Annotated in this window: 101 protein-coding genes, 1 tRNA gene and 3 pseudogenes (1 of these 105 running past the window's edge); 56 read left to right on the forward strand and 49 right to left on the reverse strand. The window is 68.7% G+C overall.

Translation table 11 applies throughout. From position 1 onward, the window contains the following. Positions 1 to 310 precede the first annotated feature (310 nt). The 3 genes from ACG04R_RS06155 to ACG04R_RS06165 all read left to right on the forward strand — a co-directional run bounded on the left by ACG04R_RS06155 (position 311) and on the right by ACG04R_RS06165 (position 2580). On the forward strand, positions 311 to 1057 hold the full coding sequence (locus ACG04R_RS06155; RefSeq protein WP_394407265.1) for a type IV toxin-antitoxin system AbiEi family antitoxin domain-containing protein: 747 nt from the start codon (positions 311 to 313) through the stop codon (positions 1055 to 1057). Then, positions 1054 to 1974 carry a nucleotidyl transferase AbiEii/AbiGii toxin family protein gene (locus ACG04R_RS06160; RefSeq protein ID WP_394407266.1) on the forward strand — a complete coding sequence of 307 codons (921 nt, stop codon included), beginning with the start codon at positions 1054 to 1056 and terminating at the stop codon, positions 1972 to 1974. Before ACG04R_RS06155 ends, ACG04R_RS06160 begins: the two co-directional genes overlap by 4 nt. A gap of 345 nt (positions 1975 to 2319) precedes the next feature. Continuing rightward, positions 2320 to 2580 (forward strand): helix-turn-helix transcriptional regulator, encoded by a 261-nt coding sequence (locus ACG04R_RS06165; protein WP_394407267.1) that lies wholly within the window; start codon positions 2320 to 2322, stop codon positions 2578 to 2580. Positions 2581 to 2791: 211 nt separating this feature from the next. On the opposite strand, the gene ACG04R_RS06170 is transcribed toward ACG04R_RS06165, so the two are convergent. The 7 genes from ACG04R_RS06170 to rsmB all read right to left on the reverse strand — a co-directional run bounded on the left by ACG04R_RS06170 (position 2792) and on the right by rsmB (position 10567). After that, the gene (locus ACG04R_RS06170) at positions 2792 to 3250 is read right to left on the reverse strand and encodes a hypothetical protein (protein WP_394407268.1); all 459 of its coding nucleotides are present in this window, start codon (positions 3248 to 3250) and stop codon (positions 2792 to 2794) included. Positions 3251 to 3461: 211 nt separating this feature from the next. Continuing rightward, positions 3462 to 4820 carry a tyrosine-type recombinase/integrase gene (locus tag ACG04R_RS06175; RefSeq protein WP_394407269.1) on the reverse strand — a complete coding sequence of 453 codons (1359 nt, stop codon included), beginning with the start codon at positions 4818 to 4820 and terminating at the stop codon, positions 3462 to 3464. 439 nt (positions 4821 to 5259) lie between these two features. Continuing rightward, positions 5260 to 5335: transfer RNA gene (locus tag ACG04R_RS06180), tRNA-Phe, on the reverse strand. 70 nt (positions 5336 to 5405) lie between these two features. Next, on the reverse strand, positions 5406 to 6143 hold the full coding sequence (locus ACG04R_RS06185; RefSeq protein WP_394407270.1) for a response regulator: 738 nt from the start codon (positions 6141 to 6143) through the stop codon (positions 5406 to 5408). Between the two features lie 6 nt (positions 6144 to 6149). Beyond that, complete coding sequence (locus tag ACG04R_RS06190) at positions 6150 to 8435, reverse strand: sensor histidine kinase (RefSeq protein WP_394407271.1); 2286 nt, start codon at positions 8433 to 8435, stop codon at positions 6150 to 6152. A gap of 217 nt (positions 8436 to 8652) precedes the next feature. Continuing rightward, positions 8653 to 9213 (reverse strand): DUF4390 domain-containing protein, encoded by a 561-nt coding sequence (locus ACG04R_RS06195; RefSeq protein ID WP_394407272.1) that lies wholly within the window; start codon positions 9211 to 9213, stop codon positions 8653 to 8655. Position 9214: 1 nt separating this feature from the next. Next, positions 9215 to 10567: a 16S rRNA (cytosine(967)-C(5))-methyltransferase RsmB gene (rsmB, locus tag ACG04R_RS06200; RefSeq protein ID WP_394407273.1), complete on the reverse strand. Its 1353-nt coding sequence runs from the start codon at positions 10565 to 10567 to the stop codon at positions 9215 to 9217. A gap of 41 nt (positions 10568 to 10608) precedes the next feature. Here rsmB and folE point away from each other — a divergent pair, with 41 nt between their 5' ends. Further along, positions 10609 to 11301, forward strand: coding sequence for a GTP cyclohydrolase I (folE, locus tag ACG04R_RS06205; protein ID WP_394407274.1), 693 nt, complete (start codon positions 10609 to 10611; stop codon positions 11299 to 11301). Positions 11302 to 11306: 5 nt separating this feature from the next. Then, the gene (locus tag ACG04R_RS06210) at positions 11307 to 11729 is read left to right on the forward strand and encodes a BLUF domain-containing protein (protein WP_394407275.1); all 423 of its coding nucleotides are present in this window, start codon (positions 11307 to 11309) and stop codon (positions 11727 to 11729) included. 6 nt (positions 11730 to 11735) lie between these two features. Here ACG04R_RS06210 and ACG04R_RS06215 read toward each other — a convergent pair whose 3' ends face one another. The 8 genes from ACG04R_RS06215 to ACG04R_RS06250 all read right to left on the reverse strand — a co-directional run bounded on the left by ACG04R_RS06215 (position 11736) and on the right by ACG04R_RS06250 (position 17817). Continuing rightward, positions 11736 to 12209, reverse strand: coding sequence for a TlpA family protein disulfide reductase (locus tag ACG04R_RS06215; RefSeq protein WP_394407276.1), 474 nt, complete (start codon positions 12207 to 12209; stop codon positions 11736 to 11738). A 30-nt stretch (positions 12210 to 12239) separates the two neighbouring features. Then, positions 12240 to 12785: a LemA family protein gene (locus ACG04R_RS06220; RefSeq protein ID WP_394407277.1), complete on the reverse strand. Its 546-nt coding sequence runs from the start codon at positions 12783 to 12785 to the stop codon at positions 12240 to 12242. Continuing rightward, complete coding sequence (queC, locus tag ACG04R_RS06225) at positions 12782 to 13486, reverse strand: 7-cyano-7-deazaguanine synthase QueC (RefSeq protein ID WP_394407278.1); 705 nt, start codon at positions 13484 to 13486, stop codon at positions 12782 to 12784. The genes ACG04R_RS06220 and queC overlap by 4 nt, the downstream gene beginning before the upstream one ends. A 118-nt stretch (positions 13487 to 13604) precedes the next feature. Beyond that, positions 13605 to 14057, reverse strand: a complete 453-nt coding sequence (locus ACG04R_RS06230; protein WP_394407279.1) for a hypothetical protein — start codon at positions 14055 to 14057, stop codon at positions 13605 to 13607. 113 nt (positions 14058 to 14170) lie between these two features. Then, positions 14171 to 15421, reverse strand: a complete 1251-nt coding sequence (locus ACG04R_RS06235; protein ID WP_394407280.1) for a glutamate-5-semialdehyde dehydrogenase — start codon at positions 15419 to 15421, stop codon at positions 14171 to 14173. Positions 15422 to 15509: 88 nt separating this feature from the next. Further along, complete coding sequence (locus ACG04R_RS06240) at positions 15510 to 15839, reverse strand: NINE protein (protein ID WP_394407281.1); 330 nt, start codon at positions 15837 to 15839, stop codon at positions 15510 to 15512. Between the two features lie 135 nt (positions 15840 to 15974). Then, on the reverse strand, positions 15975 to 16613 hold the full coding sequence (locus ACG04R_RS06245; RefSeq protein ID WP_394407282.1) for a hypothetical protein: 639 nt from the start codon (positions 16611 to 16613) through the stop codon (positions 15975 to 15977). A gap of 22 nt (positions 16614 to 16635) precedes the next feature. Then, the gene (locus ACG04R_RS06250; RefSeq protein ID WP_394407283.1) at positions 16636 to 17817 is read right to left on the reverse strand and encodes an FAD-dependent monooxygenase; all 1182 of its coding nucleotides are present in this window, start codon (positions 17815 to 17817) and stop codon (positions 16636 to 16638) included. A gap of 87 nt (positions 17818 to 17904) precedes the next feature. Between ACG04R_RS06250 and ACG04R_RS06255 the strand changes: the two genes are divergently transcribed. Continuing rightward, the gene (locus ACG04R_RS06255) at positions 17905 to 18885 is read left to right on the forward strand and encodes a potassium channel beta subunit family protein (protein WP_394407284.1); all 981 of its coding nucleotides are present in this window, start codon (positions 17905 to 17907) and stop codon (positions 18883 to 18885) included. 6 nt (positions 18886 to 18891) lie between these two features. On the opposite strand, the gene ACG04R_RS06260 is transcribed toward ACG04R_RS06255, so the two are convergent. From ACG04R_RS06260 to nosR, 3 genes are read right to left on the reverse strand one after another with little or no spacing between them, the layout of a single operon-like run. Continuing rightward, positions 18892 to 21006 (reverse strand): ATP-binding protein, encoded by a 2115-nt coding sequence (locus ACG04R_RS06260; RefSeq protein WP_394407285.1) that lies wholly within the window; start codon positions 21004 to 21006, stop codon positions 18892 to 18894. After that, positions 21003 to 21593 (reverse strand): response regulator, encoded by a 591-nt coding sequence (locus ACG04R_RS06265; protein WP_394407286.1) that lies wholly within the window; start codon positions 21591 to 21593, stop codon positions 21003 to 21005. Before ACG04R_RS06265 ends, ACG04R_RS06260 begins: the two co-directional genes overlap by 4 nt. Positions 21594 to 21612: 19 nt before the next feature. Beyond that, the gene (gene nosR / locus ACG04R_RS06270; protein WP_394407287.1) at positions 21613 to 22941 is read right to left on the reverse strand and encodes a response regulator c-di-GMP phosphodiesterase, NosR family; all 1329 of its coding nucleotides are present in this window, start codon (positions 22939 to 22941) and stop codon (positions 21613 to 21615) included. Positions 22942 to 23157: 216 nt separating this feature from the next. On the opposite strand from nosR, the gene ACG04R_RS06275 reads away from it, so the two are divergent. After that, on the forward strand, positions 23158 to 26298 hold the full coding sequence (locus ACG04R_RS06275; RefSeq protein WP_394407288.1) for a diguanylate cyclase: 3141 nt from the start codon (positions 23158 to 23160) through the stop codon (positions 26296 to 26298). A 92-nt stretch (positions 26299 to 26390) separates the two neighbouring features. After that, the gene (locus tag ACG04R_RS06280; protein ID WP_394407289.1) at positions 26391 to 29468 is read left to right on the forward strand and encodes a diguanylate cyclase; all 3078 of its coding nucleotides are present in this window, start codon (positions 26391 to 26393) and stop codon (positions 29466 to 29468) included. On the opposite strand, the gene ACG04R_RS06285 is transcribed toward ACG04R_RS06280, so the two are convergent. After that, positions 29465 to 30067 carry a hemerythrin domain-containing protein gene (locus ACG04R_RS06285; RefSeq protein ID WP_394407290.1) on the reverse strand — a complete coding sequence of 201 codons (603 nt, stop codon included), beginning with the start codon at positions 30065 to 30067 and terminating at the stop codon, positions 29465 to 29467. The two genes, ACG04R_RS06280 and ACG04R_RS06285, sit on opposite strands and share 4 nt — an antisense overlap. A 145-nt stretch (positions 30068 to 30212) precedes the next feature. Here ACG04R_RS06285 and tkt point away from each other — a divergent pair, with 145 nt between their 5' ends. From tkt to ACG04R_RS06305, 4 genes are all read left to right on the forward strand, one after another. Beyond that, entirely contained in the window at positions 30213 to 32198 is a 1986-nt protein-coding gene (tkt, locus tag ACG04R_RS06290) for a transketolase (protein WP_394407291.1), read from the forward strand. Between the two features lie 274 nt (positions 32199 to 32472). Beyond that, positions 32473 to 33498, forward strand: coding sequence for a hypothetical protein (locus ACG04R_RS06295; protein WP_394407292.1), 1026 nt, complete (start codon positions 32473 to 32475; stop codon positions 33496 to 33498). A gap of 76 nt (positions 33499 to 33574) precedes the next feature. Continuing rightward, positions 33575 to 34573 carry a type I glyceraldehyde-3-phosphate dehydrogenase gene (gene gap, locus ACG04R_RS06300; RefSeq protein WP_394407293.1) on the forward strand — a complete coding sequence of 333 codons (999 nt, stop codon included), beginning with the start codon at positions 33575 to 33577 and terminating at the stop codon, positions 34571 to 34573. Between the two features lie 297 nt (positions 34574 to 34870). Further along, complete coding sequence (locus tag ACG04R_RS06305; protein ID WP_394407294.1) at positions 34871 to 35269, forward strand: VOC family protein; 399 nt, start codon at positions 34871 to 34873, stop codon at positions 35267 to 35269. A 12-nt stretch (positions 35270 to 35281) separates the two neighbouring features. On the opposite strand, the gene ACG04R_RS06310 is transcribed toward ACG04R_RS06305, so the two are convergent. After that, positions 35282 to 36169 carry a LysR family transcriptional regulator gene (locus tag ACG04R_RS06310; RefSeq protein WP_394407295.1) on the reverse strand — a complete coding sequence of 296 codons (888 nt, stop codon included), beginning with the start codon at positions 36167 to 36169 and terminating at the stop codon, positions 35282 to 35284. A gap of 117 nt (positions 36170 to 36286) precedes the next feature. Between ACG04R_RS06310 and ACG04R_RS06315 the strand changes: the two genes are divergently transcribed. Further along, positions 36287 to 36472, forward strand: coding sequence for a 4-oxalocrotonate tautomerase (locus ACG04R_RS06315; protein WP_394407296.1), 186 nt, complete (start codon positions 36287 to 36289; stop codon positions 36470 to 36472). Between the two features lie 264 nt (positions 36473 to 36736). On the opposite strand, the gene ACG04R_RS06320 is transcribed toward ACG04R_RS06315, so the two are convergent. Then, positions 36737 to 37132, reverse strand: coding sequence for a hypothetical protein (locus ACG04R_RS06320; protein ID WP_394407297.1), 396 nt, complete (start codon positions 37130 to 37132; stop codon positions 36737 to 36739). Positions 37133 to 37175: 43 nt separating this feature from the next. Further along, positions 37176 to 38174 carry an aldo/keto reductase gene (locus ACG04R_RS06325; RefSeq protein ID WP_394407298.1) on the reverse strand — a complete coding sequence of 333 codons (999 nt, stop codon included), beginning with the start codon at positions 38172 to 38174 and terminating at the stop codon, positions 37176 to 37178. A gap of 181 nt (positions 38175 to 38355) precedes the next feature. Here ACG04R_RS06325 and ACG04R_RS06330 point away from each other — a divergent pair, with 181 nt between their 5' ends. After that, positions 38356 to 39588: a sensor domain-containing phosphodiesterase gene (locus tag ACG04R_RS06330; RefSeq protein WP_394407299.1), complete on the forward strand. Its 1233-nt coding sequence runs from the start codon at positions 38356 to 38358 to the stop codon at positions 39586 to 39588. Between the two features lie 65 nt (positions 39589 to 39653). Here the strand turns inward: ACG04R_RS06330 and ACG04R_RS06335 are convergent, their stop codons facing one another. From ACG04R_RS06335 to ACG04R_RS06350, 4 genes are all read right to left on the reverse strand, one after another. Next, complete coding sequence (locus ACG04R_RS06335) at positions 39654 to 39851, reverse strand: hypothetical protein (RefSeq protein ID WP_394407300.1); 198 nt, start codon at positions 39849 to 39851, stop codon at positions 39654 to 39656. 430 nt (positions 39852 to 40281) lie between these two features. After that, positions 40282 to 40764, reverse strand: coding sequence for a GreA/GreB family elongation factor (locus ACG04R_RS06340; protein ID WP_394407301.1), 483 nt, complete (start codon positions 40762 to 40764; stop codon positions 40282 to 40284). 449 nt (positions 40765 to 41213) lie between these two features. Next, a complete protein-coding gene (locus tag ACG04R_RS06345) occupies positions 41214 to 41558 on the reverse strand; it encodes a hypothetical protein (RefSeq protein ID WP_394407302.1) in 345 nt (114 codons plus the stop codon). Beyond that, positions 41546 to 41764, reverse strand: coding sequence for a hypothetical protein (locus tag ACG04R_RS06350; RefSeq protein ID WP_394407303.1), 219 nt, complete (start codon positions 41762 to 41764; stop codon positions 41546 to 41548). The genes ACG04R_RS06345 and ACG04R_RS06350 overlap by 13 nt, the downstream gene beginning before the upstream one ends. A gap of 301 nt (positions 41765 to 42065) precedes the next feature. Between ACG04R_RS06350 and ACG04R_RS06355 the strand changes: the two genes are divergently transcribed. The 3 genes and pseudogenes from ACG04R_RS06355 to ACG04R_RS06365 all read left to right on the forward strand — a co-directional run. Next, a complete protein-coding gene (locus tag ACG04R_RS06355; RefSeq protein WP_474103419.1) occupies positions 42066 to 42428 on the forward strand; it encodes a GFA family protein in 363 nt (120 codons plus the stop codon). 140 nt (positions 42429 to 42568) lie between these two features. Further along, positions 42569 to 43273 carry a DUF6348 family protein gene (locus ACG04R_RS06360; protein WP_394407305.1) on the forward strand — a complete coding sequence of 235 codons (705 nt, stop codon included), beginning with the start codon at positions 42569 to 42571 and terminating at the stop codon, positions 43271 to 43273. A 68-nt stretch (positions 43274 to 43341) separates the two neighbouring features. Then, positions 43342 to 43665 (forward strand): annotated as a pseudogene (locus ACG04R_RS06365) (transposase); the annotation flags it as partial. Positions 43666 to 43705: 40 nt separating this feature from the next. On the opposite strand, the pseudogene ACG04R_RS06370 reads toward ACG04R_RS06365, so the two are convergent. Both ACG04R_RS06370 and ACG04R_RS06375 read right to left on the reverse strand, forming a co-directional pair. Further along, positions 43706 to 45019, reverse strand: a pseudogene (locus ACG04R_RS06370) (O-acetylhomoserine aminocarboxypropyltransferase/cysteine synthase family protein). A 147-nt stretch (positions 45020 to 45166) separates the two neighbouring features. After that, entirely contained in the window at positions 45167 to 45562 is a 396-nt protein-coding gene (locus ACG04R_RS06375; protein WP_394407306.1) for a hypothetical protein, read from the reverse strand. A 336-nt stretch (positions 45563 to 45898) separates the two neighbouring features. Here ACG04R_RS06375 and chrA point away from each other — a divergent pair, with 336 nt between their 5' ends. The 3 genes from chrA (at position 45899) to ACG04R_RS06390 (ending at position 49478) form a co-directional block, all read left to right on the forward strand. After that, on the forward strand, positions 45899 to 47236 hold the full coding sequence (gene chrA, locus ACG04R_RS06380) for a chromate efflux transporter (protein WP_394408284.1): 1338 nt from the start codon (positions 45899 to 45901) through the stop codon (positions 47234 to 47236). Positions 47237 to 47378: 142 nt separating this feature from the next. Continuing rightward, positions 47379 to 48977 (forward strand): FG-GAP repeat protein, encoded by a 1599-nt coding sequence (locus ACG04R_RS06385; protein ID WP_394407307.1) that lies wholly within the window; start codon positions 47379 to 47381, stop codon positions 48975 to 48977. Between the two features lie 3 nt (positions 48978 to 48980). After that, positions 48981 to 49478 (forward strand): TonB family protein, encoded by a 498-nt coding sequence (locus ACG04R_RS06390; RefSeq protein WP_394407308.1) that lies wholly within the window; start codon positions 48981 to 48983, stop codon positions 49476 to 49478. A gap of 200 nt (positions 49479 to 49678) precedes the next feature. Here ACG04R_RS06390 and ACG04R_RS06395 read toward each other — a convergent pair whose 3' ends face one another. Further along, complete coding sequence (locus tag ACG04R_RS06395) at positions 49679 to 51046, reverse strand: cation:proton antiporter (RefSeq protein WP_394407309.1); 1368 nt, start codon at positions 51044 to 51046, stop codon at positions 49679 to 49681. Between the two features lie 220 nt (positions 51047 to 51266). Here ACG04R_RS06395 and ACG04R_RS06400 point away from each other — a divergent pair, with 220 nt between their 5' ends. The 5 genes from ACG04R_RS06400 to ACG04R_RS06420 all read left to right on the forward strand — a co-directional run bounded on the left by ACG04R_RS06400 (position 51267) and on the right by ACG04R_RS06420 (position 58417). Beyond that, positions 51267 to 51515: a type II toxin-antitoxin system Phd/YefM family antitoxin gene (locus tag ACG04R_RS06400; protein WP_394407310.1), complete on the forward strand. Its 249-nt coding sequence runs from the start codon at positions 51267 to 51269 to the stop codon at positions 51513 to 51515. After that, entirely contained in the window at positions 51515 to 52012 is a 498-nt protein-coding gene (locus ACG04R_RS06405) for a PIN domain-containing protein (RefSeq protein WP_394407311.1), read from the forward strand. The genes ACG04R_RS06400 and ACG04R_RS06405 overlap by 1 nt, the downstream gene beginning before the upstream one ends. After that, complete coding sequence (locus ACG04R_RS06410; RefSeq protein WP_394407312.1) at positions 52009 to 53568, forward strand: tryptophan halogenase family protein; 1560 nt, start codon at positions 52009 to 52011, stop codon at positions 53566 to 53568. The genes ACG04R_RS06405 and ACG04R_RS06410 overlap by 4 nt, the downstream gene beginning before the upstream one ends. 273 nt (positions 53569 to 53841) lie before the next feature. Then, a complete protein-coding gene (locus tag ACG04R_RS06415; RefSeq protein ID WP_394407313.1) occupies positions 53842 to 56442 on the forward strand; it encodes a TonB-dependent receptor in 2601 nt (866 codons plus the stop codon). A 235-nt stretch (positions 56443 to 56677) separates the two neighbouring features. After that, on the forward strand, positions 56678 to 58417 hold the full coding sequence (locus tag ACG04R_RS06420) for a glycoside hydrolase family 43 protein (protein WP_394407314.1): 1740 nt from the start codon (positions 56678 to 56680) through the stop codon (positions 58415 to 58417). A 100-nt stretch (positions 58418 to 58517) separates the two neighbouring features. On the opposite strand, the gene epsC is transcribed toward ACG04R_RS06420, so the two are convergent. The 5 genes from epsC to ACG04R_RS06445 form a co-directional block, all read right to left on the reverse strand. Continuing rightward, positions 58518 to 59429: a serine O-acetyltransferase EpsC gene (gene epsC, locus ACG04R_RS06425; protein ID WP_394407315.1), complete on the reverse strand. Its 912-nt coding sequence runs from the start codon at positions 59427 to 59429 to the stop codon at positions 58518 to 58520. Positions 59430 to 59472: 43 nt separating this feature from the next. Then, positions 59473 to 60156, reverse strand: a complete 684-nt coding sequence (locus tag ACG04R_RS06430; protein ID WP_394407316.1) for a hypothetical protein — start codon at positions 60154 to 60156, stop codon at positions 59473 to 59475. Between the two features lie 14 nt (positions 60157 to 60170). Beyond that, a complete protein-coding gene (locus tag ACG04R_RS06435) occupies positions 60171 to 60386 on the reverse strand; it encodes a hypothetical protein (protein WP_394407317.1) in 216 nt (71 codons plus the stop codon). A gap of 145 nt (positions 60387 to 60531) precedes the next feature. Next, a complete protein-coding gene (locus tag ACG04R_RS06440; protein WP_394407318.1) occupies positions 60532 to 61578 on the reverse strand; it encodes a HAMP domain-containing sensor histidine kinase in 1047 nt (348 codons plus the stop codon). Positions 61579 to 61580: 2 nt separating this feature from the next. Beyond that, on the reverse strand, positions 61581 to 62294 hold the full coding sequence (locus ACG04R_RS06445) for a response regulator (RefSeq protein ID WP_394407319.1): 714 nt from the start codon (positions 62292 to 62294) through the stop codon (positions 61581 to 61583). A gap of 115 nt (positions 62295 to 62409) precedes the next feature. On the opposite strand from ACG04R_RS06445, the gene ACG04R_RS06450 reads away from it, so the two are divergent. Genes ACG04R_RS06450 through ACG04R_RS06460 form a run of 3 tightly spaced genes read left to right on the forward strand, consistent with a single transcriptional unit; the run spans position 62410 to position 68037 of the window. After that, entirely contained in the window at positions 62410 to 63822 is a 1413-nt protein-coding gene (locus ACG04R_RS06450; RefSeq protein WP_394407320.1) for an efflux transporter outer membrane subunit, read from the forward strand. Next, on the forward strand, positions 63819 to 64943 hold the full coding sequence (locus tag ACG04R_RS06455) for an efflux RND transporter periplasmic adaptor subunit (RefSeq protein ID WP_394407321.1): 1125 nt from the start codon (positions 63819 to 63821) through the stop codon (positions 64941 to 64943). Before ACG04R_RS06450 ends, ACG04R_RS06455 begins: the two co-directional genes overlap by 4 nt. A 13-nt stretch (positions 64944 to 64956) precedes the next feature. Next, positions 64957 to 68037, forward strand: coding sequence for an efflux RND transporter permease subunit (locus tag ACG04R_RS06460; protein WP_394407322.1), 3081 nt, complete (start codon positions 64957 to 64959; stop codon positions 68035 to 68037). 4 nt (positions 68038 to 68041) lie between these two features. Here the strand turns inward: ACG04R_RS06460 and ACG04R_RS06465 are convergent, their stop codons facing one another. The 6 genes and pseudogenes from ACG04R_RS06465 to ACG04R_RS06490 all read right to left on the reverse strand — a co-directional run bounded on the left by ACG04R_RS06465 (position 68042) and on the right by ACG04R_RS06490 (position 72593). Continuing rightward, positions 68042 to 68665 (reverse strand): LysE family translocator, encoded by a 624-nt coding sequence (locus ACG04R_RS06465; RefSeq protein ID WP_394407323.1) that lies wholly within the window; start codon positions 68663 to 68665, stop codon positions 68042 to 68044. An 84-nt stretch (positions 68666 to 68749) separates the two neighbouring features. Next, on the reverse strand, positions 68750 to 69385 hold the full coding sequence (locus tag ACG04R_RS06470) for an FMN-binding negative transcriptional regulator (protein ID WP_394407324.1): 636 nt from the start codon (positions 69383 to 69385) through the stop codon (positions 68750 to 68752). A gap of 195 nt (positions 69386 to 69580) precedes the next feature. After that, positions 69581 to 69814 (reverse strand): annotated as a pseudogene (locus ACG04R_RS06475) (integrase core domain-containing protein); the annotation flags it as partial. Positions 69815 to 69866: 52 nt separating this feature from the next. Further along, positions 69867 to 71636 carry a methyl-accepting chemotaxis protein gene (locus tag ACG04R_RS06480; protein ID WP_394407325.1) on the reverse strand — a complete coding sequence of 590 codons (1770 nt, stop codon included), beginning with the start codon at positions 71634 to 71636 and terminating at the stop codon, positions 69867 to 69869. A 94-nt stretch (positions 71637 to 71730) separates the two neighbouring features. Further along, positions 71731 to 71931, reverse strand: a complete 201-nt coding sequence (locus ACG04R_RS06485; protein ID WP_394407326.1) for a hypothetical protein — start codon at positions 71929 to 71931, stop codon at positions 71731 to 71733. A 20-nt stretch (positions 71932 to 71951) separates the two neighbouring features. Continuing rightward, entirely contained in the window at positions 71952 to 72593 is a 642-nt protein-coding gene (locus ACG04R_RS06490) for a TetR/AcrR family transcriptional regulator (RefSeq protein WP_394407327.1), read from the reverse strand. A gap of 78 nt (positions 72594 to 72671) precedes the next feature. On the opposite strand from ACG04R_RS06490, the gene ACG04R_RS06495 reads away from it, so the two are divergent. The 11 genes from ACG04R_RS06495 to ACG04R_RS06545 all read left to right on the forward strand — a co-directional run bounded on the left by ACG04R_RS06495 (position 72672) and on the right by ACG04R_RS06545 (position 85692). Next, positions 72672 to 74153: an efflux transporter outer membrane subunit gene (locus tag ACG04R_RS06495; RefSeq protein WP_394407328.1), complete on the forward strand. Its 1482-nt coding sequence runs from the start codon at positions 72672 to 72674 to the stop codon at positions 74151 to 74153. Continuing rightward, positions 74150 to 75283 (forward strand): efflux RND transporter periplasmic adaptor subunit, encoded by a 1134-nt coding sequence (locus tag ACG04R_RS06500; RefSeq protein WP_394407329.1) that lies wholly within the window; start codon positions 74150 to 74152, stop codon positions 75281 to 75283. The genes ACG04R_RS06495 and ACG04R_RS06500 overlap by 4 nt, the downstream gene beginning before the upstream one ends. Next, entirely contained in the window at positions 75280 to 78414 is a 3135-nt protein-coding gene (locus ACG04R_RS06505) for an efflux RND transporter permease subunit (protein ID WP_394407330.1), read from the forward strand. The genes ACG04R_RS06500 and ACG04R_RS06505 overlap by 4 nt, the downstream gene beginning before the upstream one ends. A gap of 71 nt (positions 78415 to 78485) precedes the next feature. Next, entirely contained in the window at positions 78486 to 79379 is an 894-nt protein-coding gene (locus ACG04R_RS06510; RefSeq protein WP_394407331.1) for an NAD(P)/FAD-dependent oxidoreductase, read from the forward strand. 133 nt (positions 79380 to 79512) lie between these two features. Continuing rightward, positions 79513 to 80319 (forward strand): oxidoreductase, encoded by an 807-nt coding sequence (locus ACG04R_RS06515; RefSeq protein WP_394408287.1) that lies wholly within the window; start codon positions 79513 to 79515, stop codon positions 80317 to 80319. A 106-nt stretch (positions 80320 to 80425) separates the two neighbouring features. Beyond that, entirely contained in the window at positions 80426 to 80749 is a 324-nt protein-coding gene (locus ACG04R_RS06520) for a hypothetical protein (protein ID WP_394407332.1), read from the forward strand. 205 nt (positions 80750 to 80954) lie between these two features. Beyond that, positions 80955 to 81128 (forward strand): hypothetical protein, encoded by a 174-nt coding sequence (locus tag ACG04R_RS06525; RefSeq protein WP_394407333.1) that lies wholly within the window; start codon positions 80955 to 80957, stop codon positions 81126 to 81128. A 376-nt stretch (positions 81129 to 81504) separates the two neighbouring features. Next, positions 81505 to 82917 (forward strand): serine hydrolase domain-containing protein, encoded by a 1413-nt coding sequence (locus ACG04R_RS06530; protein ID WP_394407334.1) that lies wholly within the window; start codon positions 81505 to 81507, stop codon positions 82915 to 82917. Positions 82918 to 83568: 651 nt separating this feature from the next. Then, positions 83569 to 83922 (forward strand): GntR family transcriptional regulator, encoded by a 354-nt coding sequence (locus tag ACG04R_RS06535; RefSeq protein ID WP_394407335.1) that lies wholly within the window; start codon positions 83569 to 83571, stop codon positions 83920 to 83922. Further along, positions 83919 to 84797 carry an ABC transporter ATP-binding protein gene (locus ACG04R_RS06540; protein WP_394407336.1) on the forward strand — a complete coding sequence of 293 codons (879 nt, stop codon included), beginning with the start codon at positions 83919 to 83921 and terminating at the stop codon, positions 84795 to 84797. The genes ACG04R_RS06535 and ACG04R_RS06540 overlap by 4 nt, the downstream gene beginning before the upstream one ends. Positions 84798 to 84813: 16 nt before the next feature. Next, positions 84814 to 85692, forward strand: coding sequence for a hypothetical protein (locus ACG04R_RS06545; RefSeq protein WP_394407337.1), 879 nt, complete (start codon positions 84814 to 84816; stop codon positions 85690 to 85692). 64 nt (positions 85693 to 85756) lie between these two features. On the opposite strand, the gene ACG04R_RS06550 is transcribed toward ACG04R_RS06545, so the two are convergent. Together ACG04R_RS06550 and corA are read right to left on the reverse strand one after the other, a co-directional pair. After that, positions 85757 to 86620, reverse strand: coding sequence for a ferritin family protein (locus ACG04R_RS06550; protein WP_394407338.1), 864 nt, complete (start codon positions 86618 to 86620; stop codon positions 85757 to 85759). A gap of 437 nt (positions 86621 to 87057) precedes the next feature. Further along, positions 87058 to 88047 carry a magnesium/cobalt transporter CorA gene (gene corA / locus ACG04R_RS06555; RefSeq protein WP_394407339.1) on the reverse strand — a complete coding sequence of 330 codons (990 nt, stop codon included), beginning with the start codon at positions 88045 to 88047 and terminating at the stop codon, positions 87058 to 87060. Between the two features lie 404 nt (positions 88048 to 88451). Between corA and hpf the strand changes: the two genes are divergently transcribed. From hpf to ACG04R_RS06575, 4 genes are all read left to right on the forward strand, one after another. After that, the gene (hpf, locus tag ACG04R_RS06560) at positions 88452 to 88793 is read left to right on the forward strand and encodes a ribosome hibernation-promoting factor, HPF/YfiA family (RefSeq protein ID WP_056200061.1); all 342 of its coding nucleotides are present in this window, start codon (positions 88452 to 88454) and stop codon (positions 88791 to 88793) included. Positions 88794 to 89052: 259 nt separating this feature from the next. Next, a complete protein-coding gene (ptsN, locus tag ACG04R_RS06565; protein ID WP_233393524.1) occupies positions 89053 to 89523 on the forward strand; it encodes a PTS IIA-like nitrogen regulatory protein PtsN in 471 nt (156 codons plus the stop codon). 130 nt (positions 89524 to 89653) lie between these two features. Next, positions 89654 to 90616 (forward strand): HPr(Ser) kinase/phosphatase, encoded by a 963-nt coding sequence (gene hprK, locus ACG04R_RS06570; protein ID WP_394407340.1) that lies wholly within the window; start codon positions 89654 to 89656, stop codon positions 90614 to 90616. Then, positions 90616 to 92046: a nicotinate phosphoribosyltransferase gene (locus ACG04R_RS06575; protein WP_394407341.1), complete on the forward strand. Its 1431-nt coding sequence runs from the start codon at positions 90616 to 90618 to the stop codon at positions 92044 to 92046. Before hprK ends, ACG04R_RS06575 begins: the two co-directional genes overlap by 1 nt. Positions 92047 to 92197: 151 nt before the next feature. Here the strand turns inward: ACG04R_RS06575 and fur are convergent, their stop codons facing one another. Continuing rightward, on the reverse strand, positions 92198 to 92638 hold the full coding sequence (gene fur / locus ACG04R_RS06580; RefSeq protein ID WP_394407342.1) for a ferric iron uptake transcriptional regulator: 441 nt from the start codon (positions 92636 to 92638) through the stop codon (positions 92198 to 92200). A gap of 102 nt (positions 92639 to 92740) precedes the next feature. On the opposite strand from fur, the gene ACG04R_RS06585 reads away from it, so the two are divergent. Genes ACG04R_RS06585 through ACG04R_RS06630 form a run of 10 tightly spaced genes read left to right on the forward strand, consistent with a single transcriptional unit; the run spans position 92741 to position 102965 of the window. Further along, positions 92741 to 93313, forward strand: a complete 573-nt coding sequence (locus tag ACG04R_RS06585) for an outer membrane protein assembly factor BamE (RefSeq protein WP_394407343.1) — start codon at positions 92741 to 92743, stop codon at positions 93311 to 93313. Beyond that, the gene (dapB, locus tag ACG04R_RS06590; protein WP_394407344.1) at positions 93313 to 94056 is read left to right on the forward strand and encodes a 4-hydroxy-tetrahydrodipicolinate reductase; all 744 of its coding nucleotides are present in this window, start codon (positions 93313 to 93315) and stop codon (positions 94054 to 94056) included. The genes ACG04R_RS06585 and dapB overlap by 1 nt, the downstream gene beginning before the upstream one ends. Positions 94057 to 94058: 2 nt before the next feature. Then, positions 94059 to 94703 (forward strand): MotA/TolQ/ExbB proton channel family protein, encoded by a 645-nt coding sequence (locus ACG04R_RS06595; protein ID WP_394407345.1) that lies wholly within the window; start codon positions 94059 to 94061, stop codon positions 94701 to 94703. Positions 94704 to 94705: 2 nt separating this feature from the next. Continuing rightward, on the forward strand, positions 94706 to 95131 hold the full coding sequence (locus tag ACG04R_RS06600; RefSeq protein ID WP_394407346.1) for an ExbD/TolR family protein: 426 nt from the start codon (positions 94706 to 94708) through the stop codon (positions 95129 to 95131). 40 nt (positions 95132 to 95171) lie between these two features. Continuing rightward, positions 95172 to 97802, forward strand: coding sequence for a leucine--tRNA ligase (gene leuS, locus ACG04R_RS06605; protein WP_394407347.1), 2631 nt, complete (start codon positions 95172 to 95174; stop codon positions 97800 to 97802). Between the two features lie 5 nt (positions 97803 to 97807). Beyond that, on the forward strand, positions 97808 to 98296 hold the full coding sequence (locus ACG04R_RS06610; protein ID WP_394407348.1) for an LPS-assembly lipoprotein LptE: 489 nt from the start codon (positions 97808 to 97810) through the stop codon (positions 98294 to 98296). Then, on the forward strand, positions 98296 to 99366 hold the full coding sequence (holA, locus tag ACG04R_RS06615; RefSeq protein ID WP_394407349.1) for a DNA polymerase III subunit delta: 1071 nt from the start codon (positions 98296 to 98298) through the stop codon (positions 99364 to 99366). Before ACG04R_RS06610 ends, holA begins: the two co-directional genes overlap by 1 nt. 39 nt (positions 99367 to 99405) lie before the next feature. Continuing rightward, positions 99406 to 99993, forward strand: a complete 588-nt coding sequence (locus ACG04R_RS06620; RefSeq protein ID WP_394407350.1) for a methylamine utilization protein — start codon at positions 99406 to 99408, stop codon at positions 99991 to 99993. A gap of 3 nt (positions 99994 to 99996) precedes the next feature. Further along, a complete protein-coding gene (locus ACG04R_RS06625) occupies positions 99997 to 102393 on the forward strand; it encodes a bifunctional diguanylate cyclase/phosphodiesterase (protein WP_394407351.1) in 2397 nt (798 codons plus the stop codon). A 5-nt stretch (positions 102394 to 102398) separates the two neighbouring features. Then, complete coding sequence (locus ACG04R_RS06630; RefSeq protein WP_394407352.1) at positions 102399 to 102965, forward strand: GNAT family N-acetyltransferase; 567 nt, start codon at positions 102399 to 102401, stop codon at positions 102963 to 102965. Here the strand turns inward: ACG04R_RS06630 and ACG04R_RS06635 are convergent. From ACG04R_RS06635 to thiL, 3 genes are read right to left on the reverse strand one after another with little or no spacing between them, the layout of a single operon-like run. Further along, the gene (locus ACG04R_RS06635) at positions 102962 to 103459 is read right to left on the reverse strand and encodes a CinA family protein (RefSeq protein ID WP_394407353.1); all 498 of its coding nucleotides are present in this window, start codon (positions 103457 to 103459) and stop codon (positions 102962 to 102964) included. The genes ACG04R_RS06630 and ACG04R_RS06635 overlap by 4 nt on opposite strands. A 4-nt stretch (positions 103460 to 103463) precedes the next feature. Then, positions 103464 to 103991 (reverse strand): phosphatidylglycerophosphatase A family protein, encoded by a 528-nt coding sequence (locus ACG04R_RS06640; RefSeq protein ID WP_394407354.1) that lies wholly within the window; start codon positions 103989 to 103991, stop codon positions 103464 to 103466. Continuing rightward, a complete protein-coding gene (thiL, locus tag ACG04R_RS06645) occupies positions 103988 to 104926 on the reverse strand; it encodes a thiamine-phosphate kinase (RefSeq protein ID WP_394407355.1) in 939 nt (312 codons plus the stop codon). The genes ACG04R_RS06640 and thiL overlap by 4 nt, the downstream gene beginning before the upstream one ends. Before the next feature lie 93 nt (positions 104927 to 105019). Here thiL and ACG04R_RS06650 point away from each other — a divergent pair, with 93 nt between their 5' ends. The 3 genes from ACG04R_RS06650 to ACG04R_RS06660 all read left to right on the forward strand — a co-directional run bounded on the left by ACG04R_RS06650 (position 105020) and on the right by ACG04R_RS06660 (position 108427). After that, positions 105020 to 107317, forward strand: a complete 2298-nt coding sequence (locus ACG04R_RS06650) for an NADP-dependent malic enzyme (protein ID WP_394407356.1) — start codon at positions 105020 to 105022, stop codon at positions 107315 to 107317. A gap of 235 nt (positions 107318 to 107552) precedes the next feature. Then, positions 107553 to 107963: a guanyl-specific ribonuclease gene (locus ACG04R_RS06655; RefSeq protein ID WP_394407357.1), complete on the forward strand. Its 411-nt coding sequence runs from the start codon at positions 107553 to 107555 to the stop codon at positions 107961 to 107963. Positions 107964 to 108031: 68 nt separating this feature from the next. Next, complete coding sequence (locus ACG04R_RS06660) at positions 108032 to 108427, forward strand: barstar family protein (protein WP_057298652.1); 396 nt, start codon at positions 108032 to 108034, stop codon at positions 108425 to 108427. Between the two features lie 247 nt (positions 108428 to 108674). Here ACG04R_RS06660 and rsmA read toward each other — a convergent pair whose 3' ends face one another. The 3 genes in view from rsmA to ACG04R_RS06675 are tightly spaced (each overlapping or abutting the next) and all read right to left on the reverse strand, a layout consistent with a single transcriptional unit that may run on beyond the window. Continuing rightward, positions 108675 to 109457, reverse strand: a complete 783-nt coding sequence (rsmA, locus tag ACG04R_RS06665; RefSeq protein ID WP_394407358.1) for a 16S rRNA (adenine(1518)-N(6)/adenine(1519)-N(6))-dimethyltransferase RsmA — start codon at positions 109455 to 109457, stop codon at positions 108675 to 108677. Next, positions 109445 to 110758 (reverse strand): peptidylprolyl isomerase, encoded by a 1314-nt coding sequence (locus ACG04R_RS06670; protein ID WP_394407359.1) that lies wholly within the window; start codon positions 110756 to 110758, stop codon positions 109445 to 109447. Before ACG04R_RS06670 ends, rsmA begins: the two co-directional genes overlap by 13 nt. Beyond that, positions 110755 to 112826, reverse strand: the 3' portion of a protein-coding gene (locus ACG04R_RS06675) for an LPS-assembly protein LptD (RefSeq protein ID WP_394407360.1). It continues 307 nt past the right edge of the window; only the last 2072 of its 2379 coding nucleotides appear in the window; its start codon lies beyond the right edge, outside the window; its stop codon occupies positions 110755 to 110757. The genes ACG04R_RS06670 and ACG04R_RS06675 overlap by 4 nt, the downstream gene beginning before the upstream one ends.

The following is a 112826-nucleotide window of genomic DNA, read 5'->3' on the forward strand; positions in this document are numbered from 1 at the left end:
CCATGGTGATCACTCCTCACACCCCCGCCCAGCTGTGGATATCTCGGGCAGGGTAGGTTGAACACCTGGGTCAAATTTGGGTCGGCAGGGCCCTCACGGGTGGGTCAAATTTCAGTCGGCGTCAACATGTTCTGACCGCTGGTTGAGTCGGAAGTACCCAGTCTTGTCACCCTGACGCGATTGACGCCCCAGAGGCGTCGCTCGCTCTCATGAATAAAAAACTCACTTTTGTTGCCGAATGAAATCAACTTTCGCATTTAAATCATTCAACACAGTTGCCTCGGCATAAAATTTCCTCTATTGTTGATGAGTGCCATCAACATCTGAGACAGTTTCATTCAAGGAGGTTCTCCGCGCCCACCCCCGCGGCGAACCCCTGGGCACCGCCGCCCTCAAGCGCCTCGGCGTCTCCAACTTCCGCGCCTCGGCCCTCGCCCGCAGCGGCTGGTTGGACCACCTCGCAAGGGGTGTCTACATGCTGCCCGGCGACACGCTCAGCCGAGATGGCTCGCTGGCTTTCCTGGCCGAACAAATACCGGGCTTGCACGTCGGCAGCAAGACGGCCCTGGCTTGGCGCGGCGTGCGACAGAACATCGCCTTCCGAGAGACGCTGACGCTCTGGGGCGACCGCGCCAAGCCGCTTCCCGCCTGGTTCACGCAGCGCTTTCCGGCCCGGTACCAGGTCACGCAGCTCTTTGACAGCACGATGGACAGCAGGCTGGGGTTGCAGCCGCTGCCCAATAGCGACCCTCGCGTCCTCGTCTCCGTGCCGGAGCGCGCCATGCTGGAGCTGCTGAGCGATGTCGGCAAGACCCAATCCCTGAGCGAAGCTCGAGAGCTCATCGAAGGCCTGCAAAGCCTGCGCGCCAAGGTGCTGGATGAGCTCCTGATGCACGTGACCCGCATCAAGGTCGTTCGAGCTGCGGCCAGCCTGGCTGGAGAGCTAGGCCTGCCCTGGGCGGACATGGCCAAGCAGCACAGCCTGCGTATCGGCGGCGGAGCTCGCTGGGTTGCCGTTTCCAAGACCGGTGAGCGCCTGGACTTCAAGAAGCCATGACCGACGACTACATCGCCACCGTCCGCTTGCTGCTGGATATCGCGCAGACCGTGTTTCAGTCAGGCCTCTTCGCCATGAAGGGCGGAACGGCGCTGAACCTGTTCGTGCAAGACATGCCTCGACTGTCGGTGGACATCGACGTCGTCTTCATCGACCACGCGCCGGACCGAGAAGCGGCCCTCGCCGCCATTGGTGTCGAACTGCGCAACATCCAGCAGACCCTGCAGTCACGAGGGCTCGACGTGCACCTGCCCGCCAATGCAAAGGGCGACGAAGTCCGACTGTCCGTCAGAAGCGCCGACGTCCAGGTCAAGGTAGAGGTGAACTTCGTTTTCCGAGGCACGGTGATGCCGGTTCAAGCGCAGGCGCTCGCGTCCAGCGCTCAGGACTTGTTCACGACCGAGGTGACCCTGCCCGTGCTGGCTGCGCCGGAGCTCTACGGCAGCAAGCTCGTCGCGGCCATGGACCGACAGCATCCGCGGGACATCTTCGACGTGATGCACATGCTGCAGCGATTCGGATGGGCCTCCGAGGTGGTCGACTGCTTCGTGGCCTACCTGGCCGGCCACAACCGGCCGGTGCATGAAGTCCTGTTCGGTCCCGCCAAGTCTCTGGAGCCCGCCTTCACGAACGAGTTTGTCGGCATGACCCGAGAACCCGTCTCGCTCGAGGCACTGACCCAGACCCAAGCGCAGCTGCGCCACGAACTGCCGCGACAGCTCAGTGCTGACCACCGCGCGTTTCTCCTGTCACTGGTTCGAGGCGAGCCGACATGGTCGCTGATGCGGTTCGAGCAGCTCCAGGCGTTGCCGGCCATCCGCTGGAAGCTCCAGAACCTTGGCACCCTCAAGCGACGTGACCCAGGCCGATTCGAGGAGCAGGAGCGACTGCTGGCCGAAGGCTTCGCAGGCCTGTAGCCGCGACGCCACCGCTCAAACCTGTAACAAATCCGCGGCAGAAGCATCGTAAGTATTTGATTTATTTCACTTTCCACCGACTTTGCGCAAATCTGCGCAAACTTGGTGGAAAAACCCCTCCCCAGCTCATTCCGGGCGCCCGCCGAACACCCCACGCCCGCAGCGACCACGGTGCATTACGGCCCATTACGAACAAATTCCGTAACGGCTCCCAGCGCGCTCCAGTCACGCCCACCAGCCCCTTACCCCAGCCTCTGCTCCTTCAGTCGCTGCGCAGACCGCCTTCCCCGCCGATACGGATAAACGACCTACCTAAACAGGAATCCAACACTTCTTGTTTGACCCATGACCGTCGCAACTCCGGTGCCGACCACGGCCCCCATCACCACCACCATCCCCACCACCTCCGCGAACCATTCGATGACCAAGGCGCAGGTGTGCGAGCACCTGCAGCTCTCGCCTCGCGCACTCGAAATGGCCGTGCGCCGCGGCGCCTTCCCGCCGCCGGTGCGCATCGGCAAACGCGCTTACTGGAGCCGCAAAGCCGTTCTCGCGTGGCACGAAGCGCTCTTCCTCCGGCAGGAGAACTGGCAACCCGACGCCTGACCGCCTCGTCACGCGCTTGGCGCGCCGAAGGCTCACACCATGCACCGCCCCGACATCACCGATGCCGGGGCGGTGCTTCATGGCGAGCTGACTGCCATTGCACCCAACAACAAATGGGGCGCCAGACCCAAAGGCCTGGCGCCCCCATAGCGCTTCTTCGGTTCTTCACCGTTTCAACGCCCCCCAACCGCCGTTGAGGGCCGCATCGCGCTCACCCCGTGCGATGCACCAGCTGCGCCTCTTCCAGCGCCTCCAGCAGCACCGATGATGCGTGCACCGACGCCCCGACGTTCTCGAGCACGCCTGAGAGCAGCTGCGTCAACTGCCGCAGGTCCTCGTAGTGCTCCTGCTGCTTGAGCCGATGGCATCGCCGCAGGTGGCGCCGCAACACCAACGAGGCCTGCTCCAGTCGCTCAGCGGCCTCCAGGCGCTGCTCCTCGGCCGTTTCGAGCGACGACAAGACGCTGGGCGTGAAGGCCGCAATCAGCCGCGCCTGCCCCGACAAGACCTCGCCCAGCGCAAACACCTCGCTCGGTGCCGCCCCGTCTTGCACGAGCTCCCAGGCCGGTCCAGCCGTACCTTCGACCGGCTGCCATCGCCAGCCCGAGGGGCTCACGCGCGACAGCAATCGACGGATGACATCGTGATGCGAGTCCCAGTTCATGCGCACCTCCCCGTTTCTGTCGCTGCAGAGCTGCTTTGCACCAGGTCACCGTCCTCCAGCGGAACCACCCCCAAGCACCGCGCCAGCGCGTCGTGCTGAGCCCGCACCTCGGCGCTCAGGGGTGCCAGCTGCAGGAACCACGACAAGCCCAGAAACTCGGCAGGCCGAGCGACCTGCCGGCACGGAGGTTGACGCCTCACTTCATCGCGCGTCTTGCTCATGCTGCCCTCCCCTGCGCCAGCTGCAGGCGCACCACATTGCCTTCGACAGAGTCGATGACCGGCGTGATGCGCTGCGGAGTCGGCGACGACGCCGCGGGCGGGTTCGGCGGCAAGGGTTCCGCGTGCAGCACTTTGACGACGTCGTCCGCCTTCACGTTGATGTAGCGGCCCAGCTGCGACAGCGTCTTGTGCCCGGTGAGCGCTTGGACGATGGACATGTTGCCGGTCTTGAGCATCAAGCGCGTCGCAGCCGTGTGGCGCAGGTCGTGCATGTTCAAGCCATCGACGCCCGCCCGCTCGCAAGCGCGCTTCCACGCTGCTTTGAGGGCCTCGTAGCTGACGTTGACGATGCACGACCGCGGGTGGGCGCCCGGCTGCATCGCTTGCATCTCGCGCAGCGCCCGCACGGCCAGCGGCGACAGCGGCACATCGCGTTGTCCGGCTTTCCCGTCATCCAGGTGAAGCACATTGCGCTCCCACTGCACATCACACCACTTGGCCTGCTGCAAGGGCTCGGACGAGCGCATGGCCGTCTCTCGCAGCAGCGTGAGGATGTGCGGCACCATCTTGTTACGGCAGTCCTCCAGTGCGCTCTCGAGCCGCTCCTGCTCCTCTTCCGACATGACCCGGTCGCGGCCGTTGTCGACGCTGGGCATCTTCAGCTTGGTCGCCGGGTTCTGCGCGGGTACGGTCCAGTTCCAGGACGCCGCTGCGTGGTAGAAGAACACGCGCAAGGTCGCGCGTTCTAACTGCAAGCTCGAGGCCGACAGGCCGTCGCTGCGCAACGCATCCATCAGTTCTTGCACTTGGTGGCGCGTGATGTCAGCGACCTTGCTCTTGGCCAGCTCTGTGCGGCACTTGTCGCTCTTGAGGGTCTTGGTCGCGAGCCCCTGGCGGTGCTGATGCAGCCCCTTCGGGATGGCGCGTTTGGCGCTGTCGGCGGCGGACTTCAGCTCGACTTTGAAGAGCGCACCCTTCTTCGGAGGCGAGTCCTCCGGGGTCTCTTTGTTCTCGGCCGCCCTCACGATGTCATCCGGGGTCGGTGCGTCGATGCGCTTGACGCTCAAGACGCGCTCACCGGCCGCACGCAGAACCTTGTTGATGCGGTTGGCTTCTTGCTCGGCGCCTTTGAGGAAGGGCAATCGCTCCAGCCCATACAGCTGCATCGCTTTGGCGAGCGTGGTCTTGTGGGGGCCGGCGTGCTTAGGCGCGCCACGGTCCTCGTACTCGCAGAGCAGGCGCCTGGCCTCTTTCTCGGCCGCAGTCTTGGTCGAGAAGCCGTCTAAGTAGACGCGCTCACCGCCGATTTGTGGGCGAATGGCCCAGCCGGTCGCTACACGATATGCCTCAGCCATGACACACCTCCTGAACGGAAGCGCGACCGACGGGAGCAGGCGCAGAGGTGGACGACGAACACGCGATGGCCGCGTGGGTGGTGTGCGGCAGCCACGCCGCGAAAGAGGTCGTCAGGGCGACGACCGAACTGGCTTTTTGTGAGGTCACAAACAACTCCTAAGTAGTGGAGTTGCGTTTAGGAGAACGGACTTATATCCGTGTAATAGAGCAGCACTGGCGGGCCCTGGAGGCGCTTTTTCGCCCTCGGTCACGGCTTGGTTTGGAGGGGTCGACGTGCGCAGTGATGCGTGGTCGAGCGCAGTCTCCGGGCAGTCGTTTCCTGACGTCGCTTGATGCGAGTGTCAGTAAATCTGCCACAAACCAACAAAAAAGCGGCCTTCTTAGGGGCCGCTTCTTTTCTCGTCTCTCGCAAATCGTTGATTTGCAAGGGATGAATTCTGGTGGCCAAGGGCGGAATCGAACCACCGACACGCGGATTTTCAATCCGCTGCTCTACCAACTGAGCTACTTGGCCTTTGTCTGGATCACTGAACAACCGAGTGGCCGGTCAGCGAAGTCCGCCACTATAGCACAGCGTTTTCAGATCAACCACCTGCGCCGCGCTTGTTGCGGCTCAGGTCCACGCCCAGTTGCTTGAGTTTGCGGTACAGGTGCGTGCGCTCCAGGCCGGTCTTCTCGGCGACGCGAGTCATGGAGCCATTTTCCTTGGCGAGGTGGAACTCGAAGTAGCTCTTCTCGAACGCGTCGCGTGCCTCGCGCAGCGGGCGGTCGAGCTCGAAACTCTGCTCGGATGCCAGCACGTGGTTGCCGCTGCCCACGCCGCCGGGCAGGTGGCCGGAGACGCCGGCGCCCTGGCTGGGCGCAACCGGCATGCCGCCGCCCAGGCTCATGCTGGGCACTGGCTCGGGGCGGGCATAGCTGGGCAGGCCAACGACGGCCGGCGCGGGGCGCGGCGGGGCGGTCTTGACCAGCGCCTGCTCGACGGCGCGCAGCAGCTTCTGCAGCGTGATGGGCTTTTCGAGGAAGGCGATGGCGCCGAACTTGGTCGCCTCCACCGCCGTGTCGATGGTGCCGTGGCCGCTCATCATGATGACGGGCATCGTGAGAAGGCCGGCGCCGCCCCATTCCTTGAGCAGGGTGACCCCGTCGACATCAGGCATCCAGATGTCGAGCAGCACGAGATCGGGGCGTGAGCGCTCGCGCGCTGCCCTCGCCTGGGCGGCGTTCTCGGCAAGCTCGATGGTGTGCCCCTCGTCGCTGAGGATCTCTGACAGCAGGGCGCGAATGCCCAGCTCATCGTCGACAACAAGAATGGTGGCCATGAATCCTTAGGTCTTGGCGGTCGCCGCACCGGGCTCGGTGACGGGCGCAAGATTGGAAAATGATAGCGAAACTTGCGCGCCGGTCACCGGCGGCTCGCTTCCCTCATCAAGGGGAGAACCCGCAGCTGCTGCGGGATGCAGGTTGCGCAGGGAGATGCGCGCGCCGTGTTCATCGGCGATTTTCTTCACGACGGCCAGGCCCAGGCCGGTGCCTTTGGTCTTGGTCGTCACATAGGGTTCGAAGGCGCGCTTGAGCACCTTCTCGGCGAAGCCGGGGCCGTTGTCGGTGATGTGCAGTCGCACCGAGCGCGGCGCGCCGGTCTCGGTCAACGACAGTGTCGAGCGCACGATGACGCGCCCGTCGGGGCGGTCCTGCACGGCGTCCAGCGCGTTCTGCACAAGGTTGTGGATGACCTGGCGCAACTGGCTCGCGTCGCCCTTGATCGGCGGCAGGCCAGGCTCGAGCCGCGCGGCCAGGTGGCCTTTTTCCTGCGCCTCCGCATAGAGGCTGAGCACCTCGTGAACGAGGGCGTTGAGGTCCAGCGGCTTGAGTTGCGCGGACGGCAGGCGGGCGTAGTCGCGGAACTCGTTGACGAGCTGCTTCATCGCCTGCACCTGGTTGACGATGGTGGCGACCGAGCGCACGAGCATGGCCTGATCGGCGCCTTCGAGCTTGGCTTCGAGCTTGTGCTGCATGCGCTCGGCGGACAGCTGGATGGGCGTCAGCGGGTTCTTGATCTCGTGGGCCAGGCGGCGTGCGACCTCGCTCCACGCGGCGGAGCGCTGCGCGGAGACGACTTCGGAGATGTCGTCGAACACGACCAGCCGCGCGCCGAAGGGCAGCGGCGCGCCGCGCACGAGCAGCGTCAGCGGGTCCTGCTTGGGGTGCAGCGCCAGCTCGAAGGATTCCTGCCACAGCTCGCGGTCGAGTTCGCCGGTGCCGTCGTGGCTGGCGCTCTGGTCGAAGCGCTGGTTCAGCGAGGCGGCGAAGTCGGCCAGGCCGGGCACCTCGGCCAGCGTGTGGCCGATGTAGGCGGACAGCGGCAGCCGCAGGATGCGCGTGGCACCGGGGTTGACGGTTTCGAGGAGGCCTTCGGCATCGAAGACGAGCACGCCGGCGGTCAGGTTGTCGAGGATGGTCTGCAGGTGGGTGCGCGCGGCGTCGAGCTCGGCCACGGTGTGCGACACCTGGGCACGCGCGTCGGCGAGCTGGCCGGTCATGTCGGCAAAGGAGCGCGTCAGGCCGCCCAGCTCGTCGCGGGACGCGAGCACCGGCCGCACGGAAAGGTCGCCCTGAGCCACCTGCCGCATGCCGTCGGCCAGCATCAGCAGCGGGCGCGCGAGCTGGTTGCCCAGCGTGACGGCCAGCAGCAGCGCGGCGAACACGGCCAGGATGAGCACCAGCGTCAGCGTGCCCAGGTACATGCGGCGCAGGCCCACGCGCTCCAGCGAGCGCTGCTGGTATTCGCTGTTGGCGGCCTGCACGGCCAGCGCGTTGCTGAGCATGCTGGCCGGGATGCGCTGGATGACCATCAGGTAGCGCTCGCCCAGACCCAGCCGCAGCTCGGTGTTGGGCAGCAGCGCCAGCGTGCGGATCTGCGCGCCACCCTGCAGCGCGGCCGCCTCGTCCTCCAGGCCTTCGAGCTGGCTGGCCACGCCGCCGCCGCGAGCCTGGCGCAGCATCGTGCTGCTGGGTCGGTCGGGCGTGAGCTGGCGGGTGTCGGCACCGCTCTCCAGCAGGATCTGGCCGTTGCCGCCGACGAGGGCGATGGTGCGCGCGCCGAGCTTGTCGCGCAGCCGCTCCAGCGCGAGCAGCTGGGGCGTGCTGGTGTCGGCCAGCTGGTCGGCTGCGTCGCGGGTCTTGGTGCCGAGGTCGGCCACCAGCGCATCCAGCGTGCCGCGGCCGAGGTTGAGGCCGGCTTCCAGCGCGGTGGCCAGGCGCACGTCGAACCAGGTCTCGATGCTGCGGTTCACGAACTGGTAGGAGACGGCGTAGATCATGACGCCCGGCACCACGCCCACCAGCGCGAAGATGCCGGCCAGCTTGAGCAGCAGCCGGCTGCCGAAGCGCCCGCGGCGCACGCGCACGAACAGCCGCACGGCGGCCGTCAGGATGACCAGCGTCAGCACGACGGCCACGCCCACATTGACCCAGTAGAGCCAGTGGTAGTGCCGCTCGAAGAAGCCGCGCTCGGAGGTCGTGCCGACGATGAGCACGAAGGCCAGAACCCCGGCAACGCCCGTGAGAGTCACCAGCGTGATGACCCAGCCCCAGCGCGCGACTTTGGTCATTTCAGTTGCCCCGGCGCCGCAATTGCCGGGCCGAGCGCCGGGCCGCCCCAAGCCGGCCCGTCATGGCGATGTGCTTGCGGCTCAACGCCGCAAGCATCGCCGTCCCCTCGGGGGCTGAGGCTGAACACATCGCGCCCGGTGGGCGGGATGTGCCTGCCGAAGCGCTGCGGCCGGCCGCAGCGCGGTCCCGGCCAAGGTACTCCTTGGACGAGGGGCATCACTTCAGTGTGAAGTCAGGCGCGAAGTGGCGCTTCTGCTCGATGCTCAGCGCGAAGCCCGACTGCAGGCCGATCTGCATCGGCCGCGGCAGCTGGCTGACGTCGAGCTTGAAGCTGAACTCGAGGTAGTAGCTGCCGCCGTCCTCGATATCCCGCGGCTCGGCGATGTGCCAGCCACTCACGCCGCGGACGACGTTCAGCGCCTCGTCCAGCGTCGCGAAGCTCTGGTGCAGTCCGCCCATCGACACGCGGTACTGCCGCGTCAGCGGCTGCCACGCCAGGCGCCAGGTGCGCTCGACCTGGGCGATACGGGCGTCGCGCCAGTACCAGCGGTTGCGCAGCACGTTGACCTCGGCGACGAAATACAGCGGCACGCCCTTGTGCAGCGCGTCCTCGGCGGGGCGGCTGAGGTCGAAGCGGGTCGTGAAGCTCAGCTCCAGGCCATCGTCGACCTTGCGCGTCGCGAGATGAGCCAGCTCGACGCCTTCGGCCCGCGCAGCACCCGGCAACAGGGCGAGCAGCAGGGCAAAAAAGGCGGCGATGGCGATCCGGGCGAACAAATCAGGGCTTGGTCAACAGGGCGTAAAAGAAGCCGTCCAGGGGCGGCTGAGGCTGCGCGGCATTGTCAGCCAGGGGCAGCAGGTGACCCGTGAACCCGGGCACGGCATGGGACTTCGCGTCAGGCTGGCGTTGCAAAAATGCGTCGAGCTGCGCCTGCCCCTCGGCCCGGAAGACCGAGCAAGTGGCGTAGACGAGACGCCCGCCGGGGGCCAGCAGCGGCCACAGCGCGTCCAGCAGCTCAGCCTGGATGCGGGCGAGCGAGGCGATGTCGTCCGGCCGGCGCAGCCAGCGCACGTCCGGGTGGCGGCGCACGATGCCGGAGGCGCTGCAGGGGGCGTCGAGCAGGATGGCGTCGAAGGGCTGGCCGTCCCACCAGGTGGCGGTCTGGCGGGCGTCGGCGGCCTTCAAGGTTGCGCTTTGTTGCAAGCGCTTCAGGTTGTCCTGCACGCGGGTCAGGCGCTGGGCGTCGGCGTCCAGCGCGGTGAGCTGCAGGTCGGGCTGCAGCTCCAGCAGGTGGGCCGTCTTGCCGCCCGGGGCGGCACAAGCATCCAGCACGCGGGCGCCCGGCCTGAGTTTTCGATCAGGCCCGGCGCCGACGACCAGCGGCGCGGCCAGCTGGGCGGCGGCGTCCTGCACCGAGACCAGCCCCTCCGCGAAACCGGGCAGCGCCGACACCGGCGCCGGCTTGTCCAGCACGACGGCCTGTGGCGTCGGCGCGCCGAGAGCGCGCGCCGGCATGCCGAGGCCGGCCAGGCGCTCGACGTACTCGGCCGCCGTGTCGCGCTGGGCGTGCACGCGCAGCGTCATCGGCGGCGGGCGGTTATTGGCGGCCAGGATGGCCTGCCACTGGCCGGGCCAGTCGGCCTTCAGCTTTTCCACCCACCACGCCGGGTGGTTGAAGGCCCCCAGCGGGCTGCGCTGGGCGGCAACCACGATGGCGTCGCGCTCGCGCAGGAAGCGGCGCAGCACGGCGTTGACGAAGGCGGCACTGGCCGGCGCGCGCTGCTTGGCGGCGTGGACGGCCTGGTCGACGAGCGTGTGGTCGGCGTACATCGCCGTGTTCGCGGGCTCGGGGTCGGGCCACAGCAGCGCCAGCGCGACGAGCAGCAGCGCGTCCACGCGCGGCGGCGGCGCCTTGGGCGCCAACTGCTGGCGGGCCGCTTCTGCCGAGCCCAGGCGGCGCAGCGCCGCGAAGGCCAGCGCCTGGGTGCCGGGGCGCAGGTCGGCCGGCACGCGGGCCAGCAGGTCGGTGAGGGACTTGCCCTCGCGCACGCCCTGCACCGCGTCGGCGGCCTGGGAGAGCAGCCGGTGCAGCGGGGCGCTCTGGCCGGCGGTTTGGGGGCTTTGGGACATGCCTTCAGTGTAGAAGTGCGCTTGACGTGAGAATCCGCGTCATGACTGCCCCCGCCCCCGACGCGCCCGTCTCCGAGCGCATCCGCTACCGCCTCGTGTCGGCCGGCTGCCGCCACCATGCCAACGACAACATCGCCGCCTTCATCGAGCCCGGCGAGCTGGATGCGTTGCAGGAAGAGGTGCAGGCCAGGATGCAGGAAGTGCTGAAGAGCCTGGTCATCGACACCGACAGCGACCACAACACGCAGGAGACGGCCAAGCGCGTGGCCAAGATGTTCCTGCGCGAGGTGTTCGCGGGTCGCTACGCACAGGCCCCGTCGGTCACCGAGTTCCCCAACGTCAGCCGCCTCAACGAGCTCATGATCGTCGGCCCGATCACCGTGCGCAGCGCCTGTTCGCACCACCTGTGCCCCATCATGGGCAAGGTCTGGATCGGCCTGCTGCCCAACGAGCACTCCAACCTGATCGGCCTGTCCAAGTACGCGCGGCTGTGCGACTGGATCATGAGCCGCCCGCAGATCCAGGAGGAGGCCGTCACGATGCTGGCCAACGAACTGCAGGAGCGCGTGCAGCCCGACGGACTGGCGTTGGTCATGGAGGCCGACCACTTCTGCATGCACTGGCGCGGCGTGAAGGACAGCGAGTCCAAGATGACCAACAGCGTCATGCGCGGGGCCTTCCTGAAGGACGCCAACCTGCGGCGCGAATTCCTGTCACTGATTTCCAAAGGCTGACCACCATGCTGGTTCGACTCATGTACGCCAGCCGCGCCACCGCGGCGCCTGCCGATGGCGACCTCGCCGCCATCCTCAAGTCCTCGCGTGAGCACAACCCGGCGGAGGGGATCACAGGGTTGTTGTGCTTCAGCGAAGGCATCTTCGTACAGGTGCTGGAAGGCGGCCGCGACGCCATCAACGCACGCTACAAGCGCATCGTCGAGGACCCACGTCACCGCGATGTGATCCTGCTCGCCTACGAAGAAATCATCGAACGCGCTTTCGCTGGCTGGACCATGGGCCAGGTCAACCTGCACCGGCTCAATCCGGCGCTGCTGCTGAAGTATTCGGAGACCGGGCGCCTGGACCCGTACACGATGAGTGGCCAGGCCATGGCCGCGCTGTTCCGCGAGATGTGCGACTCGGGCGCCATCGCGGTCAGCTGAGTCGCATCAGGGCAGCAGGCCGGCCACCTCGTCCCAGGCCTCGTCGCTGATGCGGCCGACGTGCCGGGCCTGGATGAGCCCCTGCCCGTTGATCACCAGCGTCAGCGGCACACCAGCCGGTGCCGCGACGCCGCCACCGAAGCGCAGATCGCCGGCCCACAACGCCGGCAAGCCGGGCGTGTTCCTGTCGACCTGCTTCAGGGTCTGCAGGTAACCCAGCGCTGCGGCGCGGTCACGATCGGTGCTGATCAGCACCAGCTCGAACGGCTTGCCGCGCCAGCCCGCGGCGTTGGCACGCAGTTCGGGCATCTTCTGCAGGCAGGGCACGCAGTCGGTGTTCCAGAAGAACAGCATGACCACCTTGCCCCGCAACGCCTCCAGGCTGAAGCGCTGGCCGTCCAGCGTGTTCCCCTCCAACAATGCAGGCTGGGCCTTGGCGGAGAAGCTGATGGCAAGCAGGAGGGCGGTGAGCAGGCGCATGCCGCTCCGTCGCGCGAGTCGCCCCAGGCCTTACAGCGACCGCGCTTCGCTGAAGCCGTACAGGTTCGCCAGCACCCGCGTCGGGAACTGCCGCAGCGCCTCGTTGTACTGCCCCACGGCCTGGTTGAAGACCTGGCGCGTGAAGGCGCGCTGGCGCTCGACGAGCTTGAGCTCGCTGATCAGCCCGTCGATCTCGGTCTCGCTGCGCAGTTCGGCCTGGTGATCCAGCAGCGACATCAATCTCGTGAGCGCCGCCGCGTGCAACGCGCCGGCCACCGCCAGGCTGCCGGCGGGGTCGGGCGCCCAGGGCTTGACGCGCACCGCCTGCGTGGCGGCCTGGGACTCGGCCTGCGCCGCGGCCAGCGCATCGAAGGTGGCCTGCTCGCTGGGCAGGCGCGGGGCGACAGCCGCCAGCAGCTTGTCGCAGACCTCGCTGCGCTCCTTGAGGTGGGTGTCCAGCTGCGCGAAGGCCTCGCCGATGGCATTGCGCAGCGACATCAACCGGTTGTAGGCCCCCACGCCCCAGAAGAACAGCAGCGCCGCCACCGCGACGCCGATCCACTGCCACGTCGTCATGCGCCAGCCCGGTAGCGCTCGAAGCCGCTCGCCCGCAGCGCGCAGGCCGGGCACTGGCCGCAGCCATGGCCCCAGGGACGCAGCTCGCCGCGCTCGCCGAGGTAGCAGGTATGCGTCTCCTCGACGATGAGCTTCACGAGCGCGTCGCCGCCCAGGCTTTCGGCGAGGCGCCAGGTGGCAGCCTTGTCGATGAACATCAGCGGCGTCTCCAGCGTCATCGGCGTGTCCAGGCCCAGGCTGAGCGCCACCTGCATCGCCTTCATCGTGTTGTCGCGGCAGTCGGGGTAGCCCGAAAAATCGGTCTCGCACATGCCACCCACCAGCACGCTGGCGCCGCGGCGATAGGCCAGCGTCGCGGCGAAGGTGAGGAACAGCAGGTTGCGGCCGGGCACGAAGGTGTTGGGCAGGCCATTGGCCTGCAGCTCGATGGCACGCTCGCTGGTCAGCGCGGTGTCGCTGATCTGGCCCAGCACGGCCAGATCCAGCAGGTGGTCGGCACCCAGCTTGCCGGCCCAGGCCGGGAACTGGCGCGCAATCTCGGCGCGCACGGTGTTGCGGCAGTCCAGCTCGACGCGGTGACGCTGGCCGTAGTCGAACGCCAGCGTCTCGACTTCGGCATAGCGGTCCAGCGCCCACGCCAGGCAGGTGGTGGAGTCCTGGCCGCCGGAGAAGAGGACGAGGGCTTTGCGGGAGTCTTGCATGGGCGGGATGCTACCCGGGCGCCCCGATTGCCCGCATGGATCAGCTCCCGTCTGCGCACCAGGCAAAGTGGACTGGTAGGCGGTTCTCGGCGAGGTATGCGGGCCGCGCCGGTTCTGCTCAGCAGTTGGGCAAACCCCGAGCGAAGTTCGTGATGCGGCGAAGCTCGATCTGATCCTTTGAGTCTGCATTGACGACCGGGCCGTCCAGTTGCAGCGTCTCGCCGTGCCGGAGCAGTCGCGCGACCACCGCGGCGCCGCTGTACGGCTTGGGTATCGTGAAGCTCAACTTGTCGCCCTCGACCCGCACCGGCCAGATACGCTGCGGCGGCTCGTTCTCAAGCTCGAACATCAGATCGTCCACGTCGCCGATGCGCCTCAACGTGATGCGCAGGCCATGGAGGTCACCGCTGCGCTCGCCAACACACAGGTTGGAGAACATGACGACGCCATGCCGTGGCAGCGCCTCGGGCGCGGCGTGAGCATGCGCCGCAGCCAGCAGCACCAGAGTTGGCACCAAGGCTCTCCATTTCGCCTTGACCTGCGGCATCCGCTCCCCACTGGATTTGTTCATGGCCGGGATGCTAAGGCGGCAGCAACCGTCTCGGGGAAAGCTGGTCAGGCCACTATTCCCGTATCACGCCAGCGAAGCCATCCAGTGGCTTCGGCAGGATCAGGTGGCACGACTCAGCCCCGCACCTCTCCCTGCCCCAACACCACCCACTTCATCGACGTCAGACCCTCCAGCCCCACCGGCCCGCGGGCGTGGAACTTGTCGGTGGAGATGCCGATCTCGGCGCCCAGGCCGTACTCGAAGCCGTCGGCAAAACGCGTGCTGGCATTGACCATCACGCTGGCCGAATCCACCTCGCGCAGGAAGCGCATCGCGTTGGGGTGATTGGTCGTCAGGATCGCATCCGTGTGGTGCGAGCCATAGCGGTTGATGTGGGCGATGGCTTCGTCCAGCGAGTCCACCACCTTGATGCTGATGATGGGTGCCAGGTACTCGGTGGACCAGTCTTCCTCGGTCGCCGGCACCGCCGCCGGCAGCAGCGCGCAGGTGCGGCCGCAGCCGCGCATCTCGACGCCCTTGGCGGTGAACACCTCGGCGATCAGCGGCAGGAAGGCCTTGGCCTGCGCCGCATGCACCAGCAGCGATTCGGTCGCGTTGCAGGGGCTGTACTTCTGCGTCTTGGCGTTGTCGACGACCTTGACGGCCTGCGCCAGATCGACCTGCTCGTCCACATAGCTGTGGCAGTTGCCGTCCAGGTGCTTGATGACGGGCACCTTGGCCTCGGCGCTGATGCGCTCGATCAGCCCCTTGCCGCCGCGCGGGATGATGACGTCCACCCATTGCGGCGAACTGATCAGGAGACCCACGGCGGCCCGGTCGGTCGTGTTGACGAGTTGCACGGCCGCGCGCGGCAGGCCGGCTTCTTCGAGCGACGCGCTGACGATCTCGGCCAGCGCGAGGTTGGAATGGATGGCCTCGGAGCCGCCGCGCAGGATGCAGGCGTTGCCGCTCTTGATGGCCAGCGACGCGGCCTCGATGGTCACGTTGGGGCGGCTCTCGTAGATCATGCCGAACACGCCCAGCGGCACGCGCATCTGGCCCACGCTGATGCCGGTCGGGCGGCGCTTCACGCCGGTGATCTCGCCGACCGGGTCGGGCATGGCGGCGATCTGCTCGCAGCCTTCGGCCACCGTGGCCAGCGTCTTGGCGTCCAGCTTCAGGCGGTCGCGCAACGGGCCGCTCAGCTCGGCGGCACCGGCCAGGTCGCGGGCGTTGGCTTCGGCCAGGCTTGGGCCGGCCTCGCGCAGGCGGCGGGCCAGGGCCAGGAGTGCGGTGTTCTTGGCAGCCGTCGAGGCGGCGGCCATCTGCGTGGCGGCGGCGCGGGCGGCGCGGCCGAGGTCGTCCATGTAGGCGGTGAGGCTCATGGGTCGATTGTCCCAAAGGGCGGCGCGGCAGCGCTTCGTCAAGGCCTTAGCGAGGCTTGCGCAGCGTCGTACCGCCAGGGGCCTGAGCTCAGGGGTATTTCTGGGCGAACGTGGCGTCGGACATGATCAGGAGCCGGACGGTCTCGACAAACGCCAGGATGGCGGGGATGAACGTCCAGAAGAAGAGCAGGTACAGCACGCCGGAGACGGTCCGCCCCAGGTAGAAGCGGTGGATGCCGAAACCGCCGATGAAGAAGGCAAGCAGCGCGGCGACCACACGGTTGCGGCCCTCGGCCGCCTGCGTCGGCGGCGGCAACTGGCGCACACCGCACTTGGGGCAGATCTCGGCCCTGACCTTGATGACGGCTCCGCACTCGCTGCAGAACTTTTCGTCGGGGCCCTTGGCGATGGCATTCATGGACGGGTTTCCTCCTGGTCTTCTGAGGGGCGCAGCCGAATGGCATGCCCCGCGTTGGGAGCGGCGAACTCTAGCGAGCGGCAGCCCCGCAGCAACGGGGAAATTACCCAGGAGCCCAGCCGGCGCGCAGGCCGGTCAGTCGACGTCGATGGTGTACGTCACCGCCTGCGACAGCTCGGGCAGGATGCCGCCGAAGTTCAGCGTGTAGCGGCCCTTCTTCAGCGGGCCCAGCGCCACGTAGAAGCCGTTGCCGGCGGCCAGCGTGTCGTCATCGTCGGCAACGTGGAAGCAACGCCGCGTGACCTGTCGGTGCGCGGCCAGGCCGGTGAAGCGCTTGCCGTTGACCTCCAGCACCAGCGCCGTGGGCGCGGGAGCCAGCTCGGCGGCGCGGCGCTTCAGCGAGGCGCAGCTCTCCTCCTCGTCGTCCGGCTCGACGGCGATGAAGTTGACGAGCGGGAAGAACAGCGTCTTGCCCGCCGGCACGCGGCATTTGCGAACGGTGCGCGCCGTCTCGTAGGTGCCGGCCAGGAACCAGACCGGCCCGCTCTGGCCCTCGGCGCAGAGGCTGCCGTCGGGGTCGCCGACGGGGCTGCCGTCGTCGTCGAAGGACAGCGCCCAGCGCCACCACCGCTTGGACCATTCCTCCTGCGACTGGCCGGCGATGGGCTTGGTCGGTGCGATCAGCGGCAGCGTGGGCGCGCCGGGGGTCTGCGCCCCTGCCGGCAAGGCCGCGGCGGCCAGCAGGGCTGCGGCGAGGGTGAGGTTGAACTGCATCGGTACTCCCTGGGCGGCTGGATCAGCCGCCGAACATCATGCGTCGGGCCACGGCCGTCTTCAGCGGCGTGGCCAGCTCCAGCCCTGCCAGCGCCAGGCCACGCAGCGCGGGCAGCCCGGGCAGGCGCCACGCGAAGCTGCGGGCAAGGAAATCGGTGGCGGCGATCATGGGCCAGCGGTCGGGCGCGCGCTGCCAGTCGATGCGGGCCAGCACGGTGTCCAGGCCCTGGCCGGTTTCAGCCGCATCGCGCAGCGCGTCCACCAGGGCCTGGGCGTCGCGCAGGCCGAGGTTGAGCCCCTGGCCGGCGACGGGGTGCAGCGTCTGCGCCGCGTTGCCGATGCGCAGCGTGCGGCCCTGCAGCAGCCGCGTCTCGGCGTTCAGGCCCAGCGGGAAGCACTTCAGCGGTGAGATGCCGGTGAGCCGGCCGGCCGCGGCAGGCAGCTGCTGCTGGATGACGGTCAGGCGCTGGGCATCGTTGAGGGAGGCGATGTCGTCCTCGGCCTGCGGCAGGCACCACACCAGCGCGGCGCGCGGGCCCTGCGCGTCGTCGGGCAGCGGCAGCAGCGCCAGCGGCCCGTTGCGCGTGAAGCGCTCGATGGCCAGCCCCTGCAGCCCCGGCGCGGCCAGGCGCACGCTGCCGACCCAGGCGTTCTGGTGGTAGTCGCTGCTGATGCGCTTGCGGGCCTGCTCGGCGAACACGCCGCCCTCGGCGACGACGGCGAGGTCGAAGCGCTCGACGAGCGGCCCTTCGCCGCTGTCCAGCTCCACGCCGCCAGCCTCGGAGCGGATGGCGTGCACGGCGGTGCCGAAGCGGGTGAACAGCCGCTGCGGCTCGCCGGCCGCCACGTCCAGCCAGCGCTGCTGCAGCGGCGCCACCAGCGCGCCGTAGGGCAGCACGGCGCCCAGCTGCGGCAGGCCCTGGTCGGCCGCGCGTATCCACACTTCGCCCGCCACCGGCGCGGGCGGCGCCTGGCTGACGTGCACGGTCTGGATGGCCTGGGCCGTCGCGGGCTGCCAGGCGTGCAGGCGTTGCAGCAGCCGCACGCTGCCGAGGTTGAGCGCCAGCGTGCGCGCGTCGCCACGGATGTCACGGTCCAGCGGCCGGGTGTCGAAGAGATGGATGCGGGCCTGTGGCAGGCGCTCGGCGGCCAGCAGGGCGAGCGCGAGGCCGGCGGGGCCGGCGCCGATGACGGCGAGGTTCATGCCCTCAACGATACCCGGCCGGTCGGCAGGCGCATTCGAGCCCGCGTAAGCTGCCGCCCTTTCCTCAGCCCCCTGACAGGATCGCCCATGCAATACCGCCGCCTCGGCCGCGCCGGCCTCCAGGTCTCCGAACTCTCGCTCGGCTCCTGGGTCACGTATCACAACCAGGTCGACACCAAGGCCGCCACCGAGATGCTCGCCGCCGCCTTCGACGCGGGCGTGAACTTCTTCGACAACGCCGAGGTCTATGCCCAGGGCGAGAGCGAGGTCGTCATGGGCCAGGCCTTCAAGGCGCTGGGCTGGAACCGGCTGGACTACATCGTCTCCAGCAAGTTCTTCTGGGGCCTGGCCCGCGACGGCGTGACCGTGAACCGCAAGGACACGCTGAACCGCAAGTACCTGATGCAGGCCGTGGACGCGTCGCTCAAGCGCTTCCAGCTGGAACACCTGGACCTGATCTACTGCCACCGCCCAGACCCGCACACGCCCATCGAGGAGACGGTCTGGGCCATGAGCGACATCATCCGCCAGGGCAAGGCGCTGTACTGGGGCACCAGCGAGTGGAGCGCGGCTGACATCCGCGCTGCGTGGGACATCGCCGAGCGCCACCACCTGCACAAGCCGGTCGTCGAGCAGCCGCAGTACCACCTCTTCCATCGCCGGCGCGTCGAGCAGGAGTACGCGCGGCTCTACGACGACATCGGCCTGGGCCTCACCACCTGGAGCCCGCTGGCCTCGGGCCTGCTGACCGGCAAATACCGCAGCGGCATCCCGGCCGGCAGCCGCGCGGCGCTGGAGAGCATGGCCTGGCTGCGCGACAACGTGCAGGACAAGGCCAAGAACGACGCCGTGGCGAAGCTGGCGGAGATCGCCGCCGAGCTGGGCTGCGACACCGCCCAGCTGGCCATCGCCTGGGCCAACCGCAACCCGCGCGTGTCCAGCGTCATCCTGGGTGCCAGCCGGCTGGAGCAGCTCAAGCACAACCTCGGCGCGCTGGCCGTCACGCCGAAGCTGACCGCCGAGGTCGTCGAGCGCATCGACGCGATCACGAAGCCGCTGGCCGGCTGACCTCCGTCAGCCCACGGCCGGCCTGGCGACGGGCACCCACACCCTGAAGCGGGTGCCCTCGCCGGGCGCGGACTGCACCTCGATGCGTCCGCCGTGCTTCTGCACGATGGAGAACGACATCGACAGCCCCAGCCCCGTGCCCTGGCCCACCGGCTTGGTCGTGTAGAAGGGCTCGAAGATGCGGCGCTGCACCTCGGGCGGCATGCCGCAGCCGTCGTCGGCCACCTCGATCCAGGCCCAGTCGCGCCCGCCCTGCTCGGCCACGCCGGTGGCAAGCGTGATGACGCCGCGGCGGTCCGCCGGCATCGCGTGCGCGGCGTTGACGATGAGGTTCATGAACACCTGGTTGAGCTGCCCCGCCAGGCAGCGCACCGGTGGCAGCGTGCCGTACTGGCGCTTCACGTCGGCGCGGTACTTGACCTCGTTCATGACCACGTTGAGCGTGGACTCCAGGCCCGCGTTGAGGTCGGCGTCCTGCCAGTCGGCATGGTCCACGCGCGAGAAGTCCTTCAGGTCCTGCACGATCTTGCGCACGCGCGACAGGCCGTCCTCGCTCTCGCGCAGCAGCAGCGGCAGGTCCTCGGCGAGGAAGTCCAGGTCCGCCGCCTTCTCTAGCGCCGCCAGCTCGGCGTCGGCAGGACCGCGGGCGCGGGCCGCGTAGGCGTTCACCAGCGCCAGCAACTGCTCGACATAGCGGCGCAGCGTGCCGAGGTTGGAGTTGACGAAGCCGACGGGGTTGTTGATCTCGTGCGCGACGCCGGCTGCCAGTTGGCCGATGGAGGCCAGCTTCTCGGACTGCAGCAGCTGGTTCTGCGCCTCCTCCAGCCGCGCGTTGGTCTCCTGGATGTTGCGGTAGTTGCGCACCAGCTCCTCCTGCGCGCGCATGACCTCGCTGTGGTCCTGCAGCAGCCACCACATGCCGGGCGAACTGCCCGCCGGGTTGGATGCATAGGCGATGAGCTGCACCCAGATGCGGCGACCGGTCCACGTGCGCATCCACATCTCGTGGACCAGCGACGTGCCGGCCCGCAGCGCGCCGACGGCCAGGCGGCCGAGGTCATGGAAGTCGCCGTCGTCGAGGAAGAAGCGCCGCAGCGGCAGCTCGGCCGGCGCAGGCTCGGGCGGCAGCTCCAGGATCTCGGCGAACTTCTTGTTGCTGCGCGAGATCTTCAGCTCGCGCGTGGCGATGATGCCCACCGAAGCGTTTTCCAGGAAAGCCTCCAGCTCCTGGTGCGTCAGTCGCAGTTCGGCCGTGCGCTGGGCAACGATGGATTCCAGCTCCACCTGATGGCGGCGCAGCTGCTCCTCGGCGCGATGCCGGGTGGTCACGTCCTGCAGTGTCTCGATGGCCCCCATCACCTGGCCGTCGATGCCGCGCAACGGCGCGGCCGTCACATAGAGCCAGCGCCCGCCGGGGCTCAGCTGCGGGAAGAAGCCTTCGTAGGCATAGCTGTCGGGCAGCAGCGGCGAGCGCTGCAGGTCGCTGCCGTAGTACAGGGGCCCGTCGCTGTCCACGCGGCCGTCGACGATGAGTTCTGCCAGCGTCGGCCGCGGTTCGGCGTGGAAGGCGCGCCAGGTCTCGTCGCCACCCAGCATCTGCAAGGCCGGCTGGCCGGTGAGCTGGGCGCAGGCGGCGTTCCAGTGCGTCACGTGGTGGCCGCTGTCGATCACGTAGCTGGCCACCGGCCCGTTCTCGACGATCTGGTACATGACCCGGCCCACCTCGAGCAGGCTGTTCTGCACGTGGCGCATGTCGCTGAGGTCCTGGCAGCTCAGCAGCACCAGCGGCGCGCCGCCCTCCGCCAAGGCCAGCCGGCGTGCGGTGATCTCCAGGTGGCGGCTGCTGCCGCTGGCGCTCAGCGCCTCGATCTCCATGGCCGGCAGCGCCTCGTCGCTGCCCAGGCAGCGGCAGCCGTAGTCGCGCAGTGCGGCCTGCTGCGGCGCGGCGGCCCAGGCCTGCGGGGCCAGCAGTGCCAGCTCGTCCGCCGAGCGGCCCAGCAGGCGCAGCATCGCGTCGTTGGCGAACACGATGTGCGTGCCGTCGTGCGCCAGCAGCGGCGCGCAGACCGCCTCCAGCCCCGCGCGCAGGCCGGCTGGCAGCGCGGGAGCGGGGGCACTCATGACCCGACCGCGGCGGCGTCGAGGACGTAGGCGCCGTCGCTGCTCCAGTTGACCCGCGTGATGCCGGGCTCCAGGCGCTCCAGCCGGCGGCGCTCGAGCTCCTGCGGCGACAGCTCGCCGCGCGCCAGGCGCTGCTGCTCGGCCAGCAGATGAAGCTCCACGGCGCGCTGGTGCTCGTGCAACTGCTCGTGCACGACGGCCAGCAACTCGGGCTCGTTCCACGGCTTGGCCAGGAACAGCGAGATGCGGGCCGAGTTGATGGCGTCGGTGAGCCCTTCGAAGTCCGCATGGGCGGACAGCACGACGCGCCGGCAGTCGGGCTGGCACTCGCGCAGCCGGGCCAGGAACTGCGCGCCATTCATGCCAGGCATGCGGAAGTCGCTGATCGCCAGCGCGAAGGCCTGTTCAGCCGCCCGTGCCAGCGCGGCCACGGGTTCGGTGAAGGTCTCCAGCCGCAGCTCGGGCCACAACCCGTCCGCGACGCCACGGCGCAGCGTGCGCACCAGCGCGCTCAGGATGGCCGGCTCGTCGTCCACGAGCAGCACGTGCAACGGGCCGGGGGGGGAGAAGGAGGTTTCGAAGGGCATGGGCGTTCTCGGATGGGCGTCAGGCGGGGACGGCGGGGGTGGGCAGGCCGCGGATGCGGAAGACGATGTCCAGCCCTTCGCGGGCCAGCAGGTCGCGGATGGTGGTGATGACGGGCGCGTCGAACACGAAGCCCGCCGCCAGCAGCAGCGTGCCGTGAGGGCTCAGCAGGTCGTGCGCCATCACCATGCCGGGCTTGAGATCGGCTGCCACCAGATGCCGTTCCCTCGGCGCCTGGCTGGGCGCGGTCGTCATTAGGCGCTCGAAGGCGTCCACCACCGCCGGTGCGAAATGCGTGCCGGCCGCGCCGCGCACGGCGGCGCGGGCCTGCTCGGGGCTGTGGCGGCGCTCGGACAGCCGGCCGGCCTGCAGCCCCTCGTACGTGGCGGCCAGCCCCACGACCTGGGCCGCCAGCGGCAGCTCGGCACCGCCCAGGCCGTCCGGGAAGCCGTGGCCGTCCAGCCGCTCCTGGTGCCAGCGCACCAGCCGCGCCGCGCCGCGCAGGCCGGTCAGCGGCATCAGCGCCGCCTCGCCCTGCAGCGGATAGCGGCGCCAGCGCGCCAGGTCGTCATCGCGCATCACCGACACCGGCTTGCGCAGCAGCGCATCGGGCAGGCCGATCTTGCCCACCTCGTGCAGCAGCCCGGCGGCGTAGCACTCCTCCTGCTGCGACGGCGACAGATCCAGCGCCGCCGCCAGGCGCCGCGCCAGCTGGCCGACGCGCTCGGAATAGCCGGCCAGCACGCCCTCGCGCAGCTCCATGAGCCCTGCGAACACCTTGATCGACAGCAGGAAGTGCTCGCGCTGCTCGGCGAAGGCCTGCTCCAGCATCGCGTTCACCTGCGACAGCTCCGCCGTGCGGGCCGCCACACGGCGCTCCAGTTGCTCGTTGTGCTCGCGGGTCAGCGCCAGCAGGCGACGGTTCTCCGCCTGCAACCGGTTGCGCTCCAGCGCATCACCGACGGCCAGCAGCAGCTCATGGTCGTCCCAGGGCTTGGCGACATAGCGCTGGATCTCGCCCTGGTTGATTGCGGCGATCGTCGAGCCGATGTCCGCATAGCCCGTCAGCAGCAGCCGCGCCACGTCCGGCCAGCGCTCACGCACCGTCTGAAGCAGCTGCGCGCCGTCCATGCCCGGCATGCGCATGTCCGACAGCACCAGGTCCACATGCTCCTGCTCCAGCAGCGCCAGTGCCGCCGCACCACCCTCCGCCAGCAGCACGCGGTAACCCTGAGGCCTGAACAGCCGCCGCAGCGCGCTGAGGATGGAAGCCTCATCGTCCACGAACAGCACCGTCGCCGGCTCAGCGGCGGGCGAAGCGGAAACGAACGGGGCGAGGGGGGCATCCATGGCAGAACTCCGGCGGCCCCGGACTCACCCGGTGAATCGGCAGGGCTGCAGCGCCAGTTTGCTTCAAATTGATAAATTCAAATTGACCCATTTGATACAAACATCTCGAGCACGCCACTAGTTCACGATCCGGGGCGGGCACCGGCGATGCGGACCGGCGTTTTTCCCGATCGCGGCAGGGGGCGAGGCGTCACAGCTGTCGCGGAGAATGCCGGAATGAGGGTCTTCAAAGCGAGTGGGTGGGCAGCCCTGCTGATCGTGCTGGGGCTGGCACAGGCGGCCGGAGCCGTGGTGCCGCGCTTCGAGCCCATCGGCGAACCGGGCGCCGTCCGGGACAACGTTGTCTCCGCGCTCGCGCAGGACGCCCACGGCCTGCTGTGGGCCGGCTCGCCCGAAGGCCTGCTGCGCTTCGACGGCTACACCTTCAAGCACTACGCGCTGGCCGCCCCTGACGGCCAGTTGCTGCCCGAGCAGTTCGTGCGCGCCATGCTGCCCGACCCGCGCGGCTGGATCTGGGTTGCGGCCGGCAACAGCGGCCTGGTACGGCTGGACCTGGCCACCGGCCGCTGGGCCCGCTGGGCCCGCGACGGCGCCTCCGCCGACGAGACCGCCCCCGCCGCCAACACCGTGCGCACGCTGGCGCTGGAGAAGGACGGCACGCTGTGGATCGGCGGCAGCGGCGGGCTGGACCGCTTCGATGTCAAGGGCGACCGCTTCACCCACCACCGCGGCCGCGAGGACGGCCTGCCCGACCCGCGCGTGCAGACGCTGCTTGTCGACCGCCAGGGCGTGCTGTGGATCGGCACCTGGCGCGGCCTGGCGCGCAAGGCGCCCGACGGTCCCATCGAGACGCTGGACGTGGGCCTGGGCGACCAGCTCGTCACGCTGCTGGCCGAGACGCTGGACGGCCGCATCATCGCCGGCACGGCCCAGGGCCGGCTCAAGGCCCTGTCCACCAGCGGCCAGCCGCTGCCCTTCAGCCCGGGCTCGCCCGCGGACGGCTCCTCCAGCGTCTGGCCCGTCATGGCCATGGCCCAGCCGGATGCCGACGAACTGTGGTTCGGCGACTCCTCCGGCCTGTCGCGCCGCCGCGCGTCGGACGGTGCGCTCATCGAACGCCTGTCCGCCACCGGCGGCAACGCCACCGGCCCGCGCAGCGACGTGCGCGCGCTGCTGCGCGACCCCTCCGGCACCATCTGGGCCGGCAGCTACGGCGGCGGCCTGATGCGCCACGTGCCGTCGCTGCCGGGCTTGTCCATGGTGCGCGACGCCATGGGCCCGGCCACGCTGGACGTGCGCAGCATCCTGCAACTGAAGAACGGCGAGGTCTGGCTGGGCACGCTGGCCGGCGGCATCGAGCGCCGCGACCGCGACCTGCAGCCCATCGCCCACATCGCGCCGGGCAGCGCCGGCCTGCCGGCCGGCCGCATCAACGCGCTGGGGCAGACGCTGGACGGCTCGGTCTGGGTGGCCATCGACACGCAGTTGCTGCGCTTCGACGAGCACGGCCGCTGGAAGGAGACGCTGCGCAGCGGCAATGCCGTGCCGCGGCGCTTCCAGGCCACCGAGGACGGCGCGCTGTGGATCGGGACGCTGGACGGCCTGATGCGCTGGACGCCGCAGCACCCGCAGATGCGAGCCATCCCGACGGCCGGCCTCGTCGGCGGCACGGGCGAGGTCAACGCCTTCGCCCGCCTGCCCGATGGCAGCCTGTGGGCCGGCGGCGCGGCGGGCCTGTTCCGCATCGCCAACCCGACGGATGAAGAGCCGGTGGCGGAATGGATCGAGCCCAAGGGGCTGACCGGCCAGACCGTGCTGGGCATGGCCGTGGACCTGGCCGGCCGCCTGTGGGTGGACACCGGCACCGGCCTGCACCGGCTGGTGCAAAGCCACGGCAGCCAGGCGCGTTTCGAGACGGTGCCGGCGTCCGACGTGGGCGGCGCCTTTGGCGCCAACCTGCTGCTGGACAAGCGCGGCCGCATCTGGTCGCAACGCAACATGTTCGACCCGCGCACCGGCGAGCGCCGCGAGCTGGGCGCGGCCGACGGCGCCGACCTCGGCACCGGCTGGTTCCGCGCCTACGTGCAGCTGGATGACGGCCGCATGCTGTTCGGCGGCGCGCACGGCCTGCTGGTGATCGACCCCAACCGCTTCTCGCCATGGTCCTACCAGCCGCCGCTGGTCATTTCCGAGCTGCGCGTGGAAGGCGAGGAACGGCCGCTGCCCGCCGGCGCCGACAAGATCGTGCTGGCGGCCGGCGAGCGCGCCTTCAGCCTGTCCTTCGCGTCGCTGGACTACAGCCAGCCCAGCCGCAACCGCTACCGTTACCGGCTGCAAGGTCTGGACGACGCCTGGGTGGACGGCACGTTGGGCCGCACGGCCACCTACACCAACCTGTCGCCGGGCCATTACCGGCTGCACATGCAGGGCAGCAACCGCGACGGCGCCTGGGGCTCGGGCGAACTGGTCGTCGACGTCGACGTGCGCGCCGCCTGGTGGCAGACCAGCTGGGCCCGCGCGCTGGCGGTGCTGGCCGTCATCGGCGCCGTCACCGGCATCGTGCGCGTGCGCACACGGCTGCTGCTGCGCCGCCACCGCGTGCTGGAGGCCCGCGTGCAGGAGCGCACCGAGGCACTGGAGGCCGCCACGGCAGCGCTGACGGCCAAGTCCGCCGAGCTGGAGGAGGCCAGCCTCACCGACCCGCTGACCGGCCTGCGCAACCGCCGCTTCCTGGACCGCCAGATGCCCGCCGACGCGGCGCTGGCCGTGCGCCACTACGAACCCCTGGCCGGGCAGGCGAGCCCTGAGGGCAGCGAGCAGGACCTGCTGTTCTTCCTCATCGACATCGACCACTTCAAGCGCATCAACGACGCCCACGGCCACATGGCCGGCGACGCCGTGCTGACGCAGATGCGCGGCCGGCTGGAACAGGTGTTCCGCGAGACCGACTACCTGGTGCGCTGGGGCGGCGAGGAGTTCCTCATCGTCGCCCGCGGCACGCCGCGCAGCCGCGCTGCCGAGCTGGCCGAGCGTGCCCGCCAGGCCATCGCCGCCCAGCCGTTCGCGCTGGACGGCGGCTACCGGCTGTCGCTGACCAGCTCGGTCGGCTTCAGCGCCTTCCCGCTGTGCACGCGGCTGCCCGCCGCGCTGGACTGGCACGCCGCCATCGACCTCGCCGACGCGGCGCTGTACGAGGCCAAGGACGAAGGCCGCAACGCCTGGATCGGCCTGCTCGATGCCGAAGCTGCGACCGAGGCCGAATTGCGCGAGGACTCGCGCCGGCGCCTGGACGACTGGGCCGCGACGGGACGGGTCCGGCTCGTCACGTCCGTCGCCGCGCGCGTACCTGCGCGCTGACGCGCCTCGGGGAGGCGCAGGCTCCCGCGACCGGGGCGCCCCGCCGCGGTGGCCTGCTACGCTCGAAGCCCCCTAGAACAACAACCGTGTCGATGCGTCTGTCATCCGTCCTGCTCCCGCTGCTGCTCTGCTGCCTCGGCCTGCCGGCCGCGCGAGCCGAGCGCGACGCGATGTCAGAGCCCCGCTTCGTCACCGCCACCGGCACCTCGGGCATCGTCGACGGCATCGTCGCGGCGCTGGCACAGGACGAGCGCGGCCTGATCTGGGTGGGCACCAGCGTGGGCCTGGTGCGCTATGACGGCTACCAGACCCGGGCCTACCCGATGACGGAGTCGGACCGCCCCGGCGGCCGCGCCAACCGCTTTCTGCGCGCGTTGCTGGCCGACCGCGGCGGCGTGCTGTGGGCCGGCAGCGCCAGCGACGGCCTGGCCCGCTTCGACTCGCTGACCGAGCGCTGGACCTTCCTTCAGCACGACCCGGCCGTGCCCGACTCCATCTCGCCCGGCAGCGTGCTGCGGCTGGCGCGCGCCCAGGACGGCCGCATATGGGTGGGCCTGCTCGGTGGCCTGGACCGGCTGGACCCCGCCACCGGCCGCTTCGAGCATTTCCGCGTCGCCGACGGCCACGGCCTGCCGGACGACCGCGTCGGCGCGCTGCTGGTGGACCGCGACGGCGACCTCTGGGTGGGCACCTGGCGTGGCCTGGCACGGCTGCGCGCCGGCAGCCAGCGCTTCGAGCCGGTTGAGGGCGGCTGGGCGGTCAACGCGCTGGCCCAGGGTGGCGACGGCCGCATCTGGGTCGGCACGCGCGACGGCCGGCTGCTGCTGGTGGACCGTGGCGGCCGCACCGCGCCACACGCGCTGGAGGCGGGCGAAGGCACGCGGCCGTCGCCGGTGCTGAGCCTGCTGAGCGTGGGCGACGGCGAGGTCTGGGTGGGCCGCGTCACCGGCGTGGAACTGCGCGCCACCGACGGCCGCCTGTTGCAGCTGCTCAAGCGCAACCAGCGCCGCCCCTGGACGCTGGGCGGCACCGACTTCCACGCGCTGCTGCGCGACCGTGCCGGCACGCTGTGGGTAGGCGGCTACGGCGGCGGCCTGCAGCGCTACGACCCCGAGAACCATGCCCTGTGGGTACGCCGCCAGGACGATGACCCCGCCAGCCCGCTGGCCGACACCGACGTGCGCAGCGTGCTGCAGCTGGCCAGCGGCGAGATCTGGCTCGGCACGCTGGAGCGCGGCATCGCTGTGCTGGACCCGCAGCTGCACCTGACCGGCGCGATCCGGCCGGACACCCGCTTCAGCGGCCTCGTCGCCGCACTGGCCCAGGCCGGCGACGGCAGCGTCTGGGCCGGTACGGAAAGCGGCCAGCTGTTCCGCTTCGACACCCAGCACCACCTGCGCGAGGTCCGCTCCACCGGCCAGGCCCGCGTGCGCCGGCTGCTGGCCGGCCGCGACGGCACGCTGTGGGTGGGCACGGCCGATGGCGTGCACCGGCTGGCGCCCGGCGCGACCGAGCTGGACCGCCTGCCACTGGCCGGTGGCAAGCGCCTGGGTGGCAACGTCAACGCGCTGGTCGAAACCGCCGACGGCCACCTGTGGGTGGGCGCCGAGGCGGGCCTCTTCCAGCTCGTCGACGGCGCCCTGCGCCCGGCCGGCGCCGGCCTGCCGCAGGAGGGCGTGCTGGGCCTGCTGGTCGACCCGCGCGGCGTGATGTGGGTAGACACCAGCGCCGGCCTGTTCCGCCGCCCGCCGGGCGCGGACTTCGAGCGCGTGGCGCTGCCGCGCGGCGCGCAGGACCGCAGCTTCGGCGCCAACCTGCTGGCCGATGCCCAGGGCCGCATCTGGACACACCGCGGCATGTTCGACCCCGCCACCCGGACGTACACCGAGTTCGGCAAGATCGACGGCGTCGACATCGGCACCGGCTGGTTCCGCGCCTATGGCCAGCTGGCCGATGGCCGCATGCTGTTCGGCGGCAGCACCGGGCTGCTGGTGGTCGAGCCCTCGCATTTCCACCGCTGGGACTTCCAGCCGCCCATCGTCGCGACCGAGCTGCGCATCGACAGCCGCCGCCAGCCCGCCGGCCTGCTGCGTGACGGCCTGACGCTGACGGCCCGGCAGCGCGCGTTCTCGGTGGAGTTCGCCGCGCTGGACTACAGCGCGCCGGCGCAGAACCTCTACCGCTACCGGCTGCAGGGCTACGACGAGGACTGGATCTCCACCGGCGCCGAGCTGCGCGTGGCCAACTACGCCAATCTGGCACCCGGCCACTATTCGCTGCAGGTGCAGGGCAGCAACCGCCTGGGCGACTGGACCGACCAGCCGCTGCTGATCGACGTCGAGGTGCAGCCGGCCTGGTGGCAGACCTGGTGGGCACGCACGCTGGGCGGGCTGCTGGCCGGGTTGGGCATCTACAGCCTCGTGCAGTGGCGTACGCGCGCGCTGGAGCGGCGCCAGGCCGAGCTGGCGCGGCGCGTGCAGGAGCGCACGGCCGAGCTCGAGGCGCTGTCCGCGGCGCTGAAGGAGTCCAGCCTCAGCGACCCGCTGACCGGCCTGCACAACCGCCGCTACCTGACGCAGCACATCGACGCCGACATCGCCGTCGCGCTGCGCCGCCATGCCGCGGGCAGCGCACCGTCGGACAACGGCGACCTGATCTTCATGCTGGTGGACGTGGACCACTTCAAGCTCGTCAACGACCGGCACGGCCACTCGGCCGGCGACGCCGTGCTGGTGCAGATGCGCGAGCGGCTGCGCGAGGTCTGCCGCGACAGCGACCACGTCGTGCGCTGGGGCGGCGAGGAGTTCCTCGTCGTCGCCCGCGACGGCTCGCGAGAGCACGCCGCCGACCTGGCCGAGCGCATGCGCCGCGCGGTGTCCGGCCGCCCCTTCGAGCTGCCCGACGGCCAGCGGCTGACGCGCAGCTGCTCGATCGGCTTCGCCTGCTTCCCGCTGGCCCCGGCCCACCCGCAGGCGCTGGACTGGGGCACCCTCATCGACGTGGCCGACGGCGCGCTCTACGAGGCCAAGCGCAGTGGCCGTGATCGGTGGGTGGGCGTGGTCAGCGCCGACGCCGGACTGGACGCCGACGCGCTGCGCGACCTGATGGGCCGCCCGCCCGTCGAATGGCTGGCCAGCGAGCGGCTGCGCGTGCTCAGGAGCGCTCGCTAGCTAGGGCCCCAGCCGAACGGTGCCGGCAGCGCCGCCAGGATGCGCTCGCGCAGTGGCGCGTAGGCGGCGTCCACCGTCTGGCCCGGCCGCGGCGCGAGCGGGTCCTGGTGGCTGCCGAAGGCCTCGTCCAGCTCCACCCAGTCGTCGGGGCTGAACACCTCGGCCGCGCGTGGCAGGATCTCGGTCTCCTCGCGCTTCATGTGGCGCAGGTAGCGCGCCGCGTAGACGCGGATCTGCTGCTCGAACTTGTCGCGCCGCGCCTCGCCCATCTGCTCCCAGGCCAGCAGGCTGTGCTGCAACTCGCGGATGGCGCGCTCGCCCTGGGCGTGGTCGGCCTCCAGGTCGTCCAGCGTGTCGCGCAGCGCCGGCGCCAGCGCGCGCAGCTTGGGGAACAGCAACTCGCTTTCCTTTTTGTGATGCAAGCGTTCGGGAAATTCGTCGACGTAGAACAGCATCGCCCGCAGCGCGCCGAAGTCCGGTGGCGTGTCAGCGCGGCGCTGCGCCTCCAGCAGCAGCGGCACCGTGCGCAGCATGGCCGCGAGGGCATCGTGCTCGGCGCGGATGACACGCACGGCCAGGGGCATGGGCGACGGGAACATGCCGCGAGCGTCGCGCCTCGACCACGACCGGACCTTGCGCTGGATCAAGCGGCCGAAAGTCACCCCCGTAAAATCGCGCGTTTTGCCCCTTCAGCCCAAGAAAGCTCCGGCCATGACTGACGCATCGACCGCCTCCCCCACCCTCATGGCCAACGCGATCCGCGCCCTCGCGATGGACGCGGTGCAGGCGGCCAACTCCGGCCACCCCGGCGCCCCGATGGGCATGGCCGACATCGGCGTGGCGCTGTGGGCGCGCCACCTCAAGCACAACCCGGCCAACCCGCACTGGGCCGACCGCGACCGCTTCGTGCTGTCCAACGGCCACGGCTCCATGCTGATCTACGCGCTGCTGCACCTGACGGGCTACGACCTGCCCATCGAGGAGCTGCGCAACTTCCGCCAGATGCACAGCAAGACGCCCGGCCACCCGGAAGTGGGCATCACCGCCGGCGTCGAGACGACGACGGGCCCGCTGGGCCAGGGCGTGACCAACGCCGTCGGCCTGGCACTGGCCGAGAAGCTGCTGGCGCGCGACTTCAACCGCGATGGCCACCAGATCGTCGACCACCACACCTACGTGTTCCTGGGCGACGGCTGCCTGATGGAAGGCATCTCGCACGAGGCCGCCGCACTGGCCGGCGCGTGGAAGCTGAACAAGCTGATCGCCATCTACGACGACAACGGCATCTCCATCGACGGCCAGGTCGCGCCCTGGTTCGCCGACGACACGGCCAAGCGCTTCCAGGCCTACGGCTGGAACGTCATCGGCCCGGTGGACGGCCATGACGTGGACGCCGTCGACGATGCCATCGGCAAGGCCAAGAAGAGCGCCGACAAGCCGACGCTGATCATCGCCAAGACCCACATCGGCAAGGGCTCGCCCAACCGCGCCAACACCAGCAAGGCCCACGGCGAGCCGCTGGGTGCCGAAGAGATCAAGCTGACCCGCGAGGCGCTGGGCTGGACGCATGAACCCTTCGCCATCCCGGCCGAGGTCTACGCCGCGTGGGATCACAAGTCTGCCGGCGATCAGGCCGAGAGCGCCTGGGACCAGCGCTTCGACGCCTACGCCGAAGCCCACCCCGAGCTGGCCGCCGAATTCCAGCGCCGCATGGCCGGCGTGCTGCCCACCGACTTCGCGCAGATCGCCGTCGACGCCGTCGTCAAGGCCCACGCCGAGGCGCAGACCGTCGCCAGCCGCAAGGCCAGCCAGATCGCGCTGGAAGCCTTCACGGCCAAGCTGCCCGAGATGCTGGGCGGCAGCGCCGACCTGACCGGCTCCAACCTGACCAACACGAGCAGCACGCCCAACCTGCGCTTCGACGCCGCTGGCACGCCCAACAATGGCCGCCACATCAACTACGGCGTGCGCGAGTTCGGCATGGCCGCGATCATGAACGGCATCGCGCTGCACGGCGGCTTCATCCCGTACGGTGGCACCTTCCTGACCTTCAGCGACTACAGCCGCAACGCCATCCGCATGGCCGCACTGATGAAGACGCGCGTCATCCACGTGATGACGCACGACTCCATCGGCCTGGGTGAAGACGGCCCGACGCACCAGTCCATCGAGCATGTCGCCAGCCTGCGCCTGATCCCCGGCCTGGACGTCTGGCGCCCGGCCGACACGACCGAGACCGTCGTCGCCTGGACGATGGCCCTGGGCAACGCGCAGCGCCCCAGCCTGCTGGCGCTGAGCCGCCAGAACCTGGCCTACTCGCCCAAGACCAACGTCGACGAGATCGCCAAGGGCGCCTACGTGCTGAGTGAACCGGCCAAGGGCAAGGCCAAGGCCGTCATCATCGCCACCGGCTCCGAAGTGCAGCTGGCCATGGCCGCGCAGAAGCTGCTGGCCGACGAAGGCGTGAAGGTGCGCGTGGTCTCCATGCCGTCCACCAGCGTCTTCGACCGTCAGGACAAGGACTACAAGAAGACCGTGCTGCCCAAGGGCCTGCCGCGCGTGGCGGTGGAGATGGGCGTCAGCGACTTCTGGTGGAAGTACGGCGTGGACGCCGTCGTCGGCATCGACACCTTCGGCGAATCGGCCCCGGCGCCGGTGCTGTTCAAGCACTTCGGCTTCACGCCCGAGAACGTGGCGGCGACTGTGAAGGCGGTGCTGAAGAAGAAGTAAGCCGCCAAGCGGCGCCAAGAACCGACAGGGTCATCACGATCCGAGCGTTTGACCGGTGCCGATTGCTCACGCCATGAGCGCTGGGCCTGTGCGTCATTGGCGCGCGGGCCAGCCCGGTCAACTCAGGCCTGGATACCATGAGCTGACGTGACACGGCCGGCGCGGGGCGCCCCGGTCTCGTCAAGACCCGCTTGAGCAACCGTCAAGGTCTGCGGCGCCGCGTTCCGCTACGCTGCGGTTTCTGCGCGCGTCGACGCGTCCGGGGAGACAAGACTTGCGACTGATAAATCTGCTGCGCCGCGCTGCACTGGCAGCGGTACTGCTGTGGCAACTGGCGCCGGTGCACGCACAGGATCTGTCGCCTGCACCCGACGTGCGCTCCAAGGCGCTGCTGGCCTGCCTGACGACACCGGGCCAACCGCCCCAGTTCTCCGCCGACGAGATCCAGCGCGAGAACCGCGCCACGGTCCGACTGTCGCTGCGCTTCACGGCGCCCGACGCCGAGCCTGAGGTGGCAGTCGTGCGCGGCGACGCGCCGGAAGACATGGTCCGACGCCTCCAGGCCTTTGCCCGCCTGTACCGCCTGCCCTGTCTGCCGACCGGCGAAGCCCCAGTGCTGGCGGTGCAGGAGTTCCTGTTCGACGCACACGGTCTCGGCCCGGTGCATTGGAGCCTGACCGCGACGCAAGACCCGCAGGTGGCCGCGCACGCGGCTGCGTTGCGCCAGTGCGTGAAGCGCCCGGAGCGGATCTACTTTCTGGAAAGCGATCCCGGCGAATCGATCAACGTGCTGGTCAGACTGGTGTTTAGGAGTGCCGAGGCTGCACCCGACGTCAGGCTGCTGTATTCGACACTGCCCAAGGCAGGTCGCGTCGACCTTTTGGCCTACCTGAAGGACTACCGGCTACCCTGCCTGCCGGCTGGCGCAGAGCCATTCGAGGTCGAGCAGCATTTCAAATTCAGCGGCCGCGACGCAGCGACGCACTTCGGCCGCGAATTCCCGCTCAGGCAGTTCCTCGGTGGTGTGAAGGGCGCACAACAACTCCAGGCCGACTTCGACTTCAACACGATGGACTGCCCCTTCAAGGTGGCCTGGACACTGGGCAAGCCGGCCTGGGACAACAGCGTCGGAGAGATCGGCGAACACAATCTGAACCGCGCTGCCTTCCTGGATTGGCTGCGTGGGCTGGAACTGGCCTTGCAGCCTGATCGCTTCCAGAACCTGCTCGGCAGCGACCTCGTCATCAACGTACCCTGCGGCCGTCTGCGCCTGAACCAGCCGCCGTTGAAATCGACCTGAAACCCCACCCGCCCACGGATCGCTGAGAATCGGCGGCCCCGCGCGAACCTCTTTCCTTTCCTCTGGAGACTCTCCCATGACCATCAAGATCGGCATCAATGGCTTCGGCCGCATCGGACGCATGGTGTTCCGTGCCGCTGTCGCGAACTTCAAGGACATCGAGGTCGTCGCGATCAACGACCTGCTGGAGCCCGACTACCTGGCCTACATGCTCAAGTACGACAGCGTGCACGGCAAGTTCGAGGGTGACGTGGCCGTCGAAGGCAACACGCTGGTCGTGAACGGCAAGTCCATCCGCCTGACCGCCATCAAGGACCCGACGGAACTGAAGTGGGCCGAGGCCGGCGCCGACATCGTCATCGAATCCACCGGCATCTTCCTGGACAAGGCCGGCGGCGAGAAGCACCTGGCCGCGGGCGCGAAGAAGGTCATCTTCTCGGCACCCAGCAAGGACGAGACGCCGATGTTCGTCTACGGCGTGAACCACACCAAGTACGCCGGCGAAGCCATCATCTCCAACGCGTCGTGCACGACCAACTGCCTGGCTCCGCTGGCCAAGGTGCTGAACGACAAGTGGGGCATCAAGCGCGGCCTGATGACCACCGTGCACGCCGCCACCGCGACGCAGAAGACCGTGGACGGCCCGAGCAATAAGGACTGGCGCGGCGGCCGCGGCATCCTGGAGAACATCATCCCCAGCAGCACCGGTGCCGCCAAGGCCGTCGGCAAGGTCATCCCCGAGCTGAACAAGAAGCTGACCGGCATGAGCTTCCGCGTGCCCACCAGCGACGTGTCGGTCGTCGACCTGACCGTCGAGCTGCTGAAGGACGCCAGCTACGAAGAGATCTGCGCCGAGTTCAAGGCCCAGAGCGAAGGCGCGCTGAAGGGCGTGCTGGGCTACACGGAAGACAAGGTCGTCGCGACCGACTTCCGTGGTGACCCGCGCACCTCCATCTTCGACGCCGACGCCGGCATCGCGCTGGACGGCACCTTCATCAAGCTCGTGTCCTGGTACGACAACGAATGGGGCTACTCGAACAAGGTCCTGGAAATGGTCCGCGTTGTGGCCGGCTGATCAACGTCTGCCAAGCAAAAAGGGGCGCCACCGGCGCCCCTTTTTCATTTCAGAACAAGAGCTGGAACGCGCCGGCCAGCGCGAGCGAAACCGCCGCCAGATGCAGGCCCAGCCACGCGTACAGCGCCTTGGCCGCCAGCTTGTGCTGCCGGTGAGCCCAACTGAGGTCGCACAGTTTTGTCAGCAGGGCGGCGGCGCACGAGGCATACCGGCCTGCTGCTGCCTTCGGGCGTCAGGAGCCGCCGTTCAGCATGTGAACCTTCGCCGCAGCCAGCGGCATTGCCTGAAGGTCTTTGCATGAAATTCGCCTCCACCCGCCTGATCGCTGCCGACATCCAGGCCATGGTCGGCTTCTACGAACTGGTGACGCAACAGCGCGCCGACTGGCTGGCGCCCGTGTTCGCGGAGATCGTGACGCCCGCGGCGACGCTCGCCATCGGCAGCACCGAGACGGTGGCGCTGTTCCAGGCGGGCAGTGCCGAGCCCGGCGCCAACCGCACGGCCATCCTCGAATTCATCGTCCCTGACATCGATGCAGAGTTCGAGCGGCTGAATGGCAAGGTGCCGTGGGTGCACGCGCCGAAGCTGATGCCATGGGGGAACAAGTCGGCCCAGTTCCGCGACCCCGAGGGCAACCTCGTGGCGCTGTTCACGCCGGTCACCGACGCCGCGAAGGCACGTTTCGGTTCGCGCTGATACCTGCGCGCCTCACACGCCGAACCGCCCCACGAGGAAATCGATCGCGCTGCGCAGTTTGGCGGTCGGCCGCCGGTCGGACGCGTAGACGAGGTGCATCGGCGTGGGCCGGAACGACCACGCCGGCAGCACGGGCAGCAGGCGCCCGCTGGCGAAGTCGTCGGCGAGGGCGTCCTCCGGCTGCAGCACGATGCCCGCACCGGCGGCCGCGGCGCTGCGCAGCGCACCACCCTCGTTGGCCGTGAAGCGACCGGCCACGGGGACGACGCAGGCCTCGCCGGCCGGCCCCACGAGGTGCCAGCTGTCGGCATGGCGCCAGTAGCGGATGGCCAGGCACGAGTGCTGCGCCAGCTCATCCGGGTGGTCGGGCGTGCCGTGGGTGGCCAGGTAGCGCGGCGCCGCGGCGAGCACACGCCGGTACGGCCGCAGGGGCCGCGCCACGAGCGCCGTGTCGCGCACGTCACCGATGACGATGCCCAGCTCGCAGTCCTTGGCGATGCGCGCCTCCGGGCGGTCGTCCAGCGTCAACTCGACCGACACCTCCGGATGCGTGGCGATCCAGCCCGCCAGCGCCGGAGCCAGCACACGGCTGCCGAAGCCCACGGGCGCGACGATGGCCAGCGGCCCGCGCGGCGCCCGCTGCAGCTCGGTGGCGCTGGCCTCGGCAAGCGCCACACCGGCCAGCGCGGCGCGGCAGCGTTCGAGGTAGAGCTGCCCCACCTCGGTGAGCTGGTGGCGGCGCGTCGTGCGGTGCAGCAGGCGGGCACCGAGTCGCTCCTCGATGGCGCGCACCTGCTTGGCCACCATCGTCGGCGACACGCCCGTGGCCAGCGCCGCCGCGGCGAAGCTGCCGCCTTCGACGACGCGCACAAAGGTCTCCATGCCCGCCAGCTTGTCCACGATTGCCAACCTCCAGGTTCGGGATGTCGGTCATCCTCGCAGGTTTATCGCCGCGGCCCGGCACAGGAGACTGCGTCCACGCCCGGCACACCGCCGGGCTTCAACGGAACCCACACCATGCCCATCCTTCGCCTCGAAATGCACCCCGGCCGCACACAGGACCAGAAGCGCGACTTCGTCCGCGAGGCCACCCGCGTGGCCGTCGAGATCCTGAAGTGCCCGCCGGAAAGCGTGGACATCGTCATCCAGGAAGTGCCGCGCGAGCAGTGGGCCAAGGGCGGCAAGCTGCTCTCGGAAGGCTGAGCCTTCCCCGACGGCGCGGACAAGACGTGCAAGAACTGCACGCCGAACGCCGACGCCGGCTAGATGCAGTCGGGCCACTACGACCGCACCGGCGGCGGCAACTCGTCGTGGAACGCCGCTCACGCCAGTCGCGGCTGCAGCCAACCCAAGCTGGTGGCTACGGGCGGCGCAGGGTTGCTGTACTGCTTTGCGGCGAACTGAGTCAACGGTTCGTTCGGCTGGGCAGGGGCCTGTGCGCGCTCGCCTGCGGCAAGGGCCTTTTCTTCAGCGGCGATACAAGCGTTTCCCCGGCGAGCCGACATACCTGTCCGTCGCAGACCGTCCGTCTTCGGTGATCACTGTCACGGTGAAGTGACATCCATAGACGGAGTCCGTCCCGAAGCGGGCCGACAGGACTCTGATCTGCCCAAGTACCACACCATGCTTGGCCGCCAACGTCGGGAGCGCTTGTCGATACCGTTCGATAGCCTGGAGAAGACTCGGCGACGCAGGGCTGCCCGCCGCGGTCGCGGCAAGGAAATCGACTTCGATATAGCCCGGCTCCTCAGCCGCTGCTTCACCAAAGACATTCATGTCGTACACACCGATCAGCAGCCCGATGCCGCTGGCCAGCGAGTCCGCCAGGTTGTGTGCCAACGATCTGAGATTCCCGAACTTCATCGCAAGTGCTCCCGATGCCGTCGGACACCGTCTCGTCTGAGCTCTATCGCACCAGCCGCAACGCGGCTTCCACCGCCACCAGTTCCTCGCCCGTCAGCGCCGCCCCGTTCGCCGCCCCCAGCGCATCGTCGATCTGCGCCAGGCGGCTGGCGCCGACCAGCACCGACGTCATGCCGGCGTGGCGTAGCACCCAGGTCAGCGCCAGCTGCGGCAGCGTCTGGCCGCGGGCGTCGGCAATCGCCTTCAGCGCACGCACGGCGGCCAGCTTGCCTTCCGTGAGGTCGGTGGGCTTCAGGAAGCCGCCTTTGGCAGCACGCGAGTCGGCAGGGATGGCCGACGCGAGGTAGCGCTCCGTCAGGATGCCCTGCGCCAGCGGCGAGAAGGCGATGCAGCCGATGCCTTCCTCGGCCAGCGTGTCCAGCAGGCCGTCCTCGACCCAGCGGTCCAGCATGCTGTAGCGCGGCTGGTGGATGACGCAAGGCGTGCCGAGCCGGCGCAGGATGGCGCTGGCCTCGCGCGTCTGCTCGACCGAGTAGTTGGAGACGCCAGCGTAGATCGCGCGGCCGCTGCGCACCGCATGGTCCAGCGCGCCCATGGTTTCTTCCAGCGGCGTGTGCGGATCGGGGCGGTGGGAATAGAAGATGTCGACGTAGGGCAGGCCCAGCCGCTTCAGGCTCGCATCCAGGCTGGCCAGCATGTACTTGCGCGAACCCCATTCGCCGTAAGGGCCGGGGCCCATGCGGTAGCCGGCCTTGGTGGAGATGATGAGTTCGTCGCGGTGGGCATGCAGGTCCTCGCGCAGCAGGCGGCCCATCGTCAGCTCGGCCGAGCCGGGCGGCGGGCCGTAGTTGTTGGCCAGGTCGAAATGCGTGATGCCGCGGTCGAAGGCGCCCAGCACCATCTCGCGCGCGGTGTCGAAGCGGTCGACATCGCCGAAGTTGTGCCACAGACCCAGCGAGAGCGTGGGCAGCAGAAGTCCGCTGCGGCCGCTGCGGCGGTAGGGCTGGCGTTCGTAGCGCTGGGGATCGGGGGTGTAGCTCATGGTGGAGAAGGGGTCAGCGACGGGGGCGCCGCGATGGTATGCGGGTACCCGCATGTAATGACACCCGGAGCTTCACGCGCCGGCGGCCGGTTGCCGACCAGCAGTAAGCCAGTTAGCCTTGGTCCTCCAGGCCGCGCCGCCTTCCGAGGGCCGCGATCCGGCCAGCTTGAGGAGGTCGATGATGAACTCGCCTTTCGCAGCCGCTGCAGCCGGCCTCGCAGGGTTTCCTGCTTCGGCGCTCGGCCCACGCCCCTCGCTGGACCGACTGCTCCACGCCATCCGCCGGCACATGGAGATGGACGTCGCGTTCATCTCCGAGTTCAAGGACGGTCGCCGATTCTTCCGGCAGGTGGAGATCGGCGATTCCGCGCTGGCGATCCAGCCGGGCAACTCCGACCCGCTGGAAGAGAGCTACTGCCAGCGCGTCGTCGACGGCCGGCTGCCCGAGCTGATCCCCGACGCCTGCGCCAATGCCGAAGCACTGACGCTCGCGGCCACGCGGGCCGTGCCGGTCGGCGCGCACCTGAGCGTTCCCATCCGCCTGGCCGACGGCCGCGTCTACGGCACCTTCTGCTGCTTCAGCCATGCGCCCAACGCGACGCTGACGGAGCGGGACCTGAACGTCATGCGGGTGTTCTCCGACATGGCCGCCGAGCAGATCCAACACGACCTCGACCAGCAGCTGGCGCGGCACGAGATCGAGGACCGCATCGACGCCGTGCTGCGATCCGACGGCCTGCGCATGGTGTACCAGCCCATCGTCGACGTGGCCACCAACAGCGTGGCGGGCTTCGAGTCGCTGGCCCGCTTCACCTCCGAGCCCTATCGCACACCGGACGTCTGGTTCTCGGAGGCCGGTGAGATCGGTCGTCTCATCGAGCTGGAGAGCCTGGCCATACGCCTGGCACTGGCCAGCATCGCGGAGCTGCCGGCTAGCGTCTATGTCGCCGTGAACGCGTCCCCCGAGACCATCGTCAAGGGCGCGCTCGCGGAGGCGCTGCGCGGGCAGCCACTGGAGCGCCTCGTCGTCGAGGTGACGGAGCACCAGGCCATCGAGCGCTACGAGGACATCGCCAACGCCATCGCACCGCTGCAGCGGCGTGGCCTGCGCATCGCCATCGACGACGCGGGCGCCGGCTATGCCAGCTTCCGGCATGTGCTGAACCTGCATCCGCACATCGTCAAGCTGGACAACAGCATCACGCACGACATCGACGTCGACCGCTCGCGCCGCGCGCTCGCGGCCGCGCTGTGCGGCTTCGCGGCCGAAACGGGCTGCGGCATCGTCGCGGAGGGCGTGGAGACGGCCGCCGAACTGGATGCCGTCCGCAAGCTGGGCATCGCCAGGGCCCAGGGCTACCACCTCGGCCGGCCGATGAGCTTCGCGGACGTGCGCACGGCGCTGCTGCACTGACGCGGTCAGGCGCAGAAGACGGACGCGCCGACCGGGTGGCCGACATTCAGCGCGACACATCCCGCTCAGGCGCGGGCCAGCCGCCTCACCACCGACACGAGATGGGCGATCTCGTCGCAGGTCTCGGCGCTGCGTATGTCGGCGCAGACGGCGCGGCCCGCCTGCATCAGCGCCCAGGTATCACGCCGCGCAAGGCTGCCTGCGAACGGCAGGGCCGCGGCCTGGGCCAGGACTTCGGGTTCATGGAGAACGGTGGTGCTCATGTCGGGTCTCATGCGAAAACCGAGCAAGGCCAGGTGCACGCCCTTCTTCGTCAAACGAAGCAAATCAAGGACGGTTAAGCGCTTTGCGAGTCAGCCGCGCCGGTCATGCATCCCGCTGCGATGGCCCCAAAGAAAAACCCTTCGGCCGGCACGCGGCCCGAAGGGTTGAAATCCACCCAGGGTGGGCGGAGGAGACAAACGAATTGAGCGCAAGCTTAACCGCGATGCTGCGGTGCAGCAATGAATAAAAGCGCGTGAGCTCATGTCGAAATCGACATCACTCATGAACGTGAGCGGCCGCGCATATTCCAAGCGCAGCGCTTCGTTCGCCGTCAGCAGTCCACTGCCCAGAGGTGTCAGGCGCCACGCTCGCCCGATGACGCCGCATCCTCTGCAGAACTCGGGAATCCGGCGTTACCTTGTCCGCGGCTTACTGAACCCAAAGCACCTCGAACTGCTGCCGCGTTGGCGCCACCTCGATCGCCACCTCGTCCCCCTCGCACTTGCCGAGCAGGGCACGGCCCAGAGGTGCTTCGCTGCTGATGACCTGGACCGGCTGATCGCCGCTGGCCAACTTCATGCTGCCCCCGAACGGGCCGAGAAAGAGATGCTGCTGGTTGTCGTCGGCATCGGTCAGGCAGACCAACGCGCCGAGCTGTATGCCTTTGCTGGCGTCGTAGGGGAGCGGGCGGAACTGGCGCCAGTTGGCGATCGACTGGCGGATCGCTTCGGCGCGGCGGGCCTGGCCGGTGGCCAGGTAGGCGGCTTCGAGCCCCAGGGTGTCGTACTTGTTTTCGGCGATGTTCTCTTCGTGCGTCGCCGTTTCATGAGCCGTTCGCGCCGCCTGTTCGGCTTGCATCAAGTCTTCGGCGAGCCGCTCCAGCACCTGCTGCTGCAGCAAGAATTTGTCCATGATGAAAGCGGGGCATGTCGAACCGTCGGGGGCCGTATTTTGACGACGACAAGTGCCCCCAGTCTTTGGCCGCGCCACCCACGTTGACGAGCTCCGCGATGAAGCGGGGCCTCACCAGATCGCGTGGCGTGAAGACGAACTCATCCACGAAGAGGTCAGGCAGCTGAACCTTGCCGCCAGGACTGGCTGCCGGGCGACTGAACTTGACCTGGCCAGACGCGCGCGCCGCTTCTGGCGCCGTGCCTGGTCAACGCCGATCCTGAGCGAGTGGTTTTGAGGGCGACGAGGGCGTGCTGTCGGCCAGGGGCAGCCGTTGACGAAGGATCGGTGTCAGAGCAGCCACCTGGGCGAGCCTGAGTTCGGTGCTGGCCGCCGTGCTGCCGGTACGGCGCCGTACCCTGACAGCCGCGTGATGCCACCGCGGTCCGCACCGCCAGGGCGTGCAGCGGCTACGAACGCGCCGTCGGCGCGAACGCCGCAATGCGCAGCCGGCAAAAAACCTGGCCGGACTCAATCGTGCCGCCACAGATGGCCTCCATGCCCTCGTGGACGCCGCCTTGCGCATCGCGCACGCACAGGCAGGCCAGGCCCGGCGGCAGGCCGTTGAGCAGCCAGTACAGGCCGATCACCTCGCCTTCCGCACGCACCAGGTCCAGCAGGGCGATGTCGGCGTCGGGCTCGTCGCGGCACAACGCGGCGGCGAAGGCGCTCTCCAGTCGATCGGCGATGGGCCGCAGGGCTGGCGTCTGTGCAAGCAGCGCGAGTTCAGCGTCGAAGAGCCTCAGCGTGGGCATGGCATGCACTCCTTGCCGGTCGGCGCCGCGAGCAGCTCCACGACGTGATAGCTGTAGCCGGACTGCGGCCTCAGGCGGGGCCGCTGGTCACGGCAGAAGCCACTGCCGACCACCTCTCCCGAGCGGTCATGCGTCATCTCCCAATAGAAGCCGAAGACCGGCGCGCCGGGCGCCGAAGCCGGCGCGGTATGGAACTGACTTGGCATGACAACTCCCGTGTCGTGGGACGCGCGGTCGCCTACAAGCAGCCGCTCCTGTCCGCATAAACGTGGTCCGGCGCGTGAGACGGACAACTGAGTTAGGGATGGGTGACGCGCGGCCGTGCTTTCGCCAAGCGTCTGCATCGTCTTGCCGCATCCCAGGGGCGCGGTCAGCGGCAGCCGGGCTGCGCTTGTGACGGCTTCCAGCGCGGAACGCGAGCGGGCGCGTCAGCCCACCGCTGCCGGCCGCAATGGTCGGCTTACGGGTAGGCTGCCGCATTTCGGATCAATTGAAAGGTGCCTGCCCATGCACCAGGGTTCGTGCCACTGCGGCGCCGTGCGCCTGACTCTGCCGTCCACGCCGGACTCCGCGACATCCTGCAACTGCTCGCTGTGCCGCAGGATCGGCGGCCCCTGGGCGTATTTCGAGTGGGGCACGGTGAAGATCGAAGCAGCACCCGATGCGACGGAGTCCTACGTCCAGGGCGACCGGACTCTGCGCACGATCCGCTGCCGGCACTGCGGATGCGTCACGCACTGGGAGCCCATCCCTGCGGAGGCCGGCACCAGGCACGGCGTTCATCTCGGCAATTTCGATCCGAAGCTGATCGCGTCGGTACGCGTCCGCCGGTTCGACGGCGCAGACACATGGCGATTTCTGGACGAGTGAGGCGATATCGGCCATAACCCGCCGCTCATGAATGTCTGCTTACGGGCACCTCGACTTTGCCGAATCGCTTGGCTGGATGTCCCATACACCAATGCCAGAATGAACTTCGGCGCCGCCATCACGATCAGAGCATGCGATTCATGAGGAGTCTCTTCGCCAAGCGAAGTACACCCACGGCGGAACCATCCGAGCTTGGCCACGCCAGACCCGAGTTGACCCCCGAGGCTTGGCTGCTCGAACTCTTCAAGCGCCACGGGTTGGAGTCAAACGTCCATGACGGCTGGGTGCTTCCCAATGCTGAACTGCCAGCCATCCGCGGCACTTGGCACCCTGGCTATACACACGGTCGACTCGACATGCAGATCGTGGTGCGCGACGGCGTTGTCATCGAGGAGTGCTTCGGCGGTATCGGTGCGGGCGACGTCGGGTTGTCTGATGGGCTCCAGAACTTCACGATCAACGCATTTCACGTACTTCAGTCGTCCCTCTGGTCTTGCCACGACCCCGAGCAGGTCGAGATCGAAGAGTGGACCGTCGCCGGCCAACGTTTCAGCGCCTTCATCGGCAACATCGGTACGCGAAGTTCAAATGATGTCCGTCCGTCGATTCCGGCCAACTTCATGTCGCTGCTCGAAGCGGCGATCCGGACCGAGCCCCTTGAGCACGACCTGCACTGGTTCCGTGTTTATGTGGGGCAGGTGAACGGCGAATTCACGTTCGAGGCCTTGAAGGACAACGAGCCGTGGCTAAACGGCGCGAACGCATTGACGTCCTGCGCATGGAAGCCCCGCGACGCGTTCTACAGCGCTCGACTGTTCATCGTGCTTCGCCCGAATGACAGCTAAGGAAGATCTGCAAAACCTCTCGTCAATCCGACTGGCGTGCGGCCTGAGCGTCGTGGACGATGGTGGGCATGGACCAGATCACACTCGGCCTTGACCCACTGCCCAAGAAGACCCGCAAGGAGGTCTTCCTCGACGAGATGAACCAAGTCGTGCCGTGGGCGGAACTGGTGGGGCTCGTTCAGCCGCATGCGCGCGGCGCGCACCAGGCGCTGGGCGGTCGGCCGCCGTTTCCCATCGAGACCATGCTGCGCATCCACTGCCTGCAGCTGTGGTGGAACCTCAGCGACCCGGCGATGGAAGAAGAGCTGCACGAGCGCCCGCTGCACCGCCGCTTTGCCGGGCTGCAAGGCGCTGCGCGCATGCCTGACGAGACGACCATCCTGCGCTTTCGGCAGCCCCCAGCCTAAAACGATCACCGCCCCGAGCCCCGGCTCAGGCCGCCTCAAGCGCCTGGTTCAAGTCGGTCTTCAGGTCCTCGACATGCTCGATGCCGATGGACAGCCGCACGGTGTCCTCCGACACGCCGGCCTTGTCCAGCTCTGCCGGTGACAGCTGCCGGTGCGTCGTCGACGCCGGGTGCGTGGCCAGTGACTTCACGTCGCCGATGTTGACCAGCCGTGTGAAGAGCTGAAGCGCGTCCAGGAAGCGCGCGCCACGCTCGCGGCCTTCGCCCTCGACGTTAGTCACGCCTTTCAGCCCGAAGGTCAGGATGCCCGAGGCCTTGCCCGACAGGTATTTGCGCACCAACGCGTGGTCGGGGTGGTCTTCCAGGCCCGGGTAGTTGACCCAGCCGACCTTGGGATGCGTCTTGAGGTACCGCGCCAGCGCCAGCGCGTTGTCGCTGATGCGGTCCACGCGCAGCGCCAGCGTCTCGATGCCTTGCAGGATCAGGAAGGCGTTGAACGGCGACAGCGCCGCGCCCGTGTTGCGCAGCGGCACGACGCGCGCGCGGCCGATGTAGGCGGCCGGGCCCAGTGCTTCGGTGTAGACGACGCCGTGGTAGCTGGGGTCGGGCTCGTTCAGGCGCCTGAAACGGGCCTTGTGCTGGGCCTACGGGAACTTGCCCGAGTCGACGATGGCGCCGCCAATGCTGGTGCCGTGGCCGCCAAGGTACTTGGTCAGCGAGTGCACGACGATGTCGGCGCCATGCTCGATGGGGCGGCTGAGGTAGGGCGAGGGCACCGTGTTGTCGACGATGAGCGGCACGCCGTGCGCGTGGGCGATTGCGGCGATCTTCTCGATGTCGGTCACGTTGCCCTGCGGATTGCCGAGCGACTCGACGAACACGGCCCTGGTCTTCTCGTCGATCAGCGCGGCAAAGCTGTCGGGCTGGCGGTAGTCGGCGAACTTGGCGCTGATGCCGTACTGCGGCAGCGTGTGCGCCAGCAGGTTGTAGGTGCCGCCGTACAGCGCGCTGGACGCGACGATGTTGTCGCCCGCCTCGGCCAGCGTCAGGATGGCGTAGGTCACCGCCGCCTGGCCCGAGGCCACCGCCAGCGCGCCGATGCCGCCTTCGAGTGCCGCGACGCGCTTCTCCAGCACGTCGTTGGTGGGGTTCATGATGCGGCTGTAGATGTTGCCCGCCACCTTGAGGTCGAACAGGTCGGCGCCGTGCTGCGCGCTGTCGAAGGCGTAGGCGGCCGTCTGGTAGATCGGCACGGCCACGGCCTTGGTCGTGGGCTCGGGCGAATAGCCACCGTGGACGGAAATGGTCTCAAAGCGCCACGGCGCGGCGGGCTGGGTCATCAGGCACTCCTGGTTCAAGGGAGCGGGCAGGCTACGAGCCCGCCGCCCCGGCGCGAACTGAGGTTTGCGCATGTGCTCATGCGGCCGCGGCCTGTGGCGGCATGAGAGCGGGTTGAGCGGGGAAGCAGGGCGCCGCGAAGCAGCCGCTCAACCGCCGGTGGCCGGGGGCATTGCCCGCAGCGCCTGGCTGGCGGGGCTCGCGGGCTCGGGCTGACTCCGCTCCGGGCCTTGCCGATTGCACTGGCCCTGCCTCTCCACCCAGTAGACGACGTTGCCCGCCACGGCAACGCTGCCGGAAACAACGGCCGAAGTGGCAGCCACGAGGCCGTACAGCGCGAGCAGGCTGGCGCATTCAGCGTTGTTGTGGCAACTGGCCAGCGCACCGACCTGCTGCGTCTCCAGCGTCATGCGCCGCTCGACCACGTGACAGTCGGCGTTGTAGCTGCTGACGGTACGCGGCACGACCATGCAGCCGGAGACCGTTGCGAGCGCGAGGGCCGGCAAGACAGCCGTGGCGGCGAAGCGGGAACTGCGAATGGGCACGTCGCGGGCTGGGGAGTGATGTTCGAGCCCATTCTCATGGACGCCGCCGAGTGCGAGAACCGACGCCCGAGATTACCGAAGCACCACCATCCGCGGCTCACGGCCGATGGCGGAAGGGCGGCCTGAGCACGCCACCCGATGACCTGCCGCTGTGGCGCCCGCCGTCACACCGACATCCATCGCACCAGCGCCCTCGTCCGGCTTCGTAGCCCGGGCTGGCCAGTTGGAGCCCGCGCCCGACGTCCCGTGCGGGACAGCCTCGCGACGGTGCGGGCCCGCTGACCGGGCCCTACAGTTCCGCCAGGCCGCCGGACACACCGGCCGAGAGAATCCGCCATCGACTCGCCGCCACCACCCGTCAGCTTCTGCGAGGCCCTCCGCTTCTGGCTCAAGCTCGGCTTCATCAGCTTCGGCGGGCCGGCCGGGCAGATTGCGATCATGCACACCGAGCTCGTCGAGCGGCGCCGCTGGATCAGCGAGAAGCGCTTCCTGCACGCGCTGAACTACTGCATGGTGCTGCCCGGCCCGGAGGCGCAGCAGCTCGCCACCTACATCGGCTGGCTGATGCACCGCGGCTGGGGCGGCATCGTCGCCGGCGCGCTCTTCGTGCTGCCGTCGCTGGCCATCCTGATCGCGCTGTCGTGGGCCTACCTGGCCTTCGGCAAGCTGGCCGTCGTGGCGGGCCTGTTCTACGGCCTGAAACCTGCGGTGACGGCGCTGGTCGTGCACGCAGCCCACCGCATCGGCACGCGGGCACTGAAGAACGGCTGGCTGTGGGGCATCGCCGCGGCGGCCTTCGTCGCCCTTTTCGCGCTGGACGCGCCCTTCCCGCTCATCGTGCTGGGCGCCGCCGCCATCGGCCACGTCGGCGGCCGGCGCGCGCCGCAGGTGTTCGCCATCGGCGGCGGGCATGGCGCGGCCAAGGCCGGCTATGGCCCGGCCCTGATCGACGACGACACGCCCACACCGCCACACGCCCGATTCACGCGCGGCCGGCTCGCGCGCGTGCTGACCATCGGCCTCGGGCTGTGGGCGGCGGGCATGCTGACGCTGGTGACCGCCTGCGGCTGGGACGGCGCGCTGGCGCAGATGGGCTGGTTCTTCACGAAGGCCGCGCTGCTAACCTTCGGTGGCGCCTACGCGGTGCTGCCCTATGTCTACCAGGGCGCCGTGGAACACCACCAATGGCTGAGCGGCACGCAGATGATCGACGGCCTGGCCCTGGGCGAAACGACGCCGGGGCCGCTGATCATGGTGGTCGCCTTCGTCGGCTTCGTCGGCGGCTGGACGAAACAGCTGTTCGGCCCGGACACGCTGTTCCTCGCCGGCGCGGCGGCGGCCGGCGTCGTCACCTTCTTCACCTTCCTGCCGTCCTTCGTCTTCATCCTGGCCGGCGGGCCGGTGATCGAGTCCACGCACGGCAAGCTGCAGTTCACGGCGCCGCTGACGGCCATCACCGCCGCCGTCGTCGGCGTCATCCTGAACCTCGCGATGTTCTTCGCGGGGCATGTGCTGTGGCCGCAGGGCTGGAGCGGGCGCTTCGACTGGATTTCTGCACTGATCGCCGTGGGTGCCGGCGTGGCGCTGTTCCGTTTCAAGCTGGGTGTCATGCCGCTGCTGGGCCTGTGCGCGGCGCTGGGCTTCGGGCTGAGGCTGGCGGGGCTTGCTGGATAAGCAGCCTCGTCGTCGTTCGCGATGCGGCGCCCCCCAAACTTGGAACATTAGGCTCGAGCCGACGCCGCCCCACCCCTCCCTAAAATGCGCCGCCATGCGCGCCGCCCCCTGTCCCTTGACTGAAGCCCACCGGAGTTCTCCCATGAGCCGTGCCCTGACCTGGCCCCGCCTGCTGCCAGCCGGCCTCGCCTTGCTGCTGATCGCCGGGTGCGGTGGCGGTGGTGGCGGTGGTGGCAGCAGCACCCCGTCCACCGGGGCGCCGACCGTGACCGGCTGGAGCCAGCAGGCTTACGTCAAGGCACCCAATGCAGCAACAAATGCCAATTTCGGCTTCAGCATGGCCGTCAGTGGCGACACCCTCGTCGTAGGCGCGGTCGGTGAGTCCAGCAACCAGACCACCATCACCAACGGCAGCACCGCCAGCACCGACACGTCTGCCGTCAGTAGCGGGGCCGCCTACGTCTTCGTGCGCAACGGCACGACCTGGAGCCAGCAGGCCTACCTCAAGGCCCCCAACGCCGAGCAGGGCGACAAGTTTGGCATCAGCGTCGGCATCAGCGGCGACACCATCGTCGTCGGCGCCTCTAGCGAAAGCAGCAACCAGACCACCATCACCAACGGCAGCACCGCCAGCGCCGACAGCTCGGCCAGCGACGCCGGGGCCGCCTATGTCTTCGTGCGCAGCGGCACAACCTGGAGCCAACAGGCCTACCTCAAGGCGCCCAATGCCAGTGGCGGCTATAACTTCGGCGACAGCGTGGCCATCAGCGGGGACACCATCGTCGTCGGCTCCGCTTACGAAGCCAGCAGCCAGACCAGCGTCACCAATGGCAGCACCGCCAGTGCCGACACTTCGGCCCCAGCAGCCGGGGCAGCCTACGTCTTTGTGCGTAGCGGCACGAGTTGGAGCCAGCAGGCCTACCTGAAGGCCGCAAACGCCAACGCGCAAGACCTGTTTGGATCCAGCGTGGCTGTCAATGGCGACACCATTGTCGTCGGCGCCCCCTACGAGAGCAGCAGCCAAGCCACCATCACCAACGGCAGCACTGCCAGTGCCGACAACTCCGCCGCAGCCGCCGGTGCCGCCTATGTCTTCCTGCGCAACGGCACCACCTGGAGCCAGCAAGCCTATCTCAAGGCCGCGAATGCCGTTCAGAGCGTCTCCTTCGGCATGTCCGTGGCCATCAGCGGCGAGACCATCGTCGTGGGCACTCCGTACGAAGGCAGCAGCCAGACCACCATCACCAACGGCAGCACTGCCAGTGCCGACAACTCGGCCTACGGCGCCGGCGCGGCCTACGTCTTCCTGCGAAGCGGCACCACCTGGAGCCAGCAGGCATACCTGAAACCATCAAATAACAACGCCCAGAACGGCTTCGGCATCGGCGTGGCCATCAGTGGCGACACCGTCGCCGTCGGCGCCTTCGGGGAGAGCAGCAATCAGGCCACCATCACCAACGGCAACACGGCTAGCGCCGACCACTCGCTCTCGTCCTCTGGGGCGGGCTACGTCTTCGTACGCAACAGCACGACCTGGAGCCAGCAGGCCTACCTCAAGGCACCCAACCCCGATGCAAAGGACCGCTTCGGCTACGCAGTTGCCGTGTATGGCGACACCATTGCCGTCGGCGCCACTGGCGAAGCAAGCAGCCAGGCCACCATCACCAACGGCACCGGAGCCAGTTCCAACAACTCTCTGGAATCTGCCGGCGCGGCCTATGTCTTCAAGCGTGGCACCTGACGCATGACGGCTCCCGCCTCCGGCAGCAAGTCCGCCGCAGTGGCCTGGAGCGTGGCGGCCTCGCTGGCCGTCGCCCTCGCCGGCTCCTGGCTCTGGTTCCTGCGCACGCCGCCAGCGCCGTCGCTAGACCAGCAGCAGTTGCGCGCGCTGGCCGCCCAGGCTGCCAACCCACACCGGCCATCGACCCCGGCAGCCGCCTATCAGGACGAGGCCGTGAAGCCCACGATCCGCGAGCATGCGGCGGAGATCCAGAAGCCGTGGCTCGCCTATCTGGCAGGCAAGCCAGCCAGGTCGGAAGGCGCCGTGACGCTGAGCTGGACCATCGGCGCGGATGGCAGACCCACGCAGGTGGCCGTCACGCACAGCGACTTCGAGCAGGCAGCCCTCAACGAGGGCGTGCGCGCCGCGCTGGCGGCCATCGTCTTCCCACCCCCACCCGCCGGCCAGCCGCTGGCCGTGACGCACCAGCTGTTCTTCAAGCAGGAGCCGGCGGCCCGCTGAGCGCCGGCAGGCGCGCGAACAAGGCGAGCCCAGGTTGAACGAGCCGCAGGCCAGCTCGCCGACGACGCGGGCGCGGCATCATTCATGGATGCCCTCCGCGACCCGTAAACGAAAAGAGGGGTGGAGCTTACGAGCTCGACCCCTTGAAGGCCGCCGAACACCTCCAGACGGCGGCTCCTGAGACTCGGTTCAGGCCACCATCAGGCCGCGCCGCTCGGGGTGGCGCGGCCGGGCACGGCATCCAGCTCACCCGACGCCCGCGCCTTGCGGCCGTAGAAGATCTCGAACAGCGGCGTGGCCATCATGGTCGTGACGACCGCCATCAGCACCAGCATCGAGAACAGCGCCGGGCCGATGATGCCCTTTTGCAGGCCGATGTTGATGATGATGAGCTCCATCAGGCCACGCGAGTTCATCAGCGCGCCGATGCCCAGCGCCGTGCGGTTGTCCTCGCCGGCCATGCGGGCCGCCAGGTAGCAGGCACCGAACTTGGCGAGCACCGAGGCCACCAGCACGCCGCCGGCGATCAGCAGCAGCTGGGCCGAATTGATCATGTCCAGCCGCGTGTTCAGGCCCGAATAGGTGAAGAACATCGGCAGCAGCAGGATGACGGTGATCGGCTCCAGCTTCTTCTTCAGCTCGGCGGCGAACAGGCCGCGCGGCATGACGGCGCCGAGGATGAAGCCGCCGAAGATGGCATGGATGCCGACGGCGTCCATGACGAAGGCGGACACGCAGAAGGCGATCAGCGTGATGCCCAGCACCGTGTGGCTCATGTGGCCATCACGCTCGACCATGCGACCCAGCGGCGCCAGCAGCTTCTTGCCGAACAGCAGGATGAAGGCCGCCCACAGCACGCCGCCGCCGATGGCCAGCACCGCCACGCCCGGGCCGGCACCGAAGGCCGCCAGCACCAGGGCCAGCACGCACCACGAGGCCGCGTCGTCGAACGCACCGGCCGTCAGCGTGAGCGTGCCCAGCGACGTGTTGGCCAGGCCTTGCTCGTTGATGATGCGGGCCAGCATCGGAAAGGCCGTCAGTGCGATGCAGGCGCCCATGAACAACGTCGCGTTGGCCACCGAGATGCCTTCGGCAAACAGGCCTGGGATGCCCAGCAGGATGGGCGTGATGAGGAAGGCGATGAAGAACGGTGCCGCGATGCCGGAGATGGACACGCCGATGGCGCTCTTGGCCTTGGTGGCGAAGTGATCCAGCCGCAGCGTCGTGCCGACGAGGAACATGTACAGGCCCACCCCCAGCTGCGCGCCGGAGTACAGCACGCTGCGCATTTCCTTCGGGAAGATGGCCGCCTGCAGCTGCGGGAAGAACAGCCCCAGCAGCGACGGGCCGAGGATGACGCCCGCGATCATTTCGCCAACGACCTGCGGCTGGCCGAGGAACTTGCGGCCAGCCCAGCCCACCACGCGGCAGGCCAGCATGATCAGCCCGAGCTGCAGGAAGAAGTGGACGCTGAAGTCGCCCGGCGCGTAGGTCTGCGCGACCGCGGGTGCGGCTGGGCCATGCTTGGCGAACACGTCGCCCAGGATGGCAAGAAGATCGAATTCCATGGGTCTACCCTTTGGCTTTTTCTGTGGGGCCTCGCCGCTGGCCGCCTCGTCGGGCAGCATGGCGACAACGTTGTCTCCGGCTGGATCGCCTCAACGCAATCAGCTGCCATGCACTGTGCCAGCCGGGTTTCTGGTGTCCATGGGGTCGAACCGACGTGTACCTACGTACCTACCCTGGCTTTACGCCGATGTAGGCACGTAGGCACAATTGCAAACCATCATGAAGCTCCTCTCCAGCCGCGAGTTCAACCGCGACGTCAGCCTCGCCAAGCGCGCTGCTCAGGTGGAGCCGGTGTTGATCACCGATCGCGGCCAGCCCACGCACGTGCTGATGAGCATCGCCGAGTACCGCCGCCTGACCGGCGAGGGCGAGAGCATCCTGGAGCTGCTGGCCATGCCCGAGGCGGTCGCCATCGAGGCCGCCGACGCTGCGCCCGATGGCGCGTGGGACCACCGGGAGAACCTCTGATGTTCCTGCTCGACACCGGCATCGTGCTGGAGCTGCGCAAGGCCAAGGCCGGCCAGTCCGACGCCGGCCTCGCCGCGTGGGCCGCCGGGCTGCCGAGGCAGAAGCTGTTCATCTCGGCGCTGAACCTGCTGGAGATCGAGAGCGCCGCCGCCCGGCTGGCGCGCAAGGACCGCTCGGCGGGCCTCGTCGTGCGCGACTGGATCGACGAACGCGTGATGCCCGCCTTCGAGGGCCGCGTGCTGCCGGTGGACGCCGCCATCGTGCGCCGCCGCGCGCAGCTGCCCTACGCCAACACGCGCGACGGCCTGCTCGCCGCGACGGCGCTGGAGCACGGCCTGACCTTCGTGACGCACCGCGTCTCGGCCTTCCGCGCCGGCCGCGTGAAGCTGCTCAACCCGTCCGGCTACGTGGCCCAGCCCACCGAGGAAGACGAAGACTGGGCCCACGGCGCACAGACCGGCCACCAGTGGCTGAAGAACCTCTACGTAAGAGCATGAACAAGCGACGCATCCTCATCGTCGGCGGGGGCACCGCCGGCTGGCTGACCGCCGCCTACCTCGCCAAGGCGCTGCGGCTGTCCGAGCGCGAGCACCTCGACGTGACCGTGCTGGAGTCGCCCGACATCAGCAGCGTGGGCGTCGGCGAGGGCACCTTCCCCACCATCCGCAGCACGCTGCAGTTCCTCGGCATCGACGAGGCGCACTTCATCCGCGAGACGTCGGCGACGCTGAAGCAGGGCATCCGCTTCGTCGACTGGGCGCAGACGCCCACCGCTGGCCGGCACCAGCAGTTCCTCCATCCGTTCGAGGCGCCGTTCTACGCCGAGGACCTCAACCTCGTGCCCTACTGGCTGCTGCAGGACGAGGCGACGCGCCCGCCGTTCGCGCAGGCCATGACGCTGCAGCACCGCGTCGCCGAGGCGCAGCGCGCACCCAAGCGCGCCGGCGAGGCGCCCTACGCGGCGCCGCTGAACTACGCCTATCACTTCGACGCGCTCAAGCTCGCCAAGCTGCTGGCCGACCGCGCCCGCCAGCTGGGCGTGAAGCACGTGCAGGGCACGGTGACCGACGTGGCGCTGGACGCGCGCGGCGCCATCGCCCACCTGAACACGCCGCAAGGTCGCTTCGAGGCCGACCTCTACATCGACTGCACCGGCTTCAGCGCCGAGCTCATCGGCCGCGCGCTGGCGAGCCCGTTCAAGTCCTGCCGCGACCAGCTCTTCGCCGACCGCGCGCTCGCCTGCAAGCTGCCGCACGACGGACCGGACATCGAGAGCTGCACCGTCGCGACGGCGCACGAGGCCGGCTGGCTGTGGGACATCGGCCTGAACGGCGCGCGAGGCGTCGGCTGCGTCTACTCCAGCAGCCACATGAGCGACGAGCGCGCCGCCGACGTACTGCGCGCCTACTGCGGCCCCGGCCACGGCGACGTGGCGCTGCGCAGCATCCCGTTCGCGCCCGGCTACCGCGAGAAGCAGTGGGTGAAGAACTGCGTGGCCGTGGGCCTGTCGGCCGGCTTCCTCGAACCGCTGGAGGCCACCGGCCTCGTGCTCATCGAGGCCGCCGTCGGCATGATCGCCGAGATGCTGCCGCACAGCGGCCCGATGGAGGCACCGGCGCGGCGCTTCAACGAGCTGATGACGCTGCGCTTCGAGAACATCATCAACTTCCTGAAGCTGCACTACTGCCTGAGCAGGCGCAGCGAGCCGTTCTGGCGCGACAACGCCAACCCCGCCACCATCCCCGAGCGCCTGGCCGAGTTGCTGGAGCAGTGGCAGTTGCGCCCGCCGGGCCGCTTCGACTTCGTGCTGGACACCGAGACCTTCGCGTTCTTCAACTACCAGTACATCCTGTACGGCATGGGCTTCCGCACCGACCTCGGCGCGGGTCGCGCCGACTTCACGCAGGGCGCCGAGGCCGAGAAGCTGTTCGCCAAGATCCAGCGCTTCGCGGACCGCGCGCTGGTGGACCTGCCCAGCCATCGCTCGCTGATCCAACAGCTGAACGGGGAACCCCACACCCCGGCCCGCGCCGCTGCACGCGCGCGGGGCTGACCGCAGCCCGGGAGGGCGGCTTACGGATCGCCGGCCTGCGGGAGCAGCCAACGCTGGTGGGCGCAAGCCTGGCGTCTCGGCCAACGGCGTCAGTCAAGGTCACATTCCGCGACATGCCTCCGAAGAATCCCGTGTGGCGGCTTCGTCACGCATTCCGAAAACGACATAGATGGCGGCGAATAAGTGATATCTGAGGCATGTAACCCCTCCGTACCATCGCCTGCGCCGGCCCCAGAGAGGGCCGAGTCCACACACAAAGCCCCCGGAGACCCCATGCGGAAGAATCCCTTCACCCCCACCCGTCTGTGCCTGCTGATGCAGGCGGCGCTGCTGCTGCCCGCGGCCGCCCAGACGGCACCTAGTGACAACGCTGCCGACAAGCTCGACACCGTCGTCGTCAGCGGCATCCGCGCCTCGGTGCGCAAGGCGCTGGACATCAAGGAAGCGTCCAACAGCATGGTGGAGGTCATCGCCTCCGAAGACATCGGCAAGCTGCCCGACACCACCATCGCCGAATCGCTGGCCCGCCTGCCCAGCCTGTCCGCCGGCATCGACCGCGGCAACGCCAGCCAGATCGTTGCGCGCGGCCTCGGCCCTCGCTTCGTCGGCGCCACGCTGAACGGCCGCGAATTCGCGTCCTCCGAGCCCGACCGCGCCGTGCGCTTCGAGATGTTCCCGTCCGAGTCCGTGTCGGGCGCCACCGTCTACAAGACCCAGCAGGCCGACATCGCCGAAGGCGGCATCGCCACCACCATCGACCTGCAGACCGTCAGCCCGCTGGCCTACAAGAGCCGCGAGCTGTCGCTGAAGGCTGACGCCAACTACTACCAGCTCGGCAGCAAGATCGGCGGCGCCAAGACCTGGTCGCCCCGCCTGGGCGGCATCTACGTCGACCAGTTCGGCAACGGCGTGCTGGGCGTGGCGCTGGCCTTCAGCTACTACGACCAGCCCGTGCTGCAGGACGGCGTGCAGAACTGGGGCTTCGACAGCGGCAACGGCAACAAGAACGCCGCCATCGAGTCCTGGGGCTTCCAGAACGCCGTCAAGAACGGCACCAACAAGCGCAGCAGCGTGCTCGGCAAGATCGAGTTCAAGCCGGACAACACGTTCTCCCTGACCACCGACATCTACGCCGCCCGCTCCAACATCAAGGAGCAGCAGTACATCCACACGGCCGACACCTGCCAGTGGGCCAACAACGGCTGCGCGGCCGCGTACACCGGCGCTCCCACCGTCAACGGCGGCTACGTGACCGGCGGCACGCTGTCCAACGCGGCGCTGAAGACCATCAACGGCCTGTGGAAGCAGGACATGAAGGACTTCGCCACCGGCGTGAACGCGAAGTGGAAGTTCGACGACTGGCAGATCGACGCCGACCTGGCCCACTCCACCGCCGACCGCGACACGCTGTGGACGGCCGTCGAGCTGGACATGAACAACCCCGCCACCGGCACGCTGACCTGGAACTTCCCGAAGGACGGCTGGAGCACCTACAGCTTCAGCGCCGACAGCGGCAACCCGGCCAACTTCAACAACTGGACGGGCGAGACCTGGGGACCGACCTACGCCGGCACGCTGCACGACAAGCTGGATTCCCAGCAGGTCAACTTCACGCGCAAGCTGAACTTCGGCGACATCAACAAGCTCAAGTTCGGCCTGCGCGCCACGCAGCGCGAGAAGCAGTACGAGCAGACCTCGTGGGACTACAACTGGGTGCAGTTCAACACCAGCGACCTGAAGCGCGTGGCCGTGTCCGGCCGCCCCGATTTCGTCGCCTTCGGCAACGTCGAGGACGAGATCACCAAGCTCTTCGGCGCCTCGACCCTCAGCGCCGCCGGCCGCACGCCCACCACCAGCGACCTCGTCACCAAGGACTGGCGCGCCAAGGAGAGCAGCACCGCCGCCTTCGTGCAGGGTGACCTGAACGGCAGCGTTGGCGGCATGAGCTACCGCGGCAACGTCGGCCTGCGCGTCGTGCACACCAGCCAGACCGGCTACGGCAACTCGCTGATCAACAACGTGGTCACGCCCACGCAGGACGGCATCGCCTACACCCGTGCGCTGCCCAGCCTCAACCTCGTGCTGAGCCTGGACGAGAACGACGAGAACCAGCTGCGCCTCGGCGTGGCCCGCGCACTGTCGCGTGCGCCGCTGGACGTGATGACCTCCGCGCAGACCGTCACGACCGACCCCAACGGCGTGAACCCCACGATCGTCTCCGGCGGCAACCCGCGCCTGAAGCCCATGATGGCCGACCAGCTCGACGTGGCCTACCAGCACTACTTCGGCAAGGGCAACTTCTTCTCCGCCGGCCTGTTCTACAAGCAGGTCAAGGACTACATCGGCCTCGCCTCCGTGGCCTGCACCTATGCCGGCAAGGCGGCCTACTGCACGCAGCAGGTCAACCGCGACGGCGGCGACGTGCACGGCCTGGAGCTGGTCTACCAGCAGTCCTTCGCCAACGGCCTGGGGCTGATGGGCAACTACACCTACAGCACCGGCAACATCAAGGAGAACGGCGACCAGAGCGGCAAGACCTTCGTGCCCATCACGGCCAACGGCCTGATGCGCGGCAACGGCGGCCTGACGGTCTGGTACGAGCAGAACGGCTTCGAGGCCCGCGTGTCGGCCAACCGCCACACGGCCTACAACCGCGCGCCGACCTGGGACTCCACGCTGATCCAGCAGAACGGTGCCGAGACCTGGGTGTCGGTGAACCTGTCGCAGAAGCTTGGCGACCACGTCTCCGTGCGCTTCGGCATCGAGAACGCGACCAACCAGAAGGTCATCTACACCTACTCCAACGACCCGTACCGTCAGGAGAACTTCCAGTTCGGCCGCCGCTTCAACATCGGCGTGACCTACAAGCTGTGATCGGACCGGGCGCCGCCGTGGCGGCGCCTGCATCGGGTCGGCCGGCGGCCGCACAGCGTCGTTGCCCCCGCCCGGCTCCGCCCCGTGCACCATCCCCCAAGGCCTCGCGGCTCACCCCGCGGGGCCTTGGCCTTTCTGGCGCCCCGGGGCCGGCCTGCGGGCGCATCGCTCAACGCCTTGAGCGCACTGCGCCCGGGCCGCGCCTAGAGTCCTGCCAACTTCGGAGGCCGCCCGCATGAGGACGAGACGCGTGTTGACAACCGGGGGCCTGGTCCTCCTGTGCCTGCTGGCCCGGGCCGACGGCATGCCGCCGGGCGTCTGGACGCCCGACCAGCGCGATGGCAGCTACGTGAACCCGGTGCTCGCCGGCGACTACTCCGACCCGGACGTCGTCCGCGTCGGCGACGACTACTACCTCACCGCCTCCAGCTTCACGAACGTGCCGGGCCTGCCCATCCTGCACTCGCGCGATCTCGTCAACTGGACGCTGATCGGCCACGCGCTGGCGCGCAATGTGCCCGAGGCCCACCACGCCACCCCGCGCCGCGGTGGCGGCGTGTGGGCGCCCAGCATCCGCCACCACGGCGGACGCTTCGTCATCTACTACCCGGACCCGGACTTCGGCATCTTCATGGTCAGCGCCGCCGACGCACGCGGCCCGTGGACCCCGCCCGTGCTGGTGGACGCCACGCCCGGCGCCATCGACCCCGCGCCCTTCTGGGACGACGATGGCCAGGGCTGGCTCGTGTTCGCCTACGCGGCCTCGCGCGCCGGCTTCAACAACCGCATCGCGCTGCGCCGCCTGAACGCCGGCGGCACCCACACCGAGGGCGAGACGCGCGTCATCGTCAACGCCGATGAGCTGCCCAAGGCCAGGACCTCGCGCGGCGCGCTGCCCTGGTTCACGACCGAGGGCCCCAAGCTCTACAAGCGCGGCGGCTGGTACTACGTGTTCGCGCCGTCCGGCTCGGTCAAGGGCGGCTGGCAGGGGGTGTTCCGCTCGAGCCACATCGACGGCCCCTACGAAGCACGCAACGTCATGGACGAGGGCGACAGCGGCATCAACGGCCCGCACCAGGGCGCCTGGGTGGACACGCCGTCGGGCCAGGACTGGTTCCTGCACTTCCAGGACGGCGACAGCTACGGCCGCCGCGTGCTGCTGCAGCCGATGCGCTGGACGGCCGACGGCTGGCCCATCATCGGTGAGCCCAAGCCCGGCCAGACCTGGGGCGAGCCCGTCGCGCGCCATCGCAAGCCCGACCTGCCGACGCAACCCGTCGCCGTGCCCGTCGTCGATGACGACTTTGCCAACGGCCCGCACCTGGGCTGGCAGTGGAGCGCCAACCCGATGGACGACTGGCTGGACGCCAGCGTGCACGGCCGGCTGCGGCTGAAGTCCATCTCGTCCTCCGCCAACCTGTGGGAGGCCGGCCAGCTGCTGACGCAGAAGCTGCCGGGCGAGAGCTTCTCGGCCACCACGCGGCTCAGCCTCGCACCGCGCGCCGTCGGCGAACGCGCCGGCCTGCTCGTCATGGGCTACGACTACGGCTGGATCGGCCTGGAAAACACGGCCGACGGCCTGCGCCTCGTGCAGGTCACGCGGCTGAAGGCCGACCTGGGCCAGCACCAGCCGCCGCTGCAGCAGAGTTCGGAGACGGTGCTGACGGCACCGCTCCAGGTGGACGGCCCGGTCCACGTGCGCGTCAGCCTGAGCCCCGTCGTCGTGCCCACGCTGCCGCCCCGGGAGCTGCACTACGGGCCGGCCATGCTGCGCTCGGTCAACGCGCAGGTGCGCTTCAGCTACAGCCTGGACGGCGTCCACTTCACGCCCCTCGGCCCCGGCTTCACCGCGTTGCCTGGGCGCTGGGTGGGCACGCAGATCGGCCTGTTCGCGCAAGCACCCGCCGGCACGCCGGCCCATACGGCAACGCGGGTGGGCTGGGCGGAGTTCGAGTTCTTCCGCGTGACGCCTTGACGCCGTGACGCGCGGCGCCCGCCGGGCCCGTCATTCGGCACACGGCTGCGTCAGCCGCTCCGGCCCGCCCGCGTCGGACACCGCAGGACCGGCGAGGGGTTCAGGCCCCTCCCGACAGCGAATCGGCCTGCGTGATCACGCTGCCCGGCGCGACGCTGCGCGTCAGCCACACGTTGCCGCCGATGACCGAGCCGCGGCCGATGGTGACGCGGCCCAGCACCGTCGCCCCGGCGTAGATGACGACCTCGTCCTCGACGATGGGATGGCGCGGCTGGCCCTTGAGTGGGTTGCCGTCGCCGTCGGTGGGGAAGCTCTTGGCGCCCAGCGTGACGTTCTGGTAGATGCGAACACCGCGCCCGAGGATGGCCGTCTCGCCGACGACGACGCCGGTGCCGTGATCGATGAAGCAGCCCGCGCCGATGGTGGCGCCGGGGTGGATGTCGATGCCGGTGTCGGCATGCGCGAGCTCGGCGACGACGCGCGCGATCAGCGGCAGGCCCAGGCCGTACAGCTCGTGCGCGAGACGGTGGCTGATGAGCGCGCGCAGGCCCGGGTAGCACAGCAGCACCTCGTCGACGCTGCGCGCCGCGGGGTCGCCCTGGTAGGCGGCGAGCACGTCGCTGTCCAGCAGCTCGCGCACGGTCGGCAGCGTGCGCAGGAAGCTCGCGGCCAGCGCGCCGGCATCGCCAGCGGGCGCATCGGCACCACGCTGGCGGGCGTCGTGGCGCAACTCCAGCGCAATCTGCTGGCGCAGCGTCACCATCGCGCTGCCCAGCGTGTGGCCGACGTAGAAGTCCTCGTTCTCGGGCCGCAGCGTCGGCGGGCCGAGACGCATCGGAAACAGCGCGCCGGACAGGCACTGCACCATGCCGGCCAGCAGCTCACGCGACGGCAGCTCGCGGCCGTCGCCGCCGCGCCGGTGGGCGTCGCGCCAGCGCAGGCGGGCGGCGCGCAGGGCTTCGACGACGGCGGGCAGGTCGTCGCCAGGGACAGGGGGTAGCAGTGAAGTCATGCCTGCAATATGCCCCAATCACGGCGGCCGCGGCGATGGCACCCTAGGTGCACAGCCTGATCCCGCCACCTCCGCCGCCAAAGCTCAACCCGCCGCCACCTCCGGTGCCCGCACCACTCCCACTGCCACCGCCGCTGGTGACGCCGGTGGCCTGCGCCGTCGACGGCACGCCGCGCCACTTGCCCATCGAGCGCTTGATGGTGCCGTCGGGCAGGCGCTCCACTTTCACGCACAGCTCGGGGTTCAGGCCCATGGCGATGCGCTCCTCGAAGGTGGGCTTGGGCGTGTTGCTGCGAGGGTCGTGCACAGCCTCGTTGGAGCCCAGCGAGCCCAGCAGCACCTCGCGCGACGGTTTCAGCGACAGCGACGCGGCCTGCCCCGCGCTGCCGGATGCGGCGCTCGCCACGCTGCCCATGCCGGCGGCATCGGCCACACCGGCCGACGCGGCAGCGGCAGGCACCGGCACCAGCACGCTGCTCACCGCGGTGGGCTCTGCCGGCCGGGCGGGCTCGACGACCGGCCGGCGAGGAGGCGTGACCGCCGGCGCGGCGGCGGCCTGGGCTCGCGCGGCATGTTCGCGCCGTTCGGGGATCAGCCGGATCGAGATGGGCTCACGCGCCCCGGCGTCGTCACGCGGCGCAGACTGCCGGACCTGCCAGGCGGCCAGCAGCACCAGCACATGGCTCGCACAGACGGCCGACGCGGCGATGGCGCGGCGCCTGCGCATGGAGACCGCTGCCGTCACTCGTCGCGCCCCGCGCAGGCCCACGGGTCGTCGACGTCGGCGCTGAAGACGGCGCGCGCCAGCAGGCCGGGGTGCGGCTCGACCAGGCTCAGCAGCGGCCAGACCAGCGACAGGAGGACGAACAGCGCCACAACGGTCCGCGCGAAGACCCGGCCGCTGACCAGGAGCCAGTCCCGCCAGAAGGCCACGGGCGGGCAGAAAGGAAACTTCATGGCTCTGGGCAGGTACGGCAATCAGCGAACGACACGTGATGCTAGGAATGCCGTGTGTTGCCTGAGGTTCGGCAAGGTTAGGTTGGGTAAAGCCAGGGCCTGCTGGGGCTGCGGCAACGGGTCCGTTGCCTCGGCCCCAACAGGCCTAGTCCTTCGGCAGCGTCATGACCATGCGCAGCCCGCCCCCTTCACGCAGCTCGGCGCGGATGCGCCCGCCATGCAGCGCGAACGCACGCTGCGCGATGGCCAGGCCCAGGCCCACGCCCTGCACGTTCTCCGAGCCGGCCACGCGCGCGAAGGGCTGAAAGATGGCGTCCAGCATGTCGGCGGGCACGCCCTTGCCGCGGTCCTCGACGGTGCAGGTCAGGCATTGCCCCACCTCGTCGACCGTCGCCTTGACCGCGACCTCGGCGCCCGCCGCATTGAACTTGATCGCGTTGCGGATGACGTTCTCGTAGGCGCGGTACAGCAGCTCGCCATGCACCTGTGCGACGAACTCGCCGGGCGCATCCAGCCGCACCGACTGGCCCCGCGCCTGGGCCTCGAAGTGCGCGTCGTCGGCGATGGCCTGCAGCAGCTCGACGACGTCGATGCGGCTGGCCGGCGGCACGGCCGCGCCGGCCTCCAGGCGGTGCCAGGTCAGCAGCTCCTCGATGAGGCCGTCCAGCCGCTGGCTCTCGCGCTCGATGCGGTCCAGCATGGGCTCGAAGCTGGCCGGGTCCTGCCGCACGAGGCCGATGGCGACCTGCAGCCGCGCCAGCGGCGAGCGCAGCTCGTGCGAGATGTCGTGCAGCAGTTGCTGGCGCGACTCGGTCAGCTGCTGCAGCTGGCGCGCCATGCGGTCGAAGTCACCGGCCAGGTCGACGATCTCGTCGTCGCGCCCGCCCATGCGGTGCTGCACGCGCGTGCCGAGGTGGCCGTCGGCCACCTGGTGCAGCGCCCAGCTCAGGTGGCGGATGGGCCGCGACAGGTACCAGGCCAGGCCCGCGCTGGTCAGCAGCATCGTCAGCAGGCCGGCCGTGAAGGGCACGAGCGGGATGACGCCGAACAGCAGGTCGTCGCTGTGCGGCGGCGGCGGGCGGCCGGTCAGGTGGAAGTAGCTGACGACGCTGACCAGCGTCAGCACCATGCCGATCCACTGCGACAGGAAGAACTTCCAGAACAGCCGGCCGGGGCGGCGCGTGCCGGTCATGGTCAATCGACCAGCAGCTGGTAGCCGCGGCCGCGCACGCTCTGTATCCACGACTGCCCGTCGCCGCGCAGGCCCAGCTTCTGGCGGATGCTGCTGATGTGCACGTCGATGCGGCGGTCGAAGCGCGCCAGCGGCTGGCCGAAGGCCTGCAGCGAGATCTCCTGCTTGCTGACAAGCTGGCCGGCGTGGCGCGCCAGCACCTCCAGCAGCGTGAACTCGGTACCGGTCAGCTCCAGCGGCTGGCCCTGCCACGTGGCGCTGCGGCTGCCGGGCGACAAGGCCAGCGGGCCGGCCTGCAGCGACCTGGTGCCGCTGGCGACCGGCGCAGCGGGCGCGGGCCCGCGGCCTTCGGTGCGGCGCAGGATGGCGCGGATGCGCGCCACCAGCTCGCCGGGCGTGCAGGGTTTGGGCACGTAGTCGTCGGCGCCCATGTCCAGGCCCACGATGCGGTCGATGTTGTCGCCACGCGCCGTCAGCATCAGCACCGGCACGGGGCTGATGGTGCGGATGCGGCGCAGCGCTTCGACACCGGACAGGCGCGGCATCATGATGTCGAGGATGACGATGCTGTAGGGCGGGTCGCTGGGGCGGGTGGCCTCCAGCACGCCAGCCTCGCCATCGTGCACGGCGTGCACGTCGAAGCCCTCGCGCATCAGGTACTGCGACAGCATGGTGGTGAGGTCGACGTCGTCGTCGACAAGCAGAACCTTGTTCATCGGTACCCAGTATCCGTGGCACACCCCGCATCGGGCACGGCGTTTTACCCACCTTAACCCTGTCGGATACCGCTTAACCGACGTGCTCCCTAGCATGGGCTCCAACAGGTATCCCATGTACAAAGCACCGCTTCCACGCGCACTCTCGGCCGCCTGCGCCGCGCTCACGCTGGCCCTGGCCGGCTGCGCGATCGGGCCGACCTATCGCGCCCCCGCACCCGCCACCGCGGCGACCTGGCATGCGCCCGCGCCGCACGACGGCAACGCCGTCTCGCTGCAGGACTGGTGGGCCCAGTTCAACGACGCCGCGCTGACGCAGTTCATCGCGTGGGCCGAGGCCGGCAGCCCGACACTGACGCAGGCCTGGGCCAGCATCGAGAAGGCCCGCGCCACGCTGACGACGACGCGCGCCGGCGCCCTGCCCTCGGTCACCGCCTCCGCCGGCGCCACACGCGGCGGCACCACCGGCACGGCCACGACGACGACCCGCAGCGCCGGGCTGGATGCGTCGTGGGAGGTCGACCTGTTCGGCCGCGTGCGCCGCAACGCCGAGGCCGCCAGCGCCCGCGTCGAGGCGCGCGAGGCGGACTGGCATGACGCCCGCGTGTCGCTGGCCGCCGAGGTGGCCGACACCTATGTGCAGTACCGCGCCTGCGGCCTGCTGGCCGACGCCTACGAACGCGAACTCGACTCCGTGGCGAAGACGGAAGCCACGACCGCGACGATGGTGCAGGCGGGCTTCACGGCCCCGTCCGACGGCGCGCTCGCGCGGGCCAGCCTGGCCAGCAGCCGCTCCACCGCCATCAACCAGCGCGCGCAGTGCGCGCTGCTGCTGAAGTCGCTGGTCTACCTGACCGGCCGCGACGAGCCCGAACTGCTGGCCACGATGGCCGCGGGCAGCACGGCCGTGCCGCAGCCCGCACACCTCAGCGTGGACAGCGTGCCAGCCCAGGTCTTGCGCCAGCGGCCCGACCTGGCCTCGCTGGAACGCGAGCTGGCCGCCAGCAGCGCCGAGATCGGTGCGGCGCAGGCCGACCTTTATCCCAGCCTGTCGCTGAGCGGCGCCATCACGCGCAGCCTCGGCCAGAGCCTGACGACCTGGTCGTTCGGGCCGGCGCTGTCGATGTCGCTGTTCGACGGCGGCGCCAGGCGCGCGGCGGTGGACAGCGCCAACGCCAGCTACACCAGCGCGCTGGCCGGCTACCAGCAGGGCGTGCGCGCCGCAGTGCGCGAGGTGGAGAACGCGCTCGTCAACCTCGACAGCACGCGCCAGCGCGCCACCGAGGCGCACCAGGCCGCCGAGGAATACCGCCGCTACTTCAACGCCACCGAGGCCAACTGGCGCGCCGGCACGGCCAGCCTGTTGAGCCTGGAGGACGCGCGGCGCTCCGCGCTGTCCGCCGAAATCACCGACCTGACGCTGGCGCAGAGCCAGGTCAGCGACTGGATCGCCCTCTACAAGGCCCTCGGCGGCGGCTGGACACCCGGCGCCGCGGTCACCACGAACAAGAACGGAGCCCAGCCTTGAACCGGCCCACTCGCATCTCCTCGCCCGGCACTCTTCGCACCATCTCGGCTGCCGCGCTGCTCATCCTCACCGCCTGCAGCAAGCCCGCCGACGGCGGCCCCTCGGCAGCCGCCAGCGCGCCCAGCGTGCTGACAGTGGAGGTCGCGTCGCCGACCACGCTGCAATGGCCGCAGACCCTGCAGGCCAACGGTGCACTGGCGGCCTGGCAGGAAGTCATCGTCGCCCCCGAGACCGGCGGCCTGCGAATCGCCGAGCTGGCGGTGGACGTGGGCACGCGCGTGCGCAAGGGCCAGTTGCTCGCCCGCCTGGCCGACGAGAGCCTGCAGAACGACCTGCACAAGCAGCAGGCCGTCGTCGCGCAGGCGCAGGCGACGCTGGACCAGGCCGCGTCCAACGTGCAGCGCGCCAAGGTCGCGGAGAACAGCGGCGGTCTGTCGGCACAGGCCATCGAGCAGTACCGCATCAGCGAGGCCACGTCGCGTGCCGCGCTGGCATCGGCCAAGGCCGATCTGGACGCGACGCAGCTCAAGCTGCGCCAGACCCGCATCGTCGCGCCGGACGACGGCATCGTCTCCACGCGCACCGGCGTGCTGGGCAACGTCGTGTCGGCCGGCACGGAGCTGTTCCGTCTCGTGCGGCAGAGCCGTGTCGAGTGGCGCGCCGAAGTCGACGCGCGCCAGTTGGCCGTCATCAAGCAAGGCCAGCACGCCCACGTCACGCTGCCCACCGGCCAGGCCGTGGACGGCAAGGTGCGCCTGGTCGGCCCGGTGCTGAGCACCGACACCGGCCGCGCGCTGGTCTATGTCGCGCTGCCGACCGACAGTGCCGCCCGCGTGGGCATGTTCGCAAGCGGTACCGTGGAGCTGCCGGCAACGCCGGCGCTGACGCTGCCGCAGAGCGCGCTGGTGTCGCGCGATGGCCGCGACTACGTCTACACGGTCGACAGCGCCAGCAAGGCGCACAGCGTCGTCGTCACGGTGGGCCGGCGCCAGCAGCAGCGCGTGGAGGTGCTGGGCGGCGTGCCGGCGAACGCGCGCATCGTGGCCGGTGGCGGCGCCTTCCTGTCGGACGGCGCCCAGGTGACGGTGGTCGCAGCGGCAGCCTCCGCGGCCTCGCGTTGATCGGAGCCGCACCATGAACGTCTCCGCCTGGTCGATCCGCAACCCGGTCCCGTCCATCCTGTTGTTCATCCTGCTGACGGTCATCGGCCTGATCGGTTTCGGCAAGCTGCAGGTGCAGGACTTCCCCGACATGGACCTGCCGACCATCAAGGTGGCGGCCTCGCTGGAAGGCGCCGCGCCGGCCCAGCTGGAAACCGAGGTCGCGCGCAAGCTGGAAGACAAGCTCGCGTCGCTGTCCAAGCTGGACCATGTCACGACGACCATCACCGACGGCTCGGTGAGCATGAGCGTCAGCTTCGACATCGACAAGAACTCCGAGGAAGCGCTCAACGAGGTCCGCAACGCCATCGACGGCGCCAAGGCCGACCTGCCGGCGAGCATGGCCTCGCCCACCGTCTCCAAGATCACCAGCGCCGGCTCCGCGCTGCTGACCTTCACCGTCGAGTCGACGCAGCTCGACGAGCAGGACCTGTCCTGGTTCGTCGACAACGACGTGGCCAAGGCCATGCTGGCCGTGAAGGGCGTGGCCTCGGTCGCGCGCGTCGGCGGCGTGGACCGCGAGGTGCTCGTCACGCTGCAGCCGACGCTGATGGCCGGCCTCGGCGTCACGCCGTCCGACGTGTCGACCCGGCTCAAGGCCGTGCAGAAGGACAGCTCCGGCGGCCAGGGCGACCTGGGCGGCCAGCGCCAGTCCGTGCGCATGCTGGCCACCGTGGGCCGGCCGGCCGACATCGCCGCACTGACCCTGCCGCTGGCCGACGGCCGCAACGTGCGGCTGGACCAGATCGCCACCATCAGCGACGGTCACGCCGAACGGTCCACCATCGCCTTGCGCAACGGCAAGCGCGTCATCGGATTCCAGGTCACGCGCTCGCGCGGCTTCTCGGACACCGGCGTCGCCAGCGACATCCGCGCGGCCGTGAAGGCCTTCGCCGCCGCGCACCCGAACGTGACCGTGAGCGAGGCCTCCAACACCGTCGAGCCCATCCAGGAGAACTACCACGGCTCCATGCACCTGCTGCTGGAAGGCGCGGTGCTGGCGGTCATCGTCGTGTGGCTGTTCCTGCGCGACTGGCGCGCCACGCTGGTGTCCGCGGCGGCGCTGCCGCTGTCCATCGTGCCGGCCTTCCTCGTCATGTGGCTGCTGGGCTATTCGCTGAACACGATCACGCTGCTGTCGCTGTCGCTGGTCGTGGGCGTGCTGGTGGACGACGCCATCGTCGAGATCGAGAACATCGAGCGCCACCTGCTGATGGGCAAGAGCCCGTTCCAGGCCGCGATGGAGGCCGCCGACGAGATCGGCATGGCCGTCATCGCGACGACGTTCACGCTGGTCGCCGTGTTCCTGCCGACGGCCTTCATGGGCGGCATCCCCGGCAAGTTCTTCAAGCAGTTCGGCATCACCGCGTCGGTCGCCGTGCTCGCGTCGCTGCTGGTCGCGCGGCTGCTGACGCCGATGATGGCGGCCTACCTGCTCAAGCCCAAGACGCCGGGCCACCACGAGGTGGCCACCGACGGCCCGACGATGACGCGCTACCTCGGCTGGGCGCGCGCCGGGCTCAAGCACCGCAAGACGGCGATGGCGCTGGCGGCGCTGTTCATGGCGGTGTCGCTGTCCGTCGCGCCTCTCATCCCGACGGCCTTCATGCCGGCGCAGGACAAGGCGCAGAGCAGCATCAGCCTGAAGATGGCGCCCGGTACGACGCTGGAGCAGACCACCGCCACCAGCGTGCGCGCGGCCGAGTTGCTCAAAGGCCTGCCTGAGGTGGAGAGCGTGTTCGTTTCAGCCGGCACGGCGTCCACCGGTGGCGGCATGGGCGCCTCGTCGTCCGCCGACCTGACCAGCGCGACGCTGACCGCCGACCTCGTCGCCCGCGGCGACCGCAAGCTGAAGCAGTCGCAGGTGGAAGCCAAGATGCGCAGCCTGCTGCGCACGCTGCCCGGCGCGCGCATCTCGGTGGGCGGCGGCAACAGCGGCGAGTCGCTGCAGCTGACGCTGGCCAGCGACGACCCCGACGCGCTGACGCTGGCTGCCACGCAGGCCGAGGCGCAGCTGCGCACGCTCAAGGGCATCGGCAACGTGACCTCCAGCGCCGCGCTGCAGCGCCCCGAGATCCAGATCCGGCCCGACGCCGTCAAGGCCGCCGCTTTAGGCGTCACGTCCGAGGCGCTGGCCGACGCGGTGCGCTTCGCGACCTACGGCGACTACTCGACCTCGCTGCCCAAGCTCAACCTGCCGCAGCGCCAGATCGCCATCCGCGTGCGGCTGGACGACGCCGTGCGGCAGGACCTGGCCGCCATCGGCCAGCTGCGCGTGGCGGGCACCCACGGCACGGTGAGCCTGGCTTCGGTGGCAGACATCTCGATGGGCAGCGGCCCGTCGCAGATCGACCGCATCGACCGCTCACGCAACGTGACGCTGACCGTGGAGCTGAACGGTCGCGCCATCGGCGAGGTGCAGAAGGAGGCCAAGGCGCTGCCGGCGCTGCGCTCGCTGCCCACCGGCGTGCGCTTCGTCGACCAGGGCGAGCTGCAGCGCATGGGGGAGCTGTTCACGAGCTTCGGCGTCGCGATGGCCATCGGCGTGTTCTGCATCTACGCGGTGCTGGTGCTGCTGTTCCACGACTTCCTGCAGCCCGCCACCATCCTGTGCGCACTGCCGCTGGCCATGGGCGGCGCGCTGCTGGCGCTGTGGATGACGAGCCAGGCGTTCTCGATGCCGGTTGTCATCGGCGTGCTGATGCTGATGGGCATCGTGACGAAGAACTCCATCCTGCTGGTGGAGTACGCCATCGTCGCGCGGCGCGAGGGCGGCATGACGCGCATGGAGGCCATCGTCGACGCCTGCCACAAGCGCGCCCGCCCCATCGTCATGACGACGATCGCGATGGGCGCCGGCATGCTGCCCAACGCGCTGGGCCTGGGCGCCGAGCCGAGCTTCCGCCAGCCCATGGCCATCGTCGTCATCGGCGGCCTGCTGACGTCGACCTTCCTGAGCCTGCTGGTCGTGCCGGTCGTGTTCACCTACGTGGACGACGTGCTGGTGTGGTTCCGCAGGCGGCTGCACCTGCGCACGGCCGACGCCGCGGCCTGAAGCCTCAGCGGGCGCGCTCCAGCGCGACCTTGGCGCCCAAGCCCATCAGTGCGGCACCCGCCCCTTGCTGGAAGCGCCTGAACAGGCCGGGCCGACCGAGCACCCAGCGCCGCGCCCGGCCGCCCAGCGTGGCGGTGACCAGGTTGACCGCCGTGCCCGACGCGATCGAGACCAGTCCCAGCAGCGCCGCCTGCAGGCCCGGGTGGCCACGCGCCGGGTCGACGAACTGCGGCAGGATGGCCAGGAAGAACATCGCCACCTTGGGGTTGAGCAGGTTGGACACCGCGCCCTGCGCGAACGGCGACGTCCAGCGGCCGTTGCGCGGCGTGGCGTCCACGGCGGCCGGGTGGCGCAGCATCTGCCAGCCCAGCCAGGCGAGGTAGGCGGCGCCCACCGTCTTGACGACGACGAAGGCGGTCGGCACGGCGGCCAGGAAGGCCGTCAGCCCCAGCGCCGCCGCGGCCACGTGGACCAGCGCCGCGCAGGCGATGCCCAGGCACACCCGCCAGCCGGCCGCCGTGCCGCGAGACACGGCATTGCTGAGGATGCAGATGACGTCCGGCCCCGGGATGAGCGCGAAGCCCATGTTGAGCAGCGTGAAGGCGATCAGCGTGGCGGGGTCGATCATGGCGGTGCGGTCCGTGGGGCGATGGCCGGATTGGACGGCGCCGGCCGGCCCGATCCTGTCAGCTGGAGCAGCCGCCCCCGCGGATCACGCCGACCACGGCGGCGCGCTCCGCATCGCCTCGGCGAGGCCGGTGTTGCCGGCGGCCTCCAGCCCGCGGATTGCGCCTTCGCGGTCGGGTGCCTGGTGGTGCTGGTTGAGCTTGCGCTTGCCCTCCAGCCGGCTCACGCGGATCTCCAGGCCGACGATGTGCTGCAGTTGCTCGTCGATGTAGTCCGGCGGCGCGTCGCCCATCTTCCACGGCTGCGGCTGGGCGGCCTCGTGCCGGCGTGTCAGCCGCGCGACGACACCGCGCACGAAGGCCGCGTCGTCACGCACATGGATCGCGCCGTGCGCGTGCACGACCTCGTAGTTCCACGTCGGCACGCGCCGGTGCGTCTCCTGCTTGCCCGGGTACCAGTTCGGCGAGATGTAGCCCTCCACACCGCGGAAGACGACCAGCACGGCGTCGCCATCGCCCACCTCGCGCCAGACCGGGTTGGCACGCGCGACGTGGGCGGTCAGCACGCCACCGCTGCCCGCGTCGGTGTCGAGCAGGAAGGGCATGTGGTTGGCGTCCAGCACGCCGGCGCTGTGCGTCACCAGCAGCCCGAGCGGGTGCTCGCGGACGATGCGGTGCAGCTCCTCGACGTGGGGCGCGGCGAATTGCGGGGGCAGGTACATGGTGACGAGGCTCGCGACGATGCCGCCGGAACAGCCGGCGCCGGACGCGACTGTGCCACTCCCGCGCGCGACCGGTGGCGGGCGCGACATCGGCGCCCGGCCCGGCGACGTCGCCCGGGTCGAAGCTGAAACGGCTCACGCGGGGAAACCAGTGGCGCAGCGTTGACCTGCTCGGGATTTACGAGACAGTACTCCCTAGAAGACGGCGGGTTGCGGGTCTTGACGGAGTTGCTGCTTGAACTCCGTCGGGGTCAAGTATTGCAGGCTGCTGTGCGGCCTGACCTCGTTGTAATGCTGGCGCCAGGACTCGATGACGCCCTTGGCCTCGCGCCGCGAGCGGAACCATTCGACGGACAGACACTCGTCACGGAACTTGCCGTCGAAGCTTTCATCCGCGCCGCTCTGCCAAGGCTTGCCGGGGTCGTTGAGCACGGCAATTCCCTTGTAGCTGGCGAATAGGCGGGCTGCGCGGCTATTGCCGTCAGAACGATGTCCAATCGTCGGTGCCCGTCTTCGCTCCAGTGCCACTCATGACAGATGCCTCTGTCGACTTGGTCAGGCTGCCGGACGGTCTGGCGGCAAACGCTGGCCTGATGACGTTCTTGGCGCGGTCCGCCCCTCTGCGCTCATGTGTCGGCGATATGGCGGCCGGCGTGGCAGTGCCGTTGTGCTGACCGGCCACCCGGCCCGAAAGTTTGAACACCGCGACGGCCTGCACCAACTGCTGTGCCTGGCCCTTCAGACTTTCTGCAGCGGCGGCCCCCTCTTCGACCAGCGCTGCGTTCTGCTGCGTCACCTGATCCATCTGCCCGACCGCATCGCCCACTTGGGAGATCCCGGAGCTTTGCTCCTGACTGGCTGTGGAGATCTCTGCCACGATGTCGCTCACCCGCTTGATGGAGCCGACGATCTCGCCCATGGTCTGTCCGGCCTGGTCAACGAGCACGCTGCCTTGCTCCACCTGCTCGACACTGCGACCGATTAGCCCCTTGATTTCCTTGGCAGCTTCGGCGCTGCGCTGCGCCAGCGTTCGAACCTCACCGGCGACGACCGCGAAGCCACGGCCTTGCTCGCCGGCACGGGCCGCTTCTACCGCCGCGTTCAGCGCCAGAATGTTCGTCTGGAAGGCGATGCCGTCGATCACGCCGATGATGTCGCCGATCTTGCGGCTGCTTTCGCTGATGCCCTGCATCGTGGTGACCACCTGTCCGACAACCTCGCCACCCTTCGCCGCGATTGCGGAGGCGCCTTGCGCCAGTTGGTTGGCCTGTTTGGCGTTGTCGGTGTTGTTGCGCACCGTGGTGTTGAGTTCCTCCATCGTGGCTGCGGTCTGTTGGAGTGCGCTGGCTTGTTCTTCGGTGCGCTGACTCAGGTCCTGGTTGCCTTGGGCGATTTGCGAGCTGGCCGTGGCGACGCTCTCCGAGTTCGCACGGACGTTGGCGACCACGCCAGAAAGGCTGGACTGCATGCGGGCGAGGCTCGCCAGTACGCTCGTGGTGTCGACTCGCTCGACGTCGAGCGACTGACTCAGGTCACCATCAGCGACGCGGGATACGGCCTCGCTCAGAACTGCGGGCTCGGCACCCAGGGCCCGTGTCAGGCTGCGCGTGATCAGGGCGCCTGCGACCAACGCTGCAGCGAAGGCAACCAAGCAGCCCCCGAACAGTAGGTTTCGTTGTATTGCGTAGTCGGCCGCAGACTGTGCCAGGAGTTCCTCGGAGTGCTTGCTCGTGTAGTCGCGGTAGTCGTGGGCCGCGTTGATCAAGGCTGCAAGCAACGGGCGGCAGTCGGCGTTCATCTTGGCAACGGCCTCTTCACGGTTGCCTTGCGAAGCGAGTTCAACAATACCCAGGGCCACGGGCGCGTATTGCGCTTCGATTTCCGCCATCTTCGTCATGAGGCTGTGTGCTTGCTGTGAGACGCCAGGTTCTGCAGCCATCTTCATCAACTTGGCCATGCGGGTCTGCACGTCGTCGTGAGCCTTCATGACTTCGGCCTTGATGGTCTCGCGAGCCTGAGGCGTAGCGGCGTTGGCCAGGTCACGCGCCAGGATGGCACGCTGCTCTACGGCCGTGCGGACCTCATAGGACAGCAGCAATCGCGCGTTGATCCCCTGGACGAAATTCGCGAAGCGGTTGTTCGCATCGTTGAGGGACTTGGTGGCCAAACCAGCAACCAGCGCGATCAGCACAGCCAGCGTGGCGAATGCAGCGGTCAGTTTGGCTCGAACGGTCATGTGCTTGAAGTTCATCCGGACTCCTGTGGGGCAACCATGCCTTTGTGGGTGTGCAGAGATCTTCTATGAAATCGTTGTCAGTTGATTATCGGTGCCAGTGCTGTTTCGGTTATTTTTGTCGTTTGCGGTCATAAATGATCTGCAACGAGCCGAGCGCGCCTGATTGCCTGCGTCCTCCCAATCCGATGTAGGTTCGACGGCCGCCCTCCGGCACAACTTCGATTTCGTCGAAGCCGGCGCCAGCCATGCCGCACGCAAGTGGCCCGGACTTCGTTGTCGCACCGAAACGCGTGATCGGCATGGCGTCCATGTCGGAGCCAGAGCTGATGGTTACGCGCCGTAGGCGGCCATGAAAACCCGCACGGCCTCGCGCAGAAGAGCGTTGTCTTCCCGGGCGTCCGGCCTCTCGAGCATTAGCAGCCCTCGGAAGTGCCCAGCGCCCAGGAACATCGACAGGAACAGGTCGGCTGCCTGAAGTGGATTGCGCACCTTCAGCGTGCCCGCTGAGTGCGCGCGGCGCAGGTATGCCGCCAGCTCAGTGTTAAACCGCTCAGGACCATCCTTGTAGAACTCTCGGCAGACGTCCGGCTGTGCCCCTGCGACACCGTAGACAGAGCGCAACGTGCCCAGGGCGTCGTCCCCGCGGGTCAATGCAAGAAACCGGGCGCCGATCGCCAGCAACGCCTTCTCCGGCTGGTCCGGGTCCAGCGATCCGGCGCCTTCGACGCCAGTCACCGTGGTCGCTGTCTTCTCGTGCACGACCGCCTGGAACAGCCTCTCCTTGGAGCCGAAGTTGCTGTAGACGGTCATCTTGGACACACCGGCGTCCGCCGCGATGGCGTCCACGCTGGCGCGCTCCAGGCCATGCTCGTTGAAGTGCCTTCGCGCCGCTTCCAGGATGCGCCTGCACCGCTCGGGATCGCGAGGCCGCCCGCGCTGGGGCTTGGGAGCAGGAAGGGGGTGGTCGGGCATGGGCAAATTTAGTGTACTTGACAGTTCACTATATCTGCCACACATTACTGTACCAATGAGTCCAGTAAAAAGTGCGCGATGACTTCACCCCCCCAGCGAGACCGCAGATCGGTCCATGCGGCAACCCGCCTCCTGTCACTCGCGGCAGGGGTCGCGCTGTCGGCGTGCTCGACACCCGCCATGCGGCCTCCCGCACCCTCGGTACCACTCGCGGTCGCGTTTGGCCACGCCCCGGAGGCTCAGGCGCAAGGTGCAGCCGCAGGCACCGAGTGGTGGGCCGCCTGGAAAGATCCCGCGCTCACCGCGCTGGTTGAGGAAGCGCTGAGCGCCAACCAGGACATCGCCATCGCCCTCCAGCACGTCGCCCAGGCCCGCGCGGGCGCGGATGCCCAGGCCTCTCGCCTATGGCCGACGGTGGGCGTACAGGCTTCCGCATCACGCAGCGACAGCGGCCTGCCCGCGCCCGTGAAGCAGGGGATGCCCGACACGCGCGCGCTGCGCGCCGGCGTCGATGTCGCCTGGGAGATCGACCTGGCGGGCGGCTTGCGCGCCGCGCGCGACGCAGCGCAGGCCGACAGCACGGCAGCGGTCGCAGGCGTGCAAGGCGCGCGCCTGCTGGTCGCCAGCGAGGTCGCGCGCCAATACTTCGTGCTGCGCAGCGCCGAGGAGAGGCTGCGCATCGTGTCGGCCCTGGCCGACGCCCAGCGCCAGACCGCCGCACACGTAGAGAGCCGCCTGCGCGAAGGCCAGGCCAGCGCCTTCGACCACGACCGTGCGCGCGCCGAAGCGGACGCACTGGACGCCCAGGTACCGGCGCTGAGGACGCTGGTCGGTACCACGCAGACCCGGCTGGCCGTGCTGCTCGGCCGTAGCCCGTCGGTGCGGGTTCTCGACGCCGACCAGGGCTTCACCTGGCCGGCGGTGCGGGCCATCGCGGCCGGCCAACCCAGTGAGCTGCTGAGGCGTCGTCCCGATCTGGTCGCTGCCGAGGCGCGTGTCGGGGCCGAGGCCCTGCGCACCGCCGAAGCCCGCGCCCAGTGGTGGCCCAAGCTGTTCCTCAGCGCCTTGGTGGGCCGCCAAGACTTGCGGCTGAATGCGCTCGATCTCGCGCCGGTCCACTTCTCCAACGTCGCGCTGGCCTTTGCGATGCCGGTCTTCAACGCCGGGCGCATCGAGGCCGGCGCTCGGGTGCAGTCCGCGCGCGCCGACGAGGCGCTGCTCGCCTGGCAAAAGTCAGTGCTGGTGGCTGTCCAGGAAGTCGAGGACAGCCTGCTCGTGCGCTCGCAGGAGGCCGAGCGCAATGCGGCCCTCGCGCTGACCGTCGAGCACCGCCGCCGCTCGCTGCAGCGCGCGGAATCGCTCCAGCGCGAAGGGCAGATCGACTTGCTGGTCCTGCTGGACGTGCAGCGCTCCGTGCTGTCTAGCGAACTGGCCCTGTCGGAGAGCCGCCTGCAGCAGGCGCTGGCCGACGTGCAGCTCTACAAAGCCCTGGGCGGTGGGTTCCCCACGACGCAGCCCAGCACCGACATGACTTCACTTGCCGCAAGGACGCCCCAGTGAACAGGATCTTCCCCACCCTTTCGCTTTCGAGCATCGCCGCCGCCAGCCTGCTGCTGGCGGCCTGTAGCGAACGGCCCGCGCCGACCGCCGCCGTGAAGCCGGTCTTCGTGACGACCGTGACACTGGCCAACCCCGCGCAAACCCGCAGCTTTACGTCGGTGGTCCGTGCCCGCGTGGAGACGGAGCTTGGATTCCGGACCGGCGGCAAGGTGGTCGAGCGGCTCGTCGAAGTGGGCGACAGCGTCAGGGCGGGCCAGGTGCTGGCTCGTCTGGACCCCGCCGATTACCAGCTGGCCGTGAAGGCGGCCGCGGACCAGGTGCAGGCCGCGTCCGTGGACGCGCAGCAGGCCGCTTCCGACGAGGCGCGTTTCAGGCGACTGCTGGCGGACGGATCGGTCGGCGCCGCCGACCACGAGCGCCAGAAGGCGCGTGCCGACGCCGCTGCGGCGCGCCTGGACCAGTCGAGTCGACAGCTCGCGCTCGCGCGAAATCGCGAGGCCTACGCCACGCTGGTCGCGCCCTACGCAGGTGTGGTCACGGCGCTGCGCTTCGAGCGTGGCCAGGTGGTCGCGGAAGGCCTGCCCCTGCTGTCGCTGGCCCGTGACGGCGAACGTGAGATCGTCGCCGAGCTACCCGAGGACTGGGTTGGCCGGGCCCACAGCCTGGTCGCCACGGCGGCCCCCTGGAACGATCCGAAATCGCAGGTCCGCCTCGTGCTGCGTGAGCTCTCGCCGCAGGCCAGCGCGCAAGGCCGCACCTACCGCGCGCGCTATTCGGCCGCAGCTGCATCGCGTGAACCCGTGGCCGCCCTGCCGCTGGGCAGCACGATGCAGCTGACGCTGTCGGCACCGCAGGCAGGCCCTGCGACCGCGATGCTGCCCGTGAGTACCGTGGTCAAGGGCAGTGGCCCCGCCGGCGTGTGGACGGTGAACGCCAAGGGTTCGGGCCTCGTGCTCACGCCGGTCCAGGTGGTGGCCGTCGACGATGCCACGGTTCAGGTCACGGGCCTGGTCGCGGGCAGCAAGGTCGTCAGCGTGGGCGCTCAGAAGCTGGATGCAGGCATGGCCGTGCGCGCCATCGAGCGCCCCCACGACTCCACCGCGGCCGCTGTTGCCAAGAGCAGTTCATGAAGCGCTTCAATCTTTCGGAATGGGCCGTCACGCATCGGCCCATGGTGCTGTTCCTGATCATCGCGACGCTCATCGTCGGCAGCCTGTCGTTCAGCCGACTTGGGCGCCTGGAGGACCCCAACTTCGACGTGCCGCAGATGACGGCCATCGTCGTGTGGCCCGGCGCCACCGCGCAGGACATGCAGGACCAGGTGCTCAACCGCATCGAGCGCCGCCTGCAGGAGCTGGACCACTTCGATTACGTGCGCAGCTTCTCGCGCCAGGGCTACGGCGGCATCACGCTGTGGATGAAGGGCGGCAGCAGCAAGGAGGAACTCGAGAACGCCTGGTACCAGGTGCGCAAGAAGATCGGCGACATGCGCCAGGAGTTCCCCGAAGGCGTGCGCGGGCCGTTCTTCAACGACGAGTACAACGACCGCTACAGCGTGCTGTATGCGTTGAGCGCGCCGGACCTGTCGATGGCCGAACTGCTGACGCTCACCGAGGACGTGAAGCACCGCTTCCAGAGCGTGCCGGGGGCCGCCAAGGTCGACGTGCTGGGCAAGCAGGCCGAGCGGGTGTACGTGGAGTTGTCGACCCGGCGCCTGGCGTCGCTCGGCATCGCGCCAACGACAGTCTTCGATGCGCTGGCACGCCAGAACCTGGTGACGCCCGCCGGCTCGGCAGACGCGACGCACGACCGCGTGCAGGTGCGCGTCGACGGTGGGCTCAAGAGCGCCGCGGACGTTGCCAACGTGACGCTGGAAGTCGGTGGACAGTTGCTGCGGCTGGCAGACATCGCGACCGTGCGCGCCGGCTACGAGGACCCGCCCAGCTTCAGCATCCGTCACAACGGCGTGCCGGTTCTTGCCATTGGCGTGACCATGCAGCAAAACGGCAATGTGCTGGACTTCGGCAAGGCGCTGGAGCAGCGGCTCGCCCAGATCAGGCAGGAGATCCCGGCCGGGGTCGAGATCCAGCAGTACGCCGACCAGCCACGCGTGGTGGCCGAGTCGGTCTGGGAGTTCGAGCGCTCGTTCCTGGAGGCGCTGGCAATCGTGCTGGCGGTGTCCTTCCTCTTCCTCGGCTGGCGCACCGGCATCGTGGTCGCCGCATCGGTGCCGCTGGTGCTCGCGCTGGTCGCAGCCGTCATGCATGCCGCCGGCTGGAACCTCGACCGTATTTCGCTCGGGGCGCTGATCATCGCGCTCGGCCTGCTGGTGGACGACGCCATCATCGCCGTCGAGATGATGGTGGTGAAGCTGGAGGAAGGCTGGGACCGCCTGCGCGCGGCCACCTACGCCTACACGTCCACCGCGTTTCCGATGCTGACCGGCACGCTGGTCACGGCCGCCGGCTTCATGCCGGTGGGCTTCGCGAAGTCGATCGCCGGCCAATACGCGGGCGGCATCTTCTGGGTCGTCGGAACGGCGCTGATCCTGTCCTGGCTGGTGGCTGTGGTCTTCACGCCGTACCTGGGTGTGCTCCTGTTGCCCAAGAACCTGGCGAGCCAACACGGACACGGTGCCCACCACGACCCTTATGACCGCCCCATCTACCGCCGGCTGCGCGGCATCGTGGACTGGGCGGTGCAGCACAGGGCCTGGGTGCTCGCCATCACCGTACTCGTCTTCGCCGCCTCCGGTGCCGGCATGCTGAAGGTGCAGCAGCAGTTCTTCCCGACCGCGTCTCGGCCGGAGTTGCTGGTCGACCTGCGCCTGCGCGAAGGCGCATCCTTCCCCGCCACCGAGCATCAGGTGAAGCTGCTCGAGGCCAGGCTGGCCAAGGACCCGGACATCGAGTTCTCCACGGCCTACACCGGCGCCGGCACGCCGCGCTTCTATCTGTCGATCCAGCCGGAACTGCCCAACCCGGGTTTCGCCCAGTTCGTCATCAAGACGGCAGGCACTGAACAGCGCGAGCGCCTGCGTGCCCGCCTGATGGAGCTTTTCGACAAGGACGAGGCCTTCCCTGATGTCAGGGCGCGCGTGCAGCGCCTGGAATTCGGCCCGCCGGTGGGCTTCCCGGTGCAGTTCCGTGTGATCGGTCCGGACAAGGCGCAGGTGCGCGAGATCGCCTATCGCGTGCGCGACACGGTGCGCCAGAGCGCGTTGGTGCGCGACACGCAGCTCGACTGGAACGAGCAGGTCCGCTCGATGCAGGTTCATGTCGACCAGGACAAGGCGCGCCTGCTGGGCCTGTCCACGGCGGACGTCCAAGGTTTGGTGCAGACCGCGCTGGACGGTGCGCCGGTGACGCAGATCCGCCGCGGCGAGGAACTCATCGACGTGGTGGTGCGGGCCTCGCCCGAAGAGCGCAAGCGCATCGGCCAGCTGGGCGACCTGCAGCTGTTCACGCGCAGCGGCGCCACCGTACCGTTGTCGCAGGTGGCCCGGGTCGAGCCGAGCTTCGAAGAGCCGGTGCTGTGGCGGCGCAACCGCGACATGGCACTCACCGTGCGTAGCGACGTCGTCGATGGTGTCCAGGGGCCTGACGCCACGGCGAAGATCCGGCCATCGCTCAAGCCCATCATCGACAGCCTGCCGGCGGGCTACCGCGTCGAGGAAGGCGGCGCGATCGAGGAGAGCGACAAGGCCAACGTGGCGCTGTTCGCCGTCTTCCCGGCGATGTTCGCGGTGATGCTGACGCTACTGATGATCCAGTTGCAGAGCTTCTCGCGGTTGTTCATGGTGTTCATGACGGCACCGCTGGCGCTGATCGGCGTGGTGCCGGCGCTCCTGCTGTTCAACGCGCCGTTTGGCTTCGTAGCGCTGCTGGGAGTGATCGCACTGAGCGGCATGATCATGCGCAACTCGATCATCCTGGTTGACCAGATCGATCAGGACATCCGACGCGGCATCGCGCCCTGGGCCGCCATCGTCGACGCCACGGTGCGGCGCTCGCGCCCGGTGGTGCTGACGGCCGCAGCGGCGGTGCTGGCAATGATCCCGCTCTCGCACAGCGTGTTCTGGGGCCCGATGGCCATTGCGATCATGGGTGGCCTGGTGGTGGCTACGGCGTTGACCCTCGTCTTCGTGCCGGCGCTGTACGCCGCCTGGTTCCGCATCCGGCGTGACAGCCCCGCACGGGCGCCTGCAGAAGCGGCGCCGGCCCTCGACACACGACTTGCGGACGGAGGGGCTCATGCCTGAGCACGCCGACGCCGCACCTGCCGCAGTCTTTCCAGCCGAGTCCCTCCATCCACAACACGGAGCCCATCACCATGGATGACGTCATCATCATCGGCGGCAGTTTTGCCGGCCTCGCCGCAGCCCTGCAGCTCGGCCGCGCCGGCCGCAAGGTCACCGTCCTCGATACCGGCCTGCCTCGCAATCGCTTCGCGCACCACTCGCATGGCCTGCTCGGCCACGATCACAAGCCGCCATCGGACATCCTGGCCGAAGCGCGGCAGCAGCTGGCGCGCTACGCCGCGATCAAGCTGGTCAATGCCCGGGCCTACAGCGTCTCCGGCGCCCTCGACGATTTCTCCGTCCTCACCAGCGATGGTCAAAGCCTGGGGGCGCGCCGCGTGATCCTGAGCTATGGCATCACCGATCAGATGCCTGATGTGCCGGGCTTCGCCGAATGCTGGGGCACGACCATCGTGCCCTGCCCCTACTGCGACGGCTTCGAGGTCGCTGGCCGACATTGGGGCCTCGTCTGGTCGAGTCCGCAGTCACACCAGTCCGCCAGGCTGTTCCTCGATTGGACCGACAAGCTGACGGTCTTTGCCGATGGTCACGACATTCCGGCTGATGTTCAGGCCGATCTGGCGGGGCGCAACATCCCCGTTATCGATGGCCGGATCAACGAGATCGCCCATCACCAGGGCCATATCGCCACTGTCAATCTCGACACCCGGAAGAATGTCGCGGTCGACGTCCTGTTCGCCCATCCGCGCAACAAGCCGTCCGCGAGCCTGCATGAATCGCTGGGCCTCGCCACGGTCGATACGCCCGTGGGCATCGCACTCAAGGTCGACGAGCGCCGCCAGACCAGCATGCCGGGCATCTATGCCGCCGGCGACCTCGCCACGCCCTTCCTGCCCTCGGTCACCCAGGCAACGTGGCAGGGCGCGATGGCGGGCATCTTCGCCCAGCAGTCGATGTTGACCTGAGTGCACCGGGCCCTTCTCCGGTGGCCACGGGCTGCCGCCAGAAGGGCGATTCCACATGACGAGGCATCAAGCGTGCGCGGCACGCGTGGAGCAGCGCTTTGCCCTCATTCACCTGAATCAACCAGAGATCTTCATGACCAACCCACCTGTTGTCCTGATCACAGGCGTTTCCTCCGGCATCGGCCTCGCCGCAGCCAAGAAGTTCGCCGCGCGCGGCTGCCGTGTCTTCGGCACTGTGCGCAACCTCCAGAAAGCCACCTCGGTCACAGGTGTCGAGCTGGTCGATATGGACGTTCGCAGCGACACCTCGGTTCTTGCCGGCGTGCAGACAGTGATCAGCCGCGCTGGGCGGGTCGATGTCCTCGTCAACAACGCCGGCGTGAACATGATGGGCGCGGTGGAGGAGACCACGCCTGCCGAGGCGGCCGCCCTGTTCGACACCAACGTGCTGGGCGTTCTCAGGGTCTCACAAGCGGTCCTGCCGCACATGCGGGAGCAGCGGCAGGGCCGGATCGTCAACGTCAGCTCGGTACTGGGGTTCCTGCCGGGCCCCTACATGGGCCTCTACGCCGCATCCAAGCACGCCGTCGAAGGGCTGTCGGAATCCTTGGATCACGAAGTGCGCCAGTTCGGCATCCGCGTGACCCTGGTCCAGCCTTCCTACACAAAGACCAGCCTCGATGCCAACTCGCCCCACACGGCCACGTCGATCGAGGCCTACGACGAGGAACGTCAGCGGGTCACGCGCTCGTTCTCGACCCATGTCAATGGCGGCGATGACCCGGCGACCGTCGCCAACACCATCGTCGATGCGGCGGCCGGGACCTGGCGGATGCGACGCCCGCCTCCGGGCCAGGCCTCGCTGCTGAGCAAGTTGCGCCGCTTCATGCCCGCCGGTCCTGTCGACAAAAGCCTGCGCAAACAGCTGGGCCTGGGCTGAGCCGAAGCCGGTGCGGATTCCCTTCGGCAAGTCATGGCCGAGCAACGCCCCCACGTGGGGTCAATCGTGTTGGCGTCCACGTCAACAACATCTATGTGAGGCATCAATGTTTTCCAAGACTATCTACTCTGTGGGTGCCCTTCTTGCCCTGACAGCGCCGCTTTGCATCGCCCAGCAGCCTGCGCCGGAAAGCAAAAAGAATGATGAGAAGCCTGTCGCCGCACCGGCCCCGCAGAAAAACTGTCGCAACATCAGCGCAGAGATTCGTTCGGGCGCCCCTCTCACGCGTGAGATCGTGATCGCCGAGTTGGTCCGTGCGCGGGCTGAGGGCGAACTGGATTTCCACATCAGCTCAACTCCGCCTGCTGTCTATCGGCCGATGTGTGAGCTGGCCCCGAAGGCGGATGCTGCTCCGGCAAAAGGCAAATAGGGACGCTGCGCAAGCCTCAAGGGCGAGTCGATGCGCAAGGTGAGGGCGCGGAATCGATGTCCTACAGATGCTGAACGGTGATCTTTGCTGACACACGTCCTTGAAGGGCACACCGCGCGCCGTTCAAGCTGGCACTCTGAAGTCGGCTTGGCAGCGCGGACTCGATTTCGGCAACGATACGGACGCGCGCCCCTCGAGAGACCGAATGACGCATATCGCTTCCGCCACCTTTGTCGTCATCGCGCCCGCCTTGCTGAGCGCCTGCATCGTCGCGCCGCAGTCCCGGTCGTCCAACGCAAATGACGCCGCCATCATGGCCAGGAAAAGCGGTCTCGCGCTGGCCGCCTGCGGCTCCGGCAACGTCAAGGGCTGCAAGTGATGCCCCGTGGCCTTCGGTCCCTCGGCGTGCAGGTCACCGTCAATCGCTCAGCGTGTTGAGCGAAATCCGGTAGGCGATAGACGCGGCGGCGCGTTGTGCGTCTATGGAATCAAGATGACTCACAGGTGGCGTGCTGACCGCGCTGTCATTCCAATCCATCGAACGGCTGACCTTTAACGCCAGCCACACACGACGAGCGCGAACGCACAGGACAGCGCTGCCGAGGCCTACGACAAGGCCGGCAACAAGCCACTGCCATCGCGAGCTACCCCCGCTCGACCAGAAGCTCTAAAGCCCTGTCGAGCGGTTGAAGGTGCTAGGGGGCGCCGCAGAAGAAAGTCAACGGCAACTTAACGACTTGTCGAAGGAGGCACTGATGAACATGACCCGACGCGAGCACCTAAGCATACTGACCACGCTGTGGGGCATGGGCGCAGGCCCAGCGCTTGCAGCTGACCCGCCCCTGTACGGAACCTGGACCGGCATCCTTGACCTTGGCAACGTCCAGCTGACCCTTCGGCTAGTCATCGATGGCAAGGGTGTCCTTGCCATCAGCGTCGATCAGGGCGGCGCCAGCGTGGCTGGCAGCGACGTGGTCTTGGAAGGCGAGCGGGTCAGCGTGAACTTCAAGAAGGTCCGCGCGCGCTTCGAAGGCAGCCTCGCAGACGCCGACCATATCGACGGCGTGTTCACGCAAGCGCGCCCCGTCAAGTTGCGACTGGCGCGCGGGGAGGTGGCTGAGCCTGTAACCGAGCAAGTCTGGCCGCCCCTAACACGCGAGCTGCTGGATGCCAAGCGCGCGGCCGCTGCAACGCCCGCCATGGGCGCGGCCTGGTCGAGAGGCGCCCGATCCGGGCTGCTTGTCTCGGGCCTGCGCGCCAGCGACGCCAACATAGCCGTCCAGCCCGAGGACCAGTGGCATTGGGGGTCGATCACCAAGTCCATGACTGCAACTCTGTGTGCCCGTCTGGTCGAGGCCGGCGTCATCCGCTGGGACACGACGATCGCCCAGATCCTCGACGACGTGGATGCAACAGTGCCCCAGCCCTACCGGGACGCCACGCTCGTGCATCTGCTCAGCCATCGCGCAGGCCTTCAGTCCAATGTGACCAAGATCAACGAGTTCAGCTTGGCATTGGCGGACGCCCGCGTAGAGCGGCTGAGGTACGTGCGGCTCGCGCTCGCCCAGAAGCCCGTCGGCGCGCTAGGAGCTCAGCTGGCCTACAGCAACAACGGCTACATCGTCGCTGGCGCCATGCTGGAGAAGCTCACTGGCAAGCCTTGGGAGAATCTCATCCAGACCGAAGTCTTCGCGCCTTTGGGTATCAAGCATGCTGGGCAGGGAGCGCCAGGTGCACCCGGCAGGCTCGATCAACCGGTTGGCCATGCCGTGGCCGACGGCAAGCGACAGCCGCATCGCCCCGGCCGGCCGGATGACGACAACCCGGTGGCACTAGGGCCTGCAGGCCGCGTGCACATGCCCCTGGCGGACATGCTCGTCTACCTCTGCGCCCATCTCAACCGTCCCTCAAACTTCCTGCAATCGGCGTCGTGGGACAAGCTCCACACACCGCACTTCGGCGACAGCTATGCGCTTGGCTGGGAAACCGGCATGAACGGCCGGCTCTCCCATGGCGGTTCGAACACCATGTGGTTCGCCGAAGTCATGATCGACCGGAAGATGGGCACCGTTTGTGCCGCTTGCGCCAACGACGCAGCGGAGTCCACAAGGAGTGCGGTGCAGGATCTGCTGCAGTCGGCGCGAGCTACCTCCCTAAGTGGAGAATGAGCGTCTCGGAAATGGCCCACGCAGCGTTGGATTTGGGAGCCCGGTGCGTATCGCGCGATTGCCGACCTTCTTGGGCCAAATCGAGCAATCAAATGGCGCAGATAGGTCGCCATGAGATTGGCGCGCGGCGCGTAGGTGGTCGTACAGGTTGGCACGCGGATCTGGCACTGCAGTCGAACGGTAGGTTCTGAGGGTGAAGGTGCCGGGTTGGTCCGGCGACGTTCAACGGGCGGTTTCGGCGCGAACTGTCGCTCGTACCGTGGGCGACCAACGACTCAGATCAGCCCGAAGCGGTCCACTGACCCGCCGCGCGCAATATCTCTGGACGCGCCGATCAGCCGCTGTCGGATTCGGTGATCAAAAGACGATGGACCGGGTGCTCTGGTGCCGTCGGAATATGCAGGCCACCTCAACGCCCGTCCTCGGCTGGACCGCCATGGCGAAAAAGCGATGGCCAACAGTACGACAACCCCTGTCTCTGACGGGTCCCCTACCCCACTGCTCCACGCTCAGCGAACGGCCACTGAAGGCCCGCACAAACCGACAACAGCAACTCATCCCCCCATTTCGACGGCCTGTCGCTCGCCGCTAGGTCCTGACCCGGCCCTGGAGATATGGTGTGCTACATCAGCAACACACCCCGGAGCTCACATGACTCCCACCTGGACAGACCAGGCGCCGATCTACCAGCAGCTGGCCGACCGACTGGCCGTGCAGCTGCTCGACGGCAACCCCTCGGAGGGCGAAGCGCTGCCCTCGGTGCGCGTGCTGGCCAGCCAGTACGTCATCAACCCGTTGACGGTGACGCGGGCGCTGCAGGCGCTCAGCGACCACGGTCTCATCGAGACGCGGCGCGGGCTGGGGATGTTCGTCACGGCCGGCGCGCGCGAGCGGCTGCTCCGTCATGAGCGCGAACAGTTCCTGCAGAAGGACTGGCCCGCCCTCAGAGCCAAACTCAAGCGGCTGGGCCTGACGGCCAAGGATCTGAACTGGGAGTCGACATGAACAACACCAATCTCATCGAAGCCAGGAACATCACGCTGGCCTACGGCAAGAAGACGGCGCTGAACGAGGTATCCATCGCCGTGCCCAAGGGTCGCGTGGTGGGGCTGCTGGGCCACAACGGCGCGGGCAAGACGTCGCTGATGAAGGCGCTGGTCGGGCTGCTGCCGGTGCAGGGCGATCTGCGCGTGCTGGGCCTGGAGCCGACGAAGAACCGCCAGCAGCTGCTGACCGAGCTGAGCTATATCCCCGACGTGGCCGTGCTGCCGCGCTGGGCGCGCGTGCATGAGCTGATCACGCTGATGGGCAAGCTGCAGCCGAAGTTCTCGGCCGAGCGGGCGCGGGCGCTGCTGAAGCGCACCAGCGTCGGCGAGGGCGACAAGATCAAGAGCCTGTCCAAGGGCATGGTGGCGCAAACGCACCTGGCGCTGATCGCCGCCATCGACGCGAAGCTGATGATCCTGGACGAGCCGACGCTGGGGCTGGACGTGATCTCGCGCAAGAGCTTCTACGAGATGCTCATCGACGAATGGTGCGACGGCGAGCGCAGCGTGCTGATCTCGACGCACCAGGTGGAAGAGGTCGAAGCGTTGCTGTCCGACGTGATCATGCTGGACGAGGGCCGCGTGGCGCTGGCCATCAGCCTGGAGGACATCGACAGCCGCTTCGTTGCGCTGAACCACGACCAGGCCGCCGCGGACGCGATGGCGGCTGCCCACCCGCTGCTGCGCTACCGCGAGCAAGGGCGCACGACGTCGCTGTTCGACGGCACGCCGCCCGACCACGTGGCGAGCCTGGGCCAGCGCGTGCGGCCCAGCCTCGTCGACCTCTTCATGGCGCTGACCCGCAACCCGGCGCTGAACAAGGCCCAGGCCTGAACACCAAGGAGACGCCATGACTTCGCATATTCCTGCCCTGTTGCTGCGCGAGTGGATGCAGCACAAGCGCGGCTGGCTGCTGACGCTCGCGCTGCCGCCTGCCCTGTTCCTGATCATCCTGCCGTTTGGCGAGACCCACGGCATGCCGGACCAGCCGCTCGCCGCCGGACTGATCGTCGTGATGGCGACGATCATGGTTCTGCTGGTCATCGCTGCACTGAGCGCGGCCTTCCAGTTGCCGGGCCTGGCACGCCGGGACGTGCAGGACCGTTCCATCGAGTTCTGGCTGTCACTGCCCGCCAGCAACAGCGAGAGCCTGCTGGCGACACTGCTGGCGCACACGCTGCTGGTGCCGCTGGCCGCCGTGGTGTTCGGCTTCGGCATCGGCTACGGAGTTGCCGCCGCCGTGGTGTTGAAGTCGACCGGCGTCGAGGGGCTGATGGCCGTGCCGTGGGGTCAGGTCTCGCTGCTCGCGGTCCCGGCGATGCTGCGCATTGCTCTGGGCGTGGTGCTGGCGCTCGTCTGGCTGGCGCCGCTGGTTCTGATGGTGATGGCGACGTCGGCGTGGCTGAAGCGCTGGTCGGTCGCCGCCATCACGGCGGTAGCGGTGATCACCTGCGCCATCCTGCCCAAGGTCTATGGCTTCGTGGCGATCCGCGACTGGCTGGACGTGCAGCTTGCCGGCGCCTGGCATGCGCTGCTGGCCAACCCCCAGCAACTGGCGTCGAGCCCGGCACAGATGGCGTCAGTCGACAGCAGCGAGGCCTGGCATTGGGCCGTGGCGGATGCCGCCCATGAGTTGCAGGCGCTGCTGAGCTGGCAGGTCGCCAGCGGCCTGGCCGTCGCCGCACTGGGCTTCTATCTGCTGATCCTGCGGCGCCGGCGCGCGGGCTGAGTGCCAAGCCATCGTCCATGAAAAAGCCCGCCGATGGCGGGCTTTGTTCTTGGCGGGGTGCGGATCAGGCCGCAGAAGCCGCGCCGGCCGCCGGCGGCACGATGCGAGCGGCCATCTCCTTGCGGAAACGGTTGAGCTCCTGCACGGTCGCGAAGCTGCGGTCCATCAGCAGGCTCATGTTGTGCAGGATGCGCTCGACGACCTTGTTCTCCCACACGGTGTCGAACTGGATCTGCGTGTCCAGCCAGCGCTCCAGCCACTCGGGGTCGGGCAGGCGGCTCTGGATGGTGTCGCGTGGGAACAGCTTGGCGTTGACGTGCAGGTTGGTAGGGTGCAGCGCCTGGGCGGTGCGGCGAGCCGAGGCCATCAGCACGCCGACCTTGGCGAAGGCGGCACGCGCCTCGTCGCCGAACTTGGTCATCGCGCGCTTCATGTAGCGCAGGTAGGCGCCGCCATGGCGGGCCTCGTCGCGCGACAGGGTTTCGTAGATGGCCTTGATGACCGGTTCGGTGTGCCATTCGGCGGCACGGCGGTACCAGTGGTTCAGGCGGATCTCCCCGCAGAAGTGCAACATCAGCGTCTCGAGCGCCGGCGCGGGGTCGAAATCGAAGCGCACCTCGTGCAGTTCCTGCTCGGTGGGCACGAGGTCGGGGCGGAAGCGCCTCAGGTACTCCATCAGCACGAGGCTGTGCTTCTGTTCCTCGAAGAACCAGACCGACATGAAGGCCGAGAAATCGCTGTCCTCGCGGTTGTCGCGCAGGAACATCTCGGTGGCGGGCAATGCCGACCACTCGGTGATGGCGTTCATCTTGATGGTCTGCGCCTGCTCGTCAGACAGCAGGCTGGCGTCGAACTTGTCCCAGGGGATGTCGCTGTCCATGTTCCAGCGCACGGCTTCGAGTTGCTTGAACAGTTCGGGGTAAAGCATGGTGAATCCTCGTTTAGAGGCGGGATTCTAAAAGTTCGCACCGCCTCGGGGTGTCGGACCGGGTGAAGTCGCGCCTGAGCCCCCGCGAACGCGGTGCGACGGCACTGTTTGCAAACGGCGTTCAGCGCCCCAAGGGTCCGGGACGACAGCCAACACGGTTGGCAACAATCGTCGCTTGAATTTGGTACAGCAGCGCGTAACTTTGTGCTCTGAGCCGACTGACCGGCTACACACGTCGAAAACACGAGCAACGCTCGGCAAGGAGGAGACCCCACCCCACGGAATTTAGGCCGCTCAACCTGCTCTGGAAGAGCAGCAATCTTGGAGCCGTTCTCCTCCTCCTCCCTCCCTCCCTCGTTGGCTCCGAGGCGTTCTGCGGCCGCTTTTACAAGCCGGGCCCGTGTCGTGCGACACGGGCCTTTTGCTTTCGGGCAGAACTACTTCAGCCAGCCTTTGCGGCGGAAGTAGATGAAGGGCGCGGCCACCGACAGCAGCATCAGCACCAGCGCGAACGGATAGCCCCACTGCGACTCCAGCTCGGGCATGTTCTTGAAGTTCATGCCGTAGATGGACGCGATCAGCGTCGGCGGCAGCAAGGCGACGCTGGCCACCGAGAAGATCTTGATGATCTTGTTCTGGTTGATGTTGATGAAGCCGACCGTGGCGTCCATCAGGAAGTTGATCTTGTCGAACAGGAAGGCCGTGTGCGAGTCCAGCGAGTCGATGTCGCGCAGGATCTGGCGCGATTCCTCGAACTGCTCGGCATTCAGCATGCGGCTGCGCATCATGAAGCTGACCGCGCGGCGCGTGTCCATCACGTTGCGACGGATGCGGCCGTTCAGGTCTTCCTCGCGGGCGATGGAGCCCAGCACCTCGCCGGCCTCGGCGTCGGTGACGTCGCTCTTCAGCACCCGGGCGCTGACGGCCTCCAGTTTGTCGTAGATGCCCTCCAGCACGTCGGCCGAGTACTCGGCGTCGGCGTCGTAGAGCTTGAGCAGCACGTCCTTGGCGTCCTCGATCAATGCCGGGATGCGCCGCGCGCGCAGCCGCAGCAGGCGGAACACCGGCAGGTCCTCGTTGTGGACCGAGAACAGCACGTTGTTGAACAGGATGAACGCCACGCGCACGTTGCGCGCCGGCCTGGCCGCCGGGCCGTCATCGCCCTCGATGAGAAAGTCCGAGCGGATGTGCAGCTCGCCGTTGTCCTCCTCGTAGAAGCGCGCCGACTCCTCCAGGTCCTCGTCGACGATGTCCTCGGGGATGGTCAGCCCGAAACGGTCGCGAATCCACCCCTTCTCTTCCGCGCTGGGGCTTTCCAGGTCGACCCAGACCGGGCGCGACTGGGCCAGGGCTTCGGCGGTTTCAATTTCCTCCTGGAACAACCCACCCTTCAGGCGGCCATTGTCCAGCGTGAACACATTCAGCATGCATCGTCTCCAGCAGCGCTGGCAAGGGGACGACGCGGCGCGCCGTCCGGGGTGGCGGGATTCAGTTCAACCGTCTCACTCCGGGCGGGGGGCGCCGTTCAGCGCACATGGCAGGAGTGGACGGTCACCGAGGGTGACTGCTGTCCAAGAAGGGCTCCGTCGGGGGAATAGCCGCGGATTATTGCACCGGCGCAAGTCGTGAAAGAAGGCGCAAAAACGAGACCTGACCCACGACAAAAGCTCACCGTCATCCCCTTGTCATGCAGCCGCTTCGCGCGCAAACTGGACTCGTCGATTCCCCACTCCCACCCACCTCCGCTACCTGTAAACACCTCCTCCCTCCTCCCCTTTCCTCAGTTTTTCTGGTTCCGTTTTTCCGACCCAATCCTCTGAAAGGAGGCTTTATGAATCTGACGATCAGTGGCCATCATCTCGAAGTCACGCCGGCTCTGCGCGAGTACGTGCTTACCAAGCTGGATCGCGTGACACGCCACTTTGACCAGGTCGTTGACATCAACGTCCTGCTGACCGTGGAGAAGCAGAAGGAGAAGGAACGCCGCCAGCGCGCCGAAGTGACGCTGCACGTGAAGGGCCGCGACATCTTCGTGGAGCAGTCCCACGAAGACCTCTACGCCGCCATTGACCAATTGATGGACAAGCTCGACCGCCAGGTCTGCCGCCACAAGGACAAGGTCCAGGACCACCACCACGCCTCGGCCAAGCGCCTCGAGGTTCCCGCTCGCTGATCGCAGCGGCTCATGTCAAGGCGGCCTGCGGGCCGCTTTCGTTTTTGTGATGTGCAAAGCGGGCCGCGCAGTCGCAATCGGTTGTTGCTGCAGTGCCGCAAAAACCCGCATTCGGGGGTCGGCGACGGCGTTTTGCACGCCTCGGGGATCGACCGCTCCCCCCAAAACCGCCCGCAGTTCCATAATCTGCGACTCTGATTGACCCACCCGCCCTGTTTAGGCCGCGCTTCAGGCGCCCCCGACACTCGGCCCCAGCCCCATGAACCGTCTCGCCGCCATCCTGCCCGCCGACAACGTGTTGGTGAACGTGGATGCGTCCAGCAAGAAGCGCGCCTTCGAACACGCCGGCCTGCTGTTCGAAAACCACCACCAGATGGCCCGGGCGCTGGTCACCGACAACCTTTTCGCCCGCGAGCGCCTGGGCTCGACCGGCCTCGGCCATGGCGTCGCCATTCCGCACGGCCGCGTCAAGGGCCTGAAGAACCCGCTGGCCGCCGTGCTGCGCCTGCAGCAGCCGATCGCCTTCGACGCGCCGGACGACGAGCCCGTGGGCCTGCTGATCTTCCTGCTGGTGCCCGAGGCGGCCACGCAGCGTCATCTGGAGATCCTGTCCGAGATCGCCGAGATGCTGTCCGACCGCGAACTGCGCGAGCAGCTCAAGACCGAGCCCGAAGCGGCGACGCTGCACAAACTCATCGCGGCCTGGGAGCCGCTGAAGTCCGTCGCCTGATGCCGCCATTCGGCGCTTCGCGTAAACCCTATAACCGAGACGCGGCGGCGGGCCGAGCGCCGGGCCGCCCCAAGCCGGGCCGCCGTCCCCTCGGGGGACCGGCTGACGTACCCGGCAGCCGAGGGGCTCCATGAAACCCACCTCCATCAGCGCCGAGCGGCTGTTTGAAGAGCACCGCGAGGCCCTCCGCTGGGAGTGGATCGCCGGCCACGCCCACCCCGAGCGCCGCTTCGACGAAGCCGCCGTGCGCGATGCGCAGAGCGCAGCCGACCTGGTCGGCTACCTGAACTACATCCACCCCTACCGGGTGCAGATCGTGGGCCGCCGCGAGGTCGCCTACCTGAGCCAGGACGGCATCGACATCCAGGACCAGGACCGCCGCATCTCGCGCATCGTGACGCTGGAGCCGCCGGTCATCATCGTGGCCGACGACTGCGTGCCGCCGCCACGGCTGGTCGCGATGTGCGACCGCGCCGAGATTCCGCTCTTCCGTACCCACGAGTCGGCCGGCCATGTCATCGACCTGGTGCGCGGCTACCTGTCCCAGCTGTTCGCCAACCGCACGACGCGCCACGGCGTGTTCATGGACATCCTGGGCCTCGGGGTGCTGCTGACCGGCGAATCGGGCCTGGGCAAGAGCGAGCTCGGCCTGGAGCTCATCTCGCGCGGCCACGGCCTCGTGGCCGACGACGCGGTGGACTTCTTCCGCATCGCCCAGACCGCCATCGAGGGCCGCTGCCCCGAGTTGCTGCTGAACCTGCTGGAAGTGCGCGGCATCGGCCTGCTGGACATCAAGGCCATCTTTGGCGAGACGGCCGTGCGCCGCAAGATGCGCCTGAAGCTCATCGTCCACCTCGTGCGCAAGGAGACGATGGAGCGCGACTTCGAGCGCCTGCCCTACGAACCGCTGCACGAGGACGTGCTGGGCATGCCGGTGCGCAAGGTCGTCATCGCCGTGGACGCCGGCCGCAACCTGGCTGTGCTGGTGGAGGCCGCCGTGCGCAACACCATCCTGCAGCTGCGCGGCATCGACACGTACAAGGAATTCGTAGAGCGCCACCAGCGCGCCATCGACAGCGGTTCGATGGACTGATGGCGTTGCAGGGATTCGGCGACATTGCGCGCCTGCTTGTCCTCAACACGGACAGCTACAAGACCAGCCACTGGCGCCAGTACCCGCCCGGCACCACCACCGTCTTCAGCTACATCGAGGCCCGCGGCGGCGCGCTGCCGTACACGGTGTTCTTCGGCCTGCAGGCCATCCTGAAGGAATACCTCGTCAAGCCGGTCACGGCCGACGACGTGGCATTCGCTACCGAGATCTGCGCCGCCCACGGCGTGCCGTTCAACCGCGAGGGCTGGCAGCACATCGTCGACGCCCATGGCGGCAGGCTGCCGCTGCGCATCCGCGCGGTGGCCGAGGGCACGGTCGTTCCGATCAACCACGCCCTCGCCACCGTCGAGAACACCGACCCGGCGTGCTGGTGGCTGACGAGTTATGTCGAGACGGCGCTGCTGCGCGTCTGGTACCCGACGACGGTGGCATCGCAAGGCCTGGCGACGCGCCGCCTCATCGCCGGCGCGCTGGCCCGCACCGGCGATCCCGCCGGCCTGCCGTTCAAGCTGCACGACTTCGGCGCCCGCGGCGTGTCGTCGCTGGAGTCGGCCATGCTGGGCGGCATGGCGCACCTCGTGAATTTCCGCGGCACGGACACGATCACGGCGCTGCTCGGCGCCCGCACCTACTACGGCGAGCCCATGGCCGGCTTCTCGCTGCCGGCCGCCGAGCACAGCACCATCACGGCCTGGGGCCGCGCCGGCGAGCTGGACGCCTACCGCAACATGCTGCGCCAGTACGGCCGGCCCGGCGCGCTGCTGGCGGTCGTGTCGGACTCCTACGACCTCGACGCCGCCGTCTCCCGGCTCTGGGGCGGCGCGCTGCGCGAGGAAGTCATCGCCAGCGGCGCGACGGTCGTCATCCGCCCGGACAGCGGCGACCCGACCAGCGTCGTGCTGCGCACCGTGCGCGCGCTGGACGCCAGCTTCGGCGCCGACGTCAACGCCAAAGGCTTCCGCGTGCTGCGCCACGTGCGCGTCATCCAGGGCGACGGCATCACGCGCGAATCCATCGCCAGCATCCTGGGCGCGCTGGAGTCGGCCGGCTACTCGGCCGACAACGTCACCTTCGGGCAAGGGGGTGCGCTGCTGCAGCAGGTCCACCGCGACACACTAGGCTTCGCGATGAAGGCCTCAGCTGCGCAGGTGGGCGGCGAGTGGCGTGACGTCTTCAAGGCCCCCGTCACCGACCCCGCCAAACGCAGCAAGGCCGGGCGGCTGACGCTGATGCGCCGCGCCAATGACAGTTCCCAGGCCTTTGCGACCGTGCGGCTGGATTCACCCGGCTACCAGCAGGCACTGGCCGACGGCGCGACCGAGGCGTTGCGCACCGTGTTCGAGGACGGACGGCTGCTGGTGGACGACAGCTTCGCGGCGATCCGGGCCCGCGTGGGCGGGGAGTGCTGAACGGGTCCTCGCGATGCAGCTCGCCCAGATTTGGGATGGGCTGCAAGGCACAAACCGGAGTCGGGTTGAACACCCGACGAGAATTTGCAACGCGGCAGACCGCCCAAAGCTGGGATGCGCTGCGCGCGCAGGACTCGTTCAGCGCTTCCTGTCAGGCCTTGTTGGGGCAGTCGACCTTGGTGCAGGTCGCGTAAAGCGCCAGCGAGTGCTCCTGCAGCTGGAAGCCCCGCTCGCTCGCGATGGCGTGCTGGCGCTCCTCGATGCCGGTGTCGAAGAACTCCTCGACCTTGCCGCAGTTCAGACAGACGAGGTGGTCGTGGTGATGGCCCTCATTGAGCTCGTAGACGGCCTTGCCGGTCTCGAAATGGTTGCGGCTCAACAGGCCGGCCTGCTCGAACTGCTGCAGCACGCGGTAGACCGTCGCCAGGCCGATGTCGGCGCCTTCACCGAGCAAAGCCTTGTAAACATCTTCTGCGGTCATGTGTCGCTGCGCCGAGCGTTGGAAGATCTCCAGGATCTTGATGCGCGGCAGCGTCGCCTTGAGGCCGCTGTTCTTGATGTCGCTGGTCTGGGTCTTGGCAGAGGAAGGCATGGCGCAATGGGCCGGGGCGCCGAAGGGGCCCCGCTAGAATCCGCGCGATCATAGCCAGCCGGTCTTCCGGCGGGTGTTTCTCGTCCCTTCTGCTGCCGCCCGATGCGTCCCTTGCTTGCCTCTTTCCCGCTGCTCGCGCTGCTCGGCGGTTGCTCCCACCTGCCCAACTGGGCCCAGCTGCCCTCCGTCACCGGGGAAAAGGTGCTCGGCCTCGTCACGCCCTACCGCGTCGAGGTCGTCCAGGGCAACGTGCTGACCAAGGAGATGGTCGCCCGCGTCAAGCCCGGCATGCCCAAGGCTCAGGTGCGCGACCTGCTGGGCTCGCCCCTGCTGACCGACGTCTTCCACGAATCGCGCTGGGACTATCCCTTCACGATCCGCCGCCAGGGCGCGCCCTACCAGCAGCGCCTGGTCGTCGCCGAGTTCGACGGCGACAAGCTCAAGACGCTGACGGTGCCCGACGACCTGCCGACCGAGAACGAGTTCGTCGCCTCGGTCAACACCTTCAAGCCCGGCAGCAAGCAACCCAAGCTGGAACTGAGCGAAGCCGAACGCGCCGCGCTGCCGCCGCCCAAGAAGAGCGCCGAAGCCGCGCCGACGGCCGCCGCCGAAGGCCCCGCGCCCGGCCGCACCTACCCGCCGCTGGACGCCGCGCCGGCCAAGGCGGGTTCGTGATGATCAGGATCGCTGTCATGGGCGCCTCCGGGCGCATGGGCAAGATGCTCATCGAGGCCGTCCAGGCCACGGATGACTGCACGCTGCATGTCACGCTGGACAAGGGCGACGACGTCCGCGCGGGCCTGGCCGGCGCCGACGTGATGATCGACTTCACGCGCCCCGAGGCGACGCTGGCCCATCTGGCCGTCTGCGCCGACCTGGGCGTCAAGGCCGTCATCGGCACGACCGGCTTCGACGACGCGCAAAAGGCCGAAATCGCCAGGTTCGCCGAGCGCACCGCCATCGTCTTCGCGCCCAACATGAGCGTGGGCGTCAACGTCGTGCTCAAGCTGCTGGACATGGCCGCCCGCGCGCTTGCCGAGGGTTACGACATCGAGATCGTCGAGGCGCATCACCGCATGAAGGTCGACGCACCCAGCGGCACCGCGCTGCAGATGGGCCAGGTCGTCGCCGATGCCGTCGGCCGCGACCTGAAGTCCTGCGCCGTCTACGGCCGCGAAGGCGTCACCGGTGCGCGCGACCCGTCGACCATCGGCTTCGCGACCGTGCGCGGCGGCGACATCATCGGCGACCACACCGTGCTGTTCGCCGGCATCGGCGAGCGCATCGAGGTCAGCCACAAGGCCACCAATCGCACGATCTACGCCCAGGGCAGCCTGCGCTGCGCGCGCTACCTGGCGAGCTTCACGAAGGGCAACGGCCTGTTCGGCATGAACGACGTCCTCGGGTTCAACACCTGACCATGGTGGGCTTCGCGGAGTTCTGGGGCCAGAGCGACGCGATCGGTCGCGCCGTCGCGCTGCTGCTGCTGGCCATGTCCGTCAGCGCCTGGGCGCTGATCCTGTGGAAGGCCTGGCTGCTGCGCCGCGCGCGCAAGGGGCTGGTGCGCGCCGTGCCGGCCTTCTGGTCGGCGGCCGGTGTGGCCGAGGGCCGCAGCGCGCTTCAATCCTTCGACACCGAAGCCCTGCTGCTGCCGCTGCTGGACGCCGCGACCGCGGAGACCCGCACCGCGACGCTGGACGCCGCAGGCAAGCGTGAGTCCCGCCTGACCCGCCGCCTGCGCGATGCACTGCACGCGGTGCTGGCCCGGCTGCAGTTCGGCCAGGTGCTGCTGGCCTCCATCGGCGCGACCGCCCCCTTCGTGGGCCTGTTCGGCACCGTCTGGGGCATCTACCACGCGCTGGTCGGCATCTCGGCCGCCGGCAACATCACCATCGAGAAGATCTCCGGCCCGGTCGGCGAGGCGCTGATCATGACGGCCGCGGGCCTGGCGGTGGCCATCCCGGCCGTGCTGGCCTACAACGTGTTCGGCAAGCTGGTGGCCGCCTGCGAGGCCGACCTGGAAGGTTTCGCGCACGACCTGCGCGAGCTGCTCGACCAGGACTGATCGTGGCATTCGGCCGGCTTGAGAAACCGGAAGGGGCGCGCCCCATGAGCGACATCAACATGACGCCGCTGATCGACGTCATGCTGGTGCTGCTGGTCATCTTCATGATCACGGCGCCGCTGATGACCGCCTCGCTGCGGCTGGACCTGCCCAAGGCCGAGGCCGCCACGCCGAGCGACGCACCGAGTTTCATCGCCGTGGCCATCACGCCGGATGGCAAGCTGCATCTGGGCGAGGACGAACTCGACGCCAAGGCCTTCCAGCAGCGCATCGCCGAGCTAGGCCGCGCCAACGCGCAGATGGAGGTGCAGCTGCGCGCCGACCAGGCGGTCCCCTATGGCCGCGTGGCCGAGCTGATCGGCTGGGTGCAGGCCGCGGGGCTAAACCGCATCGCCTTCGTCGCCCAGGCAGCCGCTTCCGCGCCCTGAGCGAAGGGCCGCCGGGAGGGCGGCACCTACAATTTGGGCCATGAACGCCAAGACCGAAGCGCCCAGCTACAACCCGAACGAGATCGAAGCCGCCGCCCGTGCCTACTGGACGGAGCGCGACGCCTACCGCGTCACTGAAGTACCGGGCAAGCCGCACTTCTACGCCTGCTCCATGCTGCCCTACCCCTCGGGCAAGCTGCACATGGGCCACGTGCGCAACTACACGATCAACGACATGCTGGCCCGCCAGCTGCGCATGAAGGGCTACAACGTCCTCATGCCCATGGGCTGGGATGCCTTCGGCCTACCGGCCGAGAACGCCGCGATGAAGGGCAAGGTGCCGCCCGCGCAGTGGACGTACTCGAACATCGCCTACATGAAGGGCCAGATGCAGGCCATGGGCCTGGCCATCGACTGGAGCCGCGAGGTCGCGACCTGCCAGCCCAGCTACTACAAGTGGAACCAGTGGCTGTTCCTGAAGATGCTGGAAGCCGGCATCGCCGAGCGCCGCACGCAGGTCGTCAACTGGGACCCGGTGGACCAGACCGTGCTGGCCAACGAGCAGGTCATCGACGGCCGCGGCTGGCGCTCGGGCGCGCTGGTCGAGAAGCGCGAGATCCCCGGTTACTACCTGAAGATCACGCAGTACGCCGAGGAGTTGCTGTCGGCGGTCGCCAACCCGGAAGACCCGAACTACCTGAGTGGCTGGCCCGAGCGCGTGCGGCTGATGCAGGAGAACTGGATCGGCAAGAGCCAGGGCGTGCGCTTCGCGTTCCCGCACAGCATCGAAGGCGGTGGCGGTCGCCTGTGGGTGTTCACCACCCGCGCCGACACCATCATGGGCGTGACCTTCTGCGCCGTGGCGCCGGAGCATCCGCTCGCCACCATCGCCGCCAAGAACAAGCCCGAAGTGGCCGCCTTCATCGAGGAATGCAAGGCCGGCGGCACGACCGAGGCCGAGCTGGCGACGCAGGACAAGAAGGGCGTGCCGACGGGCCTGTTCGTCACGCACCCGATCACGGGCGCTCAGGTCGAGGTCTGGGTCGGCAACTACGTGCTGATGAGCTACGGCGACGGCGCCGTCATGGGCGTGCCGGCGCACGACGAGCGCGACTTTGCGTTCGCGAACAAGTACGGTCTGCCGATCAAGCAGGTCATCGCCGTCGATGACGGTCCCTATGACGACAAGACCTGGCGCGAGTCCTACGGCGACAAGGCCAAGGCCCGCTGCATCAACTCCGGCGTGCTGGACGGCCTGGGCCATGTGGACGCCGTCAACAAGGTCGCCGAGCTGCTGGCCGCCCAGAGCCTCGGCGAGAAGAAGACCACCTGGCGCCTGCGCGACTGGGGCGTCAGCCGCCAGCGCTATTGGGGCACGCCGATCCCCATCATCCACTGCGATGACTGCGGCGTGGTGCCGGTGCCGGAGAAGGACCTGCCCGTCGTGCTGCCCGAGGACCTGATCCCGGACGGCAGCGGCAACCCGCTGAACAAGCACGCCGGCTTCCTGAACGTGGGCTGCCCGAAATGCGGCAAGCCGGCCAAGCGTGAGACGGACACGATGGACACCTTCGTGGATTCGTCCTGGTACTTCATGCGCTACTGCGACCCGACCAACGACGACGCGATGGTCGGCGCCGGCACGAAGTACTGGATGCCGATGAACCAGTACATCGGCGGCATCGAGCACGCCATCCTGCACCTGCTGTACGCGCGCTTCTGGACCAAGGTCATGCGCGACCTGAAGCTGGTGGACGTGTCCGAGCCGTTCCAGAAGCTGCTGACGCAAGGCATGGTGCTCAAGGGCGCTTTCTTCCGCAAGCCGGAAGACGCCGGCAAGAACTACTACTGGGAACACGAAGTCGACGTCATTCGCAACGAACACGATGCGATCGTTGGCGGCACGCTCAAGGCCGATGGCCTGCCGCTGACGTACGAGATGACGACCATGTCCAAGTCGAAGAACAACGGCGTGGACCCGCAGGCGCTGATCGACCAGTACGGTGCCGACACGGCCCGTCTGTTCGTCATGTTCGCCAGCCCGCCGGAGCAGACGCTGGAGTGGAACGATTCAGCCGTCGAAGGCGCACACCGCTTCCTCAAGCGCGTGTGGAACTTCGGCACGCGCAACGCCGACGCGATCAAGACGGGTGGCGCCGACTACGCCGCGCTGAACGGCGACGGCAAGGCGCTGCGCCGCGAGGTGCACAACGTGCTGAAGCAGGTCAGCTACGACTACGAGCGCATGCAGTACAACACCGTCGTCTCCGGCGCGATGAAGCTGCTGAACGCGCTCGAAGGATTCAAGGCCGAGGGCCAGGCCGCTGCGGTGCGCGACGGCTTCTCGGTGTTGCTGCGCGTGCTCTACCCCGCCACGCCCCACATCGCCCACCAGCTGTGGCAGGACCTGGGCTTTGCCGCCGAGCTGGGCGACCTGCTCGACGCGCCCTGGCCCACGGTGGATGAAGCCGCGCTGGTGCAGGACGAGATCGAGCTGATGCTGCAGGTCAACGGCAAGCTGCGCGGCTCGGTCAAGGTGCCGGCCGGTGCCGACAAGGCCGCCATCGAGGCCGCCGCGCTGGCCAACCCCGAGTTCATCAAGTTCAGCGAAGGCAAGGCGCCGAAGAAGGTCGTCATCGTCCCCGGCCGCCTCGTCAACGTGGTCGTGTGATCGAGATGCAGCGTCGCCATCTCCTCCTGGCCGCCACCGCAGCCCTCGCCGGCTGCGGCTTCGAGCTGCGCCGCGAGCCCGAGCTGTCGTTCAAGACGATCGCGCTGACCGGCTTCGAGGGCGACTCGCTGCTGGCTGCCGGCCTCAAGCGCCAGATCAAGCGCACGCCGGTGCAGATCGTCGACGACGCCTCGCGCGCCCAGGTCGTCATCGAGGTCACGCGCGAGGTCCGCGACCGCACCGTCGTGGCCTCCACCAGCGTGGGCCAGGTGCGCGAGTGGCAGCTGCGCCTGCAATTCGACTACCTGATCCGCACGGCCGAAGGCGAGCTGCTGGTGCCCAAGGTCGAACTGCGCCTGACGCGCGACATGAACTACACCGAGACCACCGCGCTGGCCAAGGAACAGGAGGCCACCAACCTCTACAACGCGATGCAGTCCGACGCGATCGCGCAGGTCATGCGTCGCCTGGCTGCGGTCAAGCTCCCCGCCTGATGCAGCTCCGCGCCGAGGGCCTTGCCGCCCATCTGAGCAAAGGCCTGGCCCGCATTTACACGGTCCACGGCGATGAGCCGCTGCTCGCGCAGGAGGCGGCGGACCAGATCCGCGCCGCCGCGCGCGCGCAGGGCTTCGGCGAGCGGCAGATCTTCACCGTCGCCGGGGCCTACTTCGACTGGGCGCCGGTGCTGGCCGCGGCACAGGCGATGAGCTTGTTCGCCGAGCGCCAGTTCATCGAAATCCGCATCCCCGGCGGCAAGCCGGGCAAGGACGGCTCCGAGGCCTTGCAGCGCTACGCCGAGGCGGCGCCCGACGACGTGCTGACGCTCGTCACGCTGCCGCGGCTGGACAAGACCCAGCTGTCCAGCGCCTGGTTCATGGCGCTGGACGGCCATGGCGTGTCCGTCCGCGTGGAGCCCGTCGAGCGCCGCCTGCTGCCCGCGTGGCTGGCACAGCGGCTCAAGGCGCAGGGGCAATCGGTGCCCGAGGGCGAGGACGGCCAGCGCGCGCTGGCCTTCTTCGCCGACCGCGTGGAGGGCAACCTGCTGGCTGCCCACCAGGAGCTGCAGAAGCTGGCGCTGCTGCACCCCAAGGGTGAGCTGACGCTGGCGGACATCGAGGCCGCGGTGCTGGACGTGGCGCGCTTCGACGTCTTCAAGCTCAGCGAGGCGGTGCTGGCCGGCAACGTGCCGCGGCTGCTGCGCATGCTCGACGGCCTGGAGGCCGAGGGCGAAGCCGCCGTGCTGGTGCACTGGAACCTGGCCGAGGACGCCCGGGCGCTGGCCCGCGTGCGCGCCGCGCTGGACGCCGGCAAGCCACTGCCGCTGGCGCTGCGCGAAGCCCGTGTCTGGGGCGCCAAGGAGCGGCTGGTGGAGCGCATCGCGCCGCGGCTGGACAGCGCCCAGGCCGGCGTGCTGGTGCAGGCCGCGCAGGTGTGCGACGGCCTCGTCAAGGGCCTGCGCCACCCGGACTGGCCCAGCGACCCCTGGGCCGCGCTGCGCCGCTTCGCGCTGATGCTGGCCGAGACCGCCAGCGGCAAAACCGGGACAGTTCTCACGGTCCGCTGAGCGCGATTGGGCTATCGTCGGGGGCGGAGCCTTGCCGCCATGATGACCCTTCGCCGCCTCGCCGTTGCCGCCCTCGCGCTGCCCCCGCTCGCCGCGCTGGCCGTGCCCGTCACCGTGCAGCTGCGCGGGCCTGGCGGCCAGCCGCTGGCGGACGCGGCCGTCGCCGTCGAGGTCAAGGGCCGGCCCACCAAGACAACGACGGCCAAGGCCGAGATGGGCCAGCGCGACCGCCAGTTCACGCCGCAGCTGCTCATCGTGCAGACCGGCACGGCCGTGAACTTCCCGAACTTCGACACCGTGCGGCATCACGTCTACTCGATCTCGCCGATCAAGGTCATCGACATCAAGCTCTACTCGGGCACGCCGACGGAACCCATCGTGTTCGACAAGCCGGGCGTCGCCGCGCTGGGCTGCAACATCCATGACCGCATGAGCGCCCACATCATCGTCGTCGACACGCCCACGTTCGCGCGCACCGACGCCAAGGGCCAGGCCACCTTCGACCTGCCGCCGGGCGAGCACGTCGTGAAGGCCTGGCATGCCGGGCAGAAGGCGGCCACGCTGCAAAGCCTCAAGCTGGATGTGCCGGCCGCTGGCGGCACCAGCACGCTGACGCTGGCCGACTGACCCATGCAAGGGCCGGCCTGGCTGAACCCACGCCGCCTCGAAGGCCGCATCGTCGGCCTGTTCCTGGCGCTGCTGCTGGTCGTGCAGCTCATCAGCTTCGGCGTCATCCGCGCCAGCATCACACACAACGCCGACGAGTCCCTGGCCGCCGAGCTACGCACCGGCGAGCGCGTGCTGCGCCGCCTGCTGGAGCAGCGCGCCGGCAAGCTGCGTGATGCGGCCGAGCTGCTGGCCAAGGACTATGGCTTTCGCACCACCATCGGCCTGTCGCTGGCCGAGCAGGGCACCGTCGAGACCATCAAGGACGCCTTGGTCAACCAGGGCGAGCGCATCGGCGCCTCGGTCGTCGCCTACTTCGACGACCAGCTCCACCTCGTCGCCGCCACGCGAGACGGCGCAGAACCGTTCGGCAGCGCGCTGAAGCAGCTGGTGCAAAGCAAGGACGGCAGCGTGCTGGCCGTGCAGGGCGACCATGTCTACCAGGTGGTCGCCGTGCAGGTACGAACGCCGGCGCCGGTGGGCTGGGTGCTGATGGGCTTCGCGCTGGACCACGAGGTGCTGGACGACCTGAAGGAGCTGTCCGAACTGGACAGCGTCGCGCTGCTGCGGTCGCCGGGCCAGCGCTGGCAGGGCATCGTCGGCAACCTCGGCCCCGAGGCCGCCGACGCCCTCAAGGCCCGGCTGACAGCCGACGAGCCGGACGCCGGCGTGCTGGAGCTTGCCGGCGAGCGCATGCGCACGCGCTTCGTGCCGCTGCTGGAGGAGGACAAGCACCTGGGCGTGCTGCTGCTGCGCTCGCTGGACGAGGCGCTGGCGCCCTACCGCCAGCTGCAGCTCATCCTGCTGGGCCTCACCGTGCTGGGCGTGGCGGTGTTCGCGCTGCTCAGCGTGCTGCTGGCGCGCGGCATCAGCAACCCGATCACGGCGTTGTCGGGCGCCGCGCGGCGGCTGGAGGGTGGCGACTACGACACGCCGGTACCCGCCACCTCGCGCCTGGACGAGGTGCACGAGCTGGCCCTGGCGCTGGAGAGCATGCGCGAGGGCATCCGTCGCCGCGACGCCCTCGTCAACAACCTGGCCTACGTGGACCAGCTGACGCTGCTGCCCAACCGCGCGCGCTTCGCCGAGTTCCTGCAGCACCACCTCATCCACAGCGACACGCCGGGCGCCGTGCTGATGCTGGACCTGGACCGCTTCAAGCACGTCAACGACGTGCTGGGCCACGAGATCGGCGACCGGCTGCTGCAGAGTGTGGCCGACCGACTGCAGGCGCTGTGCGCGCCGGCGCACTCGGTGCTGGCACGGCTGTCGGGCGACGAGTTCGCCATCCTGCTGGCCCACACCGACGCGCGGCTGGCCAGCGAGGCGGCACTGGCCATCCTGAAGGACTTCGAGAACCCGCTGCACATCGACAACGAGACCATCGACCTGGGCGCCGGCATCGGCATCGCGCTGTTCCCCGAGCACGGCCACGACGTCAACCTGCTGCTGGGGCGTGCCGAGCTGGCCATGTACGCGGCCAAGACGCGCCAGTGCGGCAGCCTGATCTACCACGCACAGCTGGACGCCGGCAGCCAGGAGTCGCTGTCGCTGCTGTCCGAGCTGCGCCGCGCGGTCGAGAACGAGGAGCTGCGCCTGTTCCTGCAGCCCAAGATCGACCTGCAGCAGGGCCGTGTCATCGGCGCCGAAGCCCTGGTGCGCTGGCAGCATCCGACGCGCGGCCTCGTGCCGCCCATGCAGTTCATCCCCTTCGCGGAGCAGACCGGCTTCATCCGCATGCTCAGCGCCTGGGTGCTGTCCGGCGCGGCCAAGTTCGCGCGCGAGGCGCTGGACGCGGGCCTGCAACTGCGGCTGTCGGTCAACCTGTCCACGCGCGACCTGATGGACCAGGACCTGCCGGCCAAGATCGAGGCGCTCATCACGCCGCGCAACGTGTCGGCCTCCTCGATCTGCCTGGAGATCACCGAGAGCGCCATCATGGACGACCCCGAACGGGCGCTGTCCACACTGGAGCACCTGCACGCGATGGGCTTCAAGCTGTCCATCGACGACTTCGGCACCGGCTACTCGTCGCTGGCCTACCTGAAGCGGCTGCCGGTGGACGAGCTGAAGATCGACAAGAGCTTCGTCATGGCGATGGAGCGCGACCTCGACGACGCGCGCATCGTGCGCTCGACGATCGAGCTGGCCCACAACCTGGGCCTCACGGTCGTCGCCGAAGGCCTGGAGACCGCCAAGGCCTGGGCCATGCTGTCACGGCTGGGCTGCGACGAAGGCCAGGGCTATTTCATCTGCAAGCCCATGCCGCAGGAGCAGTTCATCGCCTGGGCCAACGCGTGGGAACCGCCGGACACGGCCACGCTGACGGCGGCGGAGAGCGTCATCGCCAAGCTGGGCTGAAACCGGTGCCGGACCCGGACTTCCCAACCCTGCAGACACCGCGCCTCGTGCTGCGCGAGATCACCGAGGCCGACGCGCCCGCGCTCTTCGCCATCCATTCGGACGCCAGCCACATGCAGTGGTACGGCTCCGACCCACTGAAGGATCTAGACGGCGCGGTCGGCCTCGCGCGGCTGTTCGCCGGCTGGCGGCAACTCGCCAACCCTGGCACACGCTGGGGCCTCGAGCGCAGGGCGGCGCCCGGCCTGATCGGAACCTGCGGCCTGTTCGCGTGGCACCGCAACTGGAAGAAGTGCGCATTGGGCTACGAGCTGTCTGCCGAGGCCACCGGCCACGGCTACATGCGGGAGGCCCTGGAGACGGTGATCCCCTGGGGCCTGGACCGGATGGGCCTGAACCGCGTCGAAGCGCAGGTGCATGAATGCAACGGCGCATCTCTGGCGCTGCTGCAGTCGCTCGGATTCGTCCACGAAGGCCGGCTGCGGCAAGTGGCCTACTGGAGCAGCCAGCATCACGACCTGCTACAGCTGTCGCTGCTCGCCAGCGAATGGCGCTTGCCCCAGCGGCCCTAGCTGTCCCGATCTTCCAGCGCCTCGCACAGCGCTTTCAGCCCGGCCGTCACCGTCTGCGCGCGCACGGCCTGGCGATCACCCGCGAAATGCTCGCGCCACACCTGTGCCGGTCGGCCGGCATGCACCAGCGCCAGCCACACCGTGCCGACCGGCTTGGCCTCGCTGCCACCCGTGGGCCCGGCGACGCCGGTGACGGACAGCGCCCAGTCGATGGGTGCATGTGCCAGCAGGCCTCGCGCCATGTGCTCGGCCACCTCGGCGCTGACGGCGCCGTGCAGCGCGATCAGGCCCTTGGGCACGCCCAGCAGCTCGGCCTTGGCCTCGTTGCTGTAGGTGACGACGCCGCGCTCGAACCACTGGCTGGAGCCAGCCAGGTCCGTGCACGCCGCGGCGATGAGGCCGCCGGTGCAGCTCTCCGCGGTGCCGATGCGCTCGCGACGCTGCATCAGGGCCACAGCGATGCGGTGGATCAGTTCGGCGTTGTCGACGGTCATGGCATCACCCGATGAAGTGGCGGTAGAGCGCGATGACGACAAGCGTACAGCCGGCCGCGACGAAGTCGTCGAACAGGATGCCGAAGCCCTGGGCCCAGCTGACCTCGCCACCGCGCTCGCCCTTGAACAACCGGTCCGCCCAGCCCACCGGGCCGGGCTTGGCGGCGTCGAAGAAGCGGAACAGGCCGAAGGCGACCAGCTGGCCGACGAAGCCGCTCGGCGCGATCAGCCACAGGATGAGCCAGAAGGCCAGCACCTCGTCCCAGACTATTGATCCCGGGTCGGGCGTGTTCAGGTCGCGGGCGCACCGCGTGCAGGCCCACCATCCGACGACGGTGCCGCCGACGATCAGCGCGGCCCAGCCGACGTCGCTCAGCCACGGTGCAATGACCCAGAACACAAGCCACGCCCACAGCGTGCCGACGGTGCCGGGCGCCTTGGGGCTGAGGCCGCTGCCGAAGCCCAGCGCGATCCAGCGTGCCGGATGGCACAGCATGAAAGCCGCGGTGGGTCGGATCGGTGCACGAGTCATGAAGCGAAGTGATCGAAGGATTTCAGACCATGCTCGACGGCATCGCCGTTCGAGTCCACGACGCGCAGGCCCGGCTCGGCCTCGATGACGCCGATGCGCGTCAGCGGCACGCCCACGTCCGGCAGCCGCGCACCGGCCGGCGCCGTGAACACCAGCTCGTAGTCATCGCCACCGGCCAGCACGCAGGTGCGTTGCAGCACGGCCGGCTGCGCCGCCAGCACGGCGCTGCGCGGCAGCGCGTCGACGTTCAGCCGCGCGCCGACGCCCGAGGCCGCGAGGATGTGGCCCAGGTCGCCCAGCAGGCCGTCGGAGATGTCCAGCGCCGCCGTCGCGACGCCGCGCAGCGCCTGGCCCAGCGCGAGCCGCGGCGTCGGGCATTCCATGGCGGCACGCACGGTCTCGAAAACGCGGCCATCCAGCGCCACCGTGCCGCGGAAGACTTCCAGCGCCAGCCGGGCATCGCCCAGCCGGCCGGAAACCCAGATCTCGTCGCCGACCTTCGCGCCGCTGCGCAGCAGGGCCTGCCCCGCCGGCGCCTCGCCGAAGACGGTGATGCACAGGTTCAGCGGCCCCTGCGTCGTGTCGCCGCCGACGAGCGGGCAGCCGTGCGCGTCGGCCAGCGCCAGCAGCCCGCGCGACAAGCCGGCCAGCCAGGCTTCGTCAACGCGCGGCAGCGCCAGCGCCAAAGTGAAGCCTCGCGGCGTCGCGCCGCAGGCCGCCAGGTCGCTCAGGTTGACAGCCAACGCCTTGTGCCCGAGCCGCGCCGGATCGACCGTCGACAGGAAGTGTCGCCCCTCGACCAGCATGTCGCTGGAGACCAGCCAGCGCGCACCCGGCGTGGGCACGAGCACGGCGCAGTCATCGCCCACGCCGACATCCACGCCGGCGGTTGCGGGGCGCTGGAAGTAGCGCCGGATCAGATCGAATTCGCCCATGCCGGCGATTGTCTCCGTGTGGATAGCCGCAGCCCCCGGCCGGGCTTGCGGTGGCATGATTCCGACCCCGCCGGTACTTTGCTGTAACTCGTCATGCCCAGCCCAGAAGAAAAACGCGCCCAACTCCGCCAGGCCGCCCTCGAATATCACGAGTTCCCGACGCCGGGCAAGGTCGCGATCGCGGCCACGAAGCAGCTCATCAACCAGCACGACCTCGCGCTGGCCTACTCGCCCGGCGTGGCGGCGGCCTGCGAGGAAATCGTGGCCGACCCGGCCAACGCGTTCCGCTACACGTCGCGCGGCAACCTCGTCGCCGTCGTCTCCAACGGCACGGCCGTGCTGGGCCTGGGCAACATCGGCCCGCTGGCTTCCAAGCCGGTCATGGAAGGCAAGGGCGTGCTGTTCAAGAAGTTCGCCGGCATCGACGTCTTCGACCTCGAAGTAGCCGAGAACGACCTCGACAAGCTGGTCGACTGCATCGCGGCGCTGGAGCCCACCTTCGGCGGCATCAACCTCGAGGACATCAAGGCGCCGGACTGCTTCTACGTCGAGCGCAAGCTGCGCGAGCGCATGAAGATCCCCGTCTTCCACGACGACCAGCACGGCACGGCCATCGTCGTCGGCGCGGCCTTCCTGAACGGCCTGAAGGTCGTCGGCAAGAGCGTGAAGGACGTCAAGCTGGTCACGTCGGGCGCCGGCGCTGCCGCGCTGGCCTGCCTGGGCCTGCTCGTCAAGCTGGGCCTGCCGCGCGAGAACATTTTCGTGACCGACCTGGCCGGCGTCGTCTACGAGGGCCGCACCGAGCTGATGGACCCGGACAAGGCCGAGTACGCGCAGAAGACCGACGCACGCACGCTGCGCGAGGTCATCCAGGGCGCCGACGTGTTCCTGGGCCTGTCCGCCGGCGGCGTGCTGAAGGCCGACATGGTCGCGACGATGGCCGCCAAGCCGCTGATCTTCGCGCTGGCCAACCCCACGCCCGAGATCCTGCCCGAGGAAGTGCAGAAGGTCCGCTCCGACGCCATCATGGCCACGGGCCGCACGGACTACCCGAACCAGGTCAACAACGTCCTGTGCTTCCCCTACATCTTCCGCGGCGCGCTGGATTCGGGTGCGACGACGATCAACGTCGAGATGGAGATCGCCGCCGTCCACGCCATCGCCGACCTGGCGCAGGCGGAGCTGAGCGAGGTGGTCGCTGCGGCCTACGTCGGCGCGACGCTAAGCTTCGGGCCCGAGTACCTGATTCCCAAGCCGTTCGATCCGCGGCTGATGATGCGCATCGCCCCGGCCGTCGCCCAGGCCGCGATGGACTCCGGCGTCGCCGCCCGCCCCATCCAGGACTGGGACGCCTACCGCGAGAAGCTCCAGAGCTTCGTCTACGCGTCGGGCAACACGATGAAGCCCATCTTCACCGCCGCCAAGCGCGCGCCCAACAAGCGCGTCGCCTACGCCGAGGGTGAGGAAGAGCGCGTGCTGCGCGCGGCCCAGGTCGTCGTCGACGAAGGCCTGGCGCGCCCGACGCTGGTCGGCCGCCCGGCCGTCATCGCCGAGCGCTGCGAACGCTTCGGCCTGCGCCTGCAGCAGGGCCGCGACTACGACGTCGTCAATGTCGAGCAGGACGAGCGCTACCGCGACTATTGGCAGACGTATCTGCGCATGACCGAGCGCAAGGGCGTCACGCAGCAGCTCGCCAAGATAGAGATGCGCCGCCGCCTGACGCTGATCGGCTCCATGCTGCTGCACAAGGGCGAGGTCGACGGCCTGCTGTGCGGCACCTGGGGCACGACGGCCACCCACCTGCACTACATCGACCAGGTCATCGGCAAGCGCGCCGGCGTCAAGAACTACGCCTGCATGAACGGCCTGATCCTGCCGGGCCGCCAGGTCATGCTGGTCGACACCCACGTCAACTACGACCCGACCGCCGAGCAACTGGCCGAGATCACCATCATGGCCGCGCAGGAAATGTGCCGCTTCGGCCTGAGCCCGAAGGCGGCGCTGCTGTCGCACAGCAACTTCGGCACCAGCGACAAGCCGTCGGCCGTCAAGATGCGCGACACGCTGGCGCTGCTGAACCAGTTGGCGCCCTGGCTGGAAGTCGACGGCGAGATGCATGGCGACACCGCGCTGGACGCCGGCTACCGCAAGCAGCTCATGCCGCACAGCCCGCTGACCGGTGAGGCCAACCTGCTGGTGCTGCCCAACATCGACGCCGCCAACATCTCCTACAACCTGCTCAAGACCACGGCCGGCGGCGGCATTGCCATCGGCCCGGTGCTGCTGGGCGCGGCCAAGCCGGTGCACGTGCTGACGCCGTCGGCTACCGTGCGCCGCATCGTCAACATGACGGCGCTGACCGTCGCCGACGCCAACGCCGCCCGCAGCTGAGCGGTGCCGCGGTACGGGGGGAGTACGGCCGGGACGGCCCGGACTCCCCCAATTGACAGAAGTTTTCACGGCCGATTTCGCGTTACCGGCTCGTCAAAAACCCAGGAAAAACAGGGACTTGGCGCAGTGTGAGCGCAGGCTCACATGCCCTAATTCCAGACTCCGGCCGCGGGGTCTGGCTTGAGCTTTTGGGGTCGCTTCGGTACCATAACGGTTTTCGGAACAGGGTAAACCCGTGTTTTTGCTCTCGTGGTTGGCGCGCTCTGGCGCCTCGGCGGTCGCCACCGCCGTGCTGCTTTCCGGCCTGGCCGGGGGTGCTCAAGCCAAGGAAGCCCGTCCCACCGCTACGCCCGCTCTGGCTGAAATTTCGCTGAGCGAGCTGCCCGTCCAGGCCCAGGAAACCCACCGGCTCATCCACGCCGGCGGACCGTTTCCTTACGACAAGGATGGCGTGGTGTTCGGCAATCGCGAACGTTTGCTGCCCATCAAGGCACGCGGCTTCTATCGCGAATACACGGTCAAGACCCCTGGCGCGCGCAACCGGGGCGCCCGCCGCCTCATCTGTGGCGGCACGCCCCCCACCGCGCCGGAGGTCTGCTACTACACCGGCGATCACTATGCCAGCTTCAAGCGCATCCGCGATTGAGCGGCGCGGTGAAGGTCGGGCGAAAACGAGTTTTGGCAGTTTTGTGACTTGAAAGGAGGAACGCGACCATGCTTTTGCAGACCGTCCGTCCCAATATCGTGCAGGCCATACGGGCCTACCGGGTCGAGGACTTGATGCAGGCCGCTCAAGAGGCGGGCCAGCATTTCCTTTACGCCAACCTGTCGGAGGCGCAGTCCAAGCAGGACGTGCTCGACGGCATCGCGCAGGCCTTCCTCTTTCCCGCTCATTTCGGCAAGAACCTGGACGCCCTGCATGACTGCATGACCGACCTCGTCCACAAGTCGGGCAGCCAGCCGGGCTTCGTCGTGGTCCTGGAGCAGTTGCCCGACAACGTGCGCTTCGACCGCGAGGCCCGTGAGCAGTTGCTGGACGTCTTCCGCGACACGGCCGACTACTGGGCCGACAGGAAGATTCCCTTCCGGTGTTTCTATTCTTTTCAGTAGCCCGCTCCCAAGAAAACGGGTCATGGGAGCGGGCTGCTGAGGTGGCCCCGGTGATTGAGAAGCCTGCGCCGAAAAGCGCGAAGTCGACAATTGGCAACCCCAACTTCGGCATGAACATGCCGATGATGTGCAGTGCCTTCGACACGTCGATGTGGCTGAGCGCTGCCTGAGTGCACGCTTGTCACGTTCGGCGGCTTGATGCGCTGAACCTTCGACAAAATGAAACGGGACCCGCGGGTCCCGTTTTTCATGGCTGCGCCGCGACTTCCAGCGCCAGCGCGACGAACTCGTCGACCGGCACCTCCTCGGCCCGGCGCTGCAGGTCGAAGTGGCCGGCGTAGCCACGCTCGGTCAGCCATTTGCCGAGACTGTGGCGCAGCAGCTTGCGGCGCTGCGAGAAGGCGCTGGCGACCAGTTCGCCCAGCAGCTTCGGGTCCAGCGCGGGCGGAGTCTTGAGCGGCAGCATGCGCACGATGGCCGAGTCCACGCGCGGCGGCGGGTCGAAGGCCTCGGGCGGCACGTCCAGCACCGACTCGATGTCGTAGCGCCACTGCAGCATCACCGACAGCCGGCCGTAGTCCTTGCCACCCGGCCCGGCGGCCATGCGGTCGACAACTTCCTTCTGCAGCATGAAGTGCTGGTCGACGACGTCGTCCACCGCGTCCAGCAGGTGGAACAGGATGGGCGTCGAGATGTTGTACGGCAGGTTGCCGACAACGCGCAGCCTGGCGCCCTTCGTGGCCGCCAGTTCACGGAAATCGACCTTGAGCACATCGCTCTCGATGACCTCGACGTCATCACGCTTCCTCAACCGCGCAGCGAGGTCGCGGTCCAGCTCGATGACGGTCAGCGGCTTGTGCCGCTCCAGCAGCGGCAGTGTCATCGCACCCAAGCCCGGGCCGATCTCGACGAGGGTCTCGCCGGGCTGCGGGTCGATGAGGTCGACGATGGCCTCGATCAGCGCCTTGTCGGTCAGGAAGTGCTGGCCGAAACGCTTGCGCGGGATGTGCGCGCCGCTCAGTCGAGCCATTCCCGGACTTCGACAAACGCCTTGGCGCGCAGTTCCTTGACCCACTCCTTGTAGGCCTCGTCGTACTTCTGCTCACGCAGCGCATTGCGGGCCTGCTCGCGCAGGACCTTGGGCTCGACCTCGACGGTGCGGCGCCCCAGCACCTGGATCAGGTGGACGCCGTAGCGCGAGGGCACCGGGTTGGAGATGCCATTGATGGCCAGCGCATTCATGGCTTCCTCGAACTCGGGCACGAAGCCGCCGGCACCCATCCAGCCGAGGTCACCCCCAGCCTCGGCGCTGCCGTCCTCGGAGTTGGCCTTGGCGAGGTCCTCGAACTTGGCCTGGCCGGACTCGATCTGGCGCTTCATCTCGGCCAGCCGGCGCGCGGCGACTTCGGCCGTCAACTGCTGCGAGGGGCGCAGCAGGATGTGGCGGGCATGGGTCTGCAGGCTCTGCGTCATGGCCGCGGCGCCCTGGCGCTCGACGACTTTGAGGATGTGGAAGCCGGCGCCGCTGCGCAGCAGCTCGGGCGCGACCTGGCCCGTCTTCAGGCCCTTGACGGCGTTGACGAAGATGTCCGGCAGCCGGTCGGCCGGGCGCATGCCGATCTCGCCGCCCTTGGCCTTGTTGCCGTCCTCGGAGACCTCGCGGGCGACGGCGGCAAAGTCCTCGCCGCCCTTGATGCGGGCCAGCGCGGCCTCGGCGCGGGCGCGGCGCTCGGCGACGACACTCTCGGCCGCCCCCTCCGGCACACTCACCAGCACCTGGGCCAGGTTGATCTGGCCGCTCTGCTCCAGCGTGGCGCGCTTCTTGTCGAGCCAGGCATCGATCTCGGCGTCGGTGACCTTGATGCGGCCCTGCACCTCGCGGTCGCGCACACGCTCGGTCATCATCTGATCGCGCAGGTTCTCGCGGAAGCTCTTGTAGTCGGTGCCGTCCTGCTTGAGCCGCTCGCGCAGTTGCGCCATGGTCAGCTTGTTCTGCGCCGCGACGTTGGCGACGACACGGTCCAGCTCCGCCTCGTCGATCCGGCTGCCGTTCTCGCGGGCGTAGGTCACGAGCACGCGGTCCTCGATCAGCGCCTCCAGCGCCTGCTTGCGCAGGCCTGCCGTCTCGGGCATGACCTCGCCCTTCTGGCGGGCCTCGGCGCGCAGCCGCTCGGTGCGCTGGATGACCTCGCTGGCAGCGACGACGTCCTGGTTGACCACGGCAGCGATGTAGTCCCCCGGCTGCAGCGTGGGCGCGGTCTGGGCCGAGGCGGAAAGGGCGGCCAGGGCCAGCGTCACTGCGAGGAATGGGGGAGCAAGGCGATGGATCATGGTAGGAAGTCTGAACTCGGCGAGCGGTCGGAGCTCAGCCTGCGGTAACCGGGCACATTGTCCTTCAAGACCTTCAGCGCGTTCGAACCGAGCTGGCTGAGGCCCACCAGCTCAAGCTGCAACATCATGCGCGTGTTGGTTTCGGCACGGCCGGTGGACAGCCGCTCCAGGCCGAAGCGCAGCACCCAGCACCCCGCGTCGTACTCGAAACCGGCGACCGAGTCGGTCAGCCGCTTGTCGCGCAGCGAGTACTGCACGCGGCCGGCGCTGTACCAGGCACCGCCGCAGCTGCTGCCGGCGTTGGCGCCGCGCTGCGTGATCGGCTGGCCGTAGATGGGCCACTGCCAGGCCACTTCGACCTGCTCGCTCTGCGCCCGCGCGTAGCGGTAGGCGACACTGACGGTCTTGAACGCGCCAGGCGAGTAGCGCGCCCGCAGCACGGAGCGCACCGAGCGGTTGGTTTCGGGGTTGAACTCCAGCGTGCTGTCGGCCCACCACTTCTCGTCCAGGTGGGCGGCCGCCGCCAGCAGCAGGTCGGAAAAGCGCTGCGTGACCGGTTGACCGTCCGGCGTGACGAACTGGTCGCGGAACAGGAAGCGCTGCACGGCGCCCAGGCGCAGGATCTCCTCGCCCTGCGCCGTGCTGACCCAGCGGCTGGTGGCGCCGACGCTCAGCGCGTGCAGGTCCGACACCCGGTCCACACCCGAGAACTGGTTGTCGGTGTAGATGGAGTCGAAGTTGAAATCCTTGGCCGCCGCGTCGAAGTTGGGCAGCGTGCTCTGGTCGCGGTAGGGCGTGTTCACGTAGAACAGCCGAGGCTCCAGGCTCTGGCGCATGTCGCGGCCGAACAGTGTCGTGTCGCGCTCGAAGACCCAGCCGTGATCGATGCTCAGCGTCGGGATGACGCGGCTGGCCCGGCTGCGCCCGTCGTCCAGCGGCTTGTCCAGGTCGTAGGCGGCGGCGTTGAACGAAATGCGCGGAATGAACCACCATGCCTCGCCGCCCAACGGCGCCGCGATGTGGCCCAGCGCATGCACGCGCTGGCCGCCGGGCGCCTGGGCCGGGCGGGCGGAGCCGGGCAGGTCGAAGCGGTTGTATTCCAACTCCAGGCCGCCCTCCAGCCGCGCCTTGCGGCCCCAGGGGCGGAAGCTGTCCAGCACGGCCTCGTCGGCCGCCGTCGTCACGCGGATGCCCACCTGCGGGCTGCGCTGGTAGGGCGAATCGAACTGGGCCAGTGCATCGGTGCCCTGCAGCGTCTGCCACTGCTGCACGCGGGCGTAGGTGTCGATGACACCCCAGGACAGCTCGCGGTGGCGGTTCATCGCGAAGTCGCTGGCCATCAGGCGCGGCGTCTGGCTCTCGACGCGGCGCGACAAGTCCTTCCAGTAGTCGTCGTCGGAGACGCGCTCGCTCTTGAGCTTGTAGCGCCAGTCGCCCAGCTTGCCGTCGTTGTTGAGCTTCAGGCTCCAGCGCGACCGACCGAGCAGGCGGTCGCTGGGCAGCAGGTCGATGTTGATGCGACCGGCGTGGTCGGGCTCCAGGTAGCGGACCTCGCTGTCCACGCCCACGCCGCGCTTGGTCATGACGAACGGCGTCACCGTCACGTCGCGCTGCGGCGCGATGTTCCAGTAGTAGGGCACGCCCAGTTCGAGGCCGCTGCGGTTGTCCAGGAAGATGTTGGGCGGCAGCCAGCCAGACTTGCGCTCCGAGCTGAGCGGGAAGCTCATGGACGGCGCCGCCAGGATGGGCACGCCCAGGAAGCGCAGCACCGCGCCGTCGGCCTCGCCTTCGTTGGCTGCCAGGTCCAGGCGCAGGTTCCTGGCGGTGATCTGCCAGGCCGGCTCCTGGTTGTCGACGATGGGACAGCTGCTGTAGCTGCCCTGCGTGGCGGTGAGGTGCTCGCTGTCCTGGAACTTGACGACCTGCGCCTTGCCAGCGCCACCGGTGGCCTTCAGGAAGAAGCTGGGCGTGAGGAACTCGCCCTCGAAGCGGCTCACGTACATCCGCAGCAGCGGGCCCGTGAAGACATTGCCGTTCTGGTCGATGCGCACCTGCCCCTCGGCCGTGG

This window comes from Pelomonas candidula, from assembly GCF_043555985.1.
GTDB classification, from domain to species: domain Bacteria; phylum Pseudomonadota; class Gammaproteobacteria; order Burkholderiales; family Burkholderiaceae_C; genus Pelomonas; species Pelomonas candidula.

Bases quoted from the DNA above. Each gene is read 5' to 3' on its own strand.
- ACG04R_RS06670 (WP_394407359.1), bottom strand. From the start codon at position 110,758: ATGATCCATCGCCTTGCTCCCCCATTCCTCGCAGTGACGCTGGCCCTG.
- ACG04R_RS06340 (WP_394407301.1), bottom strand. From the start codon at position 40,764: ATGGACAAATTCTTGCTGCAGCAGCAGGTGCTGGAGCGGCTCGCCGAA.
- ACG04R_RS06355 (WP_474103419.1), top strand. From the start codon at position 42,066: ATGCACCAGGGTTCGTGCCACTGCGGCGCCGTGCGCCTGACTCTGCCG.
- ACG04R_RS06280 (WP_394407289.1), top strand. From the start codon at position 26,391: ATGCGTCTGTCATCCGTCCTGCTCCCGCTGCTGCTCTGCTGCCTCGGC.
- ACG04R_RS06275 (WP_394407288.1), top strand. From the start codon at position 23,158: ATGAGGGTCTTCAAAGCGAGTGGGTGGGCAGCCCTGCTGATCGTGCTG.
- hpf (WP_056200061.1), top strand. From the start codon at position 88,452: ATGAATCTGACGATCAGTGGCCATCATCTCGAAGTCACGCCGGCTCTG.
- ACG04R_RS06210 (WP_394407275.1), top strand. From the start codon at position 11,307: ATGCTGGTTCGACTCATGTACGCCAGCCGCGCCACCGCGGCGCCTGCC.
- ACG04R_RS06575 (WP_394407341.1), top strand. From the start codon at position 90,616: ATGGCGTTGCAGGGATTCGGCGACATTGCGCGCCTGCTTGTCCTCAAC.
- ACG04R_RS06350 (WP_394407303.1), bottom strand. From the start codon at position 41,764: ATGCCAAGTCAGTTCCATACCGCGCCGGCTTCGGCGCCCGGCGCGCCG.
- ACG04R_RS06485 (WP_394407326.1), bottom strand. From the start codon at position 71,931: ATGGACGCCATGCCGATCACGCGTTTCGGTGCGACAACGAAGTCCGGG.
- ACG04R_RS06255 (WP_394407284.1), top strand. From the start codon at position 17,905: ATGCAATACCGCCGCCTCGGCCGCGCCGGCCTCCAGGTCTCCGAACTC.
- dapB (WP_394407344.1), top strand. From the start codon at position 93,313: ATGATCAGGATCGCTGTCATGGGCGCCTCCGGGCGCATGGGCAAGATG.
- ACG04R_RS06510 (WP_394407331.1), top strand. From the start codon at position 78,486: ATGGATGACGTCATCATCATCGGCGGCAGTTTTGCCGGCCTCGCCGCA.
- ACG04R_RS06385 (WP_394407307.1), top strand. From the start codon at position 47,379: ATGAGCCGTGCCCTGACCTGGCCCCGCCTGCTGCCAGCCGGCCTCGCC.
- ACG04R_RS06235 (WP_394407280.1), bottom strand. From the start codon at position 15,421: ATGAGCCTCACCGCCTACATGGACGACCTCGGCCGCGCCGCCCGCGCC.
- ACG04R_RS06325 (WP_394407298.1), bottom strand. From the start codon at position 38,174: ATGAGCTACACCCCCGATCCCCAGCGCTACGAACGCCAGCCCTACCGC.
- ACG04R_RS06285 (WP_394407290.1), bottom strand. From the start codon at position 30,067: ATGTTCCCGTCGCCCATGCCCCTGGCCGTGCGTGTCATCCGCGCCGAG.
- ACG04R_RS06175 (WP_394407269.1), bottom strand. From the start codon at position 4,820: ATGGCTGAGGCATATCGTGTAGCGACCGGCTGGGCCATTCGCCCACAA.
- ACG04R_RS06440 (WP_394407318.1), bottom strand. From the start codon at position 61,578: ATGACCGGCACGCGCCGCCCCGGCCGGCTGTTCTGGAAGTTCTTCCTG.
- ACG04R_RS06250 (WP_394407283.1), bottom strand. From the start codon at position 17,817: ATGAACCTCGCCGTCATCGGCGCCGGCCCCGCCGGCCTCGCGCTCGCC.
- rsmA (WP_394407358.1), bottom strand. From the start codon at position 109,457: ATGGCTCGACTGAGCGGCGCGCACATCCCGCGCAAGCGTTTCGGCCAG.
- epsC (WP_394407315.1), bottom strand. From the start codon at position 59,429: ATGACTTCACTGCTACCCCCTGTCCCTGGCGACGACCTGCCCGCCGTC.
- ACG04R_RS06320 (WP_394407297.1), bottom strand. From the start codon at position 37,132: ATGAAGTTCGGGAATCTCAGATCGTTGGCACACAACCTGGCGGACTCG.
- tkt (WP_394407291.1), top strand. From the start codon at position 30,213: ATGGCCAACGCGATCCGCGCCCTCGCGATGGACGCGGTGCAGGCGGCC.
- ACG04R_RS06435 (WP_394407317.1), bottom strand. From the start codon at position 60,386: ATGAAGTTTCCTTTCTGCCCGCCCGTGGCCTTCTGGCGGGACTGGCTC.
- ACG04R_RS06390 (WP_394407308.1), top strand. From the start codon at position 48,981: ATGACGGCTCCCGCCTCCGGCAGCAAGTCCGCCGCAGTGGCCTGGAGC.
- ACG04R_RS06545 (WP_394407337.1), top strand. From the start codon at position 84,814: ATGACTTCGCATATTCCTGCCCTGTTGCTGCGCGAGTGGATGCAGCAC.
- ACG04R_RS06190 (WP_394407271.1), bottom strand. From the start codon at position 8,435: ATGACCAAAGTCGCGCGCTGGGGCTGGGTCATCACGCTGGTGACTCTC.
- ACG04R_RS06360 (WP_394407305.1), top strand. From the start codon at position 42,569: ATGAGGAGTCTCTTCGCCAAGCGAAGTACACCCACGGCGGAACCATCC.
- holA (WP_394407349.1), top strand. From the start codon at position 98,296: ATGCAGCTCCGCGCCGAGGGCCTTGCCGCCCATCTGAGCAAAGGCCTG.
- ACG04R_RS06620 (WP_394407350.1), top strand. From the start codon at position 99,406: ATGATGACCCTTCGCCGCCTCGCCGTTGCCGCCCTCGCGCTGCCCCCG.
- ACG04R_RS06635 (WP_394407353.1), bottom strand. From the start codon at position 103,459: ATGACCGTCGACAACGCCGAACTGATCCACCGCATCGCTGTGGCCCTG.
- ACG04R_RS06585 (WP_394407343.1), top strand. From the start codon at position 92,741: ATGCGTCCCTTGCTTGCCTCTTTCCCGCTGCTCGCGCTGCTCGGCGGT.
- rsmB (WP_394407273.1), bottom strand. From the start codon at position 10,567: ATGTCCCAAAGCCCCCAAACCGCCGGCCAGAGCGCCCCGCTGCACCGG.
- ACG04R_RS06405 (WP_394407311.1), top strand. From the start codon at position 51,515: ATGTTCCTGCTCGACACCGGCATCGTGCTGGAGCTGCGCAAGGCCAAG.
- ACG04R_RS06625 (WP_394407351.1), top strand. From the start codon at position 99,997: ATGCAAGGGCCGGCCTGGCTGAACCCACGCCGCCTCGAAGGCCGCATC.
- ACG04R_RS06245 (WP_394407282.1), bottom strand. From the start codon at position 16,613: ATGCAGTTCAACCTCACCCTCGCCGCAGCCCTGCTGGCCGCCGCGGCC.
- ACG04R_RS06415 (WP_394407313.1), top strand. From the start codon at position 53,842: ATGCGGAAGAATCCCTTCACCCCCACCCGTCTGTGCCTGCTGATGCAG.
- ACG04R_RS06520 (WP_394407332.1), top strand. From the start codon at position 80,426: ATGTTTTCCAAGACTATCTACTCTGTGGGTGCCCTTCTTGCCCTGACA.
- ACG04R_RS06220 (WP_394407277.1), bottom strand. From the start codon at position 12,785: ATGACGACGTGGCAGTGGATCGGCGTCGCGGTGGCGGCGCTGCTGTTC.
- ACG04R_RS06330 (WP_394407299.1), top strand. From the start codon at position 38,356: ATGAACTCGCCTTTCGCAGCCGCTGCAGCCGGCCTCGCAGGGTTTCCT.
- ACG04R_RS06515 (WP_394408287.1), top strand. From the start codon at position 79,513: ATGACCAACCCACCTGTTGTCCTGATCACAGGCGTTTCCTCCGGCATC.
- ACG04R_RS06490 (WP_394407327.1), bottom strand. From the start codon at position 72,593: ATGCCCGACCACCCCCTTCCTGCTCCCAAGCCCCAGCGCGGGCGGCCT.
- ACG04R_RS06505 (WP_394407330.1), top strand. From the start codon at position 75,280: ATGAAGCGCTTCAATCTTTCGGAATGGGCCGTCACGCATCGGCCCATG.
- ACG04R_RS06160 (WP_394407266.1), top strand. From the start codon at position 1,054: ATGACCGACGACTACATCGCCACCGTCCGCTTGCTGCTGGATATCGCG.
- ACG04R_RS06315 (WP_394407296.1), top strand. From the start codon at position 36,287: ATGCCCATCCTTCGCCTCGAAATGCACCCCGGCCGCACACAGGACCAG.
- hprK (WP_394407340.1), top strand. From the start codon at position 89,654: ATGAAACCCACCTCCATCAGCGCCGAGCGGCTGTTTGAAGAGCACCGC.
- folE (WP_394407274.1), top strand. From the start codon at position 10,609: ATGACTGCCCCCGCCCCCGACGCGCCCGTCTCCGAGCGCATCCGCTAC.
- ACG04R_RS06480 (WP_394407325.1), bottom strand. From the start codon at position 71,636: ATGAACTTCAAGCACATGACCGTTCGAGCCAAACTGACCGCTGCATTC.
- ACG04R_RS06550 (WP_394407338.1), bottom strand. From the start codon at position 86,620: ATGCTTTACCCCGAACTGTTCAAGCAACTCGAAGCCGTGCGCTGGAAC.
- ACG04R_RS06265 (WP_394407286.1), bottom strand. From the start codon at position 21,593: ATGCCCTTCGAAACCTCCTTCTCCCCCCCCGGCCCGTTGCACGTGCTG.
- leuS (WP_394407347.1), top strand. From the start codon at position 95,172: ATGAACGCCAAGACCGAAGCGCCCAGCTACAACCCGAACGAGATCGAA.
- ACG04R_RS06660 (WP_057298652.1), top strand. From the start codon at position 108,032: ATGCTTTTGCAGACCGTCCGTCCCAATATCGTGCAGGCCATACGGGCC.
- ACG04R_RS06430 (WP_394407316.1), bottom strand. From the start codon at position 60,156: ATGCGCAGGCGCCGCGCCATCGCCGCGTCGGCCGTCTGTGCGAGCCAT.
- queC (WP_394407278.1), bottom strand. From the start codon at position 13,486: ATGCAAGACTCCCGCAAAGCCCTCGTCCTCTTCTCCGGCGGCCAGGAC.
- corA (WP_394407339.1), bottom strand. From the start codon at position 88,047: ATGCTGAATGTGTTCACGCTGGACAATGGCCGCCTGAAGGGTGGGTTG.
- gap (WP_394407293.1), top strand. From the start codon at position 33,575: ATGACCATCAAGATCGGCATCAATGGCTTCGGCCGCATCGGACGCATG.
- ACG04R_RS06410 (WP_394407312.1), top strand. From the start codon at position 52,009: ATGAACAAGCGACGCATCCTCATCGTCGGCGGGGGCACCGCCGGCTGG.
- ACG04R_RS06530 (WP_394407334.1), top strand. From the start codon at position 81,505: ATGAACATGACCCGACGCGAGCACCTAAGCATACTGACCACGCTGTGG.
- ACG04R_RS06540 (WP_394407336.1), top strand. From the start codon at position 83,919: ATGAACAACACCAATCTCATCGAAGCCAGGAACATCACGCTGGCCTAC.
- ACG04R_RS06395 (WP_394407309.1), bottom strand. From the start codon at position 51,046: ATGGAATTCGATCTTCTTGCCATCCTGGGCGACGTGTTCGCCAAGCAT.
- ACG04R_RS06650 (WP_394407356.1), top strand. From the start codon at position 105,020: ATGCCCAGCCCAGAAGAAAAACGCGCCCAACTCCGCCAGGCCGCCCTC.
- ACG04R_RS06420 (WP_394407314.1), top strand. From the start codon at position 56,678: ATGAGGACGAGACGCGTGTTGACAACCGGGGGCCTGGTCCTCCTGTGC.
- ACG04R_RS06335 (WP_394407300.1), bottom strand. From the start codon at position 39,851: ATGAGCACCACCGTTCTCCATGAACCCGAAGTCCTGGCCCAGGCCGCG.
- ACG04R_RS06305 (WP_394407294.1), top strand. From the start codon at position 34,871: ATGAAATTCGCCTCCACCCGCCTGATCGCTGCCGACATCCAGGCCATG.
- ACG04R_RS06525 (WP_394407333.1), top strand. From the start codon at position 80,955: ATGACGCATATCGCTTCCGCCACCTTTGTCGTCATCGCGCCCGCCTTG.
- nosR (WP_394407287.1), bottom strand. From the start codon at position 22,941: ATGGATGCCCCCCTCGCCCCGTTCGTTTCCGCTTCGCCCGCCGCTGAG.
- ACG04R_RS06230 (WP_394407279.1), bottom strand. From the start codon at position 14,057: ATGAACAAATCCAGTGGGGAGCGGATGCCGCAGGTCAAGGCGAAATGG.
- ACG04R_RS06495 (WP_394407328.1), top strand. From the start codon at position 72,672: ATGACTTCACCCCCCCAGCGAGACCGCAGATCGGTCCATGCGGCAACC.
- ACG04R_RS06445 (WP_394407319.1), bottom strand. From the start codon at position 62,294: ATGAACAAGGTTCTGCTTGTCGACGACGACGTCGACCTCACCACCATG.
- ACG04R_RS06460 (WP_394407322.1), top strand. From the start codon at position 64,957: ATGAACGTCTCCGCCTGGTCGATCCGCAACCCGGTCCCGTCCATCCTG.
- ACG04R_RS06260 (WP_394407285.1), bottom strand. From the start codon at position 21,006: ATGAGTGCCCCCGCTCCCGCGCTGCCAGCCGGCCTGCGCGCGGGGCTG.
- fur (WP_394407342.1), bottom strand. From the start codon at position 92,638: ATGCCTTCCTCTGCCAAGACCCAGACCAGCGACATCAAGAACAGCGGC.
- ptsN (WP_233393524.1), top strand. From the start codon at position 89,053: ATGAACCGTCTCGCCGCCATCCTGCCCGCCGACAACGTGTTGGTGAAC.
- ACG04R_RS06470 (WP_394407324.1), bottom strand. From the start codon at position 69,385: ATGTACCTGCCCCCGCAATTCGCCGCGCCCCACGTCGAGGAGCTGCAC.
- ACG04R_RS06610 (WP_394407348.1), top strand. From the start codon at position 97,808: ATGCAGCGTCGCCATCTCCTCCTGGCCGCCACCGCAGCCCTCGCCGGC.
- ACG04R_RS06465 (WP_394407323.1), bottom strand. From the start codon at position 68,665: ATGATCGACCCCGCCACGCTGATCGCCTTCACGCTGCTCAACATGGGC.
- ACG04R_RS06595 (WP_394407345.1), top strand. From the start codon at position 94,059: ATGGTGGGCTTCGCGGAGTTCTGGGGCCAGAGCGACGCGATCGGTCGC.
- ACG04R_RS06185 (WP_394407270.1), bottom strand. From the start codon at position 6,143: ATGGCCACCATTCTTGTTGTCGACGATGAGCTGGGCATTCGCGCCCTG.
- ACG04R_RS06640 (WP_394407354.1), bottom strand. From the start codon at position 103,991: ATGACTCGTGCACCGATCCGACCCACCGCGGCTTTCATGCTGTGCCAT.
- ACG04R_RS06215 (WP_394407276.1), bottom strand. From the start codon at position 12,209: ATGCGCCTGCTCACCGCCCTCCTGCTTGCCATCAGCTTCTCCGCCAAG.
- ACG04R_RS06450 (WP_394407320.1), top strand. From the start codon at position 62,410: ATGTACAAAGCACCGCTTCCACGCGCACTCTCGGCCGCCTGCGCCGCG.
- thiL (WP_394407355.1), bottom strand. From the start codon at position 104,926: ATGGGCGAATTCGATCTGATCCGGCGCTACTTCCAGCGCCCCGCAACC.
- ACG04R_RS06535 (WP_394407335.1), top strand. From the start codon at position 83,569: ATGACTCCCACCTGGACAGACCAGGCGCCGATCTACCAGCAGCTGGCC.
- ACG04R_RS06240 (WP_394407281.1), bottom strand. From the start codon at position 15,839: ATGAATGCCATCGCCAAGGGCCCCGACGAAAAGTTCTGCAGCGAGTGC.
- ACG04R_RS06345 (WP_394407302.1), bottom strand. From the start codon at position 41,558: ATGCCCACGCTGAGGCTCTTCGACGCTGAACTCGCGCTGCTTGCACAG.
- ACG04R_RS06165 (WP_394407267.1), top strand. From the start codon at position 2,320: ATGACCGTCGCAACTCCGGTGCCGACCACGGCCCCCATCACCACCACC.
- ACG04R_RS06400 (WP_394407310.1), top strand. From the start codon at position 51,267: ATGAAGCTCCTCTCCAGCCGCGAGTTCAACCGCGACGTCAGCCTCGCC.